General features: G+C 67.0%; 88 protein-coding genes, 1 tRNA gene, 1 other RNA gene and 1 pseudogene (2 of these 91 running past the window's edge). 50 read left to right on the forward strand and 41 right to left on the reverse strand.

The features are described from left to right. Window positions 1-889, forward strand: partial view of a YgiQ family radical SAM protein gene (locus JQ639_RS17840; RefSeq protein ID WP_211967437.1) — the end only. 1,148 nt of this gene lie to the left of the window's left edge; only the last 889 of its 2,037 coding nucleotides appear in the window; its start codon lies beyond the left edge, outside the window; it ends in the stop codon at window positions 887-889. Between the two features lie 117 nt (window positions 890-1,006). Here the strand turns inward: JQ639_RS17840 and JQ639_RS17845 are convergent, their stop codons facing one another. After that, window positions 1,007-4,330 (reverse strand): autotransporter domain-containing protein, encoded by a 3,324-nt coding sequence (locus JQ639_RS17845; RefSeq protein WP_249123285.1) that lies wholly within the window; start codon window positions 4,328-4,330, stop codon window positions 1,007-1,009. 571 nt (window positions 4,331-4,901) lie between these two features. On the opposite strand from JQ639_RS17845, the gene JQ639_RS17850 reads away from it, so the two are divergent. Further along, a complete protein-coding gene (locus tag JQ639_RS17850) occupies window positions 4,902-5,906 on the forward strand; it encodes a helix-turn-helix domain-containing protein (RefSeq protein WP_211967439.1) in 1,005 nt (334 codons plus the stop codon). 118 nt (window positions 5,907-6,024) lie between these two features. Here JQ639_RS17850 and JQ639_RS17855 read toward each other — a convergent pair whose 3' ends face one another. Beyond that, window positions 6,025-11,916, reverse strand: a complete 5,892-nt coding sequence (locus JQ639_RS17855) for an autotransporter-associated beta strand repeat-containing protein (protein WP_283811644.1) — start codon at window positions 11,914-11,916, stop codon at window positions 6,025-6,027. Between the two features lie 237 nt (window positions 11,917-12,153). Here JQ639_RS17855 and JQ639_RS17860 point away from each other — a divergent pair, with 237 nt between their 5' ends. Further along, window positions 12,154-13,866 carry a winged helix-turn-helix domain-containing protein gene (locus JQ639_RS17860; protein WP_211967440.1) on the forward strand — a complete coding sequence of 571 codons (1,713 nt, stop codon included), beginning with the start codon at window positions 12,154-12,156 and terminating at the stop codon, window positions 13,864-13,866. 51 nt (window positions 13,867-13,917) lie between these two features. On the opposite strand, the gene JQ639_RS35685 is transcribed toward JQ639_RS17860, so the two are convergent. The 4 genes from JQ639_RS35685 to JQ639_RS17880 all read right to left on the reverse strand — a co-directional run bounded on the left by JQ639_RS35685 (window position 13,918) and on the right by JQ639_RS17880 (window position 18,475). Then, window positions 13,918-15,768: an adenylate/guanylate cyclase domain-containing protein gene (locus JQ639_RS35685; protein WP_211967441.1), complete on the reverse strand. Its 1,851-nt coding sequence runs from the start codon at window positions 15,766-15,768 to the stop codon at window positions 13,918-13,920. 99 nt (window positions 15,769-15,867) lie between these two features. Beyond that, on the reverse strand, window positions 15,868-16,314 hold the full coding sequence (locus JQ639_RS17870) for a hypothetical protein (RefSeq protein WP_211967442.1): 447 nt from the start codon (window positions 16,312-16,314) through the stop codon (window positions 15,868-15,870). Window positions 16,315-16,692: 378 nt separating this feature from the next. Next, window positions 16,693-16,769, reverse strand: a tRNA-Arg gene (locus JQ639_RS17875). A gap of 227 nt (window positions 16,770-16,996) precedes the next feature. After that, a complete protein-coding gene (locus JQ639_RS17880; protein WP_211967443.1) occupies window positions 16,997-18,475 on the reverse strand; it encodes an ATP-binding protein in 1,479 nt (492 codons plus the stop codon). A gap of 363 nt (window positions 18,476-18,838) precedes the next feature. On the opposite strand from JQ639_RS17880, the gene rpmH reads away from it, so the two are divergent. From rpmH to JQ639_RS17940, 12 genes are all read left to right on the forward strand, one after another. Then, complete coding sequence (rpmH, locus tag JQ639_RS17885) at window positions 18,839-18,973, forward strand: 50S ribosomal protein L34 (protein ID WP_011471298.1); 135 nt, start codon at window positions 18,839-18,841, stop codon at window positions 18,971-18,973. A gap of 23 nt (window positions 18,974-18,996) precedes the next feature. Continuing rightward, window positions 18,997-19,344, forward strand: coding sequence for a ribonuclease P protein component (rnpA, locus tag JQ639_RS17890; protein ID WP_211967444.1), 348 nt, complete (start codon window positions 18,997-18,999; stop codon window positions 19,342-19,344). Between the two features lie 29 nt (window positions 19,345-19,373). Further along, a complete protein-coding gene (yidC, locus tag JQ639_RS17895) occupies window positions 19,374-21,260 on the forward strand; it encodes a membrane protein insertase YidC (RefSeq protein WP_211967445.1) in 1,887 nt (628 codons plus the stop codon). A gap of 102 nt (window positions 21,261-21,362) precedes the next feature. Continuing rightward, window positions 21,363-22,016, forward strand: a complete 654-nt coding sequence (yihA, locus tag JQ639_RS17900; protein ID WP_211967446.1) for a ribosome biogenesis GTP-binding protein YihA/YsxC — start codon at window positions 21,363-21,365, stop codon at window positions 22,014-22,016. After that, entirely contained in the window at window positions 22,013-22,387 is a 375-nt protein-coding gene (locus JQ639_RS17905) for a DUF423 domain-containing protein (RefSeq protein ID WP_211967447.1), read from the forward strand. Before yihA ends, JQ639_RS17905 begins: the two co-directional genes overlap by 4 nt. A gap of 122 nt (window positions 22,388-22,509) precedes the next feature. Further along, on the forward strand, window positions 22,510-23,400 hold the full coding sequence (gene argB, locus JQ639_RS17910) for an acetylglutamate kinase (RefSeq protein ID WP_211967448.1): 891 nt from the start codon (window positions 22,510-22,512) through the stop codon (window positions 23,398-23,400). Between the two features lie 92 nt (window positions 23,401-23,492). Then, window positions 23,493-24,443 carry a DUF1036 domain-containing protein gene (locus JQ639_RS17915; RefSeq protein ID WP_349644748.1) on the forward strand — a complete coding sequence of 317 codons (951 nt, stop codon included), beginning with the start codon at window positions 23,493-23,495 and terminating at the stop codon, window positions 24,441-24,443. Between the two features lie 7 nt (window positions 24,444-24,450). After that, on the forward strand, window positions 24,451-25,167 hold the full coding sequence (locus JQ639_RS17920) for a pyrimidine 5'-nucleotidase (protein WP_211967449.1): 717 nt from the start codon (window positions 24,451-24,453) through the stop codon (window positions 25,165-25,167). An 86-nt stretch (window positions 25,168-25,253) separates the two neighbouring features. After that, a complete protein-coding gene (dapD, locus tag JQ639_RS17925; protein ID WP_211967450.1) occupies window positions 25,254-26,099 on the forward strand; it encodes a 2,3,4,5-tetrahydropyridine-2,6-dicarboxylate N-succinyltransferase in 846 nt (281 codons plus the stop codon). Window positions 26,100-26,216: 117 nt separating this feature from the next. Beyond that, window positions 26,217-26,675 carry a DUF805 domain-containing protein gene (locus JQ639_RS17930; protein ID WP_211974997.1) on the forward strand — a complete coding sequence of 153 codons (459 nt, stop codon included), beginning with the start codon at window positions 26,217-26,219 and terminating at the stop codon, window positions 26,673-26,675. Further along, window positions 26,676-27,833 (forward strand): succinyl-diaminopimelate desuccinylase, encoded by a 1,158-nt coding sequence (gene dapE, locus JQ639_RS17935; protein WP_211967452.1) that lies wholly within the window; start codon window positions 26,676-26,678, stop codon window positions 27,831-27,833. It begins immediately after the preceding gene. Then, entirely contained in the window at window positions 27,830-28,393 is a 564-nt protein-coding gene (locus tag JQ639_RS17940; protein WP_211967453.1) for a phosphorylase family protein, read from the forward strand. Before dapE ends, JQ639_RS17940 begins: the two co-directional genes overlap by 4 nt. A gap of 147 nt (window positions 28,394-28,540) precedes the next feature. On the opposite strand, the gene JQ639_RS17945 is transcribed toward JQ639_RS17940, so the two are convergent. The 7 genes from JQ639_RS17945 to def all read right to left on the reverse strand — a co-directional run bounded on the left by JQ639_RS17945 (window position 28,541) and on the right by def (window position 48,088). Beyond that, a complete protein-coding gene (locus JQ639_RS17945; RefSeq protein WP_211967454.1) occupies window positions 28,541-36,541 on the reverse strand; it encodes an MBG domain-containing protein in 8,001 nt (2,666 codons plus the stop codon). Window positions 36,542-36,708: 167 nt separating this feature from the next. Further along, window positions 36,709-43,170, reverse strand: coding sequence for an MBG domain-containing protein (locus JQ639_RS17950; RefSeq protein ID WP_211967455.1), 6,462 nt, complete (start codon window positions 43,168-43,170; stop codon window positions 36,709-36,711). Window positions 43,171-43,208: 38 nt separating this feature from the next. Then, complete coding sequence (locus JQ639_RS17955; RefSeq protein WP_211967456.1) at window positions 43,209-45,020, reverse strand: ShlB/FhaC/HecB family hemolysin secretion/activation protein; 1,812 nt, start codon at window positions 45,018-45,020, stop codon at window positions 43,209-43,211. Between the two features lie 297 nt (window positions 45,021-45,317). Next, a complete protein-coding gene (truA, locus tag JQ639_RS17960; RefSeq protein ID WP_211967457.1) occupies window positions 45,318-46,055 on the reverse strand; it encodes a tRNA pseudouridine(38-40) synthase TruA in 738 nt (245 codons plus the stop codon). After that, window positions 46,055-46,558, reverse strand: a complete 504-nt coding sequence (locus JQ639_RS17965) for a GNAT family N-acetyltransferase (protein WP_211967458.1) — start codon at window positions 46,556-46,558, stop codon at window positions 46,055-46,057. The genes truA and JQ639_RS17965 overlap by 1 nt, the downstream gene beginning before the upstream one ends. Continuing rightward, window positions 46,555-47,487, reverse strand: coding sequence for a methionyl-tRNA formyltransferase (gene fmt, locus JQ639_RS17970; protein ID WP_211967459.1), 933 nt, complete (start codon window positions 47,485-47,487; stop codon window positions 46,555-46,557). The genes JQ639_RS17965 and fmt overlap by 4 nt, the downstream gene beginning before the upstream one ends. A 79-nt stretch (window positions 47,488-47,566) precedes the next feature. Continuing rightward, window positions 47,567-48,088: a peptide deformylase gene (gene def, locus JQ639_RS17975; RefSeq protein WP_211967460.1), complete on the reverse strand. Its 522-nt coding sequence runs from the start codon at window positions 48,086-48,088 to the stop codon at window positions 47,567-47,569. 173 nt (window positions 48,089-48,261) lie between these two features. On the opposite strand from def, the gene JQ639_RS17980 reads away from it, so the two are divergent. The 3 genes from JQ639_RS17980 to JQ639_RS17990 all read left to right on the forward strand — a co-directional run bounded on the left by JQ639_RS17980 (window position 48,262) and on the right by JQ639_RS17990 (window position 51,453). Beyond that, complete coding sequence (locus tag JQ639_RS17980; RefSeq protein WP_211967461.1) at window positions 48,262-49,470, forward strand: DNA recombination protein RmuC; 1,209 nt, start codon at window positions 48,262-48,264, stop codon at window positions 49,468-49,470. Between the two features lie 101 nt (window positions 49,471-49,571). After that, on the forward strand, window positions 49,572-50,030 hold the full coding sequence (locus JQ639_RS17985) for a RidA family protein (RefSeq protein ID WP_211967462.1): 459 nt from the start codon (window positions 49,572-49,574) through the stop codon (window positions 50,028-50,030). Window positions 50,031-50,094: 64 nt separating this feature from the next. Next, a complete protein-coding gene (locus tag JQ639_RS17990; protein WP_211967463.1) occupies window positions 50,095-51,453 on the forward strand; it encodes an AmpG family muropeptide MFS transporter in 1,359 nt (452 codons plus the stop codon). Between the two features lie 178 nt (window positions 51,454-51,631). Here JQ639_RS17990 and JQ639_RS17995 read toward each other — a convergent pair whose 3' ends face one another. The 5 genes from JQ639_RS17995 to ffs all read right to left on the reverse strand — a co-directional run bounded on the left by JQ639_RS17995 (window position 51,632) and on the right by ffs (window position 55,295). Continuing rightward, window positions 51,632-51,979 (reverse strand): hypothetical protein, encoded by a 348-nt coding sequence (locus tag JQ639_RS17995; protein ID WP_211967937.1) that lies wholly within the window; start codon window positions 51,977-51,979, stop codon window positions 51,632-51,634. Between the two features lie 150 nt (window positions 51,980-52,129). Next, window positions 52,130-52,735 carry a recombination mediator RecR gene (gene recR, locus JQ639_RS18000; RefSeq protein ID WP_211967464.1) on the reverse strand — a complete coding sequence of 202 codons (606 nt, stop codon included), beginning with the start codon at window positions 52,733-52,735 and terminating at the stop codon, window positions 52,130-52,132. A 51-nt stretch (window positions 52,736-52,786) separates the two neighbouring features. After that, entirely contained in the window at window positions 52,787-53,107 is a 321-nt protein-coding gene (locus JQ639_RS18005) for a YbaB/EbfC family nucleoid-associated protein (RefSeq protein ID WP_211967465.1), read from the reverse strand. 70 nt (window positions 53,108-53,177) lie between these two features. Beyond that, window positions 53,178-55,043: a DNA polymerase III subunit gamma/tau gene (locus JQ639_RS18010; RefSeq protein WP_211967466.1), complete on the reverse strand. Its 1,866-nt coding sequence runs from the start codon at window positions 55,041-55,043 to the stop codon at window positions 53,178-53,180. A 161-nt stretch (window positions 55,044-55,204) separates the two neighbouring features. Next, an RNA gene (gene ffs, locus JQ639_RS18015) (signal recognition particle sRNA small type) lies at window positions 55,205-55,295 on the reverse strand. A gap of 120 nt (window positions 55,296-55,415) precedes the next feature. On the opposite strand from ffs, the gene JQ639_RS18020 reads away from it, so the two are divergent. From JQ639_RS18020 to JQ639_RS18035, 4 genes are all read left to right on the forward strand, one after another. Further along, window positions 55,416-55,832 (forward strand): HIT domain-containing protein, encoded by a 417-nt coding sequence (locus JQ639_RS18020; protein ID WP_211967938.1) that lies wholly within the window; start codon window positions 55,416-55,418, stop codon window positions 55,830-55,832. 6 nt (window positions 55,833-55,838) lie between these two features. After that, window positions 55,839-56,780, forward strand: coding sequence for an NAD(+) diphosphatase (gene nudC, locus JQ639_RS18025; RefSeq protein ID WP_211967467.1), 942 nt, complete (start codon window positions 55,839-55,841; stop codon window positions 56,778-56,780). 43 nt (window positions 56,781-56,823) lie between these two features. Next, complete coding sequence (locus tag JQ639_RS18030) at window positions 56,824-57,744, forward strand: PfkB family carbohydrate kinase (protein WP_211967468.1); 921 nt, start codon at window positions 56,824-56,826, stop codon at window positions 57,742-57,744. Window positions 57,745-57,850: 106 nt separating this feature from the next. Then, a complete protein-coding gene (locus JQ639_RS18035; protein ID WP_211967469.1) occupies window positions 57,851-58,360 on the forward strand; it encodes an Lrp/AsnC family transcriptional regulator in 510 nt (169 codons plus the stop codon). 37 nt (window positions 58,361-58,397) lie between these two features. On the opposite strand, the gene JQ639_RS18040 is transcribed toward JQ639_RS18035, so the two are convergent. Beyond that, window positions 58,398-59,447 carry a YeiH family protein gene (locus JQ639_RS18040; RefSeq protein ID WP_211967939.1) on the reverse strand — a complete coding sequence of 350 codons (1,050 nt, stop codon included), beginning with the start codon at window positions 59,445-59,447 and terminating at the stop codon, window positions 58,398-58,400. 110 nt (window positions 59,448-59,557) lie between these two features. On the opposite strand from JQ639_RS18040, the gene JQ639_RS18045 reads away from it, so the two are divergent. After that, a complete protein-coding gene (locus tag JQ639_RS18045; protein WP_211967470.1) occupies window positions 59,558-60,466 on the forward strand; it encodes a LysR family transcriptional regulator in 909 nt (302 codons plus the stop codon). Between the two features lie 40 nt (window positions 60,467-60,506). Here the strand turns inward: JQ639_RS18045 and JQ639_RS18050 are convergent, their stop codons facing one another. From JQ639_RS18050 to hrpB, 4 genes are all read right to left on the reverse strand, one after another. Then, a complete protein-coding gene (locus JQ639_RS18050; protein ID WP_211967471.1) occupies window positions 60,507-60,734 on the reverse strand; it encodes a hypothetical protein in 228 nt (75 codons plus the stop codon). A gap of 260 nt (window positions 60,735-60,994) precedes the next feature. Beyond that, a complete protein-coding gene (locus tag JQ639_RS18055; RefSeq protein ID WP_211967472.1) occupies window positions 60,995-62,494 on the reverse strand; it encodes a phosphomannomutase/phosphoglucomutase in 1,500 nt (499 codons plus the stop codon). 149 nt (window positions 62,495-62,643) lie between these two features. Then, window positions 62,644-63,168 (reverse strand): TIGR02281 family clan AA aspartic protease, encoded by a 525-nt coding sequence (locus tag JQ639_RS18060; protein WP_211967473.1) that lies wholly within the window; start codon window positions 63,166-63,168, stop codon window positions 62,644-62,646. Window positions 63,169-63,366: 198 nt separating this feature from the next. Beyond that, window positions 63,367-65,841 (reverse strand): ATP-dependent helicase HrpB, encoded by a 2,475-nt coding sequence (gene hrpB / locus JQ639_RS18065; RefSeq protein ID WP_211967474.1) that lies wholly within the window; start codon window positions 65,839-65,841, stop codon window positions 63,367-63,369. A 174-nt stretch (window positions 65,842-66,015) separates the two neighbouring features. On the opposite strand from hrpB, the gene JQ639_RS18070 reads away from it, so the two are divergent. Then, a complete protein-coding gene (locus tag JQ639_RS18070; RefSeq protein ID WP_211967940.1) occupies window positions 66,016-67,068 on the forward strand; it encodes an acyltransferase family protein in 1,053 nt (350 codons plus the stop codon). A 13-nt stretch (window positions 67,069-67,081) separates the two neighbouring features. Here JQ639_RS18070 and JQ639_RS18075 read toward each other — a convergent pair whose 3' ends face one another. Beyond that, the gene (locus JQ639_RS18075) at window positions 67,082-68,053 is read right to left on the reverse strand and encodes a quinone oxidoreductase family protein (protein WP_211967475.1); all 972 of its coding nucleotides are present in this window, start codon (window positions 68,051-68,053) and stop codon (window positions 67,082-67,084) included. Window positions 68,054-68,160: 107 nt separating this feature from the next. Here JQ639_RS18075 and JQ639_RS18080 point away from each other — a divergent pair, with 107 nt between their 5' ends. The 9 genes from JQ639_RS18080 to JQ639_RS18120 all read left to right on the forward strand — a co-directional run bounded on the left by JQ639_RS18080 (window position 68,161) and on the right by JQ639_RS18120 (window position 77,939). Next, entirely contained in the window at window positions 68,161-69,012 is an 852-nt protein-coding gene (locus JQ639_RS18080) for a LysR family transcriptional regulator (RefSeq protein WP_211967476.1), read from the forward strand. A 68-nt stretch (window positions 69,013-69,080) separates the two neighbouring features. Next, window positions 69,081-72,065: a DNA polymerase I gene (gene polA, locus JQ639_RS18085; protein ID WP_371745131.1), complete on the forward strand. Its 2,985-nt coding sequence runs from the start codon at window positions 69,081-69,083 to the stop codon at window positions 72,063-72,065. A 22-nt stretch (window positions 72,066-72,087) separates the two neighbouring features. Then, window positions 72,088-72,708 carry a LysE family translocator gene (locus JQ639_RS18090; RefSeq protein WP_211967942.1) on the forward strand — a complete coding sequence of 207 codons (621 nt, stop codon included), beginning with the start codon at window positions 72,088-72,090 and terminating at the stop codon, window positions 72,706-72,708. Between the two features lie 191 nt (window positions 72,709-72,899). Beyond that, the gene (locus JQ639_RS18095) at window positions 72,900-73,532 is read left to right on the forward strand and encodes a LysE family translocator (RefSeq protein ID WP_211967477.1); all 633 of its coding nucleotides are present in this window, start codon (window positions 72,900-72,902) and stop codon (window positions 73,530-73,532) included. 118 nt (window positions 73,533-73,650) lie between these two features. Next, a complete protein-coding gene (locus JQ639_RS18100; protein WP_211967478.1) occupies window positions 73,651-74,220 on the forward strand; it encodes a chromate transporter in 570 nt (189 codons plus the stop codon). Continuing rightward, window positions 74,217-74,747, forward strand: a complete 531-nt coding sequence (locus JQ639_RS18105) for a chromate transporter (protein ID WP_211967479.1) — start codon at window positions 74,217-74,219, stop codon at window positions 74,745-74,747. Before JQ639_RS18100 ends, JQ639_RS18105 begins: the two co-directional genes overlap by 4 nt. 115 nt (window positions 74,748-74,862) lie before the next feature. Next, on the forward strand, window positions 74,863-75,426 hold the full coding sequence (gene pyrE / locus JQ639_RS18110; RefSeq protein WP_211967480.1) for an orotate phosphoribosyltransferase: 564 nt from the start codon (window positions 74,863-74,865) through the stop codon (window positions 75,424-75,426). 107 nt (window positions 75,427-75,533) lie between these two features. Beyond that, window positions 75,534-76,937: a sodium:proton antiporter gene (locus JQ639_RS18115; RefSeq protein ID WP_211967481.1), complete on the forward strand. Its 1,404-nt coding sequence runs from the start codon at window positions 75,534-75,536 to the stop codon at window positions 76,935-76,937. A gap of 273 nt (window positions 76,938-77,210) precedes the next feature. Continuing rightward, window positions 77,211-77,939 carry a DUF2865 domain-containing protein gene (locus tag JQ639_RS18120; RefSeq protein ID WP_211967943.1) on the forward strand — a complete coding sequence of 243 codons (729 nt, stop codon included), beginning with the start codon at window positions 77,211-77,213 and terminating at the stop codon, window positions 77,937-77,939. A gap of 25 nt (window positions 77,940-77,964) precedes the next feature. Here the strand turns inward: JQ639_RS18120 and JQ639_RS18125 are convergent, their stop codons facing one another. Then, complete coding sequence (locus JQ639_RS18125; RefSeq protein ID WP_211967482.1) at window positions 77,965-80,274, reverse strand: tetratricopeptide repeat protein; 2,310 nt, start codon at window positions 80,272-80,274, stop codon at window positions 77,965-77,967. A 100-nt stretch (window positions 80,275-80,374) separates the two neighbouring features. After that, window positions 80,375-80,695: an NIPSNAP family protein gene (locus tag JQ639_RS18130; RefSeq protein ID WP_211967483.1), complete on the reverse strand. Its 321-nt coding sequence runs from the start codon at window positions 80,693-80,695 to the stop codon at window positions 80,375-80,377. 127 nt (window positions 80,696-80,822) lie between these two features. On the opposite strand from JQ639_RS18130, the gene JQ639_RS18135 reads away from it, so the two are divergent. Then, window positions 80,823-81,515, forward strand: coding sequence for an ArsR/SmtB family transcription factor (locus tag JQ639_RS18135; protein WP_211967484.1), 693 nt, complete (start codon window positions 80,823-80,825; stop codon window positions 81,513-81,515). A 15-nt stretch (window positions 81,516-81,530) separates the two neighbouring features. On the opposite strand, the gene JQ639_RS18140 is transcribed toward JQ639_RS18135, so the two are convergent. Continuing rightward, window positions 81,531-81,896: a hypothetical protein gene (locus tag JQ639_RS18140; RefSeq protein WP_211967485.1), complete on the reverse strand. Its 366-nt coding sequence runs from the start codon at window positions 81,894-81,896 to the stop codon at window positions 81,531-81,533. 306 nt (window positions 81,897-82,202) lie between these two features. Between JQ639_RS18140 and ligD the strand changes: the two are divergent. Beyond that, a pseudogene (gene ligD, locus JQ639_RS18145) lies at window positions 82,203-84,872 on the forward strand (DNA ligase D); the annotation flags it as partial. Between the two features lie 25 nt (window positions 84,873-84,897). Here ligD and JQ639_RS18150 read toward each other — a convergent pair. The 3 genes from JQ639_RS18150 to bla all read right to left on the reverse strand — a co-directional run bounded on the left by JQ639_RS18150 (window position 84,898) and on the right by bla (window position 87,410). Next, window positions 84,898-85,791, reverse strand: coding sequence for a haloalkane dehalogenase (locus JQ639_RS18150; RefSeq protein WP_211967486.1), 894 nt, complete (start codon window positions 85,789-85,791; stop codon window positions 84,898-84,900). Beyond that, the gene (locus JQ639_RS18155) at window positions 85,788-86,381 is read right to left on the reverse strand and encodes a TetR/AcrR family transcriptional regulator (RefSeq protein WP_211967945.1); all 594 of its coding nucleotides are present in this window, start codon (window positions 86,379-86,381) and stop codon (window positions 85,788-85,790) included. The genes JQ639_RS18150 and JQ639_RS18155 overlap by 4 nt, the downstream gene beginning before the upstream one ends. A 141-nt stretch (window positions 86,382-86,522) precedes the next feature. Then, the gene (gene bla / locus JQ639_RS18160) at window positions 86,523-87,410 is read right to left on the reverse strand and encodes a class A beta-lactamase (RefSeq protein WP_211967487.1); all 888 of its coding nucleotides are present in this window, start codon (window positions 87,408-87,410) and stop codon (window positions 86,523-86,525) included. A gap of 106 nt (window positions 87,411-87,516) precedes the next feature. Between bla and JQ639_RS18165 the strand changes: the two genes are divergently transcribed. After that, window positions 87,517-88,398 (forward strand): LysR family transcriptional regulator, encoded by an 882-nt coding sequence (locus JQ639_RS18165; RefSeq protein ID WP_211967488.1) that lies wholly within the window; start codon window positions 87,517-87,519, stop codon window positions 88,396-88,398. A 73-nt stretch (window positions 88,399-88,471) separates the two neighbouring features. Here the strand turns inward: JQ639_RS18165 and JQ639_RS18170 are convergent, their stop codons facing one another. Both JQ639_RS18170 and JQ639_RS18175 read right to left on the reverse strand, forming a co-directional pair. Next, the gene (locus tag JQ639_RS18170) at window positions 88,472-90,085 is read right to left on the reverse strand and encodes a phosphoenolpyruvate carboxykinase (RefSeq protein WP_211967489.1); all 1,614 of its coding nucleotides are present in this window, start codon (window positions 90,083-90,085) and stop codon (window positions 88,472-88,474) included. A 258-nt stretch (window positions 90,086-90,343) separates the two neighbouring features. Then, on the reverse strand, window positions 90,344-91,078 hold the full coding sequence (locus tag JQ639_RS18175) for a HugZ family pyridoxamine 5'-phosphate oxidase (protein ID WP_211967490.1): 735 nt from the start codon (window positions 91,076-91,078) through the stop codon (window positions 90,344-90,346). Between the two features lie 289 nt (window positions 91,079-91,367). On the opposite strand from JQ639_RS18175, the gene JQ639_RS18180 reads away from it, so the two are divergent. The 5 genes from JQ639_RS18180 to JQ639_RS18200 all read left to right on the forward strand — a co-directional run bounded on the left by JQ639_RS18180 (window position 91,368) and on the right by JQ639_RS18200 (window position 95,455). After that, window positions 91,368-92,069 carry a response regulator transcription factor gene (locus JQ639_RS18180; RefSeq protein ID WP_211967491.1) on the forward strand — a complete coding sequence of 234 codons (702 nt, stop codon included), beginning with the start codon at window positions 91,368-91,370 and terminating at the stop codon, window positions 92,067-92,069. 158 nt (window positions 92,070-92,227) lie between these two features. After that, entirely contained in the window at window positions 92,228-94,069 is a 1,842-nt protein-coding gene (locus JQ639_RS18185) for a sensor histidine kinase (RefSeq protein WP_211967492.1), read from the forward strand. Beyond that, complete coding sequence (locus tag JQ639_RS18190; RefSeq protein WP_211967493.1) at window positions 94,066-94,596, forward strand: HPr kinase/phosphorylase; 531 nt, start codon at window positions 94,066-94,068, stop codon at window positions 94,594-94,596. Before JQ639_RS18185 ends, JQ639_RS18190 begins: the two co-directional genes overlap by 4 nt. 134 nt (window positions 94,597-94,730) lie before the next feature. Next, window positions 94,731-95,132, forward strand: coding sequence for a PTS sugar transporter subunit IIA (locus JQ639_RS18195; RefSeq protein WP_211967946.1), 402 nt, complete (start codon window positions 94,731-94,733; stop codon window positions 95,130-95,132). Window positions 95,133-95,137: 5 nt separating this feature from the next. Further along, window positions 95,138-95,455 carry an HPr family phosphocarrier protein gene (locus tag JQ639_RS18200; protein WP_211967494.1) on the forward strand — a complete coding sequence of 106 codons (318 nt, stop codon included), beginning with the start codon at window positions 95,138-95,140 and terminating at the stop codon, window positions 95,453-95,455. 27 nt (window positions 95,456-95,482) lie between these two features. On the opposite strand, the gene JQ639_RS18205 is transcribed toward JQ639_RS18200, so the two are convergent. Next, a complete protein-coding gene (locus JQ639_RS18205) occupies window positions 95,483-97,099 on the reverse strand; it encodes a glycosyltransferase family 39 protein (protein WP_211967495.1) in 1,617 nt (538 codons plus the stop codon). Window positions 97,100-97,257: 158 nt separating this feature from the next. Between JQ639_RS18205 and lepA the strand changes: the two genes are divergently transcribed. Both lepA and JQ639_RS18215 read left to right on the forward strand, forming a co-directional pair. Next, complete coding sequence (lepA, locus tag JQ639_RS18210) at window positions 97,258-99,063, forward strand: translation elongation factor 4 (protein WP_211967496.1); 1,806 nt, start codon at window positions 97,258-97,260, stop codon at window positions 99,061-99,063. A gap of 151 nt (window positions 99,064-99,214) precedes the next feature. Then, a complete protein-coding gene (locus JQ639_RS18215; protein ID WP_211967497.1) occupies window positions 99,215-99,505 on the forward strand; it encodes a plasmid stabilization protein in 291 nt (96 codons plus the stop codon). Between the two features lie 39 nt (window positions 99,506-99,544). On the opposite strand, the gene JQ639_RS18220 is transcribed toward JQ639_RS18215, so the two are convergent. Then, window positions 99,545-101,782 (reverse strand): putative bifunctional diguanylate cyclase/phosphodiesterase, encoded by a 2,238-nt coding sequence (locus tag JQ639_RS18220; RefSeq protein ID WP_371745135.1) that lies wholly within the window; start codon window positions 101,780-101,782, stop codon window positions 99,545-99,547. A 388-nt stretch (window positions 101,783-102,170) separates the two neighbouring features. Here JQ639_RS18220 and mepA point away from each other — a divergent pair, with 388 nt between their 5' ends. Together mepA and JQ639_RS18230 are read left to right on the forward strand one after the other, a co-directional pair. Further along, window positions 102,171-103,103 (forward strand): penicillin-insensitive murein endopeptidase, encoded by a 933-nt coding sequence (gene mepA, locus JQ639_RS18225; protein ID WP_211967498.1) that lies wholly within the window; start codon window positions 102,171-102,173, stop codon window positions 103,101-103,103. 75 nt (window positions 103,104-103,178) lie between these two features. Next, complete coding sequence (locus JQ639_RS18230) at window positions 103,179-103,985, forward strand: ABC transporter substrate-binding protein (protein ID WP_249123286.1); 807 nt, start codon at window positions 103,179-103,181, stop codon at window positions 103,983-103,985. Between the two features lie 9 nt (window positions 103,986-103,994). Here the strand turns inward: JQ639_RS18230 and JQ639_RS18235 are convergent, their stop codons facing one another. Further along, window positions 103,995-104,693, reverse strand: coding sequence for an ABC transporter permease (locus tag JQ639_RS18235; protein ID WP_211967500.1), 699 nt, complete (start codon window positions 104,691-104,693; stop codon window positions 103,995-103,997). 212 nt (window positions 104,694-104,905) lie between these two features. On the opposite strand from JQ639_RS18235, the gene JQ639_RS18240 reads away from it, so the two are divergent. From JQ639_RS18240 to modC, 5 genes are all read left to right on the forward strand, one after another. Next, window positions 104,906-105,115, forward strand: a complete 210-nt coding sequence (locus JQ639_RS18240) for a TOBE domain-containing protein (protein WP_211967501.1) — start codon at window positions 104,906-104,908, stop codon at window positions 105,113-105,115. Window positions 105,116-105,117: 2 nt separating this feature from the next. After that, window positions 105,118-105,624: a hypothetical protein gene (locus JQ639_RS18245; RefSeq protein ID WP_211967502.1), complete on the forward strand. Its 507-nt coding sequence runs from the start codon at window positions 105,118-105,120 to the stop codon at window positions 105,622-105,624. Between the two features lie 179 nt (window positions 105,625-105,803). After that, window positions 105,804-106,589: a molybdate ABC transporter substrate-binding protein gene (modA, locus tag JQ639_RS18250; RefSeq protein ID WP_211967503.1), complete on the forward strand. Its 786-nt coding sequence runs from the start codon at window positions 105,804-105,806 to the stop codon at window positions 106,587-106,589. 3 nt (window positions 106,590-106,592) lie between these two features. Next, window positions 106,593-107,288, forward strand: coding sequence for a molybdate ABC transporter permease subunit (gene modB / locus JQ639_RS18255; protein WP_211967504.1), 696 nt, complete (start codon window positions 106,593-106,595; stop codon window positions 107,286-107,288). A 4-nt stretch (window positions 107,289-107,292) separates the two neighbouring features. Further along, entirely contained in the window at window positions 107,293-107,955 is a 663-nt protein-coding gene (gene modC / locus JQ639_RS18260; protein WP_211967505.1) for a molybdenum ABC transporter ATP-binding protein, read from the forward strand. Window positions 107,956-108,238: 283 nt separating this feature from the next. Here modC and JQ639_RS18265 read toward each other — a convergent pair whose 3' ends face one another. From JQ639_RS18265 to JQ639_RS18290, 6 genes are all read right to left on the reverse strand, one after another. Beyond that, on the reverse strand, window positions 108,239-109,543 hold the full coding sequence (locus JQ639_RS18265) for an MFS transporter (RefSeq protein WP_211967506.1): 1,305 nt from the start codon (window positions 109,541-109,543) through the stop codon (window positions 108,239-108,241). A 71-nt stretch (window positions 109,544-109,614) separates the two neighbouring features. Beyond that, window positions 109,615-110,649, reverse strand: a complete 1,035-nt coding sequence (locus tag JQ639_RS18270) for a 3-keto-5-aminohexanoate cleavage protein (RefSeq protein WP_249123287.1) — start codon at window positions 110,647-110,649, stop codon at window positions 109,615-109,617. A gap of 288 nt (window positions 110,650-110,937) precedes the next feature. Next, window positions 110,938-111,888, reverse strand: coding sequence for a winged helix-turn-helix transcriptional regulator (locus tag JQ639_RS18275; RefSeq protein ID WP_211967507.1), 951 nt, complete (start codon window positions 111,886-111,888; stop codon window positions 110,938-110,940). A 15-nt stretch (window positions 111,889-111,903) separates the two neighbouring features. Continuing rightward, complete coding sequence (locus JQ639_RS18280) at window positions 111,904-113,127, reverse strand: CaiB/BaiF CoA transferase family protein (protein ID WP_211967508.1); 1,224 nt, start codon at window positions 113,125-113,127, stop codon at window positions 111,904-111,906. Then, a complete protein-coding gene (locus JQ639_RS18285; protein ID WP_211967509.1) occupies window positions 113,124-114,674 on the reverse strand; it encodes a carotenoid oxygenase family protein in 1,551 nt (516 codons plus the stop codon). The genes JQ639_RS18280 and JQ639_RS18285 overlap by 4 nt, the downstream gene beginning before the upstream one ends. 19 nt (window positions 114,675-114,693) lie before the next feature. Continuing rightward, window positions 114,694-115,343: the 3' portion of a class I adenylate-forming enzyme family protein gene (locus tag JQ639_RS18290; protein ID WP_349644747.1), read on the reverse strand. It continues 1,063 nt past the right edge of the window; 650 of the gene's 1,713 nt are visible here — the last part of the coding sequence; its start codon lies beyond the right edge, outside the window; it ends in the stop codon at window positions 114,694-114,696.

Here is a 115,343-nt window from a genome sequence, read left to right on the forward strand (position 1 = left end):
CAAGACGCCGGGCTTCACCGGCGTGATCTCGGACATTGGCGGCCCGACCGCCAACATGTACCGCATGGCGTGCAACGACCCGAAGGTCGAGGCCGCATGCCGGCGGCCATCCTGCGTCTTCCCCGAGATCTGCCCGAACCTCAACACCTCCCACGATGACCTGATCCGCCTCTATCGCAAGGTGCGCGAGGTGCAAGGCGTCAAGAAGGTGATGGTCGCCTCCGGCGTGCGTTACGACCTTGCGGTGAAGAGCCCGGAATACGTCAAGGAGCTCGTCACCCATCATGTCGGCGGCTATCTCAAGATCGCGCCCGAGCACACCGAGCGCGGCCCGCTCGACAAGATGATGAAGCCGGGCATCGGCACCTATGACCGCTTCAAGGAAATGTTCGATGCCGCCGTGCAGCAGGCGGGCAAGAAATATTTCCTGATCCCCTATTTCATCGCGGCGCATCCCGGCACCACCGACGAGGACATGATGAACCTCGCGCTGTGGCTCAAGAAGAACCGCTACCGCGCCGACCAGGTGCAGACCTTCCTGCCCTCGCCGATGGCGACCGCGACCGCGATGTACCACACCGGCGTCAACCCGTTGCGCGGCGTGCGCCATGGCGGCAGCGACGAGGTCGAGACGATCAAGGGGCTGCGCCAGCGCCGCCTGCACAAGGCATTCCTGCGCTACCACGATCCCGACAACTGGCCGCTGCTGCGCGAGGCGCTCAAGGAGATGGGCCGCGCCGACCTGATCGGCTCACGCCCCGACCAGCTCGTACCCGCCCATCAGCCGCCCGGCACCGGCAAGGCTGCCGGCACCCGCCGCCCCATCCGCGACGGCGGCGGCAGCAAGACGCAGCGCTTCACCACCAAGGGCGTGCGCATCAGGAAGTGACGCCGCTGGCGTCGGCGAGTGCCGACCGGCCAAGGCAAGAAGGGGGCACGCCTGCCTTGGCCTCGCGGCTTCCCGACCGGCGTGTCCAGCCGGCCGGGTGGTCGGTGCCGCGTGTCGTCACCAGCTGAAGCGCGCGCCACCCGACAGCTGATGGCTTTCGGCGTTGCGGCGGAACTCGCCGTTGTAGGCGGCGAACAGCCGGAAGTTGTCGTTCCACCAGCCGGAGAGCTTGGCGCCGACGACGGCCGCATCGCGGCCGGGCTGCGCGGCCGCGACCGTGAAGGTCTCGTCGAGCAGCGCAGCCTCGCTGACCAGCGTGGTGTCACGCAGGTCATGCGCCCAGGCGAGCTTCACTTCCGGCACGATGGTGACGCCGTCGGTCGTGCGCAGCCGTGCGCTCAGCGCGACGCCGGCGGTCGTGGTCAGCTTGTCGTAGGTCTGTGCGGCATAGACCAGCCCGAACGGCAACTGGCTTTCGCTGTAGCCGTCGCGGCGGAAGCCCTGCCAGTTGATCCCGGCGAACGGCTTCAGCGTCACATTCGTCGCCAGCGGAATGCGATAGCCCGCTTCCAGCGAGGTGGCGACGCCGACACCATTGGTGCTGCCCTGCAGCGACGACGACGTCAGCAGGATCTGCCGGTTGGAGGTCATCTGGCTCGGACCGGCGGCGACACGCACGTCGACCACGGCCGCGCCCGGCGTCCAGCTCGCGTAGAGCGCGCCCGCATAGGTATCGGACGTGCCGCGGATGTCGGTGCTGGTCGCGGTGGTGCGCGCATAGCCGAAGGCGCCGCCGGCGGTCAGGTTCGCCGAGAACTGCCGATCGGCGCCGACCGTGAAGCCGCCACTCGCGGTCTTCGATCCGGCGAGCTCGCCGGCATCGCCGACCCGGCTGCTGCGGCCGAAGCCCTGGCCCCAGACGCTCCAGCCGTTCTGCACGCGCTCCGACGGCGCGATGCTGGCGAAGGCATTGGCCGCCGAACCGGTCTCGGCGCTGACGACGCCACGGCCGGCATAGGACAGCGCGAACGACTGCGCGGCGCCGGCCTGGCCCGGCTCGGCACCGAGCAGCAGCATGCCCTGACGATCACCGATCGTGCCCATGATGCCCGAGAACGCCTGCAGCGACGCGCTGGCAATCGCCGGCTGGCCGGGGCCGCCGAGTTGCGACAGCGCCTTGTCATACTGCTCTTCCGTGTCGAGATTGTAGAGCGCATCGAACAGCGCCTTCTCGCCAGACCCCGGCATCACGCCGGACGCGACACGGTCATGGTCGAGAATCCTGGCGACCGCGACCCGCGGCGCATCGCGCGGCCCGGCGCTGACAAGCCCGCTGAAGCTGAGCGGCGTCACCGCCAGTGTGATCGAGGTGGGGCTGTAGATCAGATCGAAGCGGCCGTTGGCCGGCAGGCCCGACGTCGGCTGCACCAGCGTCGAGAACGTGCCGGCCGTACGCGCGCCGTTCTGCGCCTGCACGAACGCGAACTCGGTGCCGATCGCGGGCGTATAGTTGCTGACCGTGCCGACGCTGCCACGCAGCACCGGTGTGACGGTGCCGGCGGCATAGAACACGTTGCCGGCGCCGGTGACATAGATCTTGTCGTAGGTGCCGGGGCCGCCCGGCACGTTCAGCGTCCCGTCGATATCGATCCGCGTGGTGGCGGTCGACGTCAGCGTGACATTGCCGTTGAAGGTCAGCGATCCGACCGAATTTCCGGTCAGCACGGTGCCCGGCGCGATCGAACCGTTGGCGACGAGATCGCCGACATTGGGCATCTTGCCCGGCGAGAGCGTGCCGGCGATGACACTGTCGCCGTTGACTGTACCAAAGCCGGCCAGGGTGGCGGGCTGTTCGACATTCAGCTTGTGCCCGGCGCTGAGGCTCAGCGTGCCATCGACCGCGAGGGTGCCGAGAGCCGCCGTGACATTGCCGCCCGCATTGGTGCGGCCGGCGATGGTCAGGATGCCGTCACCCGTCTTGGTGAAATCACCATCGGTGTTCAGCAGCCGGCTCCAGAAGGTCGTGGTGTTTGCCGCGACCGACACGTTGGTGTTGGCCGCCAGCGTCGTCGGACCGTCGGTGGCGCGATCGAGCCTGATCAGGCCGTAGCCGAACACGGAATCGACCCCCGGCGCGCCGAGATCTTCGGCGGTCGAGAACAGCAGATGTGACAGGTCCTGCGCGTTATAGGTCGGATTGGCCTGGATCAGCACGGCGATCGCGCCGGAGACGGTGGGCGCCGCCATCGAGGTGCCGCCCATGGCCCCATACGTGTTGCCGGGAATGGACGAATAGACCTCGGGACCAGTCTGGTCATCACCGCCGGGCGCCGCGACGCACCAGCTCGCGGTCACGCCGCAGAGGTTGGAATACCACGCGGCAGCCTTGGTGTTGCCAACCGACATCACGGCGATGAGCTGACCATTCTGGCGCTGCAAGGCGGTGCCATCCAGCCCCTGCCCCTGGTCGTCATAGACCCCGAGATTGGCGTGAGCCGGATTAAGGAAGGGCATCAGCGCCAGCCCGGACGGGTTGCGCGCGGCGATGGGATTGCTGCCGCGGTCGTTGCCATTGGCGGCAACGATGATCTTGCCAGCCTTCAGGGCATTGAAGGCGGCGTCACCTTCCGCGGAGATGTTGCCGATCGTCCACTGCGTCAGGTTCTTTTCGCCGTTGTAGTTGGGCCCATAGCTGGCGTTGTAGACCATGGTCCCGTTCAGCGTCGCGAAGTAGTTCAACGCGCTGGCACTGGGATCGACGATGCCCGGCGCCGCCGATGAATTCTTGTCGGTCAGCATCCGAAGCGGGATGATCATGGCGTCATACGCAACGCCATGCATGTCGACGTTGTCGAATTTCTCGGCCCCGACGATGCCCGCGACATGCGTGCCGTGACTGTCGGTGGCCGACAGCGGCGACAGGTTCGCGGTGTTGTAGACCCCGCCCTGGGCGACATAGTTGCGACCAAGGTCAAGCCGCAGCTTGTTGACGAGCGCCGCGTTGGTGGTGTCGAAGCCGGTATCGGCGACGGTGACATTGACGCCGGCGCCGGTGAAGCCACGTGCGTAAGCTGCTGGCGCACCGATCATGGTCAGATTCCACGTCTGATCATAATTCGAGGGCAGCGGGCTCGGCAGGTTCGGCGAATTGTTCACCGCCATCGCGACGTTCTGGTACGACGTCGCGCCAGTCGCGGACGCACCCGCCGTCCGCGTTGCCAGAACCTGCGCCGCATTCGGAGCCAGCGCCATCGGATGGCCCGAGGTGAGAACGCCGAGGTCCGCCGCTGTCGTCAGATCGCGAAACGCTGATGGCGCGAGGCCCGACGCGTGACGCAGAACCGCATCACGCAGCTCCGGATTGCGGTACGTGCGATCATAGACCTGCGCGATCAATCCGCGCTCGCCTTGCCGCAGTGCGTCGGCGAGTTCTGCCTTCATCGCCGCGGGCAACGACGCGGCCGGCGCAGACTTCGACTTCGAGACACCGGGAGACGCCTGGTGAACAGCGCGTTCGGATGCGAGCACCGGCGTGGAAAGAAAGGTCGTGCTCAACAATGTGGAGCAAATGACAGCGGTCGAGACGTCGCGAAAATTCCCCATGCGCCCCACGGACAATATCTCCCCTTCAAAATATTCGAGGCGCGGGGGTGACAACCATCCCGTCATCGCCTCGGAAGTCCGGGTCGCTTCTAGTATGGCGTTCGATCCGTTGGACAGTCTCTGGCCGCCGCCACGGCGCTTTTGACTTGACGATGCGTCTCAACTGCCGGATCACATTCTTCCCGTGGATACCCCCATCGCGACATATCGACGCATGAAAATCTTCGACATCACGGAGCCGGCACGCTCCATCATCCGCGCCGCGCCGACAGCCGGGCTTTTGCCGGAATGGCTGAAAATCACCGGCAGGCATTCAGCCGATTGAGAATGTCACACAGGTCCGTCAGATCATCGGGCAACTTCGCGGCATCGACGGCATCCCGATCTCCACGAGCAGAGCAAGCAATCCATGTCCGAACTTCCGAGGCTCTTCTACGTCACCACCGCACTGGAAGAGCCCAACGCCTACCAGACATGGAGCGCGGTGCTGTCCCCGTTGTTCGAGCCTCGTCCCTGCGGGCCGTCCGCGAAAACACCGACAGGTTCGGCGGCAGGCATCATCATCGGCGATCTCCTGATCGCGCGGGTCATGTTCAACGCCCAGAACTTTCTGAGGGACGAGGAGCGCATTCGCGCCACCCCGGATCACATCCTGTTTCATCTCTATACGAGCGGCGGATTCAACGGCCTCATCAACGGCCAGCGGACGGTGATCGGCCCCGGCAAGGTCGCCATCATCGACCTCGCCCACGGCGTCGACACACGCGCCTTCTCGTCGAACACGCTGTCTCTGATCGTTCCTCGAAAGCTGCTCGGCGACCTTCCTCTGGAAGCACTCAGGCCTCGCCTCGATCCGCACCGCAACGACTTGCTCGCAGCCCATATCGTTTCGTTGCGGGAACGAAGCGCCCAACTGCGCCAGGCCGACGTCGAAGCGACCGTCGCCGGGACGGTCGACTTCCTGAAGGCCCTGTTGGCCCTTAACCCCGAAGTGCGGCCCGCACAGATGACCGAGGCCGACGATGACAACACGCTGTCGCTGATCGAGGCGACCATCCGCGACAATCTCGCACGACCGGACTTGTCGCCGGACTGGCTGGCGGCGCAGCTCGACTTGTCGCGAGCATCTCTCTATCGCCTGTTTGCGAGCCATGGCGGCATCATGCGTTATGTCCAGGAACGTCGGCTTCTCGCCGTCCAGGCCGCCCTTAGCGATCCTCTCGAGATGCGCCGTTTGTCGCGCCTGTCAGCCGACTTCGGCTTCAAAAGCGAAGCGCACTTCAGCCGGAGCTTTCGCAGCCGCTTCGGCGTCACGGCAAGCGACTATCGAAAGGCGGAGCTCGCCATCTCCGCACGGACCCAGCTCACGAGCCCCGAGGTCGTCCAACATTGGTGGACCAGTGTCCGGGGATGACGCGGATTTAGACGCGACCTGGACGCGGACCTCGACGCGGACCTGAACGCGCGCGCTGGCCACGGCGGCATTGAGACCGGCAGCAGGCTGCTCCGGCCAACGCCGGCATGCCCTTCCCCTACCAGGCGTAGCGCACCGTGCCCTTGCCGGCGTAGCTGCTGGTGGTGCGAGAGAACTCGCCTTCGAAGCGTCCGCCCAGCGACACGCCGCTCCACCATTTCATGTCGGCACCGGCGGTGACCAGCGCGGAATCGGCCGCAGGCTGCGCGCCGTTGACCGTGAACGCCGTCCCCGGCAATGCCTGGAACGCGGCGGTGACCGGACGGTCAGTGCTGGAATCGTGCGCCCAGGCGAGGCGACCGCGCAGCGTCAGCACGCCGCCGGCCAGTGCGAAGTCCTTGTCCAGCCGCGCACCGATTTCGCTGCGCACATTGGTCGTGGTCTGCCCGCTGTAGGCCAGCGCGAACTGGTTGCTGCCGACGGCGGCGTACTCGTTGTAACCCGGCAGATAGATGCTCGTGACCTGAACCGCCGCATAGGGCGTCACGCCGACCGCGGCGGCAGGCCAGGGCGCGAACCGCCGGCCGACTTCGCCGCGCGCGGAGAAGGTGCTGGCCTTGAAGTTCGCACTCAGCTTGTCCATGCCCGACACCGCCACGGTGCGATCGGTGGTGACATCCTGCCAGCCGTAAGCCAGCGCTGCGGAGATATAAACCGCTCCGATGGTGTGCCGGCCATAGAGGCCTGCCTGAAACAGGTCGGCGCGACCGCCGCCGAGGCTGTCCGACAGCGAAAAATTGAAGCCGGCGCCGCCGAGCGCGAAGCCGACCAGCGTGTTTGGCGACACCCGGTAGTCGGCACCGACGACCGTGCCATAGATGCGGCTGGTGGTGGTGCTCGTGCCCGACGCGGCGTTGCCGCTGACCGTGCTCGCGCCGCCATAGCCGGACCCCCACACGCCCCAGCGGTTGTCAAAGGGATCGCTGCGCCGGTCCGATGGCGTCACCGCGGCATAAGCCTCGCGAGTCCTGGCATCGCCGCCGGTCGGAGCATAGCCAAGCGCGCCGCCGTCGCCGGAGGCTCCGCCTCCACCGCGCTCGCCGTCCATGCCGCCACCGCCGAACGGATCGAGCATCGAGACGAACTGCTGCATCGCATTGAACGCGCCTTGCGTGCCGGCAGCACCCGGCTGGCCGGACACCTGATTGAGCGCCCCCATCTGCTGCGCGCCGCCCATGTTGAGCAGCGCGTCGAAGCCGGCTGGCGGCGTCGCGCCGCCCAGCACCGCTCCGTTGATGGCGGCGGCGACCCTGGCCTGGTTACCGCTCGCGCCGGGAGGCAGCATGATCAGGCCGGGATCGAGCACGAGGTAGACGTTATTCGGATCGTAGGTGAGGTGCGGATTGCGCGCGAGTGGCGCGATGCTGCTGCCGGTGAGGCTCAGGCCGGCGAACCGCGTCCCGCCGAGCCCGCCGGTGGCATTGAGGATGGTGTAGGTCTGGCTGCGGAAACTGGCGGGCAGCGCAACCGCCTGCACGGTGCCCCCGGTCAAGGTCGCGACGCCGAGCACATTGGTGCGGTCCGCTGATGTCGGCGAGATTTCGACGCGGTAGATCGAGCCAGCGTTGAACGTCAGGGCGCCATTGACCGTGATGGTGCCGATCGAGTTACCAGGCGCCAGCGTGCCGCCATTGTTGATGACGGTCGTCGGCAGTTGCCCGGTGCCGCCCAGCGTGCCGCCGTTGTTGACGACGACAGCACTCGACGTGACGATCGAGCCGTTCACCGCCAGTGTACCGCCGTCGACGGTGGTCGCGCCGGTATAGGTGTTGACGCCCGACAGGGTCAGCGTGCCGCTGCCGACCTTGACCAGCGAACCACCGGTCGCGCTCAGGCCGAACAGGTTCGCGTAGCACGCCGTGCCGCTCGCGCCGCAGTCGCTGATCACGCCGCTGACCGTCGTGCTGAGGTTGTTGCTGCCGACGGTGAGTTCCCGTGCCCCCAGATAGACATCGCCGGCTCCCGCAATCGAGCCGACGGCGAGTTTGCCGTCATTGGCAGGGCCGGCGCTGTGCGAGAAATCGACCTTGCCGCCAGCGTTGTTGACGACGGTGGCGTTGCCTCCGGTGCCGTTGACGAAGAAGCCGAGCGTGCCGGTGTTGGTGATGACGGCGTTGCCGGCGGTGCTGCTGTCGGCGAACTGCAGGATGGTGTTGTTGGTGATGGCCGCATTGCCGGCGGTGGTGGTATCGAGAAACGAGACGCCATAGCCATTGTTGATGATGACCGCACGACCGGCCGTGCTGGTGTTCATGAAAATGATCTCACCGCTGGCCGTATTGGCGAGGGTCGCGGCGCCGGCGGTGCTCGCATCGAAGAACATCAGACCATAGTCACTGGAAATGGCCGCGTTGCCCGCCGTGCTCGTGCCGTGGAAGTTGATCATGTTGTGGTTGGTGATGGTCGCCGTGCCGGCGGTGCTGGTGTCGTTGAAATTGAGCTGGGCGCTGCTGGTGTTGACGATGGTGGCGCTTGCGGCCGTGCTCGCATCATTGAAGCTGACGAAGCCGCCACTGTTGTTGGTGATTGTCGCATTGCCTGCAGCGCTGCTGCCCTGGAAACTAACGAGGCTGTTATTGTTGGTGGTGATGCTGGTGATGCCGCTGCTGTCAGCGTTGACGACGCTGAACGTAGCGCCGGCGCCCACGTTGACGGCCCCCACGATGGAGCCGCTGCGGCCGGCACTACCGAGTTGCAACGTGCCGAAGTTGATCGTGGTGCCGCCGCTATAGGTGTTCGCCCCGGACAACGTCACGATGTCGATGCCGCTCTTGATCAGCGCGCCGCTGCCCGCGAGCGCGGCATCGATGGTGCCGGCCTGAACGTCGAAGACGCCTGACGACGACAGGGTGCCGTTGGCGATGCGGCCGCCGGTCAGCGTCAGGCCGCCGTTCTGGATCTGGGTCGTGCCGCCGAGATCGAGCGTGCCGCCCGCCACCGTGGTGGCGCCGCTGCTGCTGCCCAGCGTGCCGCTGCCGCTGATTTGCAGCGTGCCTGCATTGACCGTGGTGCCGCCGGTATACGTATTGGCTGCCGACAGCGTCGCCGTGCCGGTGCCGGTCTTGGTCAGCGCGCCGGCACCCGCGAGAACGGCATCGATGGTGCCCGCCTGAGCGGCGAATCCGCCCGACGACGACAGCGTGCCGTTGGTGATGCGGCCGCCGGTCAGTGTCAGGCCGCCGTTCTGGATCTGGGTCGTGCCGCCGAGATCGAGCGTGCCGCCCGCGACTGTGGTGGTGGCGCTGCTGCTGCCCAGCTTGCCAGTGCCGCTGATTTGCAACGTGCCTGCATTGACCGTGGTGCCACCGGTATACGTGTTGGCTCCTGACAGCGTCACCGTGCCGGCGCCGGTCTTGGTCAGCGCGCCGGCGCCCGCGAGCACGGCATCGATGGTGCCCGCCTGAACGGCGAATCCGCCTGACGACGACAGCGTGCCGTTGGTGATGCTGCCACCGGTCAGCGTCACACCGCCGTTCTGGATCTGGGTGGTGCCGCCGAGATCGAGCGTGCCGCCCGCAACCATGGTGGTGGCGCTGGTGGCGCCGAGCGTGCCGGTGCCCGCGATCTTCAGCGTTCCTGCATTGACGGTGGTTCCGCCAGTGTAAGTGTTGGCGCCGCTCAGGATCAGCGTGCCGGTACCGGCCTTGGTCAGCGCACCCGGGCGGGCGCCCGCGTCGGCGATCACGCCGGACAGCGTGAGCGTGTTGCTGTTGCTGTCGACCGTGCCGCCGGCGCTGCCCAGCGCAATGGCGTTGCTGATGGTCAGATTGTTGGCGCCGGCCTGGAGTGCGCCGCCATTGATCGTCACCATGCCGGCGCCGAAAGCGGAATTGTTGCCCGCCGCGAGCGTTCCACCGCTGATGGTCGTGCCGCCGGTATACGTGTTCGCCCCCGACAGCGTCACCGTGCCGGCGCCGGTCTTGGTCAGCGCGCCGCTGCCCGCGAGAACGGCGTCAATCGTGCCGGCCTGAACGCCGAAGACGCCTGACGACGACAGCGTGCCGTCGGTGATGCGGCCGCCGGTCAGCGTCAGGCCACCGTTCTGGATCTGGGTGGTGCCGCCGAGATCGAGCGTCCCGCCCGTCACCGTGGTCGCGCCGCTGCTGGCACCCAGCGTGCCGGCGCCCGCGAGCTGCAGCGTGCCCGCATTGATGGTCGTGCCGCCAGTATACGTATTGGCGCCGCTCAGGATCAGCGTGCCGGCACCGGCCTTGGTCAGCGCGCCCGGGCTGGCACCAGCGTCGGCGATCACGCCGGAGAGCGTGAGCGTGTTGCTGTTGGTATCGACCCTGCCGCCAACGCTGCTCAGCGCAATGGCGTTGCTGACGGTCAGATTGTTGGCGCCGGCCTGAAGCGTGCCGCCGTCGATCGTCACCATGCCGGTGCCGAACGCGGAATTGTTGCCGGCCACGGCCGTCCCGTTGATGGTCGTGCCGCCGCTGTAGGTGTTGGCCCCGTTCAGGACCACGGTGCCGCTGGCGATCGCGATCGCCGCGCCCGCGCCAGTGCCGGGACCGAAGCCCTGTCCGGCCGCGACGCTCGCGGCGCTGTCGTCGGCAATGGTGCCATTGATGGTCAACGTTCCGGTCGGGCTGAAAGTGGTCGTCGTGCCGCTCATCAGGAACAGGCTGGAGCCGGCGGCGGCGCCGCCGCTCGAGCTGTAGGTGCCGGCGCCGGCCGTCACGCTGTTGCCGGTGAACGAACCATCGCTGATGGTCAGGCTGGCGCCGCCGCGGACAAACACCGCACCGCCGAAGCCCGCGCCCCCGCCGCCATAACCGGTGGAGCCGCCGCCGCCGCCGACGCCGCCCGAACCGGCGCTTCCAAACAACGTACCGCCGCCGCCGCCGCCAAAACCGCCGGCACCACCGTTCATGCCGAATCCGGAGCCACCACCACCGCCGCCGAAGCCGCCGTTGCCAGCGTTTCCGCTGTTGGTGCCGCCACCGCCGCCACCGAAGTCGCCGCCATTGCCGCCATTGCCGCCGCCGTTGCCGCCGGCGCCACCGCCGCCGCCGCCAATTCCGCCGTCGGTGCCGGCACCATGGGTACCACCGGTGCCGCCGGTACCCGCGGCGAGGCCGCCGCCACCGCCACCGCCACCGCCATCGATGTCATTGGAGGTGCCCGAACCACCGGCGCCGCCGCCAAGGCCACCGCCACCGCCGCCACCGCCGGTCTGGAACGAAAACCGGACGCCCGACGCGCCACCGGCACCACCGCCGTTCGCACCGGAACTTCCGCTCGTCCCCATGCCACCGTCGCCGCCATTGCCGCCAGGACCGCTACCGCCAGCACCGCCGGGAATGCTGGTCCCCGCGTGATCGGTCGGACCACCGCTGCCGCCACCGCCACCGCTGTAGCCGCCGCCGCCGCCGCCCGCATTCTGTCCGGCGCTGCCGCCACTGCCGCCCAACCCGCCGCCACCGCCACCGCCGGGTGTGCCGCCGGCGGTTGCAGTGCTGCCGCCATTGCCGCCGGCCGCGCTGTTGTTGGCAAAACTGACATTGCTGATCGTGGCGTTGCCGGTATTGACGAAGATCGCACCGCCGGCGCCGAGTCCGCCACCACCCCTGCCAGCACCGCTGCCGCCCTGGGCATTGCCGCCGACCAGCGTGACGTTCTGGATCGTCGCCGCGCTGTCGAGGAAGAAGATCCGGTTGTTGCCTTGCGCGTCGATCGTGTGGCCGTTGCCGTCGATGGTGATGTTGGCCGCGACCGGCGGCAGCAGCGTCGTGCCGAGTGCAATGTTGTTTTGCAGCAGGATGCGATCGCCCGCCGCAGCGCCCGCGATGGCCGCGGACAGCTGCGATGCATCGGACACCAGGATGTCGCTGGCGGCGGCAGGCGTCGTCCCGATCGCCGGAAAGGCCAGCGCGATGACAAGGGATGTCGATGCGAGCCACGCCACCCGCAACCTCTGCTTGCCAACCAATCGCCCCACGACCATCACGACCACAATGCCCCCTCCCCCTCGCGCGATATGGATCAGCCTCCCCGCTCATCCATGCGCAACCGTCTGCAGCCCGGGAAATCGAGGGCGCTATACTTTCATCTCACTGGAAGAGAGCAGCGTCCTGAAATCGCTGGGGATGGCGTTCTGAAAATTTCTGAAATTTCCACTTCAACGCCGTTTTCAGTAGTGTTTTGCTGTATTTAGTCCGCTCACGCCGCCTGGGGGGTCTTCGTGTTTCGTTTCGCCGGTTTCGAGCTGGACCAGCAGCGCGCCGAGCTGCGCGGGCCTGACGGCGTTGCCGTCAAGCTCCGGCCGAAGACCTTCGAAATGCTGCGGGTGTTCGTCACCAATGCCGGTCGCATCCTCAGCAAGCAGGAACTGATGGAGGCCGTCTGGCCGAACGTCCACGTCGGCGAAGACAGCCTCTTCCAGTGCATCCGCGAGCTGCGTGCCGCGCTCGGCGACGAGCAGCGGCAGACGATCAAGCTCGCGTCCGGCGGCGGCTATGTTCTGACCGCCGAGGTGAGCGCCGAGCCAGCCGAACCGCCTGCCATCCCGGACACCTCTGCCATCCAGCCTGCGGACGACGCACCCGCACCGCCGGCTGAAACGGTCATCGAACCGTCGCAAGCCGAGCGGCCGGCCTTCGCCTTGCGCGGACGTGTGGCGATCGCCGCCGCCATTCTCTGCACCATCGTCGGCGTTGCCGTCGCGGCGACGACGTTCTGGCCGGGCCGCATCATCAAGCAGACGCAGCCGGTCATCACCGTCATGCCAATCGTTGACACCAGCAGTGATCCCGGTGGCGCAAGGATGGCACAGGAGGTCACCAGCCGCCTCGCGGACGGCTTCGCCAAGATCGACAATATCCGGGTTGTCGCCACGGCGCGGCGCGAAGCGTCTGCCACGCCCGTGGTGCCATCCGATTTCGAAATCCGCGGCGAATTGCAGTATGGCGAGCCATCGTGGACGCTGCGCGCGCGCCTCGTCAGGACGGCCACCGGCGAGGTCCAGTCGGTGGCGACCGTTTCGGTCGGCCCCGAGGCAGCGGACGCCCAACTGCAACAGTCGCGCCTCGCTGCGGGCGTCGGTCATCCGCTTGCGCGCCGCTTCAACGAACTGATCGAGGCCAGCACATCGTCCGTCCCCCCGGAAGCGGCTGCCGGAAAAGCCAAGGTCGTCATCGAGCAGGCGACGGCATCGATCAATCAGACCACACGCGAGCGTTTCGGCATGGCGCAGAGCATGCTGCAGAAGGCGCTCGCCGACGCTCCCGACAATGTCGATATCGCCGTCGCACTCGCCTCGCTTCAGCTGCGCGGCATCCAGATGGTCTGGTTCAGCCCCGACCAGGCGATCGCAGTCGAGGCCGAGGCCAGCGCGACGCTCGAGCGCGCGTTGCGCGCCAGGCCCAATTCCATCGCGGTGCTCGAGACCTATTGCCGCTTTCTGAGTGCAACCAACCATTTCGTGGAAAGTCTCGTGGCCTGCGCCAGGGTCCTGAGCTTCGACCCCTGGCACGGCGGCGCGCTCTATCTCATCGGCCTCGGACAGGTCAATCTCGGCCGATTCGAGGACGCGCTCGCGACATTCCAGCAGGCCGACCGGTTCGATACGCCGGCGGTCTCCCGCTGGACGTGGCTGCTGGGTGTGGCATGGGCCAACATGCTGATGGGCCGCGACGCCGAAGCACTGCCATGGCTGCAACGCTCGCTTGCCATCACCGGGGCATCGGGCCGCCCGTACATGATGTTGGCCGCCATCCACCAAAAGGCCGGGCGGTTCGACGAGGCAAGGGCGGCGATGCAGGAGGGACTGAAATTGCGGCCCGGCACGACGCGGCTCAACGTCAGTCCGCCGACCAAGAACAGCAGCCCCGTTTTCATCGAGGCGACGGACAGAATCATCCAGCACATGGTCGATGCGGGACTGCCGGAGCGCTGACATCGGCGATCGACACCCGTCTGTCGGAAACTCCGGCGCGCTGCCGGCCGGTCACGGCCGCGGCAGTTGCAGGCGAAAGACATCGATCGTCGTGGCGCGGCCAGGCACGGCGTGCGGCCCGAGCGGCTTCAGATCGTCCCGGCCATCCTGCAGAACGCCCACAGTGTCGCCGCTGACCAGCACGACGATGTCGTCGTCCGACGTCACCGACTTGCCCAATTGCTCGAGCCGGCTGCCGAGATTCACCGTGTCGCCGACGATGGTGTAGCCCGACCGCTCGCGGGCGCCGATATTGCCGGCGACAACCGGCCCGCTGTGGAGCCCGACGCGGACCCGGATTGGCGCCAGCCCGCGCGCGGCGCGTGCGACGTTGTCGGCGGCGAGCGCCGCCGCGATGGCGCGAACGGTTCGCAGCGCCCGATCGGCATGGTCGGGCTGATCGTCAGGAGCGCCCCAGAACGCCATCACGCAGTCGCCGATGAACTTGTCGACGGTGCCGCCCTCCGCCTCAACACAGCGCCAGAGAAGATCGAAGTGGTCGTTCAGCATGTCGGCGACATCGGCCGCCGGCATGATCTCGGCGGTGCGCGTGAAGTCGACGATGTCGGTGAACATCACCGTCACCACGCGCCCGGCCGACAACACATGGCCACCATCCGCGCTGCGAACGAGGCGACGCACAAGACTGCGCGGCACATAGGTTTCGAGCCATCGCAGACCGGTGAGCATGGTGTTGTAGGCTTGCGCCTGATCGTTGAGTTCGGAGAACACACTGCCGGGCAGCGGCTGCAGGGCCGAGAAATCGAGCGAGCCGACGGCGCGCACTTCGTCTGCCATGGCGCCGACCGGCCGCACGATCATCCGGCTGACGACGATCGCGGCCGCGATCGCGATCAGCAGGACGACGAGGCCGGCGAGTCCCGCGCGCATGAGATCCGTGATCGGCTTCTCGAGAACCGACAGCGGCAGTTCGACGCCGGTGATCATCGGCACCGCGCTGACGTCCGGTACAGCCCGGGTCAGAATAACCCGGCCATCGCCGCCGTGCCGGACGATACGGGCCTCGAAATTGTGTCCCCCGATGTCCACGGGCTCGCCGTCGGTCCATAGCGCCGCCAGAAAGGGATCGCCGACCGCGTCGAGGCCCGGTAGCGGCCGCTCGCGCGACAGCGACGGGCGCTTGTCCACCATACTCGGATGGGCGAGCACCCGGTCACGGCCGTACAGGACGAACGGCGTGGATCCGGGAAGCGAGGCTGCGATCGCCTTCAGATAGCGCGACGGCTCGTCGACGGTGATGGTCGCGGTCAGGACGCCGAGAAAGCGATCGCCATCATGGACCGATCGCATGACGTCGGCCACGGATGTCCCCAGATCCGGATCGGCGACGTAATAAACCGGACCCATGTGGACGTCGACCCGCGTCCTGGCGTCCTCGATCCGTTGTCGCTCGCCATCCGTCCGCAGCGTATCGCTGAACCGCACCGCTCCCGATGAGCCCTGGCTCACGCCGCGCACGGCGCCATCAGGGCTCACCAGACTGAGGGCTCGCACTTGCGGCGTGCCGGCGACCGCGCCGGACAGCAACATATCCATCGCGGCGGGCGGCATCTGCCCGTGCTTTCCGGCGAACTCGCGCGCCAGGAAGTTCAGCTGATTGGTGACCGGCGTGAACCAATCGTCGAGCCGCCTCTCGATCGCGTCCATCGCCAGCGACGCATTGTCGGCCAGCAACTGACGCGTCGTGCTGGCCGTCGCCAGCCAGAACACGGCCAGCACGATGAACGCAGTCAGCGCGACCAGCCCCGCCATGACGGTGGCCAGCGTGCCGGACAGGGGGATGGTGCGCCGACGGCGGGACCCTCCCTGTCGCTCGCTGCCGTTCTCAGCATCCGCCGCCACGCCGCGCGCTCCGCTCGTCGATTGAAATCGCGCGATTCTGCCAAAAAACCGCACGCGTGACCACTCGCCCGCGCACAGCCGCCAGCACGGCTCGACCGGTCATTTCGGCGCGCTTGCGGCGACGAATGCATTCACGACCCCGTAGATCGTGAACATCTCGACGGTGAGAATGAGTGCCGCCCCGATCAACCCCAGCCGCCAGGCCTGGGTTTCCCATGCAGCGTATTCCAGAACGAACGCCACGGTGTTCCAGGCGAGCATGCAGGCGCCGAAGGCCAATGCGACCAGGATCGCCGCCATGCTGAGGACATCGCTTCCCTCCAGCAGCCTGATCGCTCCGGCCGCCGCAGACGTCAGCGCGCCATAGCTCAGGATCGATCGCGTGAATTCGTTGATCCTGTGCAGCCGCGCGCGCCCGGTATCCGAACCGATCCACGCACAAAAGCGCGCGATCTTTTGTGCGAATGCCCTGATACCGTACTGACGGTTTTCACCCATGCCCCAGCCATCGCGACGAAATCGAGCGGCCCGACTGCCAGCCGCCATGCCCCAGCCTCTTTCCAGAATCTGCGGGGCACAGGATCATGCACCGGCCAGCGCTTCGCAAGGGCTGTGCGCGCACGTTCCGCCCCGTGCTCAGATCGCCGCAGTGCCGTCCTCGACACGGTCGAAGCCGCGAGGCCAACAGCGCCTCGCTCAACGCATCATGGCTGCGCCGCCAGGCTTCGGCGTTACGCGCCGGCGTGAAGATCCGCCCGATGTCGGTTTCGAGGACATCGCAGGGATTGATCACTCGGGGCGAACGAGCAGCGATCGACATCTCCGACGGATCAGCAGCGACCTGTACATCGTCGCCTTTCGCGCACGCACATCAACGCCATCGCGAGATGGCCAAGCCCGAGTCTGGATGTTGGGAAATGGAAATGGCGCGCCCGAAAGGATTCGAACCTCTGACCCCCAGATTCGTAGTCTGGTGCTCTATCCAGCTGAGCTACGGGCGCATTATCGCAGATGCCCTCATGGAGGGGCGTGCGAAGGATCGGCGATGCGGAGACCGCCGAAGGCGCGCAATAGCTACCGGCTCCCGCTGCGGTTTGCAAGCGCTCAAACCATTTTCCGCGAACCTTTGATGACGCGGGTGCGCGCGCATCGTTCCTCACGCTAAATCATTTCAAAATCGACTGTTTTCGAAACGACCGGCATCGCGCCGGGGCCCGGCGCGCGATTTTCAGGCGCGGATGCGCTCGAGCCGCGGACTGTAGAGTTGCACCGGACGGTCGGGAATCGAGATCCGGAACGTGGCGCCAATGGTTCCCTCGACGAGGTTCATCTCGCCGCCATGGGCGCGCACCAGCTCGGCGGCGATGACCAGGCCAAGACCCGTGCCGCCATCACGCGAGGACCCCTGGAACGGCTCGAACAGATGGTCACGCGCCTTCGGCGGTACGCCGGGACCGGTGTCAGAGACCTCGATGATGGCGACCGATCCCTCGCGCCGGCCGGTGACGCGAATCTGCTTGGTGACGCCGGGGCCGACGCTCTCGCTGCCGAGCGCCTGCGCGGCGTTGCGCACGAGGTTCAGCAGCACACGGAACAGCTGGTCGGGGTCGGCATCGACGGTGAGGCCCCGCTCCACCGCATTGACCCAGACGATCGAGGTGTCCGCGGCAAGGCCCGCGGATTCCCGCACCTCGTTGACAATCGGCTCGAGCGCCACCATGCGCCGGTCCGGCGCGGCCTCCTGGGCACGGCCGTAGGACAGGGTCGACTGGCAGAACGCGATCGCCCGCTCCAGCGAGCGCACGAGCTTGGGTGCGAAGCGTTGCACCCGCGGGTCCGGCACATGGGCGAGCTGATCCGAGATCAGCTGCGACGACGCCAGCAGGTTGCGCAGGTCGTGGTTGATCTTCGAGACTGCGAGACCGAGCGCCGCAAGACGGCTCTTCTGATGCAGCATCGACACGAGGTCGCGCTGCATGTCGGCGAGCTCGCGCTCGGCGACGCCGATCTCGTCGCCTCGGTCGGACGCCGGAATGATCCGCGCCGGGCTCTCCGGATCGGCATGGTAGGCAACGAGGTTGGCGGTCAGCCGCCGCATCGGCCGCACGAACAGATAGTGCAGGGCGAGGTAGACCAGCGCCGCGGTCAGGATGGCGATCACCAGCGACAGCAGCAGCAGGTTGCGGGAGAAGCGGTACATCGCCTGGCGCAGCGGCAGCTCGTCGACCACCACCTCCAGGAACTGGCCGTTGTTGCCGGGAGCCGGACCGATCACCCGGATCGCCTGGTTGCCGCTCTCCAGCATGACCTCGAACGCATCCATGATCGCCGACCAGGCGGTCATGGAGCGCATGTCGACGTCATGATCGATGGCCGGCGGCATGTCCGCGATCGCCAGCAGGCGGCGCTGCTGGCCCATCTTGATGGCCACCGCCCGCGCCCCGATGCTGCTGAGAATCTCACGGGCCAGGGAATCGGGGACCATGCCACTGGGGGCGGCGTTCAGCACCAGCGCCGCGGTGTTGGCGGCGGCCAGGCGATCATTCAGGCGGTTGATCCGGAAGTTCGCGATCGAGGGCACATAGATCAGGACCTCGGCAATCATCACCAGCGGGATGGTCAGCAGCAACAGCTTGGCCGACAAGCCAAATCGCGGCGGGACGAACTGCCGCTGGGGCCGGTCCTGGGGGTCCGAAGCGTCGGTCATCGCGCCTGTTCAACTTCAAGATTTCCGCCCGCGGCACGTCCTGCAAGGCGAGACGACCGGCGGCGCCCCCAACGCACGGTCTGATTCCAACCATGCGCCGTTCTGTCCCGTCCGTCAAACCCCTGACAACACTGCCCAAAAAGGAGGCGTCACCGGGAAACCGCGTCATCGAGCCGTCACAACGGCAAGATTGACGAAAACCGGCTGCTCCCTTATAAGCCGCGCCAACTGTCTCCGGCGGCCGATGTTGCGTGGCCGGGTCATTTGCAGGGCCGAATTCGGTCCTTTTTTGACGGACGGGGACGTCATCTCAATTTTTGGAACCCTTATACCCGGCATCTGGCCGGTCAGTGGAGAACGGCCGTGAAGCGGACCTATCAACCCAGCAAACTGGTGCGCAAGCGCCGTCACGGTTTTCGTGCCCGTCTCGCGACCGTCGGCGGCCGCAAGGTTCTGGCTGCCCGCCGCGCGCGTGGCCGCAAGCGCCTGAGCGCCTGAGCACCTGCCCAGATCCATTACGCGTGGAACGGCTGAGGCAGCGGACGGATTTTCTCGCCGCTGCCCAGGGACCGAGGGCGGCGGGTGCCGCCTTCGTCGTTCAGTGCCGCCATCGTGACGACGCCGGCCCGACCAGGGTCGGCTTCACCGTCTCCCGCAAGGTCGGGACTGCCACCGAGCGCAACCGCGTCCGCCGCCGGCTTCGCGAATTGGTGAAGCGCATGGACCCCATATCCATGCGACCGCACAGTGATTATGTGCTAGTCGGCCGGCGTGCCGCGCTCAGCCGCGACTTTCAGACCATGCTCGACGATCTGCGCACGGCGCTGAAGCGCCTCGACAGGAAGCCGGCGAAATCGATCCCAAACTGAAGCCAGACGGAATGGCGAGATAGAGACCGATGACCGACAATCGCAACACCATCCTCGCCGTCGTCCTGTCCGGCATCGTGCTGCTCGGCTGGCAGTACTTCTTCAACATCCCGCAGATGGAGAAGCAGCGCGCCGCCGAGAAGGCGGCCCAGCAGCAGGCCCAGATCCACAATCCGAACCAGCCGGCCGCCGCCGGCCAGGCGACCCCGGCTCCCGGTGGTCCGGCAACCGCTCCAGGCGTCGGCCCGGCCGCGGCCCCGACAATGACGCGTGACGCCGCCCTCGCCGCTGCACCGCGGGTCAAGATCGATACCCCGCGCGTCAGCGGCTCGATCTCGCTGAAGGGCGGCCGCATCGACGACGTCTCGCTGCTCAAGTACCGCGAGACGGTCGATCCGAACTCGCCGGCGATCGTGCTGTTCGAGCCGTCGGGCGCGCCGAACCCCTACTACGCCGAATTCGGCTGGGTCGGCGCCAGCGGCACCACCGCCAAGCTGCCGGACCAGAGCACTCTCTGGACCCAGAACGGCTCCAACGCCCTCACCCCCACGACCCCGGTCGTGCTGACCTGGAACAACGGCGAGGGACTGACCTTCAAGCGCACCATCTCCATCGACGAGAACTACCTGTTCTCGCTGAAGGACGACGTCAGCAACGCCGGCAGCGCGCCGGTGACGCTGTACCCCTACGCGCTGATCTCGCGCCACGGCATGCCGCAGGTCGCCGGCTACTACATCCTGCATGAAGGCCTGATCGGCGTGATGGGCGACCAGGGCCTGCAGGAGTTCAACTACAAGAAGATCGACGAAGAGAAGAAGAAGGAATTCAAGGCGACCAACGCCTGGCTCGGCATCACCGACAAGTACTGGGCCGCGACGCTGCTGCCGGACGCAGCGGCGAACGTGCAGGCGCGCTTCTCCTCGAACGTCACCGGCAACGTCAAGACCTACCAGACCGACTATCTGCTCGATCCGGTGACGGTCGCCGTCGGCGGCAACGGCAGCGCCAATGCGCGACTGTTCGCCGGCGCCAAGGAAGCCGGCCTCGTCGGCATCAACTCGATCTTCGCGCCGGGCCTTGGCGGCTACAACAAGCAGCTCGGCCTCAACCACTTCGACCTGCTGATCGACTGGGGCTGGTTCTACTTCATCACCAAGCCGATGTTCCTGGCGATCGACTTCCTGTTCCACCTCGTCGGCAACTTCGGCGTCGCCATCCTGCTCGTCACCGTGCTGGTGAAAGCGATCTTCTTCCCGCTCGCCAACAAGTCCTACGCCTCGATGGCGAAGATGAAGGCGGTGCAGCCCAAGCTCGCCGAGCTGCGGGAGCGCTTCCCCGACGACAAGATGAAGCAGCAGCAGGAGATGATGGAGCTCTACAAGAAGGAGAAGATCAATCCTCTTGCAGGCTGCCTGCCGATCGCGATCCAGATCCCGGTGTTCTTCTCGCTCTACAAGGTGCTGTTCGTCACCATCGAAATGCGGCACGCGCCGTTCTTCGGCTGGATCAAGGACCTGTCCGCGCCCGATCCGACCAACCTGTTCACCCTGTTCGGACTGCTGAACTACGATCCGACCCAGTTGCCGATCATCGGTCACTACCTGGCGCTCGGCATCTGGCCGATCATCATGGGCATCACGATGTGGTTCCAGATGAAGCTCAATCCGACTCCGCCGGATCCGACCCAGAAGATGATCTTCGACTGGATGCCGCTGATCTTCACCTTCATGCTGGGCTCGTTCCCCGCCGGCCTCGTCATCTACTGGGCCTGGAACAACACCCTGTCGGTGCTGCAGCAGAGCGCGATCATGTCGCGCAACGGCGCCAAGATCGAGCTGTTCGACAACATCAAGGCGACGTTCGTCGGCAGCAAGAAAACCGCCGACAGCGAACCGAAAACCCAGGCCAAGGGCTGACGGCAGAGCCGGCGGCAACGCCGGCCTGACGGCCCCGTCCATGTTTCACGACCATCGGCCGCGGGGCATCAGGCCGCCCGGCCGTCCCCAACGAGGCTTCGCATGAATGCGACCAGCGATGCGGAGCTGATGGAGACCGGACGCAAGGTCTTCGCCGGCGACTGGAAATTCATCTGGGCCGCGGGCTCGATCGAAACCTTGCCGCCGATGGGCGGCATGGAGGTGGCGTTCGCCGGCCGCTCCAATGTCGGCAAGTCCAGCCTCATCAATGCACTGACCAATCGCAACGGCCTCGCCCGCACCTCGCACACCCCGGGGCGCACCCAGGAACTGATCTTCTTCGAAGGGCCGGAGAACGCGGGGCTGCGCCTCGTCGACATGCCCGGCTACGGCTACGCCGCCGCGCCCAAATCCAAGGTCGCCGCCTGGACGACGCTGATCCATCAGTTCCTGCTCGGCCGCGCCAGCCTCGCCCGTGTTTATGTGCTGATCGACTCCCGTCACGGCTTCAAGGACGTCGACATCGAAATCCTCAAGACGTTCGACCGCTCCGCGGTCAGCTATCAGATCGTCCTGACCAAGATCGACCAGATCAAGGTTTCGGCGCTGCCCGAGCGCATCGAGGGCATCAAGGCCGCGCTGGCGAAGCATCCTGCCGCCTTCCCCGACGTCATCGCGACCTCGTCGGAAACCGGCGCCGGCCTGCCGGAGCTGCGCGCCGCCATGATGAAACTGCGGCAGGAGCGCGGCGCATGACCGGCGCTGGCAAGCCGCTCGCCGCGATCGCGGCGCTCATGGGCGCGGCCGGTGTCGTCCTCGCGGCGCTGTCGGCCCACGAGCCCGACGCCGCCCGGCTCGGTTCGGCCTCGTCCATGCTGCTGTTTCATGCCGTTGTCATCATCGGCACCGTGCTGCTGGTCAACGGCGGTTTCGCGCAGCGGCATATCGGTCTCACGGCCGCCCTCGCCTTCGTCGCGGGCGCCGGGCTGTTCGCCGGCGATCTCGTGCTGCGCCAGTTCGCCGGCCAGGGCGTGTTTCCCATGGCGGCGCCGACCGGCGGAACGCTGATGATCCTCGGCTGGCTCGCCCTCGCGATCGCCGCGGCCTGGCCGAGCAAGGCCGCCTGATCCGCTTTGCGCCGGCGCAGCCGATCGGCTAAAACCGCGCCACCGTACGCACGCGGTGTGCACCTGCCTGCCGCACCGCCGTTCGGTCGTGCCGACGCCGCGCCAACAGCCGAGACCGCTTCATGACGGATCCCATCTCCCCGATCGAACAGGCCCGCATCCTCTCCGAGGCACTGCCGCACATGCAGCAGTACGACGAGGAAACCATCGTCATCAAATACGGCGGTCACGCGATGGGCGAGGAAGAGCTCGCGCGGCAGTTCGCCCGCGACATCGTCCTGCTCGAGCAGACCGCGATCAATCCCGTTGTCGTGCATGGCGGCGGCCCGCAGATCGCCTCGATGCTCAAGCGCCTCGGCATCGTCTCCGAATTCGCCGCCGGCCTGCGCATCACCGACGCCGCCACGATCGAGATCGTCGAGATGGTGCTCGCCGGGTCGATCAACAAGCAGATCGTCAGCCATATCAACGAAGCCGGCGGCAAGGCCGTCGGCCTGTGCGGCAAGGACGGCAACATGGTGATGGCCAGCAAGGCCACCCGCACCATGGTCGATCCGGACTCGCACATCGAGAAGGTCGTCGATCTCGGTTTCGTCGGCGAACCCGAGAAGGTCGACCTCACCTTGCTCAACCAGCTCATCGGCTACGAGCTGATCCCGGTGCTGGCGCCGCTCGCCTCCAGCAAGAACGGCCAGACCTTCAACGTCAACGCCGACACCTTCGCCGGCGCCGTTGCCGGCGCGCTCAAGGCCAAGCGGCTGCTGCTGCTGACCGACGTGCCGGGCGTACTCGACAAGTCGAAGAAGCTGATTCCGGACCTGTCGATCAAGGACGCGCGCAAGCTGATCGCCGACGGCACCATCTCCGGCGGCATGATCCCGAAGGTCGAGACCTGCATCTACTCGCTCGAGCAGGGCGTCGAAGGCGTCGTCATCATCGACGGCAAGACCCCGCACGCGGTGCTGCTCGAGCTGTTCACCAACCACGGCATCGGCACGCTGATCCACAAGTGAGCCGAACGCCGCAACGCCTCGCGACCACGCCGCGGCCTCATGGCCGCGGCTTCGGCCGCGGTCTCGCGGCGGCGGGCGTCGTCGCCGCGGCGATCGCCGCGACGCCGGCGCATGCCGATCTCAAGCTCTGCAACCGCATGAGCTATGTCGTCGAAGCCGCCATCGGCCTCGAGGACAAGGGCACCACGGCAACGCGCGGCTGGTTTCGCATCGATCCAGCGCAGTGCCGCGTGGTGCTGCAGGGCCAGTTGACCTCCGACCGTATCCTGCTGCACGCCCGCGCCCTGCCGGTCTACGGCGCCTCGCCGCTGCCGCAGAGCGGCACTGACAATCTGTGCATCGCCGCCGACAACTTCACCATCGCCGCCGCGCGGCAATGCCGCAGCGGACAGACCCTGGCCGCATTCACCGAGATCAGACCGAGCCAAGCCGACGACGGCAACATGACCGCCTATCTGGCCGAGGACAGCGAATACGACGACGAGCAGGCGAGGCTCGCCGCGATCCAGCGCCTTCTCGTCATCGCCGGCTACGACGCCGCGCCGATCGACGGCGTCGACGGCCCGAAGACGCAAGGCGCGCTCAGCAACTTCCTCAAGAGCCAGGGGCTCGGCGCGGAAACGCCGCAGGCGCCGGACTTCTTCACCACCATGATCGCCAGGGTGCAGACGCCGTCCGCCACCGGCCTGACCTGGTGCAACGACACGCCCTACAAGGTGATGGCTGCCGTCGCCACCGACGACGGCAAGACCGTGGTCAGCCGCGGCTGGTACCGCATCGAGCCTGGCAAGTGCCTGCATCCGGATATCGCAGGGCAGCCGCGGCGCGTCTTCAGCTTCGCCGAGGCGGTGGATGCCAGCGGCAAGGCGATCCGCGTCAACGACAAGCCGCTGAACTGGGGCGGGCCGACCCTGCTCTGCACCCGCGACAGCAAGTTCGAAATCAACGAGCAGGGTGACTGTGCCTCGCGCGGCCTCGCCGCCGCGGGCTTCGCCACCATCGATGCCGGCGCCGGCAAGACGCTGCGCTTCGGCATGCCCTGAGGCCCCCATGACGCAATCCGTAACTCAACGCCCCGCACCCCGTCGCTTCGGCCATGTCGAAACCTGGGTGTTCGACCTCGACAACACGCTGTATCCGCACCATGTCAACCTGTGGCAGCAGGTCGATGGTCGCATCCGCGACTATGTCGCCGGCTATCTCAAGGTGCCGGCCGAGGAAGCCTTCCGCATCCAGAAGGACTACTACCGCCGCTACGGCACCACGATGCGCGGCATGATGACCGAGCATGGCATCAAGGCCGACGACTTCCTCAGCTATGTGCACGCCATCGACCATTCGCCGCTGGAGCCGAACCCGGCGATGGGCGCCGCGATCGCCGCCCTGCCGGGCCGCAAGCTGATCCTCACCAACGGCTCGCGCGACCACGCCGGCGCCGTGCTGGCGCGGCTCGGCATCGCCGAGCAGTTCGAGGCGGTGTTCGACATTGTCGCTGCCGAACTCGAGCCCAAGCCCGCGCTGCAGACCTACCGCCGCTTCCTCGACCTGCATGGCGTCGATCCGACGCGCGCGGCCATGTTCGAAGACCTCGCCCGCAACCTGGTGGTGCCCCATGACCTCGGCATGACCACCGTGCTGGTGGTGCCGGACGGCACCCGGGACGTGGTCCGCGAGGACTGGGAGCTGGAGGGCCGCGGCGCCGCCCATGTCGACCATGTCACCGACGACCTGACCGGCTTCCTGCAGGGCCTGCTGCCGGCAAAGTAGGGGCTGCCGCGCTTGACTCCGCCCCCCCGAATCCCGACAAAAGCCTCCGATCATACGCCCTCCCGCCGTTTTCCAAGGAACGAGATATGTCCCTGTCCGCCCTCGAAACCACCCTCAACGCAGCCTTTGACGCGCGCGACACCGTGAACGCCGCGACCAAGGGCGAGGTGCGCGAGGCCGTGGACCACGCGCTCGACCTGCTCGACAAGGGCGAGGCCCGCGTCGCCGAGCGCCAGGCCGACGGCAAGTGGCATGTCAACCAGTGGCTGAAGAAGGCGGTGCTGTTGTCGTTCCGCCTCAACGACATGAGCCCGATCCCGGGCGGCCCGGGCGGCGCCAACTGGTGGGACAAGGTGCCCTCCAAGTTCGAGGGCTGGGGCGAGAACCGCTTCCGCGCGGCGGGCTTTCGCGCCGTGCCCGGTTCTATCGTCCGCCGCTCGGCGTTCATCGCCAGGAACGTCGTGCTGATGCCCTCGTTCGTGAACCTCGGCGCCTATGTCGATGAATCGACCATGGTCGACACCTGGGCGACGGTCGGCTCGTGCGCCCAGATCGGCAAGAACGTCCACATCTCCGGCGGCGTCGGCATCGGCGGCGTGCTCGAACCGCTGCAGGCCGGCCCGGTGATCATCGAGGACGACTGCTTCATCGGCGCGCGTTCGGAAGTCGCTGAAGGCGTCGTCGTGCGCAAGGGCGCGGTGCTGTCGATGGGCGTGTTCCTCGGCGCCTCGACCAAGATCGTCGACCGCGAGAGCGGCGAAGTGTTCATCGGCGAGGTGCCGGCCTACTCCGTGGTGGTGCCGGGCGCGCTGCCGGGCAAGCCGCTCAAGGACGGCTCGCAGGGGCCCTCGCTCGCCTGCGCCGTGATCGTCAAGCGCGTCGACGAGAAGACCCGCTCCAAGACCAGCATCAACGAACTGCTGCGCGACTGACGCGCAGCACGCTCCGCGGTCACCATGACCGCGGCGGCCAGTACGTGGGATCTGTCATTCGCGTCGGTATCGTCAGGAGATGCGAATGACAGGGCCGGGACTCCAGGGAGACGTGTCGTGGACTGGCAGATGTTCTTGTTCAGCACGGCTGGACGTATCCCGCGGGCCAGATACTGGCTCGCCCTGCTGTTCTACGCGGTGATCATCTTCGCAGGCTTCGCCTGCGCGCTGCTGCTGCTCACCAGCAGCTCCGACATCGCCTCGGTACTGCTTTATGTCGGCGGCGGGCTCTTGTTCCTGCTGCTGTATTTCTCCGTCAATGCCGTCGCCATCAAGCGCCTGCACGACCGCGACAAGAGCGGCTGGTGGACGGTGGCGTTCGTGGCGCTGCCGGGCCTGCTGTACGGCGCCAGCAACGGCCTCGTCACGCCGGACAGCAGCCGCGTCCTGCGCATCGCCGCGCTGCTGCTGTTGCTGTGGGGCCTCGTCGAGCTCGGCGGCATCCGCGGCACCAAAGGCCCCAACCGCTTCGGCGACGACCCGCTCGATCCCTCCGCCGAGCCGACAGGATCCTGAATGACGACCGACTCGCTCTCCATCGCCCGCGACCTGCTGCGCTGTCCCTCCGTGACCCCCGCGGAAGCCGGCTCGCTCGGCGTGCTCGAACGCCTGCTCAAGGACGCCGGCTTCGAGGTGCATCGCATGACCTTCAGCGAGCCGGGCTGGCCCGATGTCGAGAATCTCTACGCGCGGATCGGCACGGCGGCGCCGCACCTGACTTTCGCCGGCCACACCGACGTGGTCCCGGCCGGCGACGAGACCGCCTGGAGCCACGACCCATTCGCGGGCGACGTCAAGGATGGCGTGCTCTATGGCCGCGGCGCGGTCGACATGAAGGGCGCGATCGCCTGCGCAGTCGCCGCGACCCTCGACCATCTCGCCGCCCGCGGCGGCACGCCGAAAGGCTCGATTTCGTTCCTGATCACCGGCGACGAGGAAGGCCCCGCGATCAACGGCACGCCCAAACTGCTGCAATGGGCGGCGGAACGCGGCGAAAAGTTCGACCACTGCGTGCTCGGCGAGCCGAGCAATGTCGACGTGCTCGGCGACAGCATCAAGCTGGGCCGGCGCGGCTCGCTGTCCGGCACCGTCACCGTCGATGGCGTACAGGGCCATGTCGCCTACCCGCATCGCGCCGCCAATCCGGTGCCTGATATCGCTGGCATCATCACCGCGCTGTCGTCGGAGCCGCTCGACCACGGCAACGAACATTTCCAGGCCTCCAACCTCGAGTTCGTCACCGTCGACGTCGGCAACCCGGCGTGGAACGTGATCCCCGGCCAGGCCAGGGCACGCTTCAACATCCGCTACAACGACTGCCACACCGAGGCTTCGCTCAAGGCGCTGGTTGAAGAGCGCCTCGCCCGCGCCTGCGGCAACCGCATCAAGGCGCACATCGCCTGGGAGCCGTCCAACTCCGGCGTGTTTATCGCCAAGCCCGGCCCGTTCACCGACATGGTGATCGGTGCGATCGAGGAAGTGACCGGCCGCAAGCCCGCCTTGAGCACCGGCGGCGGCACCTCGGACGCGCGCTTCATCACCCACTACTGCCCGGTGCTGGAGTTCGGCCTCGTCGGCCAGACCATGCACCAGATCGATGAGCGCACCCCGGTCGCCGACCTCGAAAACCTGACCAAAGTCTATCGCAGCGTGCTCGACCGCTATTTTGCATGACCATCCTCGTCCTCACCGCGCTGCGCAGCGAGCTGAGCCCCGAGCGGGCCCCGGACGGCGTCGAGGTGGTGTTCGGCGGGGTCGGCAAGATCAACACCACCATCGCCACCACCACCGCGCTGCTCGCACGCAAGCCGTCGCTGGTCGTGAACTACGGCACCTGCGGCAGGATCAATCCGCGCCTGCACGGCCTGCTGGAAATCGCCGAAGTCATCCAGCGCGACATGATGGCGATGCCGCTGGCGCCGCGTGGCGTCACGCCTCTCAGCGACGAGGACAGCGTCCTGACGTCCGGCCACGGCAACGCCGTGTGCGGCACCGGCGACAGCTTCGTCACCGCCAGCGATCCCTGGCTGACCGAGAACAGGGTCGATGTCGTCGACATGGAACTGTTCGCCATCGCCCGCGTCTGCAAGCACTTCGGCGTCGCGTGGCGCGCCTTCAAGTTCATCACCGACGGCGCCGACGACACCGCCCACGACGACTGGACAGCGAATGTCGCGGGTGGCGAGGACCTGTTCTGGAACGTGCTGACCCGCGACGTGCTCGGGCGCGTGTGACGGCCTGAAGGCGGCCGGAATGTCGCGCTGGCGATCACCTCGGTCACCGCCCGCACCGGATCGCGCCTCTTCCGCGCCGCTCCGGCCTTGCACAGGCGTGCGCCGCCAGTGAGGCGCACGCCAGCGTCGTCGTCGCCCGATCCCCCTTCAAAGCACGCTGAAACACGCGCTGCCGAAGCAGACCACCGGCCGGTCGCCGCGTGGATCGGCATAGACCACGTGCCCGCCTCCCGCGGCTCCCGGCTGGGGTGCCCCGAAGAACGCCGTGACGCCGATAGGCACCTGTTGCGGCGGCGCGACCGGGCTCTGCAGCGTATCGAGAACCGCCGACAGCGAGTTGGCCGGCGGACGCGGCTGCACCGTGAGGTTCGCGCCCACATAGGTCAGGATATAGTTGGCGGACGGCCTGGCGAGGCTGCCCTGGGTGATGGCGTAGGTCCCCGCCGGCGAATTCATGTCCGCCGCCGTCGCCAGCATGCCGCTCAGCATGTCGCCGTTGGCGAGGCCGCGACCGCCGACGCTGTAGGTCAGTGCCGGATTGGCATCGCCGCTGGTCCTGCTGAGGGCGTCTGCGGTCACGGTGATCGGCCGCGGCGTCACCGTCAGCGTCGCACCGGTGAAGCCGGTCAGCGTGTAGTTGGCGGACGCGGCGAGCGAGCCCTGCAGGATGGCATAGGCGCCGATATTGCTGGTCGGCGTCGCGGCCGTGGCGAGGCTGCCGGACAGCGTATCGCCGTTGACGAGACCGCCGCCGCCGACGACGTAGGTGAGCGCCGGATTGGCATCGCCATAGGTCCGCGACTGGTCGTTCGCCGTCACCGTGATGACGCGTGGCGTGAGCGTCAGCGCCGTCGCGTTGCCGGCGGCCTGGACGAAGACATAATTGCCATTGTTGGCCGTGAGGCCCGCGCCGGTGATGCCGTAGGCGCCGACGCCGGACGCGGCGCCGGCGCTGCTCGCGAACGTCATCGTGCCGGTCGTGGCGCTGCCGAGCGTCTCGTTGTTCACGAAGCCCGTGACGGTGCCGGCGAACGCCGGATTGCTATCGCCGTACTGCCGTGTCGCGGCACCGGCGGTGTAGGTCAGCGTCGCCGGATTGATGACGAACCTGGCCGGATTCGCGGCAAAGGCCAGTGTGTAATTGCCGCCGGCCGACAACGTGCCGAGCGTATAGGCATAGGGGCCACCCGCCACCGTTTCGCCGGCGACACGGCCGAGCGCACCAGTCAAGGCGAGGCCGCTGTCGTCGATGCCGAGACCCGCGTTCACCACCCGCCCGCTCGCGCTGTAGGTGAAAGTCGGGTCCGCACCGCCATAGGTCTTCGACTGTCCGCCGGTCGGCGTAACCGTCAGCGTCGCCGGCGTCACTGTCAGCGTATTGCCGGCATAGGTGATGGCATAGTTCGCATTGTTGGCGTTGGTCACGGTGCCCTGGGCGATGGCATAGCCTCCACCGACGACGTTCTCTCCGCCCGCACGGCTCAGCGTGCCCGACAGCACGTCGCCGTTCACCAGGCCGTTGCCGCCCACCGTGAAGGAGAGCGTCGGGTCGCTGGTGCCATAGACCTTGCTCTGGGCGTCCACCGTCACGGTGATGGCACGGCGTCCGATCGACAGCGCTGTTGAATTGCCGGATGCCTGAACGAAGACGTAGTTGCCGTTGTTGGCGATCAGCCCAGAACCGGTGATGGCGTAGCCGCCGACACCGGACGCCAGGTTGGCGCTGCTCGCGAACATCGCCGTACCGGTGGTCGCGGTCGCCAGCGTCTCGTTGTTGACGAAGCCCGTGACGATCCCGGAGAACGCCGGGTTGGCGTCGCCATACGACCGGGTGGCCGCATTGGCGGTATAGGTCAGCGTCGCCGGATTGATAACGAACGCCGCCGGGTGCGCAGCAAACGCCAAGGTGTAGTTGCCGCCGGCCGACAGCGAGCCGAGCGTGTAAGCATAGGGGCCACCCGCAACCGTCTCGCCGGCGACACGGCCGAGCGCGCCGGTCAGCGCGAGGCCGCTGTCGTCGATGCCGAGCCCCGCATTCACCACACGGCCGCTCGCGGTATAGGTGAAAGTCGGATCCGCCCCGCCATAGGTCTTCGACTGCCCGCTGGTCGGCGTGATGGTCAGCGTCGCCGGGGTGATGCTCAGCGTGTTGCCGACATAGGTGATGGCATAGTTCGTATTGTTGGCGCTGGTGATGCTGCCCTGGCCGATGGCGTAGCCGCCGCCGACGACATTCTCGCCGACGACGCGGGTCAGCGTGCCTGTGAGGGTCTCGCCGCTGACCAGACCGGCGCCGCTGACCAGGTAGGTCAGGGACGGATCCGCGCTGCCATAGACCTTGCTTTGGGCGTCTGCCGTCACCGTGATGGCACGTGGCGTGATCGCGAAGCTTGCCGGATTTGTCGCCATCGCCAGCGTGTAGTTCGATCCTCCGGAGAGCGTATTGAGGGTGTAGCTGTAGGGGCCACCAACCACCGTCTCACCTGCGACGCGTCCCAGCCTGCCTGTCAGCGTGAGGCCGCTATCGTCAATTCCGAGCGTTGCGTTCACCACCCGACCGCCCACTGCGTAGGTGTAGGTCGGATTCACATTGCCGTAGGTCTTGGACTGGCCGCTATTGGGCGCGATGGTCAGCGTCGCCGGCGTAATCGCAAAGCTCGCCGGATTCGTCGCCATCACCAGCGTATAGTTCGACCCGGCGGAAAGGGTGTTGAGCGTGTAGCCGTAAGGACCGCCGGCCACGTTTTCGCCGGCCGCGCGGCCGAGCCCGCCAGTCAGCGTCAGGCCGCTGTCATTGATGCCGAGACCCGCGTTCACCACCTGACCGCTCGCGGTGTAGGCGAAGGTCGGGTCCGCCTGGCCGTAGGTCTTGGACTGTCCGGCGGTCGGGGCGATCGTCAGCGTCGCCGGCGTGATCGCGAAGGCCGCCGGGTTCGCCGCCATCACCAGCGTGTAGTTGGCGCCGGCCGACAGCGAGCCGAGGGTGTAAGCGTAGGGGCCGCCCGCAACCGTCTCACCGGCCGTACGGCCAAGCGCACCGGTCAGCGTAAGACCGCTGTCGTTGATGCCGAGGCCGGCGTTCACCACCTGCCCGCTCGCAGCATAGCCGAAGGTCGGATCGGTCTGGCCGTAGACCTTGGACTGAGCGCTGGTCGGGGCGATCGTCAGCGTTGCCGGGGTGACGGTCAGCGTATTGCCGGTATAGCTGATGGCGTAATTCGGATTGTTGGTGTTGGTGACGCTGCCCTGGCCGATGGCATAGCCGCCACCGACGACATTCTCGCCGGCGATACGGGTCAATGTGCCTGTCAGTGTATCGCCGTTGACCAGGCCGCCGCCACCGACCGTATAGCCAAGCGTCGGATCGGCGCTGCCGTACACCTTGCTCTGGGCATTCGCCGTCACCGTGATCGCACGTGCGTTGATGGTGAGATTGGCGCCCGTGAACGTCGTGATCTGGTAGTTGGCGCTGGCGTTGCCGAGATCGCCGGCCGTGATGCCATAGACACCGACGCCCGTGGACGTCGTCGCCGACGTCGCCAGCGCGCCCGACAGGCTGTCGTTGTTCACGAGCCCCTGTCCGCCGACGGTATAGGTCAGCGCCGGGTTGGCGTCGCCGTAACTGCGCGACTGGGCATCGGCCGTCACCGTGATCTGCCGTGGCGTGATGGTCAGATTGGCGCCGGTGTAGGAGGTGATCGTATAGTTGGAATTGCCGAGGGTGCCCTGCGTGATGCCATAGGTGCCGATCCCTGTGGCCGAGGCCGCCGACGTCGCCAACGCTCCCGACAGCGTGTCGCTGCCGACAAGACCGTTCACGGAATATGTGAAGGTGGGATTGGCGTCGCCATAGGCGCGCGTCGCCGCATTGGCGGTCACCGAGATGGAACGCGGCGTGATTGTCTCGTTGGCGCTGACATAGGTGATGGCGTAATTGAAATTGCCGAGCGTGCCCTGCGTGATCGCATAATTTCCGACGTTCGACGTCGAGCTTGCCAATGTCGAAAGCCCGCCCGTGAGCACGTCGCCGTTCAGCAGGCCGCCGTTCGTGATCTGATATGTCAGCGTCGGATCGGTGGTATCGCCATAGACGCGGGTTTTCGCATCGGCAGTGATCGTCAGCGGTCGCCCGGTCACCGTCAACGTGCCCGGAATATAGACCAGCCGGTAGACGTTGCCCGACGGACTCGTCACCGCGGCTCCGGATGCGGTGATGGCATAATCGCCGACATTGGAGAACTGGCCGGCCGAGGTGAAGAGGCTGGCCAGCGTGGCGAAGCTGTCGCCCGGCTTCAGGTTGCCGTAGTAAGTCGCCGTCAGCGTCGGATTGGTATCGCCATAATTGCGTGTGATCGCATTCGGCGCGATCGTCAGCACCGACAGGAAGGCATAGAGCTCCGGATAGTGCGCGACACCGGAGCCGTTGTTCTGGCCGACCTGGTTCGGCGGCGCCCAGACCCCCTGGAAGTCCCAGCCGCTAAAGAGCGTCTGGTAGTTCGAAAGATCCTGCAATTGGGCGGTTGTCTGGCCAGTGGCGTTGAAGGTGTAGAGATTGGTGCCATAGCCCTGGGACATGCCGGTTGTCGTCGTGTCCCAGAACGAGTTCGTAACCCGTCCGACACCGCTGTTATATCCGACCAGTCCGCCCAGATCCGATGTGCCGCTGACAGCGCCGGTCGCGTAGGTGCGGGTGATGATGCCGTGGTTGTAGCCGGCCAGACCGCCGACCTCGGAGCTGCCCGCAAGCCCCGTGACGGTGCCGCTGGCATAGGCGTCGCTGATCGCGCCGAAGGACTGGTTCATGCCGACAAGACCGCCGACGTTCTGCAGGCCGCTGACCGTGCCACCGGCATAGGACTGACTGATCGTTCCGAAATTCGTGCCGACAAGGCCACCCACATAGATGCCGGTGCCGGTCCCCGTTACCGATGCCGTGGAATAGCTCTGCGAGAGGACGTTGACGTTGGTCCCGACCAGGCCGCCGACACTCTGTGTTCCGGAGACGGTGCCCGTCGCATAGACGTTGGTGATCGTGCCGAGGCTGCGGGCGGCAATCACACCCACCTGATTTCCTCCCGACACCGTCGCGTTGACGACGCCGAGATTCCTGACGATCCCTTCCGCCTCGATAATGCCGAACAGGCCAGCGAGGTCGCCACGGCTGATCGACAGATTCGCGATGGTGTGACCGCCGCCGTCCAGCACGCCCCGGAACTGGACCGCGCTGCCGATCGGCACGAAGCCATAGCCGTCGCCGAGCACGTTGGAGGTGAACCAGTTGCCGGAGCTGCTGCCGAGCGCGGCGGACAGGTCGATGTTCCGCATCAGCGTGTAGGACGCGGTCGGCGCCAGCATCATCAGCTGCAGCTGATGCGCGTTGCCGATGCTGGTGGAATATTCGCTCAGCAGGAACGGCCGTGTCGCGCCATGGAGGCTGTAGGGGTTGTTGAGCGTCCCATCGGCGTCAATGATGACGAAGCCAGACGCCCCGGGCGTGGTGCCGAAGGTGAGGCCGGGCATGTTGGCCGAATTGGCGAACTGGGCGGTCGTCAAGCCGGTCGCCTGGAACGTGCCGACCGCGCCACCATTGCCGTTGCTCTTGCCAGTGGTCTGGGTGTCCCAGTAGGAATTGGTGACGCTCGCTCCACCCGACACGTCGTAGCCGACAAGACCGCCGCTCTGAGGGTTGTACGTGGCCGTGACGAGACCGGTCGCGTAGGTCTGTGTGATCGGACCCGAATTGGCCCCGACCAGTCCGCCAGCAGTGTAGCCGAAAACGCTTCCCGTCGCGTAGCTCTGCGAGATCGAACTGTTGTTCTGCCCGACAAGACCTCCCGCCGCCCCGCCCTGGGCCGACACATTGCCGCTCGCGTACGAACCGACAATGGACGCACCGTTGTAGCCGACCAGACCACCGGCATTGTCGCCGCCGGAGCCCTGGCCGCGCAACGTGTTGGTCACGTTTCCGGTGGCGTAGGAGAATTGGATGACGCCGCCCGCATTGTAACCGGCCAGTCCGCCGGAATACCGATAGCCCGAGACGCTGGCGCCCGAGAAGGAATTGGTGATGGTGCCATTGTTCTGACCGACGAGCCCACCGACATAGATGTTGCCGGTGATCGCTCCGCTGGTGACGCCGAAGTTCCTGATCTGGCCGCTGTTGCCCGTGAACAGGCCGATGACGTTGGTCGACGGGCGATTGACCGTCAGGTTCGAAACCGCGTAATTCTGTCCATCGAAGACGCCGGAGAACGGCGTTCCGGAATAGGCGTAGCTGGCGTTCATCGACAGCGTGCCGATCGGCTTGAAGCCCGCGCCGCTGTTCCAGGTCGACGTCACGCTGGCGTCAATATCGCGTCCAAGCGCGTAAGCCCCCGACAAGTTGTTGTTGACGTTCTGCAGGTCATAGACGTTGTTGACCAGCATGTAGGCGGTCAGCGAACCGCCGCCGGCGACCTTGCCGCTGTAGTCGGTCGCCGTCGCATAGCTCGTGGCATTGACCGACGGCGTGCCCGTGGCGGGATTGCTGGCCGGATTGTAATAGATGTTCACCGCGCCGGAGGTCGACACCTGGATGCCGGCGCCGAACGTGACAGTTCCGCTGCCCATCCCGCTGTTGTCGGCGCGCAGATTGACCGCAGCGCCACCGGTGTTGGTGATGGCGGCGTTGACGTTGATATTGCGATAGGCACTGAGTGTCAGGCTGTTGCCGCTGGCCCAGCTGATGGCGCTCGCGACCGTGATGTCGCCGGCGTCGGTGCCGGCGCTGCCGAAGCCACCGGTTGTGATGGTGACGTTGGCCGTGCTGAGCGCGTTCTGCAGCGTGCTGACGTTGATGATGCTGGTGCCGGTCGGCTTGAAGGTCGTCTGGCCGCTATAGGTCGCCGAGCCCTGGCTGGTGTCGGTGCCGGTCGAAATCATCACGTTATAGGGATCGAGCAACAGGTTGCCGAGCGTCCCCTTGGGCGCGGACAGGTCCGTCACGCCGGCATAACCGAGCACGCCGTGGCTCGACACCTCCGCCTCGCCGCCGTTGCCGCCATCGGCGCCGCCACGGGCCGAGATCTTGCCGGCGAAATTCGTCTGCACATCCGACCAAACCACGACATTGCCGCCGTTGCCGCTGCCGGTGGCGTCGGCTTTGATGGCGCTGGCGGCGTCCATCGTCACCGTCCTGGCGTGCTGCAGCGTGCCGCCGCCCTGGCGGTCGCCGCCGACTTTGACGTTGCCGCCCCCGGTCTTGCCGGAGGCATCGAGCCGGGCGCCGGCCAGCGCGATGTCCTGGCCGGTCACCGTGATGTTACCGCCCCTGGCCTTGCGCGACGCCGTGGTCAGCTTGCCGCTGACCGTGACCTGGCCACCTTCGCCGCCGCCGATCTCGATCGCACCGGTCTTGCCGCCGATCGAGCGCGCCTGCACCAGCCCGGAGATGTTGATGGCGTTGCGCGCCGCCTCGCGCGCCGTCGCCGCACTGATGATCACGGCGCCACCATCGGCCTTGATGGTGCCGGAGCTCTCGACCAGCGCGCCGGAGGTCTTGGCGTTGGTCGGCGCTGCCACCTGCAGGAAGCCATCGCCGGAGAAGTCGAGCGTCGCCTGCTCGCCGGAGCCGAGCCCGACCTTGCCGAGCGGCACATAGATGTTGCCACTGTTCGAGACGGTGCCGCCGATCAGCGCCATGTAGCCGCCGCGGCCGACCGTGATGGTGCCGGCGTTGCTCACCGCCGCCGACGCGCCGTTGCCGCTGAAATTGCGCTTGCCGCTCATGAAGTCGGCGTCGGAGATGCCGAGCGTCGAGGCGACGAAGCCGCCGCCGGTGGTGACGGTGCCGCTCGGGGTGATGGCGATGCCGTTGGGATTGACGAGGTAGACCTGGCCGTTGGCGGTGAGCGATCCGGCGATGCTCGACGGCGTGTTGCCGGTGACGCGGTTGAGGATGGCCGACGACGCGTTCGGCTGGTTGATGTTGACTGCATAACCCTGGCTGATTGAAAAACTCTGCCAGTTGACCACCGCGCTCTGGCTGCTCTGGTTGATGGTCAGCGTCGACGACGACGGCTGCGACACGCTGACGCTGCCTGCCGCGACGCTGCCGCCGGTCGGCAGATTTTGCGCCGAGGCCGTGACCACGAGGCCGGGTGACGTCAACGCTGAGGTCGCAAGCAACAGCGCAAGGTGCGGCGCGCGAGAGCGAAGACGCGAACCAGTGCCAACAGGAGCCGAGCGCATCATCTTATTCTTTCAAAAAACCTGAAACAGGACGTCGCGAGTGATAGTTTGGTCGCGGCGCCGCTGCGGCCATGACCAAATCCGATTTAGAGAGCGCCAAAGCACATGCCTCCGACACAGACGAACGCCTGGTCCGAGCGAGGATCGGCATAGAACGTGGCAACGCCGTTTGCTGTCATGATCCGCGGCGCGCCCTGAATGGCGGTCACGCCCACCGGCAGCGCCACCGGCGTGGCGTTGGGGGCGAAGAGACGATCGATGATGGCGGAGTAGTTCAAAGCCGGCCGCGGCTGCACGATCAGATTGGCGCCGACATAGGTCAGCAGATAATTGGCCGAGGCCGCGACCGTGCCCTGGGTGATGGCGTAGCTGCCGACCAGCGAAGTCGTATCCGCCGAGGTCGCCAGCGCGCCCGTGAGGATGTCGCCGTTGGCGAGGCCCGCGCCGCCGATGACATAGGTCAGCGCCGGGTTCGGCTCGCCATTGAACTTCGTTTTCACATCGGCAGTCACCGTGATCGGCCGTTGCGTCACGGTCAGCGTCGAACCGGTGAAGCTGGCCAGCGTGTAGTTGGCGGAAGCCGCGAGGGACCCCTGCGTGATGGCATAGCTGCCGACATTGCTGGCTGCCGTCGCCGACGTGAACATACTGCCGGATAGCGTGTCGCCGTTCACCAGCCCCATGCCGCCGACAGTGTAGCTCAGGGAGTTGGCATCGCCATAGATGCGGCTCCGCGCATCTGCCGACACGGTGATCGAGCGCGGCGTCACGGCCAGTGTCGCGCCATTGTAGATCAGCGCGTAGTTCGACGAGGCTGCGAGCGCCCCCTGGGTGATGGCATAGCCGCCCACGTTGCTGGTCGTCGTTGCTGGCGAGGCGAGGCTGCCGGACAGCGTGTCGCCGTTCACGAGGCCAGCGCCGCCGAGCGTGTAGGTGAAGGCAGGATTGGCGTCGCCATAGATGCGGCTCTTGGCATCCGCCGTCACCGTGATCGCCCGCGGCGTCACGGTCAGTGTCGCGCCGGTGTAGGTCAGCGCGTAGTTCGAAGAGGCCGCGAGCGAGCCCTGCGTAATGGCATAGCCACCAATATTGCTGGCTGCAGTCGCCGTCGAAGCAAGGCTGCCAGACAGCGTGTCGCCGTTGACCAGACCTCCGCCGCCGATGGCGTAGCTGAAGGCCGGATTGCCGTCGCCATAAGCCCGGCTCTGCGCATCCGCCGTCACGGTGATCGCGCGCTGGTTCACCGTCAGCCGGCCGTCGCTGGCGAACCTGAATGCATATCCGCTCCGGCTGGTCAGCGTGCCCCGCGCGACGTCGATGGTGTCAGGCGAGCCGGCGACATTGGCCGTCGCGTCGGCGCCGGTCGATGTGACGCTGGCCGTGCCGTAGTGCGCCGTCCCGGCGCTGTCGCCGAGATACACGCCGGCGATGCCGGCGTCATAGCCCGTGATCACGTAGTTACCGGCGATCGCGGCGCTGGCATCCTCGCCATAGGTCTTGCTGGCGTCCGTCGAGGTGACGGTGAGGGTCCGCGTGGCGGAGAAGACGTAGCGGCTGCCAGCGAGCGGGACGCTGCCGGGCGCCAGCGTCGCAAAGGTGTTGCCGAAGATCGCTGTGCGGCCGCTGTCCAGATTGCCGAACGTGTCGCCGGCCGGATCGGCGGAATAGACCAGCCAGCGCCCGCGGGTCGCCGTCACCACATCCGAGCCGCGATTGTTGATGAAGGCCCCGGTCGCCGCGAGCACCGGGCTGGGGCCGCTCACCGTCACGTCGGAGGCGATGGTGAGATCTCCGTCGGTCGAAACAGTCAATCCGCCGGATGTCGCGACTCCGCCGGTCGTCGCGCCCGTCGCATTCCCGAGCGAGCCGATGGTCAGGCTTCTGGTGTTGATGACGGTCAGGTCACCGGCATTGGCGGCCAGCGTGCCGACCTGGTTGCCTCCGGCATTGAGCGTGAACGAGCCGGATCCGGTGAGCAGCAGCCCGCCGGCGGAAACGGCCGCGCTCTGCGTCACCGTGCCGCTGGACGACAGCGCCAGTGTTCCCGAGAGCGACAATGCCTGATCGAGGGCGAAGCTCGACGCCGCGCTGTCGATCTGGCGATTGGCGAGGGCCATACTGGATGCTGCAGTCGAGCCGACGGTCGTGCTGAACGCCGTGTTGAGGGCCGACAGCGAGCCGATCGAGCTGTCCGACGTGTCACGACGCCAGCCGTCGGTCAGATTGAGATTTGTCGTCAGCTGGCCAACAGCGCCGGTGCGGAACGCGATCGCGCCGCTGGAATCCGACGTCGAGGCGGCAATGCCGCTCGCGTTTGCGACCGTCCCCGCAGGCGCGAAGACATAGTAATAGCCGTTGACACCCGTCGACGCCGAACCCACGACCACGCCGCCATTGGTGACCGACACGGTTGCCAGCCAAGGAGAAACGCCGTTCTGCCGGGTGGCGTAGCCGGACACGGCCCGCACGCCGTTCGGGAAGAAGCTCTTAAGGTACGGATAAAGCCCGCTGGAGCCACCCGCGAATGCGCCGCCAAGGCCGCTTGCGCCGCCCGACTGGAATTGGGCCGTGGTCAGATCTTGGCCGCCCCCGCCCCTGCCGGTGGTGGAAGTGTCGGCATAGACATTGGTCAGCGCAAGGCCGCTCCCCCCGCCGATCAGGCCGCCGGCGTACACGCCGGCGGAAGGGCCGGTCGCATAGCCGTTGGTCAGCGAACCGCCGTCGCCACGGCCGATCAGTCCGCCGGCATAATTTCCCGCCGCGGCGCCGGTGGCGAAGACGTCACGGATGGTGCTGTTGGTCGCCCATCCGACAAGCCCGCCGTTTCTTACGCCGCCGCTGGACGACCCGGTCGCAAACGAATTCACGAGCAGGCTGCTGAACAGATCACCGATCAGCCCGCCGGCGCTTCCCCCAGAGACCGATGTGGTAGCGTAGGCGTTTGCGACGACACCACCGTTGTTGACTCTGGCGACCAGCGCGCCGCTGGAATAGCCTCCCGTCACGGAACCGCCGATCACGCCGATATCCCGCACGGTGCCGGTGAGATAGCCGAACAGCCCAGCATAAGTGCTGCTATCGATGGTCAGGCCGGTAACGGTGTGACCAAGACCATCGAACGTACCGGAGAAAATGCCGACGATCGCGTTCGAATAGCTGCCGGTCGGGCTGAGCGAATTTACCAGCGCATAGTTTCCGCTGCCATTGTTGATGCCGGCGAGGTCATCCATCGTGTAGAGCAGCTGATAGCTCTGGCCGTTGATCGACAGCGTGCCGCCGGCGCTCGCTGTTGCGGCGGAGCCGTCGGCGTTGACATAGGTCAGCGGCGCGCCGATCGCGAACGTCAAGTTGGTGGGGTCGCTCGCGTCGTAGCCGAGCGCCGCCGTGCTTGCCCCCTGCATCGTGACCGGAGCGTTGATCCTGAGTGCTCCTGCACTGTTGAGCGTCAGGCTTCCGCCATCCTGGATGGTGATCGCGCTGGAGACGATGAGCGGCGCGCCCGCTGTCGTGGTGCGCGCGGCAAAGCTGCTCGCATTGATCGCCTGGTCGACAGTGAAGCTCGCCCCCGTGGCGGTGATATCGTAGACGGTCGCCCCGTTGATCGCCGCGATCGCGGCCGCGTTGCCGCCTGCTGCTGCCGCGACGTTGGCCTTGACGTTGGACAGCAGCGTTGCCGACGTCGGCGCTGTCAGCCGTTGGCCGTAGAGATTGACGCCACCTTGGGACACCGCGCCGGTCGCCGTGGTCAGCGTGGCGGAATTCGCGTTGGAATAGCTGAGCAGGCTCGCGCCGTTGTCCAGCGCGCCCGGCGCGAAGGCGAAATAGTAATAGCCGTTCGCGCCCGACGAGATCGTTCCGAGACTGATGCCGCCCGCGACGAGACCGATCGATGCGCCGGCGAGCCCGATCGTGCCGCCGTCGGAATAGGCTGTTCCGGACACGACTTGCGGACCGCTCGGATAGAAACTCGACAGATAGGGATACAGCCCCGCATCCGCGCCCCAGACCGTGGACGACAATCCCGGCGGCAGAGTCCCCGACTGCAGGTCGGCCGTGGACACGCCGCCGGCCTGCACCGCGCCGTTGACGTCGTAGCCTGCGGCGGCCGATGTGCCGCTGGTATGCGCGTTCCAATACAAGTCATAGCTGAGATGAGGGGTGGCCGGCGCGACGTAACCGGCGATGCCGCCGACATACCCGCCGCTGCTGATCACCATGCCGGTGAACAGGCTTTGCTGGATCCCGCCGCCCTCGAGGCTGCCCACCAGACCGCCGACATACTGACCGGCGCTGACCATGCCTGATGCGACGCTGGTCTTGATCAGCCCGGTGTTCCGTCCGGCCAGGCCGCCGGCGTACTGTCCGCCCGTCGTCACATCGCCGGTGGCGAAGCTGGACTGGATCGTGCCCGTGTTGAAGCCGATGAGGCCGCCGACGTATTGCGAGCCATAGACGGTTGCGGAGGAGTAGCTGGTCTGCACCACGCCGCCGTTGTTGCTTCCGGCGAGGCCGCCGGTGGTGAGGTTGCCGTTCACCGAACCGCCGACCAGGCCGAAGTTCGACAGCGTGCCGAACAGCACCCCGATCATGCCGTTGTTGTTGAGGCCACCACCTATGTTCAGGTTCGAGACGGTATGGCCGAGGCCGTCGAGCTTGCCGCCGAACCCGCCCATTAGTTGCTGATTGTAGGTGATCCCGCTGGCGTCGAGATTGGTGGCGAGCGCGTAGTTGCCGGTAATACCGGCGCCGTAGGTTGCGATCGTGGCGCCGGTCGTCGAATTGATGCCGTCGATGGCATCGAAATTGGCCATCGAATAGACCAGCGTGTACGTCGTGCCGTTCAGCTTGAACGTGCCGCCATTGTTGGTCGCGCCGTAATCGATCGAGGCGCCGCGCGCGAACGTGAGGCCGGTGGTGCTGACATCCGCGACCGTGGCGGCGGTGATGTTGACGGTGCCTGCGCCGGTGACGCTGATGGTCTTGTTGACCTGGACGCCGCCACCGGCGTTAAGGTTCAAGGTGCCGGTCCCATTGAGGGTCATGAGCGCGTTGACGGCGATATTGCGCGCAGCACTCAGCGTCAAGGTCGTGCCGGACGACCAGGCAACTGGGGCCACGACGGTGATGTCACCGGCCTGCGATCCCCCCGACCCCGTCGTCACGTTGACATTACCGAGTCCCAGCGCGGCCTGCAGCGTGCCGACATTGATGACGCTGTCATTGCCGGTTGCGGAAAAGCCCGACGTATCGGCGCCATTCGAGATGATGACGTTGTAGGGATCGAGCAGCAGGGTGCCGAAGCTGCCCTTCGTCGCGGAGAGGTCCGTGAGGCCGGTATAGCCGAGCTTCGCCTTGCCCGAGACTTCCGCCTCGCCGCCATTGCCACCATCGGCGCCGCCGCGAGCGGAGATTCTGCCGCCGAAGTTGGTCTGGACATCCGACCACACCACCACGTTGCCGCCGTTGCCAGTGCCGGTGGCGTCGGCCTTGATAGTACTGGCGGCATCGATGGACGTGGTCTGCGCACGCTGCAGCGTGCCGCTCCCCTGGCGGTCACCGCCAATCCTGACATTGCCGCCACCGGTCTTGCCGGAGGCATCGAGCCGGGCGCCGGCGAGCGCAATGTCCTTGCCGGTCACCGTGATGTTGCCGCCCTTACTCTTGCGCGACGCCGTGGTCAGCGTGCCGCTGACCTTGACTTGCCCGCCCTCGCCGCCGCCGATCTCGATCGCGCCGGTCCTGCCGCCGATCGAGCGCGCCTGCACCAGCCCGGAGATGTTGACGGCATTGCGGGCCGCCTCGCGCGCGGTCGCCGCGCTGATGATCACGGCGCCGCCGTCGGCCTTGATGGTGCCGGAGCTTTCGACCAGCGCGCCGGAGGTCTTGGCGTTGGTCGGCGCTGCCACCTGCAGGAAGCCGTCGCCGGAGAAATCGAGCGTTGCCTGCTCGCCGGAGCCGAGGCCGACCTTGCCGAGCGGCACATAAATGTTGCCGCTGTTCGAGACGGTGCCGCCGATCAGCGCCGCATAGCCACCACGCCCCACCGTGATGGTGCCGGCGTTGCTGACCGCCGCCGACGCGCCATTGCCGCTGAACGAGCGCTTGCCGTTCATGAAATCGGCATCGGAGATGCCGAGCGTCGAGGCCACGAAGCCGCCGCCGGTGGTGACGGTGCCGCTCGGGGTGATGGCGATGCCGTTGGGATTGACGAGGTAGACCTGGCCGTTGGCCGTGAGAGAGCCTGCGATGCTCGACGGCGTGTTGCCGGTGACCCGATTGAGGATCGCCGATGACGCGTTGGGCTGGTTGATGTTGACGGAATAACCCTGGCTGATCGAGAAGCCCTGCCAGTTGACCACCGCGCTCTGGCTGCTCTGATTGATGGTCAGCGTCGACGGCGACGGCTGCGACACGCTGACGCTGCCCGCCGCGACACTGCCGCCGGTCGGCAGGTTCTGCGCCGAGGCCGTGGTGGCGAGAGCCGGTGCCGTCAGGGCCGTGGTGGCGAGCAGCAACGCCAGCCGCCGGGGCCGGAGCCGGAACCGCAAGGAAGCTGTCACGACCGCCGAACGCATCGCGTGCTCTCTCAAAACCGGAATGCGGATGTGACGATGACGCGCTGATTGCCCGCCGCGGTGTTGCTGTGGCCGTGGCCATATTCAATCGCCAGCGTGCCGTTGCTCAGCGTTCCCGGCACGGCGCCACCGAAGCGGACACCGCCGCCATAGGCGCTGGCGCGGGTGACGGCCTGCTCCTGCGCGGTCGGATTGACCTGGCGCACCTCGCCATAGCCGCCGAAGATGTAAGGCATGGCGACGACGCCGAACGGCACGTTCTGGATCGGCAGCGTCCACGGCGAGATGATTTCGCCGCGCGCCACAAAACCGCTGTCGCCGATGATCGAGCCGGTGTCGAATGCAGAGAGACCGCCGGCATCGGCGATGCCGAAGCGTTCGCTGGCGAGCAGCGGTTCGCCGAACGACGTCTGTCCGCGCAAGACGGCACTGACCGCCAGATGCTCCATGAAGCTCTGATAGTAGTTCAGCGAGGCTTCGAGTTTCTGGAACCGGGCATCGGCGCCGTTGCGCGACAGCGGCAGGATTGGCGTCGCATCACTGAGGCCGCGCGCGCCCAATCCATCAAGTCCGAACGATGCCTTGACCCGCCCGCTCAACGTGGCGCCCCAGGGCGTGTAATAGTCCGCTTCCTGGGTGAAGCGGACGATCCGCAGCCGGTCCTGCGACAGCGGCACGAGATTGGCGCCGACGAACAGGCTGTTGGTCTCGTTCTGGGCGTCGAACGCCAGTTCCTGGCTGTAGTTGAGCATCCGGCTGCGCAGCCACGAGTAGCGCAGGCGCAGCGACAGGCGGTCGAACACGTCGGTCGACGCCACGTTCGACTGCGGCAGCGGCGTCGTCCGCGACTGGGTGTATTCCGGATTGAATGTGACCCCGTCGATGAACACCGGGACCACCACGCCCGCCGCCAGCGAGCGGTTGCGCGGATAGCGACCGAAGAAGTCGCCGTCCTCGGGATGGCCGTTGGCGCGCAGGTAGACCAGCTCGCCGAGACCCGCGACGCTGTTGAGATCGACGCCCGCGCCCCAGAACGTGCGCCCGAGGGCCCTGGACAGCGAGTTGTCGAACGACACCACGCCGCTGACCGGCTGGTACTTGGCGTCGATGACGAGCACCGTTGCGCCCTGGCCCTCGCCGGGCGCCAGCGTCGAGCGCAGGATCACGCCCGGCGTGTCGCCGGCCAGCAGCAGCGCGCGCTCGATCTGGCGCTGCGTGACCTGGTCCTTGCCACGCAGCGGCTCCAGCAGCGTGGCGATGCGGCCGCGCACCCGCTCGGGAACGTCCTTGAGCTCGATGCGCTGGATGTAGCCACTGACCACGACGAGCCGCAGCCGACTACCGTCGACCAGCTTCTGCGGCGGCAGGATCACGCGCGCCAGCACATAGCCGGCCGCGGCATAAGCGGCCTCGAGATCACGCGCGGCGGCAAAGATCTCGGCACCGGACACAGACCTCCCCGAGAGCTTCGCCTCCAGCGCGGAGGTCGCTCCCCGAAGGTCGGCAAGGCCGCCCTCGACCCGGACGCCGGCCAGCCTCACGAACAGCTTCTCGGCGCCCGCGGGAGTGCCGAGGCCACCGCCGCCGTTCAGCGAGAAGCCGCCGGGCCGCTCCAGGTCCGGCCGGAAGCTCGGCGGGGTGATCTGCGACGCCGTCTGGGCCTTCGCCGGCATCGCGGCGGACATCGCCAGCGCAACCCCGGCGAGGAGCGCAGCGATCGGGCCGCCATGCCGCGGGGCGAGGGCCGTCGATCCCGAGGCATCGGGACGGACCCGGCCAGCGGATTCGCCGGAGCGCACGGTGCGCAGCATCAGTAACGGCAAGACTTCGCCCTCACAATCCAACGTCCACGAGCGAAGCGATAGCGAACATCCAGCCCGCCGGTGGTCCGGCAAGAGGCGGCTCGCTCTGTCGACGCTTCGCACGCGCTTTTGTGCTTTGATTGGCGGATTTTGTCGTCTCAACCGGCGCAAGCCAACAGGCGCACAGGGCGATTTCAGAAAATATCAGATTCTCAGAATCTCATATAAGAATCGATATTCGCTATGTTTTTCGCCGCAGGCGAGGCTTCGCGACGCCCTCGCGTGGAGGCCCCGGAAGAAGGCCGAAATCGCAGGTGATCAGTAGTCGACCCGCATCAGATAAAGCCCCTCCGGCGGAGCCACGGGTCCGCAGGCGGAGCGGTCGCGCGCGTCGAGCGCCGCCTTGAGATCGGCGGGGCTCCAGCGCCCCTCCCCGACCCACACCAGCGACCCCACCATCGAGCGCACCTGGCTGTGCAGGAACGAACGCGCCGACGTCACGATGCTGACATGGTCGCCGTCGCGGATCACGTCGAGCTGATCCAGTGTCCTGTCGGGCGACTTCGCCTGGCATTCGGTATCGCGGAAGGTGGTGAAGTCGTGTTTGCCGACCAGCGCCTGGGCAGCCAGATGCATCGCCGCGGTATCGAGCGGCTTCGGTACCCGCCAGGCAAAGCCGAAGTCGAGCGCGAGATCGGCGCGGCGGTTGATGATCCGATAGAGATAATGTCGCTTGATGGCCGAGAAGCGCGCTTCGAAATCATCCGCCACGCGCTCGGCCGCCAGCACGCCGACCGGATGGGGCCGCAGATGGGCGTTGAGGGCGTCGCGCACCACGTCGGGGCGGAAATCACGCGACAGGTCGACATGCGCCACCTGCCCCCTGGCATGAACGCCGGCATCGGTGCGGCCGGCGCCGTGCACCCGGACATTCTCGCCGCTCAGCGCCTTCGCGGCATCTTCAAGCGCACCTTGCACCGAGGGATGATCATCCTGCACCTGCCAGCCGCGAAACGGCCGGCCATCATACTCAATGGTGAGCTTGTAGCGCGGCATCAGGCGGCCCCGAGCCGCTCGAACGCGCCGGCATAGGCGATGCGCCCCTGCCCCGGCGCCGCGGACGCCAGAGCCAGCGCCTGGAAACCGGGGCCGGCATACTCGCAGGCGAACCCCGCCGCGGACGCAGCAGAATAGCCGAAACGGCCATAATAGGCGGGATCGCCGAGCACGAAGGCGATGGTCTCGCCGCCCGCGTGCAACCGGCGATGGCCGTCCTCGATCAGCGCCTGGGCGATCCCCTTGCAGCGGTGCGCCGCATCCACCGCCACCGGCGCGAGGCTGACGCCGGCGACCTGCGTGCCATTGGTGTCGATCCACAACCGCGAGAACGCGACATGGCCGATGATGGCGCCATCCTGCTCGGCCACCAGCGACAGCAGCAGATCGCCATCGGCCCGCAAACGATCGACCAGATCGGCTTCCGCCGCCGTGCCGAACGCGCCGCTGACGATGCGATGGATCGCGGCCCGGTCCGCCGCGGTTTCCAGACGAATGTTCATGGCAGCGTCAGGCCGGACGGCACCGCCGTGCCGCGCAGGAAGACGTCGGCCTTCATCGGCTGCTTGCCGGCGCGCTGCAGCTCGATGATGCGGATCGCGCCGTCGCCGCAGGCGATGGTGAGCTGCTCGTCCAGCACCGTGCCCGGCGCACCGGACGCGGTCGCCAGCGCGCAGCGCAGGATCTTGACCCGCACCGCCTCGCCGTCGAGCGGCATCTCGCACCACGCGCCGGGGAACGGCGACAGGCCATGGCAGTGCCGCAGCACCTCGCGCGCCGGACGGCGCCAGTCGATGCGCGCCTCCGCCTTGTCGATCTTGGCGGCGTAAGTCACACCTTCGCTCTTTTGCGGCGTGACCTGCAGCGTGCCGCGCTCCAGCGCGCCCATCGCCCGGCCCATCAGGTCGGCGCCGATGCGCGCGAGCTTGTCGTGCAGGTCGGTGGCGGTCATCGCATCGGTGATGGCAATGCGTTCGGCCATCGCGACGTCGCCGGTATCGAGGCCGACATCCATCTTCATGACCATGACGCCGCTCTCGGCATCCCCGGCCATGATGGCGCGGTTGATCGGCGCCGCGCCGCGCCAGCGCGGCAGCAGCGACGCGTGCAGGTTGAAACAGCCGAGCGGCACGGCGTCGAGGATCGCCTGCGGCAGGATCAGGCCATAGGCGACGACGACGGCCGCGTCGGCGCCGAACGCCAGGAAGGCGGCCTGCGCGTCCTCGGTCTTCAGCGTCTTCGGGGTCAGCACGGGCAGGCCGAGCCGGCGCGCCTCGCGCTCCACCGGCGTCACCTGCTCCTTCATGCCGCGGCCGGCCGGCTTCGGCGCGCGGGTATAGACCGCGACGATGTCATGGCCCTGTGCCACCAGTTCCAGCAGCGTCGGCACCGCGAAATCCGGGGTGCCCATGAAGATCAGACGCAGCGACATGACGGGACCTTGTTGCGTTCGCACACGGACGCTCGGAAAGCGCGAGCCGGTCCGTGGCGACGTCCGGCGACCAGCGATCTCAACCCGTGACCCGTTGCTTCGCCGCCTTGGTGAACTTCTTCATCACACGGTCCCGCTTGAGCTTCGAAAGATAGTCGACGAACAGCACGCCGTTGAGATGGTCGATCTCGTGCTGGATGCAGGTGGCGAACAGGCCGGTGGCCTCTTCCTCCTGCACGTTGCCGTCGAGATCCAGGTAGCGGATGCGCACCGTGGCGGGCCGCTCGACCTCCTCGTAATATTCGGGGATCGACAGGCAGCCTTCCTCGTAGACCGACAACTCCTCGGACGCGGAGATGATCTCCGGATTGATGAAGACGCGCGGCTGCTTCTGCTCGTCGTCCTTCTTTGCCAGGTCCATGGTGATCAGCCGCACCGGCTCGGCGATCTGGATCGCGGCGAGCCCGATGCCGGGCGCGTCGTACATGGTCTCGAACATGTCGTCCGCGAGCTTGCGCACCTGCGGCGTGACTTTTTCGATCGGTTTCGACACCAGGCGAAGCTGCTTGTCGGGAAGGATGATGATCTCGCGAATGGCCATGGCGCGCGATGTAATCCGGGCGTCCGCCGCGGTCAATTGCAGGAGGGCAAAACCGGGTGCCGGGACCGTGGCGCGACATTTACCGATGATTAACCATGAATTTTAACGGCTTATTAAGGCCAAATGTTCCCTCTTCGTTCGCGCGAAACCCCGAATCGGGCTAAGTTGGCGCCATGAACGAGATCCTGTTTGTCCTCGACGGCACGCCCGTCCGTGCGTGGCTCGCCCTGCTGCTGTTCGGCATCCTGGTCGTCGCCATGCTGCTGGTCATCGCCATTGTGATCGCCCGCGGCAGCGGCCGCAGCCACGCCGCGGCGATGGCCCAGGCGATTCGCGCTGACGAACTCGAGGAGCGCGTCGCCGACCTGCTGCGCGCCCAGACCCAGGCCCAGGGCCGCATCGACGCCATGGGGCAATCGCTCGCCGGCCGTCAGGCCGAGATGGCTCGCGCCGTGAGCGAGCGCCTCGACGCCGTCGGCCATCGCGTCGGCCAGTCGATGGAGCAGACCACGCGCCACACCGCCGAGAGCCTGCGCGCCCTGCATGAGCGGCTCGGCATCATCGACAGCGCCCACAAGAACCTCACCGAGCTCACCACCCAGGTGACCACGCTGCGTGACGTGCTCGCCAACAAGCAGGCGCGCGGTGCCTTCGGCCAGGCGCGCATGGAGGCGATCGTGCAGGACGGCCTGCCGAAAGGCGCCTACGAGTTCCAGCATACCCTTTCCACCGGCAAGCGCCCGGACTGCGTCGTCTACCTGCCGGACCAGCGCCCGCTGTGCATCGACGCCAAGTTCCCGCTGGAGGCAGTGACCGCGCTGCGCGAGGCCCGTGGCGAAGACGAGAAAAAGTCCGCCGCACAGCGGCTGCGCCAGGATGTGATGAAGCATGTCGGTGACATCGCCGACAAATACCTCATCGCCGGCGAGACCCAGGACACCGCGCTGATGTTCGTGCCGTCGGAATCGGTCTATGCCGAGATCCACGACGGCTTCGACGACATCGTGCAGAAGGCCTACCGCGCCCGCGTCGTGCTGGTTTCACCTTCGCTGCTGATGCTGGCGATCCAGGTGATGCAGCAGATCCTCAAGGACGCGCGCATGCGCGATGCCGCCGACCAGATCCGCACCGAAGTGATGAACATGATGGGCGACGTCGAGCGGCTGCGCGACCGTGTCAGCAAGCTCGGCTCGCATTTCGATCAGGTCAGCGAGGATGTGCGCCAGGTGCTGATCTCGGTCAACAAGATCGGCAAACGGGCCGCCAAGATCGAGGAGCTCGACTTCTCCTCGCCGGCGGAAGCGGACGCCCCCGCCGCGAAGAGCGGGCCGGAACTGTTCGCCGTGACGCCTGCGGCCCGCAAGCTGCGCGCCGGCGAATAGCCTGTGGCGATCGGTCCCTTGACGGGACCCCGCCGCATCGTTGTCCTTGCCGTATCGCGTGCGCATCGCGCACCGCCCCGATAGCGATACGGAGCTTGCCGATGACGCCCTACGACCGCCTCGCCGCGCTGGGACTGCAATTGCCGAGGCCCGCACCGGCAGCCGCCAACTATGTGCCGTTCCTGCGCCATGGCAACGATCTCTATATCGCCGGCCAGGGCCCGTTCGACACCGCCGGCAAGCTGCACACCGGCAAGGTCGGGCGCGACCTCACCGTCGAGCAGGCCTATGACCACGCCCGCCTCACCGGCCTCAACGTGCTGGCGCAGGTCCACGCCGCGACCGGCGATCTCGGCCGCGTCGTGCAGGTGGTCAAGGTGCTCGGCATGGTCAACGCCACCGAGGATTTCAGGGATCATCCCAAGGTGGTCAACGGCTGCTCCGACCTGTTCGTCGCGGTGTTCGGCGACGCCGGCCGCCATCCGCGCTCGGCCGTCGGCATGAACTCGTTGCCGATGGGGCTGAGCGTCGAGGTCGAGGCGATCTTCGCCATCCGGTAGGCCGCCCCGGTGGCCGGTTCGCCGCATTGGCTCTCGCCCGCCAAATCAGATAGGGGGAAGGACGATGACCGCCGCCCCCGAGGACACTGTGAAGCCGCCTGCCGCGCGCGCATCATGGCGCGAGACGCTCGCGGTCTATCTGCAGCCGCGCGTGCTGGTGGTGCTGTTCCTCGGCTTCTCGTCAGGCCTGCCCCTGGCGCTGTCTGCGTCCACCCTGCAGATCTGGATGCGCGAGGCCGGCATCGACCTCGGCGCCATCGGCCTGCTGACGCTGGTCGGCACGCCCTACACGCTGAAGTTCATCTGGGCGCCGCTGGTCGACGCACTGCGGGTTCCGGTGCTGGGCGACCTGCTGGGCCGTCGCCGCGGCTGGCTGGTGCTGTCGCAATTGCTGCTGATCGTCGCGATCCTGCTGCTCGCGCTCGCCGACCCCGGCCGTTCGCCGTTCTACGCGGCGATCGCCGCCCTGCTGGTCGCCACTGCCTCCGCGACGCAGGACATCGTCGTCGACGCTTTCCGCGTCGAGAGCCTGCCGGAGAGCGAGCAGGCGGCCGGCATGGCGGCCTATGTCGCGGCCTATCGCATCGGCATGCTGGTGTCGACGGCCGGCGTGCTGTTCCTGGTGAGCGGCCTGCAGGGCATCGGCCTCGACGCCAATCCGGCCTGGAAATGGGGCTATGTCATCATGGCCGCCACGGTGCTGATCGGCACGGTGACGGCGCTGCTCGCGACCGAACCCGAACAGTCGGCGCGCTCGGAGGCGGCGCTCGGCCACAGCAGCGGCCTCGTACGGGTGCTCGTCGCTGCCCGCGGGGCGTTCGGCGAATTTCTCGGCCGCAAGGACGCGATCGCCGTTCTCGCGTTTGTCGTGCTGTTCAAGTTCACCGACGCGTTCTCAGGCGCCATGACGGCGCCGTTCGTGATCGACCTCGGCTTCAGCAAGGCCGACTATGCCGCGATCGTCAAAGGCGTCGGCCTCGCCGCGACGCTGATCGGCGGCTTCGCCGGAGGCTTCGTCGCCCGCGCCTACTCGCTACCGGTCAGCCTGTGGATCGGAGGTGCGGTGCAGGCGATCGCCAACCTGTCGTTCTCATGGCTCGCGGCGATCGGCGTCAATCACTACGCGTTGGCGCTGGCGATCACCGCCGAGAACTTCACCAGCGCCATCGGCACCGTGATCTTCGTCGCTTACCTCTCGGCGCTGTGCAAGAGCCCGCTGCACACCGCCACGCAGTACGCGCTGCTGACGGCGCTCGCCGCGATCGGGCGCACCTACCTGTCGGCCGGTGCAGGCTATGTCGCCAAGGCGACAGGCTGGCCGCTGTTCTTCGTGATCTGCGTACTGGTAGCCATCCCGAGCCTCGTGCTGCTGACCTGGCTGCAGCGGCGCGGGCATTTCGAAACCCTCACCCGCCGCGCATAAAAAGATTTCGAACGAATCGATCCGTCACCCTGAGGTGCGAGCGAAGCGAGCCTCGAAGGGCGACGGCCCGAGCGGCAGTTTCGTGGACCGCTCATCCTTCGAGGCGCGCAAAAGCGCACACCGCGGGATGAGGGATGAAGGCTTAATGCCGGATGAAAGCGAGGAGCTTTCGCCACCGTCAGTGGCTGGTGACGAGGCTCCACTTCGACACGATGGCATCGCTCATCTGGCCGGCGAGTTCGGCGCACGACACTTCGTCCGCCTTGATCGAGACCTGCTTGCCGATGAACGCCTTGAGGCGATTCGCGTCGGCATCGTTGCTGGTGACGATCTGAAACGTTTCGGGTCCGGTCTCGAGATTGCACAGCCCGCTCGGCTCGGGCAGCCGGCGCGGCTCGGTGACCAGCTGGAACGTGTTGACCCGCTTACCCTTGGCGTCGCGGTTGCGCATCGCCCGCAATTCACCCGACAGCACGCCGCCGGTCTTGAGCGCCTGTTGCGCCGAGACATCGATCGACACGCCCATCAGCGCGCCGACGAACACCACAGAGGCGAGAAGGACTTTGGTCAGGTTCGGGTGCATGCAACCAGTCTCGTTTCCGCGGTTGTGGGAGGAGATGACGGGAGCAGTACCGCCCGTTCGCGGCGCGATGGGACACGGCAACGGAACGCCGGATCAGAACAATGTTCGCTGCCGCATCGCGGCGGACAGCGTTCCCTCGTCGAGATAGTCGAGCTCGCCGCCGACGGGAACGCCATGCGCCAGGCGTGTGATTCGCACCTCGGCCTCCTGCATCAGGTCGGTGATGTAGTGAGCCGTGGTCTGGCCATCGACCGTTGCGTTAAGGGCGAGCACGATTTCCGTCACCTGCTTGTCGTGGGCGCGCCCGACCAGGGCGTCGATGGTCAGATCCTGCGGGCCGACGCCGTCGAGCGGCGACAGCGTGCCGCCGAGCACGTGATAACGGCCCTGCGTGGCATGGGCGCGTTCCAGCGCCCAGAGATCGGCGACATCGGCGACCACCACGATGATCGACGAATCCCGCCGCGGATCGGTGCAGACCGAACATGGATTTTGTGTGTCGATGTTGCCGCAAGTCTTGCAGACCTGGATGCGGTCCATCGCCACCTGCAGCGCCGATGTCAGCGGCGCCATCAGCGCCTCGCGCTTCTTGATCAGATGCAGCGCCGCGCGACGCGCCGAGCGCGGGCCGAGGCCCGGCAATCGCGCCAGCAACTGGATCAGACGTTCGATCTCGGGACCGGCAACCGCACTCGGCATATCAGGCTCTTCAGGCGCGCGCTTCGAATTGGGCGGACAGGCTCGAGCCGATCAGCCCAGCCCGAGGCCGGGCGGCAGCGGCAGGCCGCCGGTGAGCGCCTTCATCTTCTCCTGCACCGCGTTTTCCGCCTTGCGGCGGGCGTCGTTGAGCGCGGCGACGACGAGATCCTCGATCATCTCGGCGTCTTCCGGCTTGATCAGCGACGGATCGATCTTGACGGCCTTGACCTCCATCTTCGCGGTCATACGCACCGCGACGAGACCACCGCCGGCGATGCCCTCGACTTCGGTCTGCTCGAGCTCGTCCTGCATCGCCTTCATCTTGGACTGCAGCTGCGCCGCCTGCTTCATCATGCCGAGAAAGTCAGCCATGGGATCCTCTTCGTGACTGGCGCGGGACGACCGGTCCCGCAGTGATGATCAGAATTCGCGACGACGCCTGTCAATCGTCGTCGTTGTCGTCGCCGTCGGGCGGCTCGATCGCGTCCTCGGCGCTCGGCGGCGGCGGCGCGGGCGCATGGCGCACCTCGACGATCTTGGTGCCCGGAAACAGATTCAGCACGGCCTGCACGCGCGGATCGGCTTCCGCCGCACGTTCGCGCTCGTTGCGGATCATCTCGCGCTGGGCGCGCAGCGTCGGCTCGCCCTCGGCGTTGGAGACGATGACCAGCCAGCGCCGCTCGGTCCAGCCCTCGAGCTTGCGCTGCAGCTCGTTCGGCAGGCCGCGTGGCGCGTTCGGTTCGAGCGCGATTTCCAGCCGCCCCTCGTCGAGCCGCACGAAGCGCACGTCGCGCTCCAGCGTCTTCTGCAGCAGGATGTCGCGCTTGCCGATGTAGTTCACGATGTCCGGGAAGGTGCGCAGGCTGACTGCGGGCGCGGCCTGCACGCTCGGCGCCGGCGCCGTCACGAGCTGCGGACGCGGCGCGCCATCGCCGCCGGCCCGCGCCATGGTGACACTGCCCTGCGGCGCCGCACCGCCGGCACGCAGCACGGCGCCCGGGCTCATCGCAGCCGATACGCCCGCGCCGCCGCCCGATGGGGCGGCCGCGCCACGCGCACCGCCGCCTCCGGCTGCGACCGGCGAGCCACCGCCGTTCTGCTCGATCATCCGGATCGCCTCGTCCGGCGTCGGCAGGTCAGCGACATAGGCGATGCGCACCAGCACCATTTCCGCCGCGGCCTGCGGCCGTGTCGCGGCCTGCACCTCGGCAATGCCCTTGAGCAGCATCTGCCACATCCGCGACAGCACCCGCATCGACAGTTTTGCGGCAAACTCGCGGCCGCGGGTGCGTTCGGTTTCGCCGAGCGCGAGATTGTCGGCCGTCGCCGGCACCACCTTGATGCGGGTGATGAAGTTGACGAACTCGGCAAGGTCGCTCAGCACCACCACCGGATCGGCGCCGGTGTCGTACTGGTCGCGAAATTCCTTGAACGCGCTGGCGAGATCGCCGCGCGCCAGCGCCTCGAACAGATCGATGACGCGGGTGCGATCGGCGAGGCCGAGCATCTGGCGCACGTCCTCGGCACGCACGGTGCCGGCGGCATGGGCGATGGCCTGATCGAGCAGCGACAGCGAATCGCGCACCGAACCTTCTGCGGCGCGCGCGATCGCAGCCAGCGCCTCCGGCTCGATCTGCACGCCTTCCTTGACGGCGATGTTGCCGAGATGGGTCATCAGGACGTCGGCATCGACGCGCCGCAGGTCGAACCGCTGGCAGCGCGACAGCACGGTCACCGGCACTTTCCGGATTTCCGTGGTCGCGAACACGAACTTGGCGTGCTCCGGCGGCTCCTCCAGTGTCTTGAGGAAGGCGTTGAACGCCTTCTCCGACAGCATGTGGACTTCGTCGATGATGTAGACCTTGTAGCGCGCGCTCGATGGCGCATAGCGCACGCCGTCGGTGATCTGGCGCACGTCGTCGATGCCGGTGTGCGAGGCGGCGTCCATCTCCAGCACGTCGATGTGACGGCTCTCCATGATCGCCTGGCAGTGCACTCCCGGCGTCGGCATATGGATGGTCGGCCCGGTCACGGAACCGTCCGGCAGCGTATAGTTGAGCGCGCGCGCAAGGATGCGCGCAGTGGTCGTCTTGCCGACCCCGCGGACGCCGGTCAGGATCCAGGCTTGCGGGATGCGGCCGGCCTCGAACGCATTCGAGACTGTCCGCACCATGGCCTCCTGGCCGATCAGGTCGGTGAAGGTGGTCGGTCGATACTTGCGGGCGAGGACGCGATAGCCGCGCGGCGCGGCCGCCGGGGAACCGGCCTGATCGTTCGTTTCGGCTCCGGAGGGTCCAGCATCAGCCATCGAACGATCCGCGTGCAAGTTTGTGTCTGTGGAGCCGGCCCAGGCCCCGCGCATCCGCCCTGATGGCGGGCGGCGCTGCCTGGGGCAGCCTGCCGGGCCGATCCGCCCCGGGACCCCGAGGCCTCGGACCGAAAAACCGCAACGGCGGGGGTTTATGGGTGGGAGACTGACGAGCGACCCGATCCGGTTCTCGTTAGGGCTGCTTCCTTCCGGACCTGACCCGGTTGGCGAGTGGCTCGTCCACCGCCAATCTCCCGGCCCCTATTTGGGGCCAAAGCGGCCGGAAAGCAAGCGCGGTGCAACAACTTCTGCTAGGGTCCAGCACTGGATTCATGATCGGATCCCATGGCCGGATCCCGCTTTGGAAATCGCATGCCCGCCGCCTGGTCACTCCACCCTCAGCTTGAAAAAGACACCATCAATGTCGGCGACCTGCCGCTCAGCCGAGTGCTGGTGATCCAGGACGCCAACTACCCGTGGTTGCTGCTGGTCCCGCGCCGCCCGGACGCGGTCGAGATCATCGACCTCGACGAGGTCGAGCAGGCGCAACTGATGACAGAGGTGACCCGCGTCGCCCGCGTGTTGAAAGACGTTACCAAATGCGACAAGCTCAACATCGCGGCGCTGGGTAACGTGGTGCCGCAACTGCACGTCCACATCATCGCGCGGCGCACCGGCGACGCGGCGTGGCCCCGGCCGGTCTGGGGCGCGGCCCAGCCGTTGAAGCACGACCCGCAGGAGGTTGCGGACTTCATCAGCGCGCTCCGGCGCAAAATCTGGCTCGGCTGACCATCAATGACAATAACAAACTCGACCTTCCCGGTGGGCGCACCGGGCTTCGCCACGCATCCGATCGATCGCGCGGCGCACCTGCGCGAGGACATCGAAAAGCTGCTCGCCCTCGAGGAGCACAGCCACGCGCGCGCCTACGTGGTGCACCGCGATTCGCTGCTGATCCGCCGCAACGGCGGCGCGCCGACGGCCCTGCTGACCCTGGAAGAAGCGCGCGCCTACGGCGCCAATGCCGGCACGGTGTTTCTCGGCCTCAGCGACGGCAAGCCGGTGTTCGGCATGGGCATCGCGGCGACCTCGGTCGAGGCGCTGCTGACCCACGAGGAGGTCGCGGTCAACGACCTGCGCGGCGCCATCACGCAGGGGCTGCTGCCGGTTCACGAACTGTCGACCATCGCGATGGCGAAGGCGCTCGTCACGTGGCACCAGCGCAACGGCTTCTGCGCCAACTGCGGCCACCGCACCACGATGGCGAGCGGCGGCTGGCGGCGCGACTGTCCGAACTGCAAGATCCAGCACTTCCCGCGGACCGACCCGGTGGTGATCATGCTGGTGACCGACGGCGAGCGCTGTCTGCTCGGCCGCCAGACGCAATTCCCGGCCGGCATGTACTCCTGCCTCGCCGGCTTCGTCGAGATCGCCGAAACCATCGAGGACGCGGTGCGCCGCGAAGTGCTGGAGGAAGCGGGCGTGCAGTGCACGGACGTCGCCTATTACCGCGCCCAGCCCTGGCCCTATCCGTCGTCGCTGATGATCGGCTGCACGGCGCGCGCCACCACCACCGACATCGTCGTCGACAAGACCGAGCTCGAGGACGCACGCTGGTTCGATCGCGCCGAGGCCGCGCAGATGCTCAGGCGCGAGCATCCGGACGGCAAGGTCGGCCCGCACCCCGTCGCCATCGCTTATCACCTGCTCGCCCAATGGGTGAACGGGACAGCGTGAGGCGATTGCACAGCGCCAGGCGGCGGCGCGGACGGAATCGATGATGACCACCACCGCTCGTTCCGCGCCGCTGGTCCTCTGCGTCGGCATGCCGGTGCGCGATCTCGTGCTGCGCATCGACGCGCTGCCCGCGCCCGGCCGCAAGATCCGCGCCAGCGCGTGCGACCAGATCTGCGGCGGCAACGCGCCGAACGCCGCGGTCGCGATTGCGCGGCTCGGCGGCCGCGTCCGTCTCACGGGGCCGGTCGGCGAAGCCGTGACGGACACCGCGCACATCTTCGGCCAGCTCGTGCGCGAGGGCATCGACATCGACCACATGGTGCATGTCGCCGGCGCGCTGACGCCGGTGTCCAGCATCATGATCGACGCGGCCGGCGAGCGCACCGTGGTCACCTACCGCGATCCGCAGCTCTGGAACGTCACCCTGCCCGACGCCGACACGCTGCTCGATGGCGTCGATGCCGTGTTGACTGAAAACCGCTGCTCCGACTTCGTCGCCGCGCTGTGCCGGCGGGCGCGTCAGCGCGGCCTGCCCGTGGTGCTCGACGCCGACCGCGTGATGACGCTGCAGGAAGACGTGCTGGCGTTGTCGACCCACGTGGTCTTCTCGGCGGAAGCGCTGCACGCCACCGTCGGCAACACCGACTTCGCCGCCGCGCTGGCGCGCATCGCGGATCTCACGCCGGCCTTCCTCGGCGTCACCCGCGGCGCCGACGGCGTCGAGTGGCTGGACGCGCAACGCCGCCTGCAGCGCGCGCCCTCATTCCCTGTCACGCCGGTGGATACCCTCGGAGCCGGCGACGTCTTTCACGGCGCTTTTACCCTCGCCATCGCCGAAAATGCCTCCGTCGGGCAGGCCATACGCTTCGGTTCCGCTGCCGCCGCGCTCAAATGCGCGCGCTTCGGCAGCGCCTTTGCCACGCCGCAACGCCCTGAAGTTGAAGCGCTTTTGGCGTCCGCCTGAACCCGGCCGACGATCTGGACGAGTTCCACGACACAGGATCTTGCGCGAGAAGAATTTTCTATATATGAGGTAGATTATCCCAATTATTGGAAAAGAATTCTTCGCCATGACTGACCTGGCCGTTGCCACCCCCGACACCCACCGCCGGCTCGATGCCATCGACCGCAAGATCCTGACCGTGCTGCAGGACGATGCCTCCCTGTCCGTCGCCGAGATCGGCGATCGCGTCGGCCTGTCCTCGACCCCCTGCTGGAAACGCATCCAGCGCCTCGAGGCAGAGGGCATCATCCTGCGCCGCGTCGCCCTCGTCGATCAGAACAAGATCGGGCTCGGCATCTCGGTGTTCGTCTCGATCGAGAGCGGCGACCACTCCGAGGCCTGGCTCAAGAAGTTCGCCGACGCCGTCAGCGCCATGCCGGAAGTGATGGAGTTCTACCGCATGGCCGGCGACGTCGATTACATGCTGCGTGTCGTCGTCGCGGACATGCAGAGCTACGACGTCTTCTACAAGAAGCTGATCAGCTCGGTGCCGCTCAAGAACGTCACCTCGCGCTTCGCCATGGAGAAGATCAAGTCGGTGACGGCCCTGCCGGTGCCGCCGGTCAGCGCCGCCTGATCGGTCGGCGCCCGCCGCGCGGCGGGCGCATCCACCGTCACGCGAACAGGCGGACGGCGGCGAGGCTCATCAGGAGCAGCAGCAGCAGCGACAGCGTGACCGCCGCGGTCACCTTGCCGCCGACGCGCCCGAGCACACGGACGTCGACGCCGAGCCCGAGCGCGGCCATCGAAACGACCGTCAGGAAGCTGGCGATCCTGGTGATCGGCGCGATCGCCGCATCCGGCACCAGCGCCAGCGAACGCAGCGCGGCGAACACCAGGAAGCCGACGATGAACCACGGCACCAAGCGGAACAGCGACAGCCGCTGTGGCGCTGCCGCCTCCGCCGCCCCGCCGCGCAGCGCCCGGCCGAACAGCGAGAAGCCGACCACGACGGGCCCGAGCATCAGCACCCGCACCAGCTTGACCAGCGTGCCGACCTGGGTGCTGACGAGCCCTGCCGGCACCGTCGCCGCCAGCACCTGCGGCACCGCATAGACCGTCAGTCCCGACAGGATGCCGTACTGGTTCGCCGACAGCTGCAGCAGCGGGATCAGCAGCGGCAGCCCCAGCACCATCAGCACGCCGAGCACCGCGGTGAACGAGATCGACGAGGCGATGTCCTCGCTATCGGCGCCGATCACCGGCGCCACCGCGGCGATCGCCGAGTTGCCGCAGATCGAATTGCCGCAGGCGATCAGGATCGACAGCCGCGTCGGCAGGCCGAGCGCGCGGGCGATGACATAGCTGGCGGCGATCGCCACGATCACGATAGCGACGATCACGCCAATCAGCAGCAGGCCCGACGCGGCGACCGCCGCGAAACTGATAGACGCGCCGAGCAGCATCACTGCGAGCTCGAGCAGTTGCTTGGCGCTGAAGGCGATGCCTGCGCGCCAGCGCGCTGACGGCTCCCAGGCGGTCCGCAGCGCCGCGCCGAGCAGGATGGCGATGACCAGGGCCTCGACATAGGGGTGCGCGAAGCCGAGGGTTTCGAGCTCCTGCAGGCCGACCGAGACCAGCGTCACCCCGAGGCACAGCGCGACACCCGGCAGCAGGCCGGCGATGGCCCTGCCCCAGTGGCTGCGGTGGTTGTCTGGGGGGATGGGTGGCGTGAGGACGTTTGGCACTTCAATCTCCAGATTTGGAAGATTTTATGCGCCAACAGGCTTCACAAGGATAATATCTTTTCCTCTTAGGCCAATAGAGAAAAGTAATGCCCCTGAACCTCCACTTGCTCCGCCTGTTTGCGACGGTCGCGCGGACCGGCAGCTTCTCCCGGGCGGCGGAGATCCTTCACCTCAGCCAGCCCGCCATCTCCAAGGGGGTGCGCGACTTCGAGGAGCAGGTCGGATGCCGCCTGCTGGACCGCGAGCCCAAGGGGGTGCGGCCGACCCGGGAGGGACAGGCCCTCGCCCGCCATGCCGAGACCCTGTTTGCGGCCGAGCGCGCCGCCGAGGAGGAACTGCGCGCGCTGCGCAACCTCGATAGCGGCACCCTGCGGGTCGGCGCCAGCACCACCATCGCCACCTACATGATCGCCGATGACCTCGGCCGCTTCCATCGCAACCATCCCAATGTCGACCTGCATCTCGTCATCGCCAACACCCGCGACATCGCCGACCTGATGCTCGGCCACGAGATCGAGATCGCCCTGGTCGAGGGACCGGTGGAAGACGACAAGCTGATCGCGCGGCCCTGGCGCAACGACGTCATGGAGCTGATCGTCGGCGCGGACCATCCCTTCGCTGCGGCCAGCGCGCCGCTCGACCGCAACCGGCTCGACGACGAAATCCTGATCCTGCGCGAACCGGGATCGGGCAGCCGCGAGGTCGTCGCCCAGGCGCTCGCGGCCCATGGCATCGCCCCGGCGCGCACGCTGGAGATCGGCAGCACCGAAGCCATCAAGCAGGCGGTCGCCGCCGGGCTCGGCGTCTCGATCGTCTCCACCGCGACGGTCGGCGATCAGGTGCAGCTCGGCCGCCTGAAGCGCGTGGCGATCGAAGGCGTGCGCATCGAGCGCACGCTGTGGCAGCTCGACATGCCGGGACGGGTGCAAATGCCCGCGGCGCTCGCCTTCCAGCGCCTGCTGGAGGCCACGGCCAAGGCAGCCGCGAGCGACTGACGGTGTTCAAGCCGCAGCAGGCAGACGAGATCGGACAGGATCAGGAGAGAGCGCCGGCAACCACGCCATGGAGATAGGCGACCGCGGCATCGAACCGGAACGCAACGTCCGGATGGAAATACGCAGCGCGCGCTGCGACGATGACCGCCGCCAGCGACCAGAACACGATGTTGCCGGTCCGCGCGAGCCACGCGCCGGCAGGCCGCCGGACATCGGCGGTCGCGGCGGGGACAGGTTCCCCGAAAGGATCGAAGCTCGGCTGCGGCATGGGTCGCTCAGCGTATTGAAATCGCTACTATTATCTCGTCTGCGACGGGGCGGACGCAATGGCCGCATCGCTGCGATTTTTCCGCCGATAAAGGCTGTTCCTGCTGCCGGACGCACGATCCGGAGAACATCCTTGTTTTGTGCGTCCCAGCGCATGCCCGCCGCCCTGGTTCCGGCCCGCGGGCACGGCCCCATGAAAAAGCTCCGCCGGCGGACGCAGGCGGAGCTTCGGGGCGATAGGTATGCGGGATGGCCGGCAGGTCAGATCTTCTGGTTGTATTCGCCGACCTCGGGATGGGTGCGCAGCACCGAATCCATCGCCTCGAACATGTCGCGCATGCGCTGTTCAGAGACGGGGCTCTCGACCACGACCACCAGCTCCGGCTTGTTGGACGACGCCCGCACCAGACCCCAGCTGCCGTCCTCGACCGTGACGCGGACGCCGTTGACGGTGACGAGATCGCGGATCGCCTGGCCCGCCACCTTGGCGCCCTTGGCCTTCGCATCCTCGAAATGCCGAACCACCTGCTCGACGATGCCGTACTTGGTCTCGTCGGCGCAATGCGGCGACATGGTCGGCGACGACCAGGTCTTGGGCAGCGCGTTCTTGAGATCCGACATCTTCTTGTCGCCGGCACGGTCAAGCATCTCGCAGATCGCGATCGCCGACACGAGGCCGTCGTCATAGCCGCGCCCGACCGGCGCGTTGAAGAAGAAGTGGCCGGACTTCTCGAACCCCGCGAGCGCCTTCAGCTCATGGGTGCGGCGCTTCATGTAGGAATGGCCGGTCTTCCAGTAGGTCGTGACCGCGCCCTGCTTCTGCAGCACCGGATCGGTGACGAACAGTCCCGTCGACTTCACGTCGACGACGAACTGCGCGTTCTTGTGCAGCGCCGACATGTCGCGCGCCAGCAGCACGCCGACCTTGTCGGCGAAGATCTCCTCGCCGGTATCGTCGACGACGCCGCAACGGTCGCCGTCGCCGTCGAAGCCGAGGCCGACATCGGCCTTGTGTTCGAGCACGGCGTCACGGATCGCGTGCAGCATCTCCATGTCTTCCGGATTCGGATTGTACTTCGGGAAGGTGTGGTCGAGCTCGACGTCGAGCGGGATCACCTCGCAGCCGATCGCCTCCATCACCTTGGGCGCGAACGCGCCCGCCGTGCCGTTGCCGGCGGCGACCACCACCTTGAGCTTGCGCTTGAGCTTCGGGCGGTTGGTGAGGTCGGCGATGTAGCGCGCCGGGAAATTCTCGTGGAACTGATAGGCGCCGCCGCCCGGCGTCTTGAAGTCGGCGTTGAGCACGATCTCCTTGAGCCGCGTCATCTCGTCGGGCCCGAAGGTCAGCGGGCGGTTGGCGCCCATCTTCACACCGGTCCAGCCATTGTCGTTGTGCGAGGCCGTGACCATCGCAACACAGGGCACGTCGAGATCGAACTGCGCGAAGTAAGCCATCGGCGTCACGGCGAGGCCGATGTCGTGGACCTTGCAGCCAGCGGCGAGCAGACCCGAGATCAGGGCATACTTGATGGAGGCGGAGTAGCCGCGGAAATCGTGGCCGGTGACGATCTCCTGCTTCTGGCCGAGTTCGGCGATCAGGGTGCCAAGGCCCATGCCCAGGGCCTGCACCCCCATCAGGTTGATTTCCTTGCTGAACAACCACCGCGCATCGTACTCGCGGAACCCGGTCGCCTTCACCATCGGCTCGGATTCGTAGGCGTAGGTGTTCGGGGTCAGCGCGGCTTTCGGCTTCGGAAACATCAAAAAAGGCCTCGTGATCAGGGAAAGAAGAAGCCATAGCGGAGGTCGGAAAGTCTGAAAAGACCTTCAGTCCGCTATGGTTTCGAAAGGCGGGTCGGGATGATGGTAGGGTTCAATTGCGGCGCAACAGGTCCGGCATCGTGACGGATTTATTGCAGGACCATCTTGCCGTTGGCGAACTCGAACCGCTTGAGGCGGGAGAGATAGGACAGCCCCAGCAGGTTCTCGCTGAGGACGCCGTCCGGCAGCACCAGGGCGTCGACATCGCGCACGACGAGGCCTCCGACATCGAGGCTGGCGAGCCGGATACGCGCGCCCTTCACGGTGCCGTTGGCGGTGGTGACGGTGGCATTGTAGTCCCCGCGGGAGGGGCGCATACCGATGCGCGCCGCGTCGTTCTCGGTCAGCGCGACCACCGAGGCGCCGGTATCGACCATGAAGTTGATACGCTGTCCTTCGATGCGGCCGTCGGTCTGGAAATGACCGCGCTGGTCGCGGGGAATCGTGACGGTGCGGTCGGCGGACCCGACCGTCTGTAATGCGGGAGCGGGCGTGGTCGCTGCCGGAGCGGCCGCGGCGCGCGCCGGCGCAGCCGACGTCAGCCGGTCGGCAACCTGTGCCATCAAGGTCCCGGCCACGATCATGATGGCGGCAAAGATGATAATGCTACGCATGACGCATACACCTGCCTGACCCACCCGTCGGTCGATCAAATCATGCCGGCCGCAAGGCCGCTGCTGATCACCACAGGATGCGCCTCCTATTTCGGTGAAAAGGGTGAGCGAAGCGTTAATTCCCGCGCCGGCGTAGCGGATCTCACAGGCGTCAAAGACCAGCTACGGGGCGGTCCGCATGTCGTGATCGAAACCCTTTTAAGTGCCGCGCGGCTTGGCGCGGCGCGTCGGCGCGGCGGACGCCGGATCCTCCGGCCAGGGATGGCGCGGATAACGGCCGCGCAGGTCCGAGCGCACGGCGGCGTAGCTGCCGCGCCAGAAGCCTGGAAGATCGCGCGTCACCTGCACCGGCCGGTGCGCCGGCGACAGCAGCTCGACCACCAGCGGCACGCGGTCCTGCGCCACCGACGGATGGCGGTTGAGGCCGAACAGCTCCTGCAGGCGCACCGAGATCTTGGCACCCTCCTCCGCCTCGTAGTCGATCGGGATCATCGAACCGGTCGGCGCTTCGAAATGAGTCGGCGCTTCGCGGTCGAGCCGTCCACGATCCTGCCACGGCAGCAGGTTCATCACCGCGTCCGACAGATCACCCGCGGACAGCTGCGACAGCGCGGTCTTGTCGAACAGCGCCGGCACCAGCCAGTCGTCGCGGCGTGCGGCGAGCGCCGTGTCCGAGAGGTCCGGCCACTCGTCCGGCGCCGCGGCACGCAGGAACATCACCCGGTCGCGCCACTGCTTGAGCGGCTTGGACCATGGCAACCGATCGAGCCCACGATCGATCAGCCCCTGCGCCAGCACCGTGGCGCTCTCCGCCGACGGCGTGATCGACAGCGGCTGCTCCGACAGCACGATGGCATGCAGGCGGGTGCGGCGGCGCGCCCGCAGCGCCGCGGCATTGCGGTCGAACGTGATCTCGTCGTCGGTGGTGATATGGCCGGCGAACTGCGCTTCGATCTCGGCAAGCGTAATCTGCGCCGCCAGCAGGATGCGTCCCTGCGCCGCAGTGCCGGTCAGCTCGGCGACAGCGACGAACGGCGCACGCGCCAGCGCCGACGTCGGCTCGATCGCCGCGCCGCGGCCGTTGGCGAGCACGAAGCTGCCATTGCCGCGGTTGCGCGCGACACGGTCGGGAAAGGCCAGCGCCAGCATCACACCGGTCGACGGCGGCGACAGATCCGGCGCATCCCCCTCCGTCGCGGCGACCTGCCCGGCCCAGCGCTCGGCCAGCTGGCGTGCCTGCGCGGCGCGCGGCGAGCGGTCACGGCGGAACTGATCGCGCCGCGCCTCGAGGTCGACGCTGTCGCCGCCGAGCCCACGCTCGGTCAGGATCGCGGCGATGGCCGCGGCCTCGGCGCCGCCACCCAGGCGATGGGAATCCACGATCATGCGCGCGAGGCGCGGCGGCAGAGCCAGCGCGCGCAGGCTCTTGCCCTCGGCGGTGATCCGGCCATCGCCATCGAGCGCGTCGAGTTCTTCCAGCAGAGCCCGCGCCTCGCTCAGCGCCGGCGCCGGCGGCGGATCGAGGAAGGCGAGCTGGCCGGGATCGCGCACGCCCCACTGGGCGAGATCGAGCAGCAGCGGCGACAGGTCCGACGACAGGATCTCCGGCCGCGTATACGGCTCGAAGGACGCGGTCTGCGGCTCGTCCCACAGGCGGTAGCATACACCTGGCTCGGTGCGGCCGGCGCGGCCGCGCCGCTGGTCGACCGCGGCGCGCGACGCGCGCACGGTTTCGAGCCGTGTCAGGCCGATATCCGGCTCGTAGCGCGGCACGCGCGCGAGCCCGCAATCGACCACGATGCGCACGCCCTCAATGGTCAGCGACGTCTCGGCGATCGAGGTCGCCAGCACCACCTTGCGGCTGCCCCTGGGCGCCGGCGCGATGGCACGGTCCTGCGCCGCGGCTTCCATGGCGCCGAACAGCGGCACCACCTCGATGCTCGCGTCATGAATGCGCTCGGACAGCATGGTCTGGGTGCGACGGATCTCGGCCGCGCCGGGCAGGAACGCCAGCACCGAACCGGTGTCGGCACGCAGTGCCGCGGCGATCGCGTCCGCCATCTGCCGCTCGATGGTGAGGTCGGTCTTGCGGCCGAGATAGCGCGTCTCCACCGGGAAGGCGCGCCCCTCGCTCTCCACCACTGGCGCGTCGCCGAGCAGCCTCGCGACCCGCGCGCCGTCGAGCGTCGCCGACATCACGAGAATGCGCAGGTCCTCACGCAGGCCCTGCTGCGCGTCGCGCGCCAGCGCGAGGCCGAGGTCGGCGTCGAGCGAACGTTCGTGAAACTCATCGAACAGCACCGCGGCGATGCCCGACAGCTCGGGATCGTCGAGGATCTGCCGGGTGAAGATGCCTTCCGTGACCACCTCGATCCGGGTGCGCCGCGACACCTTGGAGCCGAAGCGCACGCGATAGCCGACGGTGTCGCCGACCTTCTCGCCCAGCGTCTTCGCCATGCGCTCGGCGCTGGCCCGCGCGGCGATCCGCCGCGGCTCCAGCACGACGATCTTGCGCTCGCCGACCCACGGCGCATCGAGCAGCGCCAGCGGCACCCGCGTCGTCTTGCCGGCGCCGGGCGGGGCCACCAGCACGGCGGCGCTGCGCGCGGCGAGCGCCGCGGCGAGATCGCCGAGCACGGCGTCGATGGGAAGGGGACTGTCGAAAGTGCGCAAGTCGGGAACCGTGGCTCTGCAGCATCGGCATGGTTAACGGGGCGGGCTGCGGCAGCCTCATACCAGAGGGCCGCCGCGCTGGCGAGCGATGCTGGCACAGCGCTTGTATCCATAAAGGGAGCGGAAACCCCTGTGGGCGATAGTGACACCATGGCGGCACAGAACGGCACATCGATGGCTCAGGACGGAACGGCCGCTTCGGGCGCGCCGCGGATCGACTTCGTCGACTATGCCAAGGGCATCTGCATTATCATGGTGGTGATGATGCACTCGACCCTCGGCGTCGAGGCGGCTGCGGGCCGCGAGGGCTTCATGCACCTCGTGGTGGCGTTCGCCAAACCATTCCGGATGCCCGATTTCTTTCTGATCTCCGGCCTGTTCCTGGCGCGGGTGATCGACCGCGACTGGCGCACCTATCTCGACCGCAAGGTGGTGCACTTCGCCTATTTCTACGTGCTGTGGATGGCGATCCAGTTCGCGATCAAGGCGCCGGTGTTCGCCGCCGAGCAGGGCTGGGCCCATGTCGGCCTGCTCTATCTCGAGACCTTCATCGAGCCGTTCGGCACGCTGTGGTTCATCTACCTGCTGCCGATCTTCTTCGTCGTCACCAAGCTGACGCGACGGGTGCCGCCGATCGTGGTCTGGGCGATTGCCGCCGGCCTCGAGATGATGCACATCCCGCACACCGGCTCGACCATCATCGACGAGTTCGCCGCGCGCTTCGTCTACTTCTATTCCGGCTACCTGTTCGCCAACTACGTCTTCGCGCTATCGGATGCAGCGCGCCGCCACAGCGGCCTCGCGCTGCTCGGCCTCGGGGTATGGGCGCTCGCCGACGCCGGCCTGGTGTATGCCGGCGTCAGCGAATGGCCGCTGATCTCGCTGGTGCTCGGCTATGCCGGCGCCTGCGCGATCATCGTGATCGGCACCCTGCTCGCCAAGGTGCGCTGGCTCGACGCGCTGCGCTATTGCGGCGAGCACTCCATCGTCATCTATCTCGGCTTCTTCCTGCCGATGGCCGCGTCGCGGACGCTGCTGCTCAAGACCGGCCTGATCGCCGATATCGGCGTCGTGGCGCTGCTGGTCAACGTCGCCGGCGTTCTCGGCGCCCTGGCGATGTGGTGGGCCGTGCGCGGCACCCGCCTCAACTTCCTGTACGAGCGCCCCGACCGCTTCTGGATTGCGCCGCGGACACTCCGCCGCCCGACGCTGCAGGCGGCGGAATGATCCGCCTCACGCGTTACGGCACGAGGTAGAGCGCGCCGCTGGTACGGCCTGCCTCCAGCTCGCCCTGTGCCTTCGCCGCCTCGTCGAGGCGGTAGGCGACGCCTTCTCCCGGCAGGATGCCGGCCTCCATCGCCGCCAGCACGGCCTCGGCGGCGCGGCGATACTCCATGGCGTTGTTCATGTAGGCCAGCACGCTGGGACGCGCCAGCATCAGGCTGCGCCGCGGCCCGAGCTCGCTGACATCGACCGGCGGGATTGCCCCGGCGCTCTGGCCGATGCTCGCGACCACGCCGAACGGACGGACGCAGGCGAACGTCCGCGCAAGCGTGCTGCCACCGACGCCGTCGAACGCGACATCCACACCGCGCCCGCCGGTGATGTCGGCGACATGCGCGCCGAAGTCGGCGTCGCGGCCGACGATGACATGCTGCGCCCCCGCCGTGCGCGCCAGCGCCGCCTTGGCCTCCGACCCAACCGTGCCGATGACCGTGGCGCCGAGATGCACCGCCCAGCGGGTGAGGAGCTGGCCGAGGCCGCCCGCCGCGCTGTGCGCCAGCACCCATGTGCCGGAGCCGACCGGATAGACCTTGTGCAGCAGCATGTGCGCGGTGATGCCCTTGACGAACACCGAGGCGACACGCGCGTCCGACAGCGCCGCCGGCAGCCGGATGCCGCGCCACGCCGGCAGGTTGCGCTCGGCGGCATAGGCCCCGACAGGCGCGCCCGCATAGGCGATGCGGTCGCCGACCGCGAGCGTCGTCACGCCATCGCCGATGGCCGACACCAGGCCGACGCCCTCGATGCCGGGAATGCCGGCCGGCGGCATCGGATACAGCCCGGCGCGCTGGTAGATGTCGACGAAGTTGACACCGATGGCCGTCTGGCGGACGCGGATTTCATCGGCGGCGGGCGGTGCCAGCGCGACCTCGGCGACCTCGAACTGTTCGATACCGCCGGGCGCCCTCACCCGAACGATCTTCGTCATGACCATGGCTCGTCTCCTTGTTCCGCTCGTTGCAACAAGGACTATGGCGACGGCCCCGGATATGCGAAATTCCCCATATCTGCATCTTCCATGTGAGATTTTGCACAATGCCCGACTGGGAGGACCTGCGCCATTTCGCGGCGTTCGCGCGCGAGGGCACGTTGTCGGCGGCGGCCCGCGCGCTCGGCGTCGATCACGCTACTGTGGCACGGCGGATCGTTGCGCTCGAAGCCTCCACCGGGCTGAAGCTGGTCGACCGCCGGGCGCGAACCACGACATTGACCGATGACGGACGGCGCATCGCCACCGCCGCCGCACCGATGGAGGAAGCCGCGTTCGCGGTCGGCCGCGCCGCCCGGGCGGCCCAGCCCGGCGTCGACGGCGAAGTGACCATCAGCGCGCCGCCGACCTTCGCCAGCGCGGTGATCGCTCCACGCCTCATCCAACTGCGGCAGCGCCACCCTGGCATCCGCATCAAGCTGATCGGCGAAAAGCGCCGCGCGTCTCTCAGCCGTCGCGAGGCGGATGTGGCGCTGCGGCTGCTGCGCCCGGTCGAGAGCGGACTGTTCGTGCGGCGCCTCGGCAGCTTCGGCTTCAGCCTCTATGCCACGCCGGCCTATCTCAAGGACACGCCGCCGCATGCCTTCGCGTTCATCGGCTACGACGCCACCATGGCGGACTCGCCCCAGGAGGTCTGGTTGCGCACCATCGTCGGCGACCGCGAGGTGGTGTTGCGCACCAACGACCTGGAAACCCAGATCGCCGCCGCGCGTTCCGGCCTCGGTATCGCCGCGCTACCCCACTATCTCGGCGACGGCGACGCCTGCCTGCAGCGCCATGCGGTGACACAAAGGCCGATCCGCCGCGACGTCTGGCTGCTGGTGCACCGCGACCTGCGCCAGGTCCCCGCCGTGCGTGCGGTGATGACGTTTCTCGGCGAGTGCATGAACGGCGGATGACAAAAATTCCGGTGCGCAGCCGCGCCGGAACAGGTGTCATCGCGGGCAAAACTCCCTACATTGCCGCCATGTCCAAAATGCCCAGCACCGCCGCCGCGCCCGTATCCGCACCTGCCCTGAAAAAGGGCGATCATCTGTTCCTGGTGGACGGGTCGTCCTACATCTTCCGCGCCTATCACGCGCTGCCGCCGCTCAACCGCAAGTCCGACGGGCTGCAGGTCAATGCGGTGCTCGGCTTCTGCAACATGCTGTGGAAGCTGTTGCGCGACATGCCGAAGGACAACCAGCCGACGCATCTGGCCATCGTGTTCGACAAGTCGGAAATCACGTTCCGCAACACGCTCTATCCCGACTACAAGGCGCACCGCCCGCCGGCGCCCGAAGATCTGATCCCGCAGTTCGCCCTGATCCGCGAGGCGGTGAAGGCGTTCGAGCTGCCATGCCTGGAACAGGGCGGCTTCGAGGCCGACGACCTGATCGCGACCTATGCCCGCGAGGCCGACCAGCGCGGCGCCACCGTCACCATCGTATCGTCGGACAAGGACCTGATGCAGCTCGTGACCGAGCGCGTCGTGATGTACGACACCATGAAGGACCGCCGCATCGGCATCGCCGAGGTCATCGAGAAGTTCGGCGTGCCGCCGGACAAGGTGGTCGACGTGCAGGCGCTGGCCGGCGACTCCGTCGACAACGTGCCTGGCGTCCCCGGCATCGGCATCAAGACCGCGGCACAGCTGATCACCGAATATGGCGATCTCGAAACGCTGCTGACGCGCGCCGGGGAGATCAAGCAGCCCAAGCGCCGCGAAGCGCTGCTGGAGAACGCCGACAAGGCGCGCATCTCGCGCAAGCTGGTGCTGCTCGACGACCGCGTGGCACTGGACGTGCCGCTCGACGAGCTCGCCGTGCACGAGCCCGACGCACGGCGGTTGATCGCCTTCCTCAAGGCGATGGAGTTCACCACCCTCACCAAGCGCGTCGCCGACTATTCCGAGGTCAACGCGGCGGAGGTCTCCGCTGACGGCGGCCTCAAGAGCGCATCGGTGCCGGCCGCCATGGACGCCGCGCCGATGCTGCCGCTGGATGGCGGCGGCAGGCCCGCGGCTGCGGCCGCTCCTTCCGCGGCCCGGGCGGCCGCCGGCGCGCTGACGCCGCAGGCACACGCCGCCGCCCGAGCCGATGCCGGCGCGGGCAGCAAGTTCGACGCCAAGGCCTACGCGTCGGTGCGCACGATCGCGGACCTGAAAACCTGGGTCGCCCGCGCCAAGGATCTCGGCCACGTCGCCGTCGATACCGAGACCACCAGCCTCGATCCGATGCAGGCGGAGCTGTGCGGCTTCTCGCTCGCGCTCGGCCCGGGTGATGCCTGCTACGTGCCGCTGATTCATCAGCAGGGCGGCGAAGGCGCCGGCCTGTTCGCCGGCGGCCTCGCGCCCGACCAGATCAAGTCGGCCGACGCGCTGGCGGTGATCAAGCCGCTGCTCGAAGATCCCGGCGTGCTGAAGATCGGCCAGAACCTCAAATTCGACGCGCTGGTGTTCCTGCAGCACGGCATCGCCATCGCTCCGATCGACGATACCATGCTGATGTCCTACGTGCTCGACGCCGGCCGCGGCGCGCATGGCATGGACCCGCTGTCGGAGAAATGGCTGGGACATTCACCGATCGCCTTCACCGACGTCGCCGGCTCCGGCAAGAACCAGGTGACGTTCGACCAGGTGCCGATCGACAAGGCCACCGAATACGCTGCCGAGGACGCCGACGTCACGCTGAGGCTGTGGGACGTGCTCAAACCGCGGCTGATCGCCGAGCGCATGAACACTGTCTACGAAACGCTGGAGCGGCCGATGGCGACCGTGCTCGCGCGCATGGAGCGGCGCGGCATCTCCATCGACCGCCAGGAGCTGGCGCGGCTGTCCGGCGACTTCGCCCAGACTGCGGCCCGCCTCGAGGCCGAGATCCAGGAGATGGCCGGCGAGCCGATCAATCCCGGCAGCCCCAAGCAGCTCGGCGACGTGCTGTTCGGCAAGATGGGGCTGCCCGGCGGCACCAGGACCAAGACCGGTGCGTGGTCGACCTCCGCCTCGATCCTCGACGATCTCGCCGAGCAGGGCCACGAATTCCCCAGGAAGATCCTGGAATGGCGCCAGGTCACCAAGCTGAAGTCGACCTATACCGACCTGCTGCCGACCTTCGTGCATCCGCAGACCAACCGTATCCACACCTCCTATTCACTGGCCTCCACCACCACCGGGCGGCTGTCGTCGTCGGAGCCGAACCTGCAGAACATCCCGGTGCGCACCGAGGATGGCCGCAAGATCCGCCGCGCCTTCATCTCGGCACCCGGCCACAAGCTGGTGTCGGCGGACTATTCGCAGATCGAGCTGCGGTTGCTCGCCGAAATCGCCGAGATTCCCTCGCTCAGGCAGGCGTTCCAGGACGGACTCGACATTCACGCCATGACGGCATCCGAAATGTTCGGGGTGCCGATCAAGGACATGCCGTCGGAGGTGCGCCGCCGCGCCAAGGCGATCAACTTCGGCATCATCTACGGCATCTCGGCATTCGGCCTCGCCAACCAGCTCGGCATTCCGCGCGAGGAGGCATCGAGCTACATCAAGAAGTACTTCGAGCGCTTCCCGGGCATCCGCGCCTACATGGACCAGACCCGCGACTTCTGCCGCGAGCACGGCTATGTGGTGACGCTGTTCGGCCGCAAGTGCCACTACCCCGACATCCGCTCGCCCAACCCCTCGCACCGCGCCTTCAACGAGCGCGCCGCGATCAACGCCCGCCTGCAGGGCTCGGCCGCGGACATCATCCGCCGCGCCATGATCCGCATGGAGGGCGTGTTGGCCGCGAAGAAATTGTCGGCGCAGATGCTGCTGCAGGTGCACGACGAACTGATCTTCGAGGTGCCGGACGACGAGGTCGAGAAGACCCTGCCCGTGGTGCAGCAGGTGATGCAGGATGCGCCGTTCCCGGCCGTGGTGATGACCGTGCCGCTGCATGTCGACGCCCGCGCCGCCCACAATTGGGACGAGGCACATTAGCGCGACCATCATCGACGCTGCCATGCTCGGCAGCTGGGCTGCGTTCGCGCTGACGTCGCTGGTCATCGAGATCACGCCGGGGCCGAACATGGCCTACCTCGCCGCACTGTCGCTTTCGAACGGCGTGCGGGTGGGCCTCACCGCGGTCGCCGGCATCGCGCTCGGGCTCTCGGTCTATGGAATCGCCGCAGCACTGGGCCTCGCGGCACTGATCGACGGCACACCTCTGCTCTACGAAGCGCTGCGCTGGGCCGGCGTGATCTATCTGCTCTGGCTTGCGTGGGATGGCTGGCGCAGTGAGGCCGAGACCAGCGCGACCGCCACCGACGATCGGATACGACCCGCCGTCGCGTTTCGGCGCGGCCTCGTGACCAACCTGCTCAACCCGAAAGCCGCAGTCTTCTACATTGCGATCCTGCCGGACTTCGTCCGCATCAATCTCGGCGCGGTCAGGATGCAGACGCTGGTGCTCTCGGCGATCTATGTCGGCGTCGCCGCCATCGTCCATCTGTCGATCGTGCTGTTGGCCGGCGCCTTGCAACACCGAATCGACACCGCCGATAAACGTCGCACCGTCCGGCGCATCCTCGCGCTGCTCCTGGTCGGCATCGCCGTGTGGTTCGCCGTCAGCACCCAGCGTTAGGACGAGCAGAGGGAACCACCCCTTCAAGACAAAACGGTGATCCGGCGGAGATCGATGCAATTGCACCGAGCCCGTGGCGGTCGCGATGCAATTGGGCCCGCACCATGCAGGCCAGCCTTTCCTTCACACGCCTACTGCGGCGACGGGCGATGAGGTAGCCTTTGAACGTCGCTCCTGCCGGATTCATCACCATGCCCTCCTCCACGTCGCTGCTTGCCTTCACGCTGGTCGCGTTCGCGATGGTGCTGACGCCGGGCCCCAACATGATCTACCTGCTGTCGCGCTCGATCACGCAAGGGCCGATGGCCGGCCTCGTCTCGCTCGGCGGCGTCGCGCTCGGCTTCGTGGTGTACATGCTGTCGGCCGCGTTCGGCATCACCGCATTCATGATGGCGGTGCCTTACGCCTACGACGCACTGCGCTTCGCGGGCGCCGCATATCTGCTGTGGATGGCGTGGCAGGCGCTGAAGCCGAACGGGCGCTCGCCGCTGGAGGTGAAGACGCTCAGCATCGACAGCCCTCGGCGGTTGTTCACGATGGGCTTCCTCACCAGTCTGCTCAATCCGAAGATCGCGATGCTGTATCTCGCGCTGTTGCCGCAGTTCATCGATCCGGCGCATGGCGTGCTCGGCCAGTCGGTCGTGCTCGGCATGATCCAGATTGTCGTGAGCGTCAGCGTCAATGCGCTGATCTCGCTGACCGCCGGCTCGATCGCGCTGTTCTTCCGGACGCGCCCGACCTGGCTGAAGCTGCAGCGCTGGCTGATGGGCACCGTGCTCGCCGGGCTCGCGCTGCGGATGGCCCTGGAGGCGCGGCGGGCCTGACTTCCTGCCATATCCAGACCATATGACGATTGCCTGATCCATATATTGGACACACTCCGCGCTGTGCTTTACGCCCGTCGATGAGCCGTCCGGCCCCCGCCGGACGCGGAGCCAGCCCATGGACACCGCCGCCGAGATCCCGATGGCCGACCCCCGCGAGCCGCCGACCGTCGGCGCGCTGTTCAGCGGTTTCCTGATCCTCGGACTGACCGGCTTCGGCGGCGTGCTGCCGCTGGCGCGGCGCATGATCGTCGAGGACCGCCGCTGGCTGACCGGCGCCGAGTTCACCGAGCTGCTCGGCCTCTGCCAGTTCCTGCCTGGCGGCAACATCATCAACCTTTCGGTGGCCATCGGCCTGCATTTTCGCGGCATCGCCGGCGCGCTGGCCTCGCTGATCGGACTGATCGCCGCCCCGACCGCGATCGTGGTGCTGCTCGGCTTCGTCTACGACCGCTTCCAGGGCGATCCCCATGTCCAGCACCTGTTCGCCGGGCTGGCGGCGGCCGCGGCCGGCCTGCTGGTGGCAATGGCGGCGAAGATCGCCTGGCCGATCCGCCGCCGTCCCGTCGCCATCGTGATCGCGCTGGCGTGCTTCATCGCCATCGGCTGGCTGCGCTGGCCGCTGCTGCCGACCATGCTGGGGCTGGCGACGCTGAGCATCCTCGCGACCTGGAGGCTGGAGCGATGACATCGGTCCTGATCGCCCTCGCGATCATCTTCACCCAGCTGTCGCTGCTGGCGTTCGGCGGCGGCAACACCATCCTGCCGGAGATGCAGCGCCAGGTGGTCGACGTCCATCACTGGATGACCGCCCGCGACTTCACCGCGATGTTCGCCCTCGCCCAGGCGGCCCCGGGCCCCAACATGATGGTGGTGCCTCTGGTCGGCTGGCATGTCGCGGGCTGGCAGGGGCTGCTGGTGACCTCGGTGGCGAAGTTCGGCCCGAGTTCCGTCCTCACCGGCATCGTGATGCGGCTGTGGCAGCGCTTCAAGGATCACCCCTGGCGGCGCATCATCCAGGCCGCCCTGGTGCCGATGACCGTGGGCCTGGTCGCCGCCAGCGCCATGCTGATCGCCGAGGCCTCCGACCATGAGTGGATCCTGGTCGCGATCACCGCGGGCTGCGCTCTGGCCACCCTCACCACCCGCATCCACCCGCTCTGGTTGCTGGCGGCCGGTGCCCTGATCGGCTGGAGCGGGATCGGGCTGCCCTGACGCCCCTTCTGGAAGCGGCACGGACGGTTCAGGCCTGTTGAGGGGTGGACACGGCACTGGCATTGCCGGCCGGGCCCCGCTAAAACTCGCCAAATTCCCGAGCCCGAGAGTGTCCGTGTCCAAATCCGCCGCCCGCGCCCGCCTCGCCGACATCATCGCCAAGCGCTCCTTCGGGCGCGGCGAGATCACCCTGGCATCGGGCCGCAAGAGCGATTTCTACTTCAACCTCAAGCCGACCATGCTGCACCCCGAGGGCGCCTCGCTGCTCGCGGAGCTGACCTACGAGGCCCTCAAGGACGACAACCTGGATTATGTCGGCGGCCTCGAGATGGGCGCGGTGCCGCTCGCCGGCGCCATCGCCCAGCTGTCGTGGATCAAGGGTCACCCGATCGCCGCCTTCTTCGTCCGCAAGAAGCCGAAGGAACATGGCGCACGGCTTGCGGTCGAAGGCCTCGCCAAGGGCGAGACGCTGGAGGGCAAGCGCGTGGTGATCGTCGAGGACGTCACCACCACCGGCGGCTCCGCCATCAAGGCGGTGGACGCGGTGCGCGACGCCGGCGGCGAGATCGCGCTGGTGTTGACCATGGTGGACCGCGAGGAAGGCGCCACCGAGAATTTCCGTGACGCCGGCATCCCGTTCCGCTCGCTCTACAAGGCCAGCGAGTTCCTCAAGCCGTAGGCTGCGGCGGCAGGCCGCGCCGCCGCCCTGCCCCCGCCACCGTCCCGCCTTTGCGATCCCCTTGCCCGGATGCTAGGCCAGCCTCCTGTTCATCACGAGGTCCGGTCATGGTGTCACGGCTGCTCGCCGTTGCGGTGTTATTCCTGCTGACGTCGTCGGCCGCGCTCGCCGCGCCGCATGGCGCGTTCGATGGCGCTGAGCTCGGCTGGGCGTGGGCGCTGCCGTTCGTCGGCATCCTGCTGACCATCGCCACCGGCCCGTTGCTGTTCACCCGCGTCTGGCACCACCACTACGACAAGCTGGCGCTGGCGTGGGGCGCCGCGACGCTGCTGCCGATCGGCTGGCTGTACGGGCCGCAGATCGCCGGCGCCGCCTTCGTCCACGCCGCGCTTGGCGAATATCTCAGCTTCATCGTGCTGATCTTCGCCCTCTATGTCGTCGCCGGCGGCATTCTCGTCACCGGCAGCCTGCGCGGCACGCCGTCGGTCAACACGATCATCCTCACCTTCGGCACCGTGATCGCCAGCGTGGTCGGCACCACCGGCGCGGCGATGATCCTGATCCGGCCGCTGCTGCGCGCCAACGCGCACCGGCCATCGAACGCCCATGTCGTGGTGTTCTTCATCTTCCTCGTCTGCAACATCGGCGGCGCGCTGTCGCCGCTCGGCGACCCGCCGCTGTTCATCGGCTTCCTGCGTGGCGTGTCGTTCTTCTGGACGACCGAGCACCTGTGGCTGCAGACGCTGTGCGTGTCCGCCGCCCTGCTCGCGGTGTTCGCGGTCATCGACATCGCGTTCGCCCGGCGCGAGCCGGCAGCCGAGAAGGCGCAGCCGATCGCCATCCAGGTCCATGGCCTGATCAATCTCGTGCTGATCGCACTGATCATCGCCGCCATCCTCGGCTCGGCGATATGGCGGCCGGAGGTGACGTTCGACGTCTACGGCACCCCGGTCGAGCTGCAGAACCTGCTGCGCGACGCTGCGCTGGTGGTCGTCGCGCTGCTGTCGCTGTGGCTGACCCCTGACGAGCACCGCGAAGCCAACGGCTTCAGCTTCGAGCCGATCCGCGAGGTCGCGATCCTGTTCGCTGCGATCTTCATTTGCATCATTCCGGTGATGGCGATGTTGCAGGCCGGCGCCGACGGACGGTTCGCGCCGCTGCTCGCCGCCGTGACCACACCCGGCGGCGAACCGCATAACGTGATGTATTTCTGGCTCACCGGCATGCTGTCCGGCTTCCTCGACAACGCACCGACCTACCTGGTGTTCTTCGGCCTCGCCGGCGGCGACGCCACGACACTGATGACCACGCTAGCGCCGACGCTCGCCGCCATCTCGATGGGCGCGGTGTACATGGGCGCACTCACCTACATCGGCAACGCGCCGAACTTCATGGTCTACGCCATCGCCAGCGAACGCGGCGTTCACATGCCCGGCTTCTTCGGCTACATGGCCTGGTCGTTCGGGATCCTGATCCCGCTCTTCATCCTGCTGTCATGGTTGGGCGTCTAGCACGGCGGAGCTGACCTTCACTCCGACGCCGACGCGACTTTGACCGCCGATGCTTACGGCGATACCGCCCCGCATGACCGATGCCGACCATCGTGCAGCCCGGCGCGCTCACCGCTCGTTTACCATCTTTCGATAAGTTGGCAGCGCCCGGGGCAGGCGTCTCGCGGCATGGCAATGACGTGGCGTGATGGCCTGGCGTAATGACCTGGCGTGGAGTCGGCGGTGTTCGAGAAACCTGACTTTGTGCGCCGCCTGGCGCTGAGCGCCGCCCTCATGGTCGCCGTCACCACGACGCTCCCGCAGCAGGCGAGCGCCGGCTTCCTCGACTTCCTGTTCGGCGGCAACAGTGCGCCGTCGTCGCAGAACAGCAGCTTCGATCCGTTCGGTCTCAATCCTGCGCCAGCTCCCGCGCCGGCTGCGGCGCCCCGCGGCGATGCCGGGCGCTATACCGGCTACTGCGTGCGCAGCTGCGATGGCCGCTATTTCCCGGTGCAGGCCCGCGGCGGGCTGACCCCGGTGCAAATGTGCCAGGCATTCTGCCCGGCCAGCACCACCAAGGTCTACTACGGCAGCAACATCGATGGCGCGATCGCCGCCACCGGCGAGCGCTATGCCGACAGCGACAACGCCTACGCTTACCGCAAGGCGCTGAAGGCCGACTGCACCTGCAACGGCCGCGACCCCGCCGGGCTTGCGCCGGTCGACCTCTCGCTCGACGGTACGCTGCGCCCCGGCGACATCATCGCCACCGCCGACGGCCTTGTCGCGTATTCCGGGCCGCGCGGCGGCGGCACGGCCGACTTCACACCGGTCGCGAGCTATCCGGGACTGACGGCCGAAGTCCGCGCCAAGCTCGGCGGAATGAAAGTCGCGCCGGTCAGCGCCGACCTCACCGATCCGGGAACGTCGGCGCCCGCGGACGCCGCGCGCGGCGCTGCCGCTCCGAGCTCCGTGGCACCGAAGAACGCAGCCTCGAAGCAGAAGCGCGCCAACCTCGACTAGTTGCGACGCGGCTCGCCTCGGCAGATCAACCGCTCAACGACGGACCCTGCAACAGCGCGCGGTCGCCGGCGGCAACGCGGGCGAGTTCCTCGGCGGCCCGCCGGATCACCGGCTCCCAGTCGTGAGGCTTCGGCTGGCGCAGCAGCCGCATGGTCGGATACCACGGGCTGTCCTCGCGCTCACGAAACCAGCGCCAGTCGAGCGCATAGGGCAACAGCATCCACACCGGCCGCCCCAGCGCACCGGCCAGATGGGCGACCGACGTGTCGACCGCGATCACCAGATCCAGCGCCTCGATCGCCGCCGCGGTGTCCATGAAATCGCCGAGCCCTGGACCAAGATCGATCACCGACCGGCGCAGCCGCGCCAGTGTCGGTCCGTCGGACTCGCGCGGCTCCTTCTGCAGGCTGTAGAGCTGCACGCCATCCATCACCAGGTGCGGCAGCACCGCCTCTGCCGGCAGCGAGCGCCAGCGGTCACCCTTGTGCAGCGGATTGCCCGCCCACACCACGCCGACCTTGAGCCGCGTCTCCGACGCCAGCGCGCCGCGCCAGGCGTCGCGCTTCACCGGATCACCGGCGAGATAGGGCACGTCGGCCGGAATGTCGTCCAGTGTGGTGCCGAACACGCATGGCAGCCCCATCAGGGGCATGTGCAGGTCGAACGGCGGCAACGGTTCGCCGCGTGCGATCACCGTGATATCGAGCGAACGCCGCAGCAGCGGCACCAGCGCCGGCTGCGCCTGCAACACCACCGAGCCGCCGCGGGCGACGACGCGCGGCACGTAGCGCACGAAGTTCAGCGTATCGCCGAGACCGTATTCGGCATGCAGCAGCAGCGTACGCCCGGAGAAATCCTCGCCCTGCCAGTGCGGAGCGTCGAACGCTTCCTCGCCGTCGGCCAGCACTTTGCTGCGCAGCCGCCAGCCGTATTCGCGGAAGCCGTTGACGAGGTCGCCGTTCAGCAGCAGCAGATGGGCATGATTGTAGCGCGTCAGCGGGTCGTTCGGAGCGAGTGCCACCGCCTGATGCGACACCGCCACCGCCTCGTCGATATCGCCGTAGTTGCGCAACGCCACGGCGAGATTGCCGTAGCCCGTGGCATAGCCGGGATCGGCCGCGATCGACCGCCGATGGGCCGCGACCGCCTCCTCCGGGCGATCCTGCGCCTCGTGCAAGATGCCGAGATTGGTATGGGCCGGCGCGTGACCGGGATCGGCCGCAAGGGCGCGATGACAGGCGGCAATCCCGTCGTCCAGGCGCCCGAGTGCGCACAGGCAGGCGGCGAGATTGCTGAGGACCATCGGATCATCGGGCGACAGCGACGACGTCCGCTCATAGGCCACCAGCGCCTCGTCGAGACGCCGGGTTTCGTGCAGGATCAGGCCGGTGATCTTGAGCGCCTCGGCATTGGCCGGCCCCGCCGCGGTCGCGCAGCGATAGGCCTCCAGCGCCTCCTCGAACGCGCCCTGGCGGTACAACACGGCGCCCAGCCCGCAATGCGCCTTGACGCTCGCGGGATCGATTTCCAGTGCATGCCGGAAGGCGGCGGCGGCCTCGTCCAGGCAATCGAGCGCCTGCAGCACCTCGCCGACCACGATGTGGCCATCGAGCTGTGCCGGCTGCAGCGAGACCGCGCTGAGCGCCGCGGGCAACGCCGCCGCGGCGTCCCCCTGACGGCAGAGGGCCAGCGCCAGATTGCGGTGCCCATCGGCGAATCCGGGCCGGGCCGCGACCGCGCCGCGGTAGACGTCGATGGCCTCGCCGAACAGCTCCTGGTCCATCAGCAGATTGCCGAGATTGAGCCGGGCCTCGACGAACTCCGGCGCCAGGTCCACAGCGGTGCGATAGGCCTCCATGGCTTCCGCGAGCCGGTGCTGCCCGGTGAGCGCCACGGCGAGATTGAACGCCATCTGCGGCCGCTGCCCGAGCCGCATCGCCGCACGACAGACCTCCTCAGCCTCGGCGAAGCGCCCGAGCGAGCACAGCATGGACGACAGCTTGAGCCGTAGGTCGGCATCCTGCGGCCGCAGCGCAACGCCGCGCTCGAAGGCCGCGAGCGCGCCGTCGCGCTCGCCCTTCACCGCCAGGGCGTCACCGAGCGTGCCGAACGCCCGCGCGTGATTCGGCGCCAGCCTGAACACCCGCTGCAACAGCACGGCCCCTTCCGCGGCGCGGTCGGAGACGAACGCGATCACCGCCGACAGATGCAGCGCTTCGACATGGTCCGGCTCGGCGGCGAGGATGTCGCCGCAGACCATGTCGGCCTCAGTCGGCCGGCCGGCGTTGTAGTGGCCCACGGCCGTTTCAAGCATCCGGCCGACCGCCGTCTCCATCTGTCGCTCCCCACGTCGCTCGCGCTGATCTTTGAACGGACGAGACGCGATTTTCAGGCACGCGGCGATGGCGAGCGGTATGGCATCCTCGCGCGACCGGTCAGCCCGGCGCGCCGGCCTCCACCTGGCGCAGGAACGTGCGCTCCTCGCTCTGGATGAAGCGCTGCTCGGTGGCGAATGCGAAGTTGTCCCGCCCGGCCGCATCGGCGCGCAGCCGCGCCCGGTAGGCCTCGTAATCGGCCAGCGACGGGAACGAGATCAGGCCAAAGGCAATATCGTTGGTTCCCTCGTGCGGCATCCAGTAACCGACGAGATTTCCGCCGCACGCGGGGATGATCTCGAGCCAGCGGCGCGCGTAGGCCTCGAACGCCGCGGCCTTGAACGGATCGATGCGATAACGAATGAAGACGGTAATGGTCATGACGGACCCCATGGATGATACCTGCCGACGCTAGCGCTCGGTCGCCACCCCATGCTTCGATCGCCATCGAAGCGTTCGCCCCATCGGCACGTTGCCTTTCGCGGTCGGCGTCCACTACTGTGGTGCCATGAAGACAGGCCCCGATATCGCGCTGCTCGGCTCGCTGATCGGCGATCCCGCCCGCGCCAACATTCTCACCGCGCTGATGGACCGCCGCGCGCTGACCGCCTGCGAGCTCGCCCAGGAGGCCGGCGTGACGCCGCAGACCGCGAGTTCGCATCTCGCCAAGCTGATCGCCGGCGGACTGCTGTCGCCGGAGAAGCAGGGACGCCACCGCTATTTTCGGATCAGCGACGAGGAAGTGGCCTCGGCGCTCGAGGCGCTGATGGGACTCGCCGCTTATGCCGGCCATCGCCGCGTCCGCACCGGACCGCGGGACCCCGCCATGCGCGAGGCCCGTGTGTGCTACGACCATCTCGCGGGCGATCGCGGCGTGCAGATGTTCGATCACCTCACGCGCCGCGGCATGATCTCCTACGAGGAGGCCGAGCTGTCGCTGACGCAGAAAGGGCAGCGGTTCGCCGAGGATTTCGGCATCGATCTCGACGCCATCCGGACCACGCGGCGGCCGCTGTGCAAGGCTTGTCTCGACTGGAGCGTGCGGCGCAACCATCTCGCCGGCGCGCTCGGCGCCGCCCTGCTCGACCGCTTTTATGTGTTGCGGTGGGCCCGCCGCGAGAAGGACTCGCGCGTCGTCGCCTTCAGCCGTCGTGGCGCCGAGCAGTTCGACGCGCTGTTCGCCACGGCGACGCGGCGCTGAGGCGCCCCTGTCGCCTCACCCGTTCTGGGTCGCCATTCCGGTGATCAGCGAGACGTTGCCGGTGGTCGCGCTGGTGACGGCAGTGCGGATCTGCGCCTGCCCCGATCCGGCCAACGTGAACTTGGTATCGCCGATCCGGAACGAACTGTCCTTGATCAGCACGTTCTGGTAGCTGACCGTCGCGCCGCTCTGGTACTTCACCTGGGCGCGGAAACCGTTGACGTTCGAGACCTGGATCGCGAACTTCTCGTTGTTGGAATAGGTCCCTGACCACGTGCCCTGGTAGCTCGCGGGGTCGACGTTGACATACGGCGTATTCGATTGCGGCGAGAACGACGCCGTGGCGTAGCTCGACTGGAGGATGCTGTAGATGTCCGACATGCCCGCGTCCCGTTTCTTGCCTGTGGCCGGCATTACGGCGCCGCGTGGTTAACAAATGCTTGTTGCCTCCGCGCCGGACACGGTTCAGAAATCAACGGAAACAAAAATCTGACAGGAACCGGCGAAACGCATGCAGAGTTGCCGTTGCGGCAAGCGCAGCCGTGAAAAGCGCGGAGGTGGAGCTTGGCTGCACGGAAACCGGCATCGCGAAAAGTGTCGCGCAGGAAGAGCGCTCCTCGGAAAAAGGCGACCGCTGCGCGCCCGCATCGCTCCCACGCCCCGTCACGCACCACGGCCGATCATCCACTTGCTCCGTATCGCGCCAAGCGCGACTTCTCGCGAACCGCCGAGCCGCGCGGGGATGTTCGCATCGCGCCCTCGCCACAGCTTCGCTTCGTGATCCAGAAACACGACGCCACGCGCCTGCATTACGACCTGCGGCTCGAACTCGACGGCGTGTTCAAGTCCTGGGCCGTGACACGTGGCCCCTCGCTTGATCCGCATGACAAGCGCCTCGCGGTCGAGGTGGAAGATCACCCGCTCGACTATGGCGACTTCGAAGGCACCATCCCCGACCGCCAGTATGGCGGCGGTACCGTGCAGATCTGGGATCGCGGCTACTGGCTGGCACACGATCCCCACAAGGGCCTTGCCAAGGGTGACCTGAAGTTCGCCCTCGCCGGCGAAAAACTTCAGGGCGAGTGGGTGCTGGTGCGCATGAAGCACGACCGCAGCGGCGGCAGGCGCACCAACTGGCTGCTGATCAAGCACCGTGACGCCTATTCCCGGATCGGGGATGGCGACGACCTGCTGAAGGAGGATCGGTCGGTCGCATCGGGCCGTTCCCTCGCGGAGATCGCGAGCGGCGCGGGACCGCGTCCCAAACCGTTCATGCTGACCAGGGCGGTGATGCGGCCGGACGCGGTGTGGGATTCGAACGAAGGCCTCGCGGCGCAAATTCGCGCGTCCGCCCGATCGCCGAAACGGCGAAGTGCGGCCGAAACGCCCAAGCCCACCGATGCCAAACGCCGCGCCGGCAAGAGCGGGGCAATGCCTGCCTTCATCGAGCCGCAGCTCTGCAAGTCGATCGAACGACCGCCAACCGACAGCGACTGGGTGCACGAGGTCAAGTTCGACGGCTATCGCATCCAGTTGCGGGTCGAGAGCCACGACGTCCGGCTGCTGACACGCAAAGGCCTCGACTGGACAGACAGGTTTCCAACGCTCGCGCGCAACGCCGAAAAGCTGCCTGACGCAATCATCGACGGCGAGGTCGTGGCGCTCGGTGCCGACCGCAACCCCAGTTTCTCGGCCCTGCAGGCTGCGCTGTCGGAAGGCACGGACCGCAACCTCGCATATCTCGCGTTCGACCTGTTGTTCGTCGATGGCGAAGATTTGCGCGGGCTGCCGCTGCTGGAGCGCAAGGCCCGACTCAAGCAGGTGATGGACAAGCTGCCCGCCGCCGCGCGCAGGACCCTGCGCTATGTCGAGCACTTCGAGACCGATGGGCCGACGATGCTGGAGGCCGCCAGCCGCGGGGGACTGGAGGGCATTATCTCCAAGCGCACCGATGCGCCCTACCGCTCCGGTCGCGCCGACAGCTGGACCAAGGCCAAGAGCCGCCAGGGCCACGAGGTGGTGATTGGCGGCTGGAAGACCACCGCGGGCAAGTTCCGCTCGCTGATGGTCGGCGTCTACCGAAAAGGAAAGCTCACCTTCACCGGTCTGGTCGGTACCGGCTACGGCAAGGATGTTCTGAAGACGCTGCTGCCGGCGCTTAAGGCCGTCGCCGCCGACAACAGCCCGTTCACCGGCAAGGACGCGCCGCGCGGCGGCCGCGACGTGCACTGGGTGACGCCGACGCTGGTGGCCGAAATCGCATTCGCGGGCTGGACCGATGGCGGCAACGTCCGGCAGGCGGCGTTCAAGGGGCTGCGGCTCGACAAGCCGGCCGAGGAGGTCGAGGCTGAGACCCCGGCGGCTGCGGCGCCGCCCCGGCTTGCCGAGCCGAATACTCCGCCACGGCGAACCGGCGGTGCGCGCCGCGTGGCCACCGCTGCCGCGCGCGGATCGCACGCGACTGTCGAGGTGATGGGCGTCACCATCACAAAGGCGGACAAGGCGCTGTGGCCGGATGGCGGCGACGGCGCGCCGGTGACCAAGCAGGACCTTGCCCACTACATGGCAGCCGTCGGCGACTGGCTTCTGCCGCACATCGCCGGACGGCCTTGCTCGATCGTGCGCGCCCCCGATGGCATCGGCGGCGAAACGTTTTTCCAGCGGCATTCGACGAAAACGATGTCGCCGCACTTCACCGCGACGCGGGTGTCAGGCGAGCGCCAGCCCTATCTGCAGATCGACAGCGTCGAAGGGCTGGTCGCGGCGGCGCAGACCGCCGGTCTCGAACTGCATCCCTGGAATTGCGCCCCCGGCCAGCCTCAGGTTCCCGGCCGGCTGGTGTTCGACCTCGATCCCGGCGCCGATGTCGACTTCAGGCAGGTGATCGCCACGGCGCAGGAGTTGAAGGAGCGCCTCGCGAGGGTTGGCCTCGAAAGCTTCTGCAAGACCACCGGCGGCAAGGGGCTGCACGTGGTGTCGCCGCTGCTGCACGACAAGCGCAACGCGGTGACCTGGCAGGAAGCCAAGGCATTCGCCCAGGCGATCTGCCGCGACATGGCCGACGACCATCCCGAACGCTATCTCATCAACATGGCTAAGAAGCTGCGCGACGGCCGCATCTTTCTCGACTACCTGCGCAACGACCGCATGGCGACGGCCGTGGCACCGCTGTCGCCCCGCGCCCGTCCCGGCGCGACCGTGTCGATGCCGCTGACCTGGGCGCAGGTGAAGGCTGGTCTCGATCCCAGCCGCTTTACCGTGCGGACCGCGCCCGGACTGATCGGCAAGAGCAAGGCGTGGGCCGGCTACGACGCGGCAGCGCGGCCGTTGAAGGCCGCGCTGAAAACCTTTCTGTGAACTTCTGCGGCGCAGCGGGCGCCGGTCATGCGGCCTTCGGCAGGAGACGGCGCGCCATCCAATCGGCGATGCCGCGACCGATCGCATCGGCGTGATCTTCCTGCAGATAGTGCGCGCCGGCGCCGAGCTCGACCAGTTCGCAGTCGTGCAGCTTCGCCGCGAAGGCCTGCGCATCGGCCGGCGACACCAGCGCCCCGGGAGTCACCGAGAACAGCAGCTTGGGATAGCGCGAGGCCGCGAGTGCCGCATGGGCGGCCGTCAGCGCATCGTGCACCACTGGCGGATGCCCCTCGATCGGCAGTTCGTTGGGCAATTTCAGGATCGGCTTGCGCGACTGCGGCGTCGGGAACGGCGCGCGATAGGCGTCCATCTCCTCGTCCGACAGCTTGCGCAGCACAGAGTTCGGCAGCACCCGCTCGATGAACACGTTGTCGTGCAGGATCAGTTGCTCGCCCTTGCCGGGCGTGCGGAAGGCCTGAAACAAGGCTCGCGCTTCCGGCCGCTGGTGGAACTGATCCCATGTCGCGAACGGCCGGATGAATTCCATGAAGGCGAGGCCGATGACATTGTGCGGATGGCGCGCCGCATAGTGGAAGGCAAGCGCGGTGCCCCAGTCCTGCGCGACCAGAATGATATTGGTCAGGCCGAGCGCCGCGATGAAGGCATCGAGATAGCGCACCTGGTCGGCGAAGCTGTAGTCGATGTCCGGCTTGCCGGACCTGCCGTAGCCGATCAGATCCGGCGCGATGCAGCGTGCCTGCATGGCGACATGCGGAATGATGTTGCGCCAGATGTAGGACGATGTCGGATTGCCGTGGAGAAAGATGATGGTCGGCCCGTCCGTTCCGGCCGAGGTATAGGCCATGGTGGAATCGAGCACAGGCGTCTGATGCGAGGCGAGCTCAGGCTTCGTGGTCATGACTTTGCTTTCCCGAAAATGGTGGCGAGAGCGATCGACTTGAAACGTTCGAGCGGCGCAGGGCTGCGGTCGACTTTCATCCGCAGCATCGCGCCTTGCCATGAGGCGAGAAGGAAATCGGCGAGATCGTCGGCCGTGAAGGCGTCGGTGATCTCGCCTGCGGCCTGTGCCTCGGCGATGCAGTCCGCAAAAGGTTGGCGCCACAGGGCGAAGATTTCGGAGAGGCGCGCGCGCAGCCGCTCGCTGGTGCCAGCCGTCTCCAGACTGAAGTTGCCGATCAGGCAGCCGCGGGCGAAGTCCGCGTCGGCGAGCTTGGTGGTGATGAGGTCGAGGTAGCGCTTGAGCCGCACCGTCGGCGGCTGTGTGGTGTCGCCGAGTGCTTCGGCCACGAGCCCCTGCACATAGGCGAAGTAGCGATCGAGCACCTCCAGCGCGAAATCTTCTTTCGAGCGGAAATGGTTGGTGAAGGAGCCCTGGGGGGCCTTGGCGGCCGCGACGATGTCGCGGACACCGGTTGCTGCATAGCCGCCGGCCCAGATCAGGTCGTGGCCGGCTTCGAGGATCTGTTGCTTCAGGGATGCTTTTGCCATGGCCTCATTTAATACGTACGTACGTATTAAAGTCAAGCGCTATGATGCGAACGGGCAGCGGCCCCAAACGGCCAGCAAAAAGGGCGGCCGATCCCGGCCGCCCCGCCTCATTTCCTCGCCCGAGGGCAGGCCCCCGCAGCCTTAGCCGCCGAGCGCCGACACGGCGGCGCGCCCGACCGCAGCGATGGTGGCGTTCTGCTTTTTCTCCTGCGCCTCGGTCAGATAGACCGCGACGATGACCGGGGCGCGCTGCGGCGGCCAGATCACCGCGACATCGTTGGCCGTGCCGTGGTTGCCGCTGCCGGTCTTGTCGCCGACACGCCAGCCGGCCGGCATGCCGGCGCGCAGACGGGAATCCCCAGTGGCATTGGCGCGCAACCATGCGACGAGCTGATCGCGCGAACCCGCCTGCAGCGCGCCGCCCAGCGTCAGGGCCTGCACACAGTGCGCCATCGCACGCGGCGACGTCGTATCCTTGTCGTCACCGGGCTTGCCCTCGTTGAGCTCGGTCTCGACACGGTCGAGCCGCGTCACCTGGTCGCCGAGGCTGCGGGCGAACGCCGTGACCGCCGACGGGCCACCGAGACTTGCCACCAGGAGATTGGCGGCGGTGTTGTCGCTGCGCGTCACCGCGGCATGACAGAGTTCGGCGACCGACAGGCCATCGCCATCGATCATTTCCTTGGTCACCGGCGAATAGGCGACGAGATCGCCGCGGCCGAACCTGATGCGGCGCGACAGCTGCTCCTTGCCGCCGTCGACGCGCGCGAGGACCGCGCCTGCCAGCAGCAGCTTGAACGTGCTGCACATCGCGAAGCGCTCATCCATGCGCTGGCCGAACTGCGCGCCGCTCGCGGTGTCGACGACAGCAACGCCGAGCCGGCCGCCGCTGTCGCTCTCCAGCACCTTCAGTTCCGCGAGGAACTGGTCTGTCGCCGGCCCGGCCGCCCGCGCGCCACGCCCGCCGGCCAGCACGGCGGAACCCGCCGCAGCGAGGCCTCCCACCACCATAAATCGTCTCGTCAACATGTCCGTCTCAATCCCTGTTCGTCGGTGGCGGCAACTTGGTCGCCGCCGCCTGCCTTGACAAACGATCAATCATGGGAGGAGACATTAGAAAAATTTGGGTCATGACATGCGCTCATCACATTTGCCGCTCAACGCCCTGCGCGCCTTCGAGGCTGCGGCGCGGCAGCTCAGCTTCACGCGCGCAGGCCTCGAGCTGCGCGTGACGCAGGCCGCCGTCAGCCACCAGGTCAAGAGCCTCGAGGATCTCCTCGGCGTGCAGTTGTTCCGCCGCCTGCCGCGCGGCCTCGCGCTCACCGACGAAGGTCAGGCGCTGCTGCCGGCGATCGCGGATTCGTTCGACCGCATCCGCGCCACCCTCGACCGCTTCGAGGGCGGCTATTTCCGCGATGTCGTCACCGTCGGCGTGGTCGGTACCTTCGCCAGCGGCTGGCTGCTGCCGCGCCTGCCGGCCTTCGAAAAAGCCAACCCGCGCATCGACCTGCGCCTTCTCACCAATAACAACCGCGTCGATATCGCCGGCGAGGGCCTCGACTTCGCGATCCGGTTCGGCGATGGTGCCTGGCACGGCACCGAGGCCATCCGGCTGCTCGCCGCGCCGCTGACGCCGGTGTGCGCACCGAAAATCGCCAGACGCCTGCGCCGTCCCTCGGACCTCAAGCGTGAAGTGCTGCTGCGCTCCTACCGTCCCGACGAATGGCCGCAATGGTTCGCCGCCGCCGGCCTCATCTGCCCCACCATCAAGGGCGCGATGTTCGATTCCTCGATCATCATGGCGGAGGTCGCCGCGCGCGGCGCCGGTGTCGCGTTGCTGCCGCCGCGCATGTTCGCCGATCACCTGCGCCAAGAACGCCTGGTGCGCCTGTTCAAGACCGACATCCATACCGGCGACTACTGGCTGACGTCGCTGCGCTCGAAGCGGCAGACGCCGGCGATGGCGGCGTTCAAGGACTGGCTGATCGGCGAGGCCGGCGCCGCCGAACACGCCTGACGCACACGGCGACGCCAGCAAAAAGGGCGGCCCGCCGGGCCGCCCTTTCGCACATGACGATGACGCGCGTGCTTTACTCGGCGGCGAGCTTGATGTCCGGCGCGGCGGCACGAACCTCGGCGTCGACCTTGGCCTCGAACTTGGCGAAGTTCTTCTGGAACATGGCGACGAGGTTGCGCGCGGTCTTGTCGAACTCGGCCTTGTCCTTCCAGGTGTTGACCGGATCGAGGATCTCGCTGGGCACGCCCTGCAGCGCGGTCGGCACCGCGAAGCCGAAATACTTGTCGGTGCGGAATTCGGCATTGCGCAGCGAGCCGTTGAGCGCCGCGGTGAGCAGCGCGCGGGTCACCTTGATCGGCATGCGGCTGCCAACGCCGTACTTGCCGCCGGTCCAGCCGGTGTTGACCAGCCAGCAGTCGACATTGTGCCTGGCGATGAGATCGCGCAGCAGGTTGCCGTACTCGCTGGGATCGCGCGGCAGGAACGGCGCGCCGAAGCAGGTCGAGAACTCGGGCTCGGGCTCGGTGACGCCACGCTCGGTGCCGGCGACCTTGGCGGTGTAGCCCGACAGGAAGTGGTACATCGCCTGCGCCGGGGTCAGCTTGGCGATCGGCGGCATTACGCCGAACGCGTCGGCGGCGAGCATCACGAGGTTCTTCGGCTGGCCAGCGCGGCCGGTCTGCGAAGCGTTGGGGATGAAGTCGAGCGGATAGGCCGAGCGGGTGTTCTCGGTCTTGGAGCCATCGTCGAAATCGACTTCACGGGTGATCGGATCGAACACGACGTTCTCGAGCACCGAGCCGAAACGCTTGCTGGCGGCATAGATCGCCGGCTCAGCCTCTTCCGACAGCTTGATGCACTTGGCGTAGCAGCCGCCTTCGAAATTGAAGACGCCACTCGCGCCCCAGCCATGCTCGTCGTCGCCGATCAGCGTGCGCGCCGGATCGGCCGACAGCGTGGTCTTGCCGGTGCCGGACAGGCCGAAGAAGATCGCGGTATCGCCGTCGGGGCCGACGTTGGCCGAGCAGTGCATCGGCATCACGCCCTGCGCCGGCAGGTAGTAGTTCAGCGTCGTGAACACCGACTTCTTCATCTCGCCGGCATAATAAGACCCGCCGATCAGGACGATCTTGCGGGCGAAATCGATGGCCACCACGTTCTCGGAGCGAACGCCATGACGTTTCGGATCGGCCTTGAAGCTCGGCAGATCGACGATGGTGAGGTCGGGCGTGAAGGCGGCGAGCTCGGAGGCCTTGGGGCGGATCAGCAGGGTGCGGATGAACAGCGAGTGCCAGGCGAGCTCGGTATAGACGCGGGTCTTGATGCGGAAGTCGGGATCGGCGCCGCCGTAGAGGTCCTGCGCAAACAGCGACATGCCTTCGGCGTGCTTGATGAAGTCCTGATACAGCGCCTCGAACTGCTCCGAGGTAATCGCCTGGTTGCCGGCCCACCACACGTTGTTCTCGGTGGTGGCGTCGCGGACCGTGTACTTGTCCTTCGGGCTGCGGCCCGTGAACACACCGGTCTCGGCGCACAGCGCACCATCGGCGGTGAGCTCGGCTTCACCGTTGCGGAGAGCGTGCTCGTAAAGCGCAGGCGTACCCAGATTCCAGTTCACACCCTTGAGGTTTTTGAAACCGAATTTGTCGGCGCCGTAAGCGCCGTTATGCACGCCAGTCTCTTGCACAGATAGTCCTCCTTGAACCCGCGAATCGCCTGACGCCCGGCGGCGCCTTGCACCCCTTTATTTCGCGGTGACCGAATGATGACGGTCGGCTTCAATCCGCGTTCTAATAGTGCTCAACACGTGGGTTGCCAAGCCGATCCCGACCAATTTGGTTTATTCAAGCCCCGGAAAACATGATGCAATGCGGAATCCGAGCGGTTTGGCGGGGCCCGTGATGTCCGAGCCATCATGAGGTGCCGCAACCGGCACAAAGTCGGCTCAGGGCGACGGCGCCGCCGATCTCGCGCGGTCGGCGAGTTCCTTGAGCACCTTGCGCAACTCGCCCGGCGCGACGATCCGTCGCGGAAACGTGAGACGCAGCACCTGCTGGCCCTGCTGCAGATCCATGCCGTCGGGATCGCAGCCCGCACAGCGCCAGTCGCCTTCCGCAGCGCCGAGCAGACGCGATGCGTACAGCGACATCGTCTCGCGGTGGTCTGCATTCATATGGCTGAGAATATCTTCCTCGGCGGCGAGCAAGGAATCCGCGCCCGCCAGATCGGTCAGCACGTGGGCGGGCGTCAGGTCGACGATCCGGCCAAAGCCGGCGACCAGGTGAACAGCGGTGATCCGGATCGTGAAGAACGAGAAATCCTTAAAATCCACAAAGGCTTCAGCAGAGGGATGGGCGCAGAGGTAGCGCCGCCGCACGGTGGCGTCGACAGCCGCCTCGGCGACGCCGCCGACCATGATGCGCGAGCCCTCGAGCGGATCGCCCGCGCGCCGCTCGTCGAGCATCAGCGACACCCGGGGATCGGCCAGCAGATTGCGGGTGTGGATCGCCAGGCGCGAGATCAGCAGGATCGGCGCGCCGTCGACGGCGCTCGCGACATTGACCAGCGAGCAGTACGGGTCCCCCGACCCGGCCATCAGGGTCGCCAGCGCGCCCTGGCGGCTGCGGCGCAGCAAACCACGGGCATGCAGGCCGGGATCGAAATCGGCGTCGGGGGTCATGGGAACCTGCTATTTTGAAATTCAAGGGTTTTTCGCCGGAGCGAACGGGTTTATATAGCCCGGGAACCGCCCATGGCGCAGGAACGTTTCTGGGAACTCGGTCACATTTCAGCCCAGCTTGCATTGCTCGCTGGCCCGCGATCGAAGGTCCGTTGTCCGACCTTTCCCGGTTGAGCGTTCTCTGGAAGCGTTTTGTCGAAGCATCGTTTAGGTCGAAGCGTCTTGGTCGAAGCGTCATGGGGACGAGGAGCGCTCGCCGCCCACAGCCACCGAGTTTGAAAGCAGGCTCATGCCCACAATCGCCTTGGTCGACGACGACCGCAACATTCTGACGTCCGTATCCATCGCGCTCGAGGCCGAGGGTTATCGGATCATGACCTACACGGACGGCGCCTCGGCCCTCGACGGCTTCCGCACCAGCCCGCCGGACCTTGCCATTCTCGACATCAAGATGCCGCGCATGGACGGCATGGAGACGCTGCGCCGGCTGCGCCAGAAGTCCGACCTGCCAGTGATCTTCCTGACGTCCAAGGACGAGGAGATCGACGAGCTGTTCGGCCTCAAGATGGGCGCCGACGACTTCATCAGGAAACCGTTCTCGCAGCGCCTGCTGGTCGAGCGCGTCAAGGCGGTGCTGCGCCGCTCGATCCCCAAGGACCCGACCGCCGCCCCGAAGGAAGCCGATCCCAAGGCGCTGGAGCGCGGGCTGCTGCGCATGGATCCGGAGCGCCACACCTGCACCTGGAAGAACGAGCCGGTGACGCTGACCGTCACCGAATTCCTGATCCTGCAGGCGCTCGCGACGCGCCCCGGCGTGGTCAAGAGCCGCAACGCGCTGATGGACGCGGCCTATGACGATCAGGTCTATGTCGACGACCGCACCATCGACAGCCACATCAAGCGGCTGCGCAAGAAGTTCAAGATGGTCGACGACGAGTTCGAGATGATCGAGACGCTGTACGGCGTCGGCTATCGCTTCAAGGAAACCTGAGCACGCCCGTCGGGGCGCGGACCGCCGCCGGCGGCCGCGGCCCGACGGCATTCCGCGACCGAGCACGCCGCCATCCGATTGGAGCGGCGCGCGCACTGGGATAAACTGGCGTTCGGGCCCGCCCGCGGGGCCGGCGCAACAACCAGGCTGTTTTGCCCTTGCTGGATCGCCCTCTCCCAGACCGGGAATCGGATACGGACGACGACACCCTGCCGCCGATCCCTGAGGCCGAGACCGACGCCGAAGCGACGGAGTTCGTGGACGCCAGGCGCGTGCCCGGCTGGCAGCGCCCGCTCGGCTGGCTGCGCCGCGCCGGCCAGTACATCTTCGCGCTCAGCTTCTCGAGCCTGACCCGCCGCATTGTCTCGCTCAACCTCGCCGGCCTGATCGCGCTGGTGGCCAGCATCCTCTACCTGTCGCAATTCCGCGCCGGCCTGATCGACGCGCGCGCGCAGACGCTGATGACGCAGGCCGAGATCATCGCCAGCGCCATCGCCGCGTCGGCCACGGTCGAGACCAATACCATCACCGTCGACCCCGACCGGCTGCTCGATCTCAAGCCCGGCGAGACCTACGGACCCTCGGAAGACGTGCTGTCCGGCATCGACTTCCCGATCAATCCCGAGCGCGTCGCGCCGGTGCTGCGCCGCCTGATCTCGCCAACCAAGACGCGGGCGCGGATCTACGACCGCGACGGCGTACTGGTGCTCGACAGCCGCAGCCTCTATGGCCGCGGCGACGTACTGCGGTTCGACCTCGCACCGCCGTCGAGCGAGAAACCCGGCTTCATCGAGCGCATCACCATCGCTGTGCGCACCTGGCTCAACCGCGGCGACCTGCCGCTGTACCGCGAACTCGGCCCGGAGAACGGCAACGGCTACTCCGAGATCGGCGATGCGTTGAACGGCCAGAAGGCCAGCATGGTGCGCATCAACGAACGTGGCGAGGTGATCGTCTCGGTCGCCGTCCCCGTGCAGCGCTTTCGCGCCGTGCACGGCGCGCTGATGCTGTCGACCCAGGGCGACGACATCGACCAGATGGTGACCGCCGAGCGCCTCGCGATTCTCAAGGTGTTCGGCCTCGCCGCCGCCGTCATGATCATGCTGTCGCTGCTGCTGGCGAGCACCATCGCAGGACCCGTGCGCCGTCTCGCCGACAGCGCCGAACGCGTCCGCCGCCGCATCAAGACCCGTGTCGAAATCCCCGACTTCACCGGCCGCCGCGACGAGATCGGCCATCTCTCCGGCGCACTGCGCGACATGACGGAAGCGCTCTACAACCGCATCGAGGGCATCGAGCGCTTCGCCGCCGACGTCTCGCACGAACTCAAGAATCCCCTGACGTCCCTGCGCTCGGCCGTCGAAACGCTGCCGCTGGCGCGCTCGGAAGCGAGCCGCAGCCGCCTGCTCCATGTCATCGAACATGACGTGCGCCGGCTCGACCGGCTGATTTCCGACATCTCCGACGCCAGCCGGCTCGACGCTGAGCTGCAACGCCAGGACGCGGCGCCGGTCGACCTCCGCCGGCTGCTGACCACGCTGGCGACGGTCGCCAACGAGACCAGCCACAGCAACAACGTCCGCGTCCAGGTGCGCTTCGAGGGCAATCCGCAGGACAGCTTCTCGGTGCCCGGCCACGATTCGCGGCTCGGCCAGGTCGTCTCGAACCTGCTGTCCAACGCCCAGTCGTTCTCCAAGAGCGGCGGGTCGGTGCGCGTGCTGTGCCGCCGCGCCAAGAACGACATGATCGAGATCGTCATCGACGACGACGGCCCCGGCATCCGCCCCGGCGCGCTGGAGAAGATCTTCGACCGCTTCTACACCGATCGCCCCGAGCAGGGCTTCGGCCAGAACTCGGGCCTTGGCCTGTCGATCTCCAAGCAGATCGTCGAGGCCCATGGCGGCCGCATCTGGGCGGAGAACCGCGCCGGCAAGCCCGACGCCAGCGGCGATACGCTGATCGCCGGCGCGCGCTTCATCGTGCGGCTGCCGGCGCTATGACGCCGGCGCCCGCCCCGAGCATCCACGCCTCCGCCGTCCAGGTCGGCGCCCACGCCGTGCTGATTCGCGGCCCGTCGGGTTCCGGCAAGTCGCGCCTCGCCTTCGACCTCGTCGTCGCCGGCCGTTCCGGACAGATTCCCCCGGCGATCCTGATCGGCGACGACCGCCTGGTGCTCGCTGAACGGGATGGCGCGGTGATCGCCCGCGCGGTTCCGGCGCTGGCCGGCCTGATCGAAATTCGTGGCCTTGGCCTGCGACGGTGCGACTTTGTGCCCGAGGCTCCTGTTGGGCTTGTCGTCGATCTCGCCGCCCCGGATGCCGAACGCATGCCGCCTGTTACGGCGCTTCAAACTCGCATATTCGGTATCGAATTACCGAGAATACCTGTCGGAACCAGCTTTGCGCCGCTTCCATTAGTGGTGGCGGCTCTGCTCACCACGGCCGGTTCCGTACCAGATCCTCGACCTTCGCATGATTGCCGGAAGGAGTTTGGTAACCATATAAGCCCCACTATCGCCACCGAATAGACCGCGTCCGAACGCCCCTTCGGCAGCCCCGGAGGCGTGGGATAGCGTCAACATCCCCCCTTGCCTCGGGGCTCTGGATGGTCAAGATGTGGCCCTTTCGTGCGGTGCACCAATGCACCCGCGAGGAGTCTTCGATGATTGGTTTAGTCCTAGTGACCCATGGGCGCCTCGCCGACGAGTTTCGGGCCGCGCTCGAACACGTGATGGGTCCGCAGAAGCAGATCGAGTCGATCACGATCGGCGCCGAAGATGATGCCGACTTGTGTCGCAGCGACATTATCGAGGCCGTCAAGCGCGTCGACAGCGGCCAAGGCGTTGCGATCCTCACCGACATGTTCGGCGGCACGCCGTCCAACCTCGCGATCTCGTGCATGAGTCGCCCCAAGGTGGAGGTGCTCGCAGGCATCAATCTTCCGATGCTGGTGAAGCTCGCCAAGGTCCGTGAGGACCTGCCGCTGCCCGATGCGATCGCCGCCGCCCAGGAAGCCGGCCGCAAGTACGTCACCATCGCCAGCCGCGTGCTCGCCGGCAAGTGACAGCAATGGCGGACAACGACGGCAAACCCGATACCGTGTCCGCGCTGCCCGGCGTGTACGTCCGCGAAGTCCCGATCACCAACAAGCGTGGCCTGCATGCGCGGGCCTCGGCGAAGTTCGTGCAGATGGTCGAGCAGTTCGACGCCGACATCACCGTCACGCGCAATGGCGAGACGGTCGGCGGCACCTCGATCATGGGTCTGATGATGCTGGCCGCTGGTATCGGCACGTCGATCCTGATCACCGCCAAGGGACGCGAAGCACAGAGCGCACTCGACGCCATTGCGGGGCTCGTCACCAACAAGTTCGGCGAAGACGAGTAGCGCGCGCCACGGCCGGCGCGCACTCCATTACTGCGCGAGCGCGGCGGGTGGCACCAGATAGACCTTCCAGTGCACCAGCGGCCCCGACTTGCCGCGGAAGAAGCGCCGCGCCGAGATGTTGAGCTGCTCGGCATTGGCGGCATTCTTCGCCATCCAGGTTTCGCAGGCCTGCAGGCGGTAGTCACCCTGATCGCAGATGCCGATGAAGCCGAAACGCTTCGCCTCGTCCATCGCCGTCAGGCCCGACGTCCAGACCTCGTTCGGCGTCAGCACCAGCGGATGGTCGGGGCTGTAGAAGGTCATCGGCTGGCCGGCCTCGGTGGTCGCCGCGACCACGGCCCAGCGCGAACGGTAGCGCTGATGCCACATCTGCGTCAGTTGCTGGGCGAATTGTGCGGTCGGGATCGAGGTCGAGCCGATGCCGACCGTCTGCTTGACGGTGTTCTGCGCGATCACCGGTGCGGCGGCAAGCGCGATCAGCGTCATGGCGAGCCAGATCACTGCGAGACGGGCGATGGCGATGCGCTGGACACGCAGCCGCGGCGTCGCGATCACCGCCAGCGGTACCAGAAAGAACAGCGGAATGCCCCAGTCGGTCTTGATGTAGATCGCAAACGCCACCGCCGCGATCGGCGGCACCAGCCCGATGATGGCCTGGATGATCCAGACATTGCGGGCCTGCGACAGGTTCACCGTTGTCCCGACCTGCCTGGTGCGGACCAGGGAACGCCACCACGGCTGGTTGAGCGGCTGCCAGAACAGCGCAATCCACGCCGCGAACAGCACCGGTGCGAGCAGCGCGATGTTGTGCCCGACGTAGAGCAGTGCGAGCTGCACGGACTGGCCGCGGCCCGGCAGCTCATAGACGTCTCCCGCATACGTGAAGGGCAGGAAATCGACCTGCACGAGCCACCACAGATGCGGCAGCAGGCCGACGACCATGACGACGATGCCGACCCACGGCGCCGGCGAGCGCAGGAAGCGGATGCGATCCGGATGCGCCAGCGCCGCGACGCCGGCCGCGCCGATCACCGTAACCGCCCAGTACTTGGTCATCACGCCGGCAACGGCCGCGAGCCCGAGCCATACGCCGGACCACGCGCTGCGCCGCTCGAACGCGTTGAGGAACGCGAGCACGATCAGCGGCAGGGTAACGAGCTGCAGCAGGTCGGTGTTGTACTTGAAGCCCTTGAAATGGAAGATCGGGTAGATCCCGAGCATCAGAACGGTGATGAACGCCCGCCTGTGATCGACGACACGCCGCGCGATGTACCAGCACACCACCATGCCGACGCTCACGGTCGCCATCGCGAGCGCATAGCTCGCCCAGTCGGCGACCGGGAAGACCATGAACCACAACCCGGCGACCCAGCCCGACAGCGGCGGGTGTTTGCCATAGCCGAGCAGGAACTTCTGCCCCCACGCATAGGCCTCGGCGACGTCCATGTGGACGTCCTGGGCCGCCTTCAGGGCCGTCAGGGTGACTGTCCAGAGTACCGCATGGAGGGTAGCGAACCAGATCACCAGGGCCGGCGCGGCGCGCTCGTCGGTCGCCCATCGGGCCAACCGGGCCGCCAGCACCCGCCATCCCCGCCGCCGCGCCCGCGGGGCCGGCAGGGCTGTGATCGATTGAACGTCCGTCATCGCCATCCTTACATTCACAGTGCTAGAGCATTTTCCGGCGCGAAGGAATCGGGATTGCGGCGCGGACTGCGGTCTGCACGCTATGGAGGCCCGAAATCTGGCCGGATTCGGGCCGCAAGGCGGTTGCCGCTGAACACCGCCAATGCTATCCCGCGGCCATGGTCACGACCCCTATTTCCAACATCCGCAACTTTTCCATCGTCGCCCATATCGACCATGGAAAATCGACCCTCGCCGACCGCCTGATCCAGCTGACGGGCGGACTGGCCGAGCGCGAGATGAAGGAGCAGGTGCTCGATTCCATGGATATCGAGCGCGAGCGCGGCATCACCATCAAGGCGCAGACGGTGCGCCTGAACTACCGCGCCAAGGACGGCAAGGACTACATCTTCAACCTGATGGACACCCCCGGCCACGTCGACTTCGCCTATGAGGTCAGCCGGTCGCTGGCCGCCTGCGAAGGCTCGCTGCTGGTGGTGGACGCGAGCCAGGGCGTCGAGGCCCAGACGCTCGCCAACGTCTATCAGGCGCTCGACAACAACCACGAGATCGTTCCGGTCCTCAACAAGATCGACCTGCCCGCCGCCGAGCCCGACAAGGTCAAGCAGCAGATCGAGGACGTCATCGGCATCGACGCCTCCGACGCGGTCATGATCTCGGCGAAGACGGGCATCGGCATCGGCGACGTGCTCGAGGCCATCGTCACCCGCCTGCCGCCGCCGAAGGGCGACCGCGACGCGACGCTGACCGCCCTGCTGGTCGACAGCTGGTACGACGTCTATCTCGGCGTCGTGGTGCTGGTGCGCGTCGTCGACGGCGTCCTGAAGAAGGGCCAGCGCGTCCGCATGCTCGGCACCGGCGCGGCCTATGACGTCGAACGGGTCGGCTTCTTCACGCCCAAGATGCATCAGGTCGACGAGCTCGGTCCGGGTGAGATCGGATTCATTACCGCGGCGATCAAGGAAGTCGCTGATACGCGGGTCGGCGACACCATCACCGACGATCGCAAGCCCGTCGCACAGATGCTGCCCGGCTTCAAGCCCGCGATCCCCGTGGTGTTTTGCGGCCTGTTTCCGGTCGATGCCGACGATTTCGAAACGTTGCGTGCCGCCATGGGCAAGCTGCGGCTGAATGACGCGAGCTTCTCCTTCGAAATGGAAACCTCCGCCGCGCTCGGCTTCGGCTTCCGCTGCGGCTTCCTCGGCCTGCTGCACCTCGAGATCATCCAGGAGCGGCTGTCGCGCGAGTTCAATCTCAACCTGATCGCGACCGCGCCGTCGGTGATCTACAAGATGAGCCTGACCGACGGCCAGGAGATCGAGATCCATAATCCGGTCGACATGCCGGACGTGGTCAAGATCGCCGAGATCCAGGAGCCGTGGATCGAGGCCACCATCCTGACGCCGGACGAGTACCTCGGCAGCGTGCTGAAGCTGTGCCAGGACCGCCGCGGCAACCAGAAGGAGCTCACCTACGTGGGCGCCCGGGCAATGGTGAAGTACGAGCTGCCGCTCAACGAGGTGGTGTTCGACTTCTACGACCGCCTCAAGTCCGTCTCCAAGGGCTACGCCTCGTTCGACTACCATCTCACCGACTATCGCGCCGCCGACCTCGTCAAGATGCAGATCCTCGTCAACAACGAGCCGGTCGATGCGCTGTCGATGCTGGTGCACCGCACCCGCGCCGAAGGCCGCGGTCGCGCCATGGTCGAGAAGATGAAGGAGTTGATCCCGCCGCACATGTTCCAGATCCCGATCCAGGCGGCGATCGGCGGCAAGGTGATCGCGCGCGAGACCGTGCGCGCGCTGCGCAAGGACGTCACTGCCAAGTGCTACGGCGGCGACATCACCCGCAAGCGCAAACTGCTGGAGAAGCAGAAGGAAGGCAAAAAGAAGATGCGGCAGTTCGGCAAGGTCGACATTCCGCAGGAAGCCTTCATCGCCGCACTCAAGGTCGACAGCTGAGCCGCCATCCGGCGGGCTGTTCCACCTCTGCCAGGACATCCCGGCGCGCGGCGCCGGCTATTCTTCCCTCCCCGATCTTCGGTCACCGGCGCGGAACGTTCCGCGCGGCGCCACGTTCTCGAGGCTCAGGCCATCGCAACGGAGAGCGCCCATGCCTCGTGGCGACAAATCCAGCTATACCGACAAGCAGAAGCGCAAGGCCGCCCATATCGAGGAAGGCTACGAGCACCGCGGTGTGCGCAAGGCGGAGGCCGAGCGCCGCGCCTGGGCCACCGTGAACAAGGACAGCGGCGGCGGCAACAAGAGCGGCTCCGGTCGCGGCGTGCCCGACACCAAGGCTTCAGCGAAGCGTGGCGGCCAGGCAGCAGCGAAGCGATCGGCCGCGGCGAAGTCGCGCTCGGCGAAAAAGGCAGCAGCCACTCGTAAACGCCGCGCCGGCTGAGCCGGCAATCACGTCTGACGGAAGTGCAGACGCGATCGCTCAGGCCACCATGGTCTCGTCGCCGGCGGGCGGTGTGTCATCGCCACGCGCAAGACGCTGCGCCCGCAGCAACTGCACGATCTCCTCGTTGGGGCGAGCGCGGCTGAACAGGAAGCCCTGTCCCTCGTGGCAGCCCTCGAAGCGCAGACAGCTCAGCTCCGCCTCGGTCTCGACGCCTTCGGCGGTGATCGTGACGCCGAGCCCCTTGCCGAGGCTGATGATCGATCGCACGATCGCCTGGGCGTCGCGGTTGGCACCGAGGTCGTGCACGAACGAGCGATCGATCTTGATCTTGTCGAACGGGAAGCTGCGCAGGTAGCTCAACGACGAATAGCCGGTGCCGAAGTCGTCCATCGAGATTCGCACGCCGAGCGCGCGCAGCGCATGCAGCGTCGCCACCACCTCGTCGCTCTTTTCCAGCAGCAGCGTCTCGGTGATCTCAAGTTCGAGGCGTTTGGCCGGCAGGCCGGACTGCTTGAGCGCGTCCATCACCACCGACAGCAGGTTGCCGGCGCGGAACTGCAGCGGCGACAGGTTGACGGCGACGCGAACGTCGTCCGGCCAGGCCGCTGCATCCATGCAGGCGCGCCGCAGCATGATCGAGCCGACGGCGTTGATCAGGCCGGTTTCCTCGGCGACCGGGATGAATTCGCCGGGCGACACCATCCCGCGCTCGGGATGAGGCCAGCGCACCAGCGCCTCGAAACCGGTGACCCGCCCGCTCTTGAGATCGACCAGCGGCTGGTAATACGGCTGCAGCACGCCGTTCTCGATCGCCGCCCGCAGTTCCAGCTCGATGCGCCGCCGCGCCTGGGCGCTGGCGTCCATGCCGGGCTCGAAGAAGCTGTAGGTGCCGCGCGCGTCGCGCTTGGCGCGGGACAGCGCCATGTCCGCGCTCTTCAGCAGCTTCTCGGAATCGTCGCCGTCGCCGGGCGCCAGCGCGATGCCGATGCTGGCGCCGATCACCACCGAGTGGCCATTGAACAGATAGGGCTGGCTGATGACGTCGAGCAGGCGCTTGGCGAGCGGCACGATGTCCTCGGGCCGGCCGATCTGGGCCTGCAGGATCGCGAACTCGTCCGCGCCGAGCCGCGCCACCGCATCGTCCTCGCGCAGCGAGGAGCGCAGCCGCTTGGTGACGCTGCGCAGCAGCTCGTCGCCGATGTCGTGGCCGAGCGTGTCGTTGACGGTCTTGAAATTGTCGAGGTCGAGAAACAGCAGCGCAACCTTCTCGCCGGAACGGCGGGTGCGGGCGAGAAGCTCGTCGAGCCGCTGCCGCAGCAGGTTGCGGTTCGGCAGGCCGGTCAGGCCGTCGTGCTGCGCGACGAAGCTGAGCCGCTGCTCGGCGCGCTTTCGCTCGGTGATATCCATCAGCGCCAGCAGCACCACCTGCCGGCCATCATAGACGAGGTGGCGCGAGTAGATCGCAAGATCGATCAGCGTGCCGTCGGCCTTGACGTGCTTCCAGGTGCGCGCGGTGTGCTCGTCGGCGCTGTGGTCGCCGGTCCAGGGCAGCTCGGCCTCGAATGCCTGGATGTGTCGGATCGTGAGGCGCTCGAAATCGGCGCGACCATAGCCGTAGTGCGCGACGGCGGCATCGTTGACGCTGAGGATCTGGCCTGCCGCCGGATCGCACACGATCATTGGAACGGGGTTGCCTTCGAACAGCAGGCGAAACGACGCCTCGCGCTGCTTCAGCTCGGTGATGTCGACGCGCAGGCCGATCACGCCGCCGTCGCCGGTCATCCGCTCTTCGATCAGGATGCAACGGCCATCGGCAAGCACCTGCTCATGACGGCCGTCGGGACGGTGCAGCTTCTGCAGGCGATCGGCGAGCCACTCCTCTTCGCGGCCGGCGGCCTCGGCATAGTCGCCACGCTGCACGCCGACGCGCAAGGTGTCTTCGAGCCGCGCGCCGGTCTCGAACAGATCGGCGCTGCGGCGGTAGATCTCGGCGTATTTCTTGTTCCAGAGAATGTAGCGGCCTTCGGCGTCGAGAAACACGATGCCTTCGGGCAAAATGTCGATCGCCTCGCGCAGCCGCTCGTGCGCCTTGCGCGCCTCGGTAATCGCCGCATCGGCCTCGGCCCGGATCTGGCGAACGTCGATCGCCGCCCCCTCCGCCTCGCCACGCAGGGCGAGACGCGGCGCCGGCCGCTGCGGCAAGCGCGCGACCGGCCGCATGCGCGGCCGCCTCACTCTCTTCTTGTCGATGACTGTCGGCCGCTTCTTCGGCATTCCGCACGCCCTGCACTCGCATTCTGCGAGCTGGTGTTGTCGGCCAAGTGTCTGAAAAAACGGTATCTTGCGTCCGGAGCGACCGTAGGCGGGTCCGGAAAACTACGTCCCTGCACCGCCGCCCGGCTGCCCTTTTCCTGGGCGCGAGCTCTCCTTCCACGCGATACTTGCCGATTTTTCGATCAAATGGCGCGCCACGGGGCGGTTTCGGCGTGTGCGACGTCGCCACCGGGCAAATCCGCCTCTGTTGCGGCCCCGTCATGGCGTGAACGATTGTCGCATCGCCATTCATCTTCAGGGTTAACAGATTGTTGCCCCGCCGCGCCAACATCCACGCCGGCGCGCATGACGCAGCGAAGCGCCGCGAGTTGGGCTATAAAGCCCGCGCATGCCGATCCGTCGATTGATTCTCGCTGCTCTGGTGCCGGCCCTCGTCGCCGTCGCGCCGCACGCGTTCGCACAGGACAAAGGCACGCTCGACCCCAGACCGCTGCCGCCGCTGGCCCATCCCGACGATCCCGCGACCCCTGCCAAGGCGCTGTTCGGCCGCAAGCCGCTGCCGGCGGCGCTGCCGCCGCACTCCGTCGGCTTCTATGCCAAGGGGTGCCTCGCCGGCGGTGAAGCGCTGCCGATCAATGGCCCGACCTGGCAGGTGATGCGGCTGTCGCGCAACCGCAACTGGGGTCACCCGGCCCTCATCGGCATGCTCGAACGGCTGTCGACGAAGGTGCACAAGGTCGCGGGCTGGCCCGGCCTGCTGGTCGGCGACATCGCCCAGCCACGCGGCGGCCCGATGATCACCGGCCATGCCAGCCATCAGATCGGCCTCGACGCCGACATCTGGCTGACCCCGATGCCGAACCGCCTGCTGTCGCGCAACGAGCGCGAGGACATGTCCGCCGTCAACATGGTGGCGACGAGCCGTCTCGACATCGATCCGCGGGTATGGACACCGAAGCACCTGCAGGTGATCCGCGCCGCCGCGGAGGAGCCGGAGGTCGAGCGCATCTTCGTCAACGCCGCGATCAAGAAGGCGCTGTGCCGCGAGGCCAGCGGCAATCGCGCCTGGCTGTTCAAGGTGCGGCCGATGTATGGCCACGACTATCACTTCCACATCCGCATCAAGTGCCCGCCCGGCAATCCCGACTGCACGCCCCAGGAGCCGCCTGCGGCGAGCGACGGCTGCGGCCACGAGCTCGACTACTGGTTCAGCGACGCGGTGCTGCACCCCAAGCCGCCGCCGGTGCCACCCAAGCCCAAGCCGCCGCTGACCATGGCCGATCTCCCCGCCGCCTGCCGGCAGGTGCTGCAGGCGCCGTGACGGCGCCCTCCTCCCGACGGCGCTGATCATTCCTCGTACCGGAGCTCCGGGATGGCCGACCTTTTCCGAAGAGCGATGCTTATCGCCCCACTGATTGCATGGGCGTGCGGCACGCCCGCATCGGCCCAGCCGCGCGCGATCACCGTCGCCTCGACCACTTCGACCGAACAGTCCGGACTGTTCGGCTTTCTGCTGCCGCGCTTCACGGCGACGACCGGCATCGCCGTCAAGGTGGTCGCCGTCGGCACCGGCCAGGCGCTCGACATTGGACGGCGCGGCGACGCGGATGTCGTGTTCGTGCACGACAGGCCGGCCGAGGAGAAGTTCCTCGCCGACGGCTTCGGCGTGCAACGCTTCGACGTCATGTACAACGACTTCGTCGTGATCGGTCCGAAAGCCGATCCCGCCGGGATTGCCGGCAGCGGCGACGTCCTTGCCGCGTTCCGGCGGCTCGCCGACAAGCGCGCCCCCTTCGTCTCGCGCGGCGATCGGTCCGGCACCCATGCGGCGGAGCTGCGAACCTGGAAGGATGCCGGCGTCGACCTCGAAACGGTCAAGGGCGCGTGGTACCGCGACATCGGCCAGGGCATGGGCCCGGCGCTCAACATGGCCGCGGCCATCGACGCCTACCTGCTGTCGGACCGTGGCACCTGGCTGTCGTTCCGCAACCGGGGCGATCTCACCATTCTCGTCGAAGGCGATCGTCGGCTGTTCAACCAGTACGGCGTCATGCTGGTCAGTCCTGCGAAACATCCGCAGGTCCATGCCGCCGAGGCACAGGCGTTCATCGACTGGCTGCTGTCCGGGGATGGCCAAGCGACGATCGCGGCCTACAAGGTCGGCGGCGAGCAGCTGTTCTTTCCCAATGCGGCGCAGCGCTGACAGGCCGCCTCAGGCCTCGCTGATCCGCGCGTTGACCATGAACGCAACGGCGCTCACCAGCACGCTGAGGGCGATCAAAACGACACCGAGCGCCAGCGCCAGCTCCAGCGCGCCCTTGCCCGTCTCCAGCGCAATCGCCGTCGTCATGGTTCGCGTGAAGCCACGAATATTGCCGCCGACCATCATGATGGCGCCGACCTCGGCGATGGCGCGGCCGAACGCCGCCAGAAATGCGGTCAGCAGCGACGCCCGGCCGATGACGAAGAGCAGTTGCAGACTGCGCGCCTTCGACACCCCATCGAGCCGCATCAGTTCGCCATACTCGCCCCACAGCAGGCTGAGAGGCCGGTGGACCAGCGCGATCACGATCGGCGTCGCCAGCACCACCTGCGCCAGCACCATCGCCGCCGGCGTGAACAGCAGGCCGGCAAACCCGAGCGGACCGGAGCGCGACAGCAGCAGATAGATCGCAAGGCCAACCACCACCGGCGGCAACCCCAGCAGCGCGTTGACAAGGACGATCAGCGTCTCACGTCCGCGAAAGCGGCTGACGGCGAGCAGCCCGCCGAGCGGCGCGCCGACCACCAGGGCGATCAGGCTTGCCGACAGGCTGACACCTAGCGACAGCATCACGATCCCGAGCAGATCGGCATCGAACGCGGCGATCAGGGTGAGGCTCGACGCGGCGGCATGGAGAATGTCCGTCATCCTGCCCTGTGTAACGGTCCGCGCGCCAAATCGCCATCGCCGGCGCGACGGCGCAGCCGCGACATTCCCTCGCCCCCCGAAACGGTCTACAAGGAAGGGATGGTGCCCCTGCCCGGGGTCACGCCAGCTTCGGGAACGGCGGTTCCTTGCCAGATTGAATGTCACAGGCCGTTCGTCGAACGGCATGACAATCCATGTGCGAGGACCTCATCATGCGCATCAGCGCGCGCAACCAGATCAAGGGCACTGTCGTCGACATCAGGAAGGGCGCGACCACCGCCCATGTCGGCGTCGACATCGGCAACGGCCAGATCATCACCGCCGCGATCACCAACGAAGCCGTCGACGAACTCGGCCTTGCCGTGAAAGGCGCGGCGACCGTCGTCATCAAGGCCTCCGACGTCATGATCGCGGTCGACTGACCATGCGCCGCCTTGTCATCCTGACCAGCTGTGCCCTGCTCATCGCCAGCGCCGCAAGTGCCGCGGAGCCGAGCGGCTGCGACAAGTTCAAATGGCCGATCGACCGCGAGCGCGCAATCCTGCGCTCCGAGCCGCTCAAGCTCGATTCCGGCGCCAGCGCCGCGCCGGCGGCAACCCAGCCGGTCCGGCTCGTGCTGCGCCCGGCGGCCGAGGCCCATCTGCCGACGCCGCCGGAGCGATCGCAGAAATCGCCAGATACTTTTGCCGGCTATGTCCGGCTGCCAGCGCCGCCGGCTGCCGGGACCTATGCCATTAGCTTGTCGGCCGGTGCCTGGCTCGACGCCGTGCAGGATGGCAAGTCGCTGAAGACCGTCGCATTCAGCGGCGCGACCGACTGCGAGGGCATCCGCAAGGTGGTGACCTTCACGCTCAAGGCCGAGCCACTGCTGGTGCAGGTCAGCGGCGTCGCCGCGGACACGATCACCCTCGCGATCACGCCGGCGCCGTGATGTCCCGGCATCCCGGTGCGACGCCACAACCCTTTGACCACGTTCCCATTCCTGCTAGTTTGCCTGCCGTTGTCCCGGCCGACCGTAAGTTGGCCGGGCGTGTGGGACGGCGCTCCTGCTGACAGATCTGGACAACCGCCGCGGGCGCCCTGTGCGCCTGCCGATGGAGCGCATGCATCATGATCCGATTCGTTTCCCGCCTTCTCGTCGCGGCCGTGCTGGCCGGCGCGGCGACCGCCCCGACCTTCGCCCAGGACAAGTCGCTGACGGTATTCGCTGCGGCCTCGATGAAGAACGCGCTGGACGATGTCGATGCCGCCTACACCGCCAAGACCGGCGTCAAGGTGGCGGCGAGCTATGCCGCGAGCTCGGCGCTGGCGCGCCAGATCGAGCAGGGCGCGCCCGCCGACGTCTTTCTGTCGGCCGACACCGACTGGATGGACTACGCCACGCAGAAGAAGACCATCAACGATGCGACGCGGATCAACCTGCTCGGCAACAAGATCGTGCTGATCGCGCCGAAGGATTCCACCATTGCCAATGTGGCGATCGGCGGAGGCTTCGACCTCGCCAAGCTCGCCGGCGACGGCCGCATCGCGACCGGCGACGTACAGTCGGTACCGGTCGGCAAATATGCCAAGGCCGCGCTGGAGAAGCTCGGCGCCTGGGAGGCGGCCGCTCCGAAGTTCGCGATGGCTGACAGCGTGCGCGCCGCGCTGACGCTGGTGTCGCGCAAGGAAGCCGCCCTCGGCATCGTCTACGAAACCGATGCCAAGGTCGATCCCGGCGTCAAGATCGTCGGTGTCTTCCCGGAGGGCTCACACCCGGCGATCATCTATCCGGTGGCCGCGACCACGACGGCAAAGCCCGAGACCGGCGGCTATCTCGATTTCCTGCGATCGACGGCCGCGCGCACGATCTTCGAGAAGTACGGCTTCACCGTGCTGACCCGTCCCTCCACCTGAGCCGTGTTCAATATCTCCGCACCAGAATGGACGGCGATCCTGCTTTCCCTCAGGGTCGCCACCGTTGCCACGCTGATCGCAACGCCGGTCGGTATCGCGATCGCCTGGCTGCTGGCGCGACGCGAGTTCTGGGGCAAGGCGCTGCTGGATGCGATCGTCCACCTGCCGCTGGTGCTGCCGCCGGTGGTCACCGGCTATCTGCTGCTGCTGTCGTTTGGCCGTCGCGGCCTCGTCGGCGGCTGGCTCGCCGATCATCTCGGCATCGTGTTCTCGTTCCGCTGGACCGGCGCCGCGCTGGCCTGCGGCGTGATGTCGTTTCCGCTGCTGGTACGGCCGATCCGGCTGTCGATCGAGGCCGTCGACCGGCGGCTCGAGCAGGCCGCGAGCACGCTCGGTGCCGCGCCGTGGCGTGTCTTCGTCACGGTGACCCTCCCGCTGGCGCTGCCCGGCATTCTCGCCGGCATGGTGCTCGGCTTCGCCAAGGCCATCGGCGAATTCGGCGCCACCATCACTTTCGTCTCCAACATTCCCGGCGAGACGCAGACCATTTCGTCCGCGATCTATTCGCTGATCCAGACCCCGGACGGTGACAGCGCCGCGCTGCGGCTGGTGGCGATCTCCGTCCTGATCGCGGTCGCAGCACTGGTGGCATCGGAATGGTTCGCGCGGCGCGCCACCCGCCGCCTCCACGGGCTGTAGAGCCATGCTGCGCGTCGACGTCTTCAAGCAGCTTGGTGAGGTCACCATCGAGGCCGCGTTCAAGAGCCGGGGCCGGGTCACCGGCCTGTTCGGCTCCTCGGGGGCCGGCAAGACCTCGCTGGTCAACATGATCGCCGGCCTGCTGCGGCCGGACCGTGGCAGCGTGTCGATCAATGGCGACGTCATGGATGACACCGCCAGGGGCATCCACGTGCCGCCGCATCGCCGTCACATCGGCTACGTGTTCCAGGACGCCCGGCTGTTCCCGCACATCAGCGTCCGCAGCAATATCGACTACGGGCGGCGCATGAACGGCCTGCCCCATGACCCGGCGACGGAGCGGCGCGTCGTCGACCTGCTCGGCATCGAGACGCTGCTCGACCGGCGTCCGGGTGCACTGTCCGGCGGCGAACGCCAGCGCGTCGCGATCGCCCGCGCGCTGCTCGCACAGCCCAAACTGCTACTGCTCGACGAGCCGCTGGGCTCACTCGACGCCGAGCGCAAGGCCGAGATTCTGCCGTATCTCGTGAAGCTGCGTGACGAGGCCGGCGTGCCGATGGTTTATGTCAGCCACGACGTCGGCGAGCTGCGGCTGCTGGCATCTCACGTGGTGGTGCTGAAGCGTGGCCGCGTAACCGCGACGGGTGGCCCGGAGATCCTGGCCTAGCGACCGCCAGCATCATCGGATCCTCCGACATTTGCTCGCGCTCCGCCACGGCATCGGGGCGGGCGGCGCCGAGCAGATCGAACGGACGAAACTCGAACTGCCCCTGCGGCGCAGTTGATCTATGTTTGCGCGGAACCGTTGCAGGCTGCCGTCTCCGCCGTCGCGGAAATGACGAGGGAGATGAGCCTGGGCGCGGCGGCCCAGGCTCGACATCGATTGCCCGTCTCGCGGCTCATGCTGCAGCTGGGACCAACGACACGAGCCAAAGCTTTGGCCTATGGACCTATGCCTTGCGGTAGCGCCACAGGATCGGCGTGACCAGCATGGCCAGGCAGCAGAAGAAGGCCGGGAAATGCGCGACCGCAAGCTTGTCGTAGTGGGAGGCCGCAGCGAGCAGGACTGGCGTGAGCCCGCCTATGCCGGCTGCTGCGACGTTATATCCGAAGGCCACTCCGGTGTATCGCGTCTGGGGCGGCAAGCTGAAGATGACGGGAATCCACAATATGATGTGAAAGGTGAACAGAAACCCGACGAGCGCGAAGCGCAGGGCCACACTCTCGGGATCCGGCTCGACGGTGAAGTACAGCCAGTAGATCAGGGGAACGGCCGGCAAGGTCATCGTCCACACGGCCCGGGTCGGACCGAGGTGATCGATCAGGAACCCGCTGATCAGGCATCCCACAATCCCGGCGATCGTCGCCCACGCGGCCGCACCATGCGCCACGGTCGGCGAGAAGCCCTGGACCACCTGAAGATATGTCGTCGGATAGAGATAGACACTGGGAACAACTGCCGCGGAAACGCAGCAGGCAACGATGCAGAGCGAAGCCTCGACTGGAAAATTGCCGAGCAGGAGCCGGATCGGCATCCCCTTGGACAAGGCGCGGTGCTGCTTCATCTGCTCGAAGACCGGCGTCTCGTGCACATAACGTCGCAGATAAGCAGCACCGAGCCCGAAAACGCCGCCCAGGATGAACGGAAGCCGCCAGCCGTAGGCGAGCGCGCTCGCCTTGTCCATCTGGCTGACAAGCGCGGTCGCCTGTGCAGCGCAGAGCGAGCCGATCGAGAACGCCGCCCCGAGCAGACCAATCGATCGCCCCGCGCTGCGCTCGGCCACGTGCTCCGACACGAACACCATCGCGCCGGGGATCTCACCGCCGAGCGCAAGTCCCTGCAACACGCGGCACACCAGCAGGCAGATCGGAGCCAGCACGCCGACTTGGGCATAACCGGGAAGCAGCCCGATCGCCGCCGTCGGCGCAGCCATCAACACGAGTGTCAGCGAGAAAATCTTCCGCCGCCCGAGGAGATCGCCGAGGTTGGCGAGGAAGATGCCACCCAGCGGCCGGATGAGGTATCCGATCGAGAAGATCGCTAGCGCCTGGAGCTGCGCGAGCCAGGGCGGCGAGTCGGGCGGAAAGAACACATTTCCGATATAGGGCGTCAGATAGACAAAGACGACGAATTCGTAGAACTCGAGCGCCCCTCCGAGGCTCGACAATCCCAGCACCTTGTACTGCTCGCGCGTAAGCGTCGCAGGCAGTGTCGTCGGCTTCTCCGCCACTGCCCCAATCCGGATGTCGGTCAAATTCCCCTCCCTTGTTTGTTTTATGGTGTTCTGGATCCGAGATCGTCGCCGCTGCAACGGCGCAGTCGCAGCTATTGCGCGGCCGCAACCCGGGCGGCGTCGCGCCCCGCGCCCCGCAACAGCGACCGGAACTCACCGGCCGACATCAACTCCCGTCCGAGAGACGCGACCATGTCGCGAACGATCTCGAAGATTTCGGCGTTGCTCGTGATCAGGTCGTCCCGATGCGGCCACTTCCAGATGGTGTCCTCGGAGCCCACCCGGACGTGAAGCCCCATCAGCAGGGCAAGGTTGGCAAGATAGAGACTGGCGCGCCCGCCCGAGCAGGCAAGGATGGTGGCGCCGGGATCAACATGGGTGATCAGGCGAACGATACGCAGGAAGCCGTCGATCATGCTCTGCGGGTCGTACATCGGGCTGCAACCGGGCAGGGCGGGAACGACCAGCCAGGTCAGCGGACCGCGAACCAGCCCCGAATCGATGAGCAGCCGTCGCGCATTATCGACGTCGGCGTCGGTATAGACCGCGATCTGCGGGGTGATGCCCGCGTCGAGAATGAGCCTGGTCTTTTCGATGATCGCGTGCGGCGGCTTCACAAACAGGTTGTCGCCGAGAATGATCGCAGTCGTGTTGACCGGAACAGCGTCCACCAGCCCGGCGTCGAGCATCTTTTCCAGTTCTGAGCACTCCTCGTCGTTCACCGCGACGAGGCAGGCGTCGAACGCCACCTGCGGATGACGCGACCGCAGCTCGGCAAGCACGTCCCTGAATGCCGACGTCGAAAGAATATTGAAGCCGCGCTCGTCGCGCGCATGCACATGAATGATCTGGGCACCGCGCGCGATGCAATCCTCCGCGGAGGCGATGATCTCCTGCGCCGTCAGCGCCTGATGCGGGTTCTGCTGTTTGCTGAAGAACGCCCCATTGATGGCCGTCGACACGATCGCCTGGCGCGGCACCGACCAGCGGGGCATCTGCTCGGCTCCCGAGATCATTGAGCGATCGGCCTGCATCACGGCCGGATAGCCGTAAGGCCGCCAGTAGGTGGCCATGTTCTCGCGATCCACCCATTTGCGAACCATCGGCCAGTTGATTGTGTCAGCCATCGCTGCCCTTCCCTCTTCGTCAGAGTCCCGGAGATTGATCTTATTCTTTCGTAACTAGACCATACGCCGAATGTCAAGATGCTCAGCGAACGCATCACATCTCCATATCCGGAAAAATTGCGGGAAAAGCGGCAGGAGGCCTGCCATAACACCGGCCCTAATTATTGCTTAACTGGACTTATATGGGATCAGGAGGGCATCCGCCGGCACGGAGCGCAATGCCAATCGCACTCCCTCCGCACCAGACACCGATCATGAAAAGAGGAGGTTGCGCGCGCAGTCCCGCAGCTAGGACTGTCGGACGGTTACGTCCCAGGCGCGCAACGGCGCGCGGCACGACAGACAGATGAATCGTGCGTCGGTGATCTGACCACACGAGTGGACCAGGAACTGCGGCGGCCCCTTGCTCCCCGCCAGCCAGCGATCAGCCCAATCGATCAGGCTGTGAAACATAGGGTAGACGTCCTCACCGCGCGGGGTGACGACATAGTCGATGCGCCGACCAGCAGGCTCGGCATGGATGAGATCGAGACCGACGAGCTTCTTGAGACGCGACGACAGGATGTTGGAGGAAATGCCCAGCGCATCCTTGATCTCGGAATAGGTGCTGTGCCCCTGAAAGATACTGAACAGCGCGAGGTTGCTCCAGCGATCGCCGACAATGGTCGTCGCCACCAGATCGTCCAGCCGGGCGCCTTCCACGGGCTTGTTGAACGCGTCCTCGTTCTGGCGCGAGAGCCGTTTCATCGGCTGGGGATCCGTTCCACGGTCCGGGGCATCGATGAAGGTGACGTCGCGGCGATGAACCTCCTGATCGCAGCAGCGGCAGACAAAAGCCGCCTTCAGCGGCGCGCCGCATGACCGGTGGACAAGCGTATCGGGAAGAAAGAGCTGCTGGCTGCTCCAGCGCTGGTGCCAGTACCAGACCGCCAGGATGAAATTGTAGAGGTCGAGGCCCTTCGGCGTCAGACGGTACTCCTGGACAAGCGTCCGGTGCTGCGCAGGCCGCCGGTAGAAAATCTGGTTGTCGGCAAGAGCGGCGAGCCGGAGCATGAGGGTCTGCCGCGGGATCCGCAGATTGTCGTGAAATTCGTTGAAGCGCTTGCGGCCCTGGAACGCCTCCTTGAGGATGAGGATCGTCCAGGCGTCGCCGACAACCCCGAGGGCGCGCACGAGCGAGCTGGCGGGGATGCGCGCGGTCAGCTCTTCCTGATCATTCTGTGCGGCAGGTTTCGGCATCGAGGCTCATTGGCGCTAAGGCATTGCGCCAGCATGCCCCGCCTTGAATAGGGCCAATTGCGCGGCCCGATCAAGCCCCAATTCCGACAGGATCTCCTCGGTGTGCATGCCGAGCGCAGGCGCTCCGTCACGGACCGATGCCGGCGTCCGCGACAGCACGACTGGCGGCTCGATCACCAGATGGGGCTCCGGCGCGCCCGGCAGCGATCGACGACGCCACAGCCCGCCCTGCCGCAGATTCTCGTCCGCCAGCACCGCTGCGAGATCAAGCACCGGCGCGCAGGGCAGTCCGGCCGACCGGAATCGCTCGAGGCACTCCTCCGTCGTCAATCGGGCGCAGAATTCCGCCATGAACGCGCTCAATTCGGCACCATGAGCCCCGCGCGATTCATCATCGGCGTAGCGCGCATCGGCCAGCCAGTCCGGGCGTCCTACCAGCTTTGCGCAGCGGGAGAACATCGCCGCTCCAATGACCTGCAGCAGCACGAAGCCGTCTCGCGTCCGATAGACATCCGCCGGGCCGGCGAGCTGGGCGCGGTTTCCCTGTCCTTGCCGGCCGACCTGCAGCCGCTCCTCTTCGACAAGATTCGAGGCCATCGCAAACACGGCCGTCCTGATGAGCGATACGTCGACATTCTGGCCCCGGCCACTGTCATCCCGCTCACGCAGCGCCGCAAGGATGCCGAACGCCGACAGACATGCGGACATGTGATCCACCCAGTGGCAATAGCTCTTGCGCGGCAGTCCCTCCTCGCCGCTCAGGTGCATCGCGCCCGACATCGCCTGGCCGACACCATCGAAACCCGGCTGATCGGCCAGACTTCCCTCGCGCCCATAGGCTGTGCACACCGAGACGATCGCACGCGGGTTGATCGCGGCGATGCGCTCGTAGTCCAGCCCCATCGCAGTCAGGGTCTTCGGAGGCACATTGACGACGATGATATCGGCCGTGGCGATCAGGCGGTCGACGACGTCGCGACAGGCCGGGCTGAACACATCGAGCGCAAGGGAGCGCTTGTTGCGGTTCATCTGCCAGTACACCGCGCCGCCGACATCCTCGCCCACGGGCTGGACGAAACGATCCGCAGCGCCCCCGGGACGCTCGATCCGGATCACGTCGGCCCCAAGATCGGCCAGCAGCGCCGCGCAGAGCGGGCCGGCAATGAACTGGCCGAAATCGAGAACCCGCACGCCCTGCAGCGGAGCCGCGTCCTGCCGATCCGCATGCGGCGCGCTCATTCGAAAATGTCCTTGCCGTCGACCCACGTCGTGTGGAAGCCGAGCGATATCCGGTGCGGGATCTTCACCTTGGCAACCGGACCGCGGCTGATGTCCCTGGCATCGAAGATAAGGCAGGCCGACGACCAGTCATTGGTGTCCGTGACGAAGGTGACCGGATAGGCCGCGGTCTCCTCGGTGTCTGCGGTGGCGCCCCGGCGCGGCGCCACCGGCGCCTCGTTGCCGTAGACGCCCTCACCATAGTCGTAGCGCTGGCAGCCGCCCGTCTCCAGATCGTACCGCACGAGCGCATCGAAGGTCTGCGACTGACCTGACGTGTGTCCTTCGAGCGGAAGCGGGATCACCTGGTTGAAGGAATAGCGCGTCGGGCGGCCCATGAAGTTGTGATTGACCGTCGGAAATTCGGTGTTGAGATCGTCGATCGGCCCCTCGCGCACCTCGCCCGTGACCATATTGAACGACCATTTGTAGAGCTGATGCAGCCGGCGCCGCTGGGCCAGCATCGACGCGAGTTCGCGGTCCTTGGGATCCCGCGAATAGCCGGGGTCCGCCTGCCGGCAGCCGACTTGGTGAACCCAGTCGCCCTCCTCCCAGCAATTGACCAGATGGAGAATGTAGCAGGGCTCCGCCTCGAACCACCGGATCTCGTGAGATTGACCGCGACGAGGGATGATGCCGAAGCGAGCGGGAACCTCGCGATGAAATCGCACCACCCGCTTGCCATGCTGCCGCAGCACGTTGACGTCGTGGAAGAACGGCAAATCGTGGAGGATCGCGTACCGCGCGGTCAGGCCGAGGTCATGCGGAGAGCGCGGCCCCGGAATATCGATCGGCACGTCGTGCAACAGCTGTCCCGTCGGGCTGCCGACGCCATAGCGCATGTAGGGCGGCTCGTCGGAATAGGTAAAGAAGTACAAATGCCCGTCGGCTGGATCCACTTTCGAATGCGCCGACAGCGTGTGCCTGAGTGCACCGCCGAACGTTTCCTTGCCCTTGGTCTCGAGCGTCAGCGGATCGATATCGTAGGGATGGCCCGCCATGTGCCACAGCGACAGCAGCTTGCCGGCATAGAAAATGACATCCGTGTTCGACACGTCCTTGATCGGAGAGCCCGGCAGCTTGAAATTGTAGGGCCCTGCGATGCCGGGCCAGATGCTGCGGTTCGCGATGTCCTCGACGACGAAGGCCTCATTCCTGACCCAGCGCTGACGAAACGACGCCTTGCCGTCGCGGAAGTAGATCGCGCGAAGCATCGCGTCGCCATCGTAGTAATGATACTTGTTGGCCGGAGCAAAACGTTGCGAGGGGCCGTTCATCACGTAGGCGCCGTAGAGATCGGACGGTATCTCACCCTCCACCTCGAGATCCTCGGCCGCGTATTCGCGCGATGTCGGCGCGAACGGTCCATGCAGGTAGGGATGATCCGTCGACCAGATCCACTCTGGCGCATCCGGCGGCATCCTGCCGTCGGGCGACAGCATCCGAACGTTGGCCCGGGTGATCACCAGCTCTTCCGCTGCCTTGGCCGCCTGTATGTGCATGTCCATCTGTGGTGTCTCCTGGCTCTTAGTCGCTGAGGATTGCAGGGATGCCCGATGCAGTCTTGGCTTCGAGCATCCGCGTCAGTTCGATGCGCTGGAGCTTGGCCAGCGCGTTGCGTGGAAGACGGTCGAGATGAACAATCCGCTCCGGCCACTTGAAGCGTGCCAACCCGGCCTCTCGGCAGAATGCCACGACGGATTCGAGCGTGACGCTTCTGCCGCCACGCGGCACGACGAACACGCAGACGCGTTCGCCCAAGCGGGCGTCGCCGTAGGCAGCGACGGCGGCCTCGCTGATATCAGGATGACTCGAGATCAGTGCATCGAGTTCGGCCGGCGCAATCTTCATTCCGCCGCGAATGATCAGTTCACGCGAGCGCCCGACAAAGCGGACGAAGCGCGCTTCGCCATTCTCCTCGGCGATCTCGAAAAGATCCCCCGTCGAGAAAAAGCCATCGCCATCGAACCGCGAACGATCGAGCCCGCCAGGCTGCCAATATCCCGGAAACACGGACGGACCGCGAATCCACATTTCCCCGATGTCACCGGGCGCCACCGCCGGCCGCCCCTCCTCGGTGATCAGCCTGAACTCACCGCCATTCGCCGTCCGCGTCTCCGGCTTCCACGAGATGTCGCCCTCGCGCGGGAACAGCCGCGCCCGCGCGCGGGGCGCCG

Origin of the sequence: Bradyrhizobium sp. U87765 SZCCT0048 (assembly GCF_018131225.1) — a bacterium.
Classification (GTDB): Bacteria; Pseudomonadota; Alphaproteobacteria; order Rhizobiales; family Xanthobacteraceae; genus Bradyrhizobium_A.

Coding starts and splice junctions, on each gene's coding strand:
- JQ639_RS18220 (WP_371745135.1), bottom strand. CDS start 101,782: ATGCCGAAGAAGCGGCCGACAGTCATCGACAAGAAGAGAGTGAGGCGG.
- dapE (WP_211967452.1), top strand. CDS start 26,676: ATGACGACCGACTCGCTCTCCATCGCCCGCGACCTGCTGCGCTGTCCC.
- JQ639_RS18135 (WP_211967484.1), top strand. CDS start 80,823: ATGAAGACAGGCCCCGATATCGCGCTGCTCGGCTCGCTGATCGGCGAT.
- JQ639_RS18125 (WP_211967482.1), bottom strand. CDS start 80,274: ATGGAGACGGCGGTCGGCCGGATGCTTGAAACGGCCGTGGGCCACTAC.
- JQ639_RS17965 (WP_211967458.1), bottom strand. CDS start 46,558: ATGAACATTCGTCTGGAAACCGCGGCGGACCGGGCCGCGATCCATCGC.
- yidC (WP_211967445.1), top strand. CDS start 19,374: ATGACCGACAATCGCAACACCATCCTCGCCGTCGTCCTGTCCGGCATC.
- JQ639_RS18140 (WP_211967485.1), bottom strand. CDS start 81,896: ATGTCGGACATCTACAGCATCCTCCAGTCGAGCTACGCCACGGCGTCG.
- JQ639_RS17985 (WP_211967462.1), top strand. CDS start 49,572: ATGACGCCCTACGACCGCCTCGCCGCGCTGGGACTGCAATTGCCGAGG.
- JQ639_RS17850 (WP_211967439.1), top strand. CDS start 4,902: ATGTCCGAACTTCCGAGGCTCTTCTACGTCACCACCGCACTGGAAGAG.
- JQ639_RS18180 (WP_211967491.1), top strand. CDS start 91,368: ATGCCCACAATCGCCTTGGTCGACGACGACCGCAACATTCTGACGTCC.
- nudC (WP_211967467.1), top strand. CDS start 55,839: ATGACAATAACAAACTCGACCTTCCCGGTGGGCGCACCGGGCTTCGCC.
- JQ639_RS18105 (WP_211967479.1), top strand. CDS start 74,217: ATGACATCGGTCCTGATCGCCCTCGCGATCATCTTCACCCAGCTGTCG.
- JQ639_RS17870 (WP_211967442.1), bottom strand. CDS start 16,314: ATGGCGGCTGGCAGTCGGGCCGCTCGATTTCGTCGCGATGGCTGGGGC.
- JQ639_RS18205 (WP_211967495.1), bottom strand. CDS start 97,099: ATGACGGACGTTCAATCGATCACAGCCCTGCCGGCCCCGCGGGCGCGG.
- JQ639_RS18090 (WP_211967942.1), top strand. CDS start 72,088: ATGCTCGGCAGCTGGGCTGCGTTCGCGCTGACGTCGCTGGTCATCGAG.
- modC (WP_211967505.1), top strand. CDS start 107,293: ATGCTGCGCGTCGACGTCTTCAAGCAGCTTGGTGAGGTCACCATCGAG.
- JQ639_RS18030 (WP_211967468.1), top strand. CDS start 56,824: ATGACCACCACCGCTCGTTCCGCGCCGCTGGTCCTCTGCGTCGGCATG.
- JQ639_RS18270 (WP_249123287.1), bottom strand. CDS start 110,649: ATGGCTGACACAATCAACTGGCCGATGGTTCGCAAATGGGTGGATCGC.
- JQ639_RS17920 (WP_211967449.1), top strand. CDS start 24,451: ATGACGCAATCCGTAACTCAACGCCCCGCACCCCGTCGCTTCGGCCAT.
- JQ639_RS17855 (WP_283811644.1), bottom strand. CDS start 11,916: ATGGTCGTGGGGCGATTGGTTGGCAAGCAGAGGTTGCGGGTGGCGTGG.
- recR (WP_211967464.1), bottom strand. CDS start 52,735: ATGCCGAGTGCGGTTGCCGGTCCCGAGATCGAACGTCTGATCCAGTTG.
- JQ639_RS18190 (WP_211967493.1), top strand. CDS start 94,066: ATGACGCCGGCGCCCGCCCCGAGCATCCACGCCTCCGCCGTCCAGGTC.
- JQ639_RS18150 (WP_211967486.1), bottom strand. CDS start 85,791: ATGACCACGAAGCCTGAGCTCGCCTCGCATCAGACGCCTGTGCTCGAT.
- lepA (WP_211967496.1), top strand. CDS start 97,258: ATGGTCACGACCCCTATTTCCAACATCCGCAACTTTTCCATCGTCGCC.
- JQ639_RS18285 (WP_211967509.1), bottom strand. CDS start 114,674: ATGGACATGCACATACAGGCGGCCAAGGCAGCGGAAGAGCTGGTGATC.
- polA (WP_371745131.1), top strand. CDS start 69,081: ATGTCCAAAATGCCCAGCACCGCCGCCGCGCCCGTATCCGCACCTGCC.
- JQ639_RS18130 (WP_211967483.1), bottom strand. CDS start 80,695: ATGACCATTACCGTCTTCATTCGTTATCGCATCGATCCGTTCAAGGCC.
- dapD (WP_211967450.1), top strand. CDS start 25,254: ATGTCCCTGTCCGCCCTCGAAACCACCCTCAACGCAGCCTTTGACGCG.
- JQ639_RS18215 (WP_211967497.1), top strand. CDS start 99,215: ATGCCTCGTGGCGACAAATCCAGCTATACCGACAAGCAGAAGCGCAAG.
- truA (WP_211967457.1), bottom strand. CDS start 46,055: ATGCCGCGCTACAAGCTCACCATTGAGTATGATGGCCGGCCGTTTCGC.
- fmt (WP_211967459.1), bottom strand. CDS start 47,487: ATGTCGCTGCGTCTGATCTTCATGGGCACCCCGGATTTCGCGGTGCCG.
- JQ639_RS18245 (WP_211967502.1), top strand. CDS start 105,118: ATGCGCCGCCTTGTCATCCTGACCAGCTGTGCCCTGCTCATCGCCAGC.
- JQ639_RS17990 (WP_211967463.1), top strand. CDS start 50,095: ATGACCGCCGCCCCCGAGGACACTGTGAAGCCGCCTGCCGCGCGCGCA.
- JQ639_RS18060 (WP_211967473.1), bottom strand. CDS start 63,168: ATGCGTAGCATTATCATCTTTGCCGCCATCATGATCGTGGCCGGGACC.
- JQ639_RS18175 (WP_211967490.1), bottom strand. CDS start 91,078: ATGACCCCCGACGCCGATTTCGATCCCGGCCTGCATGCCCGTGGTTTG.
- argB (WP_211967448.1), top strand. CDS start 22,510: ATGACGGATCCCATCTCCCCGATCGAACAGGCCCGCATCCTCTCCGAG.
- yihA (WP_211967446.1), top strand. CDS start 21,363: ATGAATGCGACCAGCGATGCGGAGCTGATGGAGACCGGACGCAAGGTC.
- mepA (WP_211967498.1), top strand. CDS start 102,171: ATGCCGATCCGTCGATTGATTCTCGCTGCTCTGGTGCCGGCCCTCGTC.
- JQ639_RS18195 (WP_211967946.1), top strand. CDS start 94,731: ATGATTGGTTTAGTCCTAGTGACCCATGGGCGCCTCGCCGACGAGTTT.
- def (WP_211967460.1), bottom strand. CDS start 48,088: ATGGCCATTCGCGAGATCATCATCCTTCCCGACAAGCAGCTTCGCCTG.
- JQ639_RS17880 (WP_211967443.1), bottom strand. CDS start 18,475: ATGACCGACGCTTCGGACCCCCAGGACCGGCCCCAGCGGCAGTTCGTC.
- JQ639_RS17995 (WP_211967937.1), bottom strand. CDS start 51,979: ATGGGCGTGTCGATCGATGTCTCGGCGCAACAGGCGCTCAAGACCGGC.
- JQ639_RS17845 (WP_249123285.1), bottom strand. CDS start 4,330: ATGAAGGCAGAACTCGCCGACGCACTGCGGCAAGGCGAGCGCGGATTG.
- JQ639_RS18100 (WP_211967478.1), top strand. CDS start 73,651: ATGGACACCGCCGCCGAGATCCCGATGGCCGACCCCCGCGAGCCGCCG.
- modA (WP_211967503.1), top strand. CDS start 105,804: ATGATCCGATTCGTTTCCCGCCTTCTCGTCGCGGCCGTGCTGGCCGGC.
- JQ639_RS18165 (WP_211967488.1), top strand. CDS start 87,517: ATGCGCTCATCACATTTGCCGCTCAACGCCCTGCGCGCCTTCGAGGCT.
- JQ639_RS18155 (WP_211967945.1), bottom strand. CDS start 86,381: ATGGCAAAAGCATCCCTGAAGCAACAGATCCTCGAAGCCGGCCACGAC.
- JQ639_RS18005 (WP_211967465.1), bottom strand. CDS start 53,107: ATGGCTGACTTTCTCGGCATGATGAAGCAGGCGGCGCAGCTGCAGTCC.
- JQ639_RS17905 (WP_211967447.1), top strand. CDS start 22,013: ATGACCGGCGCTGGCAAGCCGCTCGCCGCGATCGCGGCGCTCATGGGC.
- JQ639_RS18240 (WP_211967501.1), top strand. CDS start 104,906: ATGCGCATCAGCGCGCGCAACCAGATCAAGGGCACTGTCGTCGACATC.
- JQ639_RS17980 (WP_211967461.1), top strand. CDS start 48,262: ATGAACGAGATCCTGTTTGTCCTCGACGGCACGCCCGTCCGTGCGTGG.
- JQ639_RS18075 (WP_211967475.1), bottom strand. CDS start 68,053: ATGACGAAGATCGTTCGGGTGAGGGCGCCCGGCGGTATCGAACAGTTC.
- JQ639_RS18120 (WP_211967943.1), top strand. CDS start 77,211: ATGGTCGCCGTCACCACGACGCTCCCGCAGCAGGCGAGCGCCGGCTTC.
- JQ639_RS18080 (WP_211967476.1), top strand. CDS start 68,161: ATGCCCGACTGGGAGGACCTGCGCCATTTCGCGGCGTTCGCGCGCGAG.
- JQ639_RS18230 (WP_249123286.1), top strand. CDS start 103,179: ATGCTTATCGCCCCACTGATTGCATGGGCGTGCGGCACGCCCGCATCG.
- JQ639_RS18200 (WP_211967494.1), top strand. CDS start 95,138: ATGGCGGACAACGACGGCAAACCCGATACCGTGTCCGCGCTGCCCGGC.
- bla (WP_211967487.1), bottom strand. CDS start 87,410: ATGTTGACGAGACGATTTATGGTGGTGGGAGGCCTCGCTGCGGCGGGT.
- JQ639_RS18070 (WP_211967940.1), top strand. CDS start 66,016: ATGGCTCAGGACGGAACGGCCGCTTCGGGCGCGCCGCGGATCGACTTC.
- JQ639_RS18045 (WP_211967470.1), top strand. CDS start 59,558: ATGCCCCTGAACCTCCACTTGCTCCGCCTGTTTGCGACGGTCGCGCGG.
- JQ639_RS18115 (WP_211967481.1), top strand. CDS start 75,534: ATGGTGTCACGGCTGCTCGCCGTTGCGGTGTTATTCCTGCTGACGTCG.
- JQ639_RS18095 (WP_211967477.1), top strand. CDS start 72,900: ATGCCCTCCTCCACGTCGCTGCTTGCCTTCACGCTGGTCGCGTTCGCG.
- JQ639_RS18050 (WP_211967471.1), bottom strand. CDS start 60,734: ATGCCGCAGCCGAGCTTCGATCCTTTCGGGGAACCTGTCCCCGCCGCG.
- JQ639_RS18020 (WP_211967938.1), top strand. CDS start 55,416: ATGCCCGCCGCCTGGTCACTCCACCCTCAGCTTGAAAAAGACACCATC.
- JQ639_RS18275 (WP_211967507.1), bottom strand. CDS start 111,888: ATGCCGAAACCTGCCGCACAGAATGATCAGGAAGAGCTGACCGCGCGC.
- JQ639_RS17940 (WP_211967453.1), top strand. CDS start 27,830: ATGACCATCCTCGTCCTCACCGCGCTGCGCAGCGAGCTGAGCCCCGAG.
- JQ639_RS18055 (WP_211967472.1), bottom strand. CDS start 62,494: ATGTTTCCGAAGCCGAAAGCCGCGCTGACCCCGAACACCTACGCCTAC.
- JQ639_RS18235 (WP_211967500.1), bottom strand. CDS start 104,693: ATGACGGACATTCTCCATGCCGCCGCGTCGAGCCTCACCCTGATCGCC.
- JQ639_RS18035 (WP_211967469.1), top strand. CDS start 57,851: ATGACTGACCTGGCCGTTGCCACCCCCGACACCCACCGCCGGCTCGAT.
- JQ639_RS18010 (WP_211967466.1), bottom strand. CDS start 55,043: ATGGCTGATGCTGGACCCTCCGGAGCCGAAACGAACGATCAGGCCGGT.
- JQ639_RS18280 (WP_211967508.1), bottom strand. CDS start 113,127: ATGAGCGCGCCGCATGCGGATCGGCAGGACGCGGCTCCGCTGCAGGGC.